A 109,946-nucleotide genomic window follows, 5' to 3' on the forward strand; every position below is an offset into this window, starting at 1 on the left:
TCAGCACCGCGCCGCGCGCCATGGGCAGGGACCGGAAGCGGTCGATGAGGCCCTTGTGCATGTCGTCGGCGATGCCGGCACCCGCGCCCGCGGTGGCGAAGGTCACCGTCTGCGCGAAGATGCCCGCCATCAGGAACTCTCGGTAGGCCTGGGTGGAGGTGGACGAGCCGACCTGGATCGAGCCGCCGAACACGTAGGTGAACAGCACCACGAACATGATCGGCTGGATGAGCCCGAAGATCAGCATCTCGGGGATCCGGGACATCCTGATCAGGTTGCGTTTCGCGACCACCATCGAGTCGCGGAAGGACTGGCTGACGGCGTTGCCCGGGGCGGCTACCCGCACGGTGTCGCTGGCGGCACTCACTTCACGGTCTCCTTGCGGCTGTCCTTGCGGGTGTTCTTCTGGCCCTGTTCACCGGTGTCCTCGGTCTTCTCCTCGGCCGTGTGCCCGGTCAGGGACAGGAAGACGTCGTCGAGGGTCGGGCGGCGCAGCGCGATGTCGTCGATCTCGATGCCCCGGGAGTCCAGCTCGCGGATGACCTCGGCGAGCAGCTTGGCGCCGCCGGTGACGGGGACCGTCAGCTTGCGGGTGTGCTCCTCGACGGTGGTCTCGCCCTTGCCGAAGCCGCGCAGCACCTCGCCCGCGGTGGGGATGTGGTCGCGTTCGTGCACCACGACCTCGACGCGCTCGCCGCCGGTGCGGGCCTTGAGCTGGTCGGAGGTGCCCTGGGCGATGACACGGCCGTGGTCGACGACCGCGATGTCGTGGGCGAGGTGGTCGGCCTCCTCCAGGTACTGGGTGGTGAGCAGCAGCGTCGTACCGCCGGAGACGAGCTGCTTGATGACCTCCCACAGCTGCTGGCGGTTGCGCGGGTCGAGGCCGGTCGTCGGCTCGTCCATGAACATCACGGGCGGCGAGACGACCAGGGCGGCCGCGAGGTCGAGGCGGCGGCGCATGCCTCCGGAGTAGGTCTTGGTGGGGCGGTCGGCGGCGTCGGTGAGGTGGAACTGCTCGAGCAGCTCGACCGCGCGGGCCTTGGCCTGCTTCGCGCCCATCTGGTAGAGACGGCCGACCATCTGGAGGTTCTCCCGGCCGGTCAGGTATTCGTCGACCGCCGCGAACTGTCCGGACAGGCCGATGGAGCGGCGGACGGCGTCCGGCTGCCCGAGCACGTCCAGCCCGGCGACGACCGCCCTGCCGCTGTCGGGGCGGAGCAGGGTCGTCAGACAGCGGACGGTCGTCGTCTTGCCGGCGCCGTTGGGGCCGAGCAGTCCGAGGACGGTGCCTTCGGGGACATCGAGGTCGACGCCGTCCAAAGCCCTTACGTCACCGAAGGTCTTCACCAGGCCTTCGGCGTAGATGGCGCCTGGCATATGTGTCTCCACGTCGTCGAGGATTCTTCGAGAAAGGCTAGGTATGCGCGCTTCGGGCCGCCTATGGTTTTCGCCGGTACGAACGGCAGGCGGGCGGGCACGACCGTGGCCACGGGACACACCATAACGCGATGTATCGCGTCCGTCGACAGATTTTCTCGAACGAGTGAATGAACGGGACCTGGCCCGGCCGTCTCCCGCCGGGCCCGGGCCCTCGTCAGTCGATGACCGTGTATCCGGCCTCGCGCAGCGCCCGCCCGACCTCCGCGCAGTGCTCCGGGCCCTTGGTCTCCAGCTGCAGTTCGACCTCCGCCTCCGAGAGCCCGAGACGGGGGTCGGTCCGGACGTGGCTGATGTCCAGGACGTTGGCGTCGGCTCCCGACAGCACCCCGAGGAGCGTGGCCAGAGCGCCCGGCCGGTCGGTCAGCCGCAGCCGTACGGCCAGGTAACGGCCCTGCGCGGACATGCCGTGCCGCAGCACGCGCTGCATCAGCACCGGGTCGACGTTGCCGCCGGAGAGCACCGCGACGACCGGTCCGGCGAAGGCGCCGGGCTCGGCGAGCAGGGCCGCCACCGGGGCGGCTCCGGCCGGTTCCACGACCAGCTTGGCCCGCTCCAGGCAGAGCAGCAGGGCGGCGGAGAGCCGGTCCTCGCCGACCGTGCGGACCTCGTCGACCAGCTCCTCGACCAGTGCGAACGGCACCTCGCCCGGCCGTCCCACCTTGATGCCGTCGGCCATCGTGACCGGGTTGCGCACCGAGACCGGGCGACCGGCCGCCAGCGAGGGCGGATAGGCGGCCGCGCCCTCCGCCTGGACGCCGACGATCCGGACGTCCGGCCTGACCGCCTTCACCGCGACCGCGATCCCGGCGGCCAGCCCGCCGCCGCCGACGCCCACGACGATCGTGCCGACCTCCGGGCACTGGTCCAGGATCTCCAGGCCGACCGTGCCCTGGCCGGCGATGACGTCGGGGTGGTCGAAGGGGTGGATGAACACCGCGCCGGTCTCGGCCGCGTACTCCTGGGCGGCGGCCAGCGTCTCGTCGACCACCTGCCCGTGCAGCCGTACCTCCGCGCCGTACTCGCGGGTCGCGCTGATCTTGGGCAGCGGGGCGCCCTCGGGCATGAACACCGTGGCGTGCACGCCGAGCAGCGCGGAGGCCAGGGCCACGCCCTGGGCGTGGTTGCCGGCGCTGGCCGCCACCACCCCGGCGGCACGCTGCTCGGGCAGCAGGCCGGAGATGCGCACATAGGCGCCGCGCAGCTTGAACGAACCGGTCCGCTGGAGGTTCTCGCACTTGAGGTGGACCGGCGAGCCGACCAGCTCGGACAGGTGCCTGCTGGTCTCCATCGCGGTCACCCGCGCCACGCCCCTGAGCATCTTCTGAGCACCTCGCACGTCGTCGAGGGTGACCGGGCGCAAGGAGTCGGCCGTGCTGTAGCTCATGGTTCAAGTCTCGCAGTTCACAGAGCGGAACCTCGGGTGTGACCAACCTCCGAGACCGGTTTGCGCAGCGCCGGTACGACTCGACCCCTGTCCGCGTACTCTGTCCCCCACACCAGCACTCTTCCTGAAGTGAGCCCCCGGCCATGCCCACAACACCTGAAATGTCGATGGACATGACGACCGTCGGTGACACCGGCCTCCTCGACACGCTGCAGCACGAGGTGGCGGTGTTCGCCCGCCGTGCCGAACAGACCCGGCTCGGCGGCGTCGGTCAGGTGCGCAACTCCATGGACCGCGCCGCGTATCTGCTGCTCAACCGCCTCGACAAGGAAGGCCCCATGGGGGTCAAGGCGCTGGCGGCGAGCATGGGCATCGACTCCTCCACGGTCACCCGGCAGGTGGCCCCGCTGGTCGACACCGGGCTCGTCAAGCGCACCTCGCACCCCGAGGACGGGCGGGCCGTGGTGCTCCAGCTGTCCCCGCGCGGGCTGGCGCGGCTGGACGAAGTACGTTCGTCGCGGCGGCAGTTGATGGCCGAGCTGACCCAGGACTGGGAGCCGGAGGAGCGCGAGGCCTTCTGCGCGCTGCTCACGCGCTTCAACACCGCCCTGTCGGCACGGATGTCCGTGCAGCCGGGCCCGGACGCACCGCCTGCGTCCTGAAAACCCGGCACGCGTGCGTGCCGCCCGGCTCTTGACCGTGGGGGCACCCCTGGCCTCATATGAGACCGGGGCTCCGTCGAACCCGTATCGACACCGCATCCGCACCCGTGTCCGGTTCCCGGACGCGGTGGGGCCCACGGACGGGGAGGCACGGTGCGTGATCGGCAGGCGTTCCAGGACGCCCGCCGGGCCCGGGAGTTCGAGGCATTCGTCGCGGGCGCGGCAGGTCGGCTCCTCCATGCCGCCACCCTGCTCACCGCGGAGGCCCCCGACGCCAACCCGCGGGCGCGACGCCTGCTGACCCTGGCGCTCGCGCACACGTACGCGTGCTGGGACCGGCTGCGGGGCGAGGACCCGTACGACCGGGCCCGCCAGCATCTGGCCCTGCGCTTCGCGAACTCGGTCTGGCACCAGTACGGCGGTCCGCTGAGCCGTACCCGCGCGCACCCGCACAGCGCCCTCGCCGTCCTGACCCCCCAGGAACGCCTGATCCTGGTGCTGCGGCTGTACGAGGGGGTCGCCGAGGAGCAGACGGCGGCGCTGCTCGGCCTGCCCACGGACCGCGTGCACGACATCTGCGACCGGGCCACCGCCACCCTGCTGCATCCGCCCAGGAAGGGGGCACCCACGGTGATGGGAGCGAAGGTGGCGCCCTCGTGAACCGCGCCCAGCGCGAGGCCGCGGCCCGGCGGATCATGGAGCAGGGGGCGCCGCGGGTGCCGCCGGACCTCTACGGCGAGGTGCTGCGCCGGGGCGGCCGGCTGCTGCGCCGCCGGCGCGCCGCCCGCCGCCTGCTGTGGCTGCTGCTGTGCGCGGCGGCGGTGGCGTTCACCGTCTGGGCGTCCCTGGCCCGGCCGTGGGCGCAGCCGCCGTCCACGACGACTCCGCCCGTCGTCGGCTGGTGAGCCGACCCGGACCGGCCGTGAGCCGGGCCCGGACAAGCCGTGAGCCGGGCCCGGCCGGCCGGTGAGCCGGACCTAGCCGAGTGCCTGCTGGATGTCCTCCAGCAGGTCGTCGACGTTCTCGATGCCCACGGACAGGCGGACCAGGTCGGCGGGCACCTCCAGCGCGGAACCGGCCGCCGAGGCGTGGGTCATCCGGCCCGGGTGCTCGATCAGCGACTCGACACCGCCGAGGGACTCGCCGAGGGTGAAGACCCTGGCGCGGTTGCAGACCTCGACCGCCGCCTCCTCGCCGCCCGTGACCTGGAAGGAGACCATGCCGCCGAAGGCCTTCATCTGCTTGGCCGCGGTCTCGTGGCCGGGGTGCTCGGGCAGTCCCGGGTAGAGGACCCGCATCACGCGCGCGTGCCGGGTGAGCATGTCGGCGATCCTGGTGGCGTTCTCGCTGTGCCGGTCCATGCGCACCGCGAGCGTCTTGGTGCCGCGCAGCACCAGCCACGAGTCGAACGGCCCGGCGACCGCGCCCATCGCGTTCTGGTGGTACGCCAGCTCCTCGCCCAGCGTCTGGTCCGACACGATCAGCGCGCCGCCGACCACGTCCGAGTGACCGCCCATGTACTTCGTCAGCGAGTGCACGACGACGTCCGCGCCCAGCGCGAGCGGCTGCTGGAGGTAGGGCGTGGCGAAGGTGTTGTCGACGACGAGCCGGGCGCCCGCGTCGTGCGCGACCTGGGCGACGGCGGCGATGTCGGTGATGCCGAGCAGCGGGTTGGACGGGGTCTCCACCCAGACCGCCTTGGTCTTCGGGGTCATCGCGGCGCGCACGGCGGCCGGGTCGCTGGTGTCGGCGACGGACCACTCCACTCCCCAGCGGGAGACGACCTTCGCGAACAGCCGGAACGTGCCGCCGTAGGCGTCGTTCGGGATGACCACGTGGTCGCCCGGGCTGAGCAGCGTGCGCAGCAGGGCGTCCTCGGCGGCCAGCCCGGAGGCGAACGCGAGCCCGCGGCGGCCACCCTCCAGCGCGGCGAGGTTCTCTTCGAGGGCGGTCCTGGTGGGGTTGGCGCTGCGGCTGTACTCGTAGCCGCCGCGCAGACCGCCGACGCCGTCCTGCTTGTAGGTCGAGACCTGGTAGATCGGCGGTACGACCGCACCGGTGAGGGGGTCCGCCGTGTTGCCCGCGTGGATGGCGAGTGTCTCGAAATGCTGACTGATGTGCCTGTCGCTCATGGGTCATGAGCCTAGTGCTCATGACCGCGCCGAGACCCCCGCACCGGTCCGCGGCCGGTGCCCGCCGCCGCGTTGTCCACAGGCACGGAGACCGGTTGGCCAATTGTCGGCGCCGTCTGGTTCGCTTGACGCATGGCGATTCTCTGGGCCCTGATGGCGCTGCTCCTGCTGAGCTTCGTGCTGCTCCCCGTCCTGCGGCGGCGGCGCGGCATGATCGAGCGGGTCCACCCGAGCCACCCGGACGCCGCCGACCCGGCGGACTACGGTTTCGTGCGCGAGGAGGACCTGGACGTCCGGATGCCCGGACCCGATCACGACCTGCTCGACGTCCTGGACCTGGTGCAGCGCACCCACGACTACCACGCGGCGGCGCAGCTGCTCGCGGGCACGGAGATCGGCGGCGAGCTGCGCTGGCAGCGGGTGCAGGCCTTCGCCGGCGCCGCGGCGCTGGAGCTCGAGGAGCGGCCCGGCGGGGTCAGCGAGACGCCGGGCGGGCAGTGGCTGCGGGTGTGGCGTGCCGAGCGGCCCAAGGACGCGGGCGGCGCGGCCGTCCACGCGGAGTTCCTGGTCCAGCAGGCGTGGCGGACGTCGACGCCGGGCACGGACGACTTCCGGATCATCATGGAGGAGGCCAGGGACGCCTGCGGTCAGGCGGCTCTGCTCTCCCCCGGTGATCCGGTGCCCTGCATCGTCGAGATGTCGGTGGCCCGTGGGCTGAACTACTCGCAGCCGGAGTTCGAGAAGCTCTGGCTGAAGATCCTGGACCGGGCGCCCACGCACATGGGGGCGCATCTCGCGGCCCTGCACTACTGGTGCGAGAAGTGGCACGGTTCGCGCGAGCTGGCGTACTCCTTCGCCGAGGCCGCCGCCGCACGTGCTCCGCGGGGTTCGCTGCTGGCCGCGATGCCGCTGTTCGCGGTCTTCGAGCACCTCCCCGAGGTCAACCTGGTGGCGAGCTTCTACCAGAGCGAGGTCGTCACCAAGGCGGTCCACGGCGCCCTGCACGCGGTGCACTCGGCCCGCCAGGACGACCCGATGCTCGCCCACGTGCGGCATCTGCTGGTCTTCTTCCTGGTCCGCTCCGAGCGCTGGGCGGAGGCCATGGGCGAGCTGATACACGTCGACGGGCACGTGGGAGCCCTGCCGTGGACCCTGTCCGCGAACCCGGCCGCCGAGTTCGCCCTGTACCGCGCGCTGGCGGTCGCGGGCTACGAGGCGAACGGCGGCACCCCCGCGACGCTGCCCGGCTGAGGGGCGTACCGGGGCTCTCGGAGTCCGACGGGCCGCCCGGCGGCCGCCTCGGGTCGTCGTGCGGCGCCGTGGAGGGAACAATGGAAGGCCCACGCCGCGTGAGGTGGTGGCCATGCCCGCTTGGCACCTGCGTGAGTACCACGAAGACGATCTCGACCAGGCGATCGACATCTGGGACCAGAGCCGCCGGGCCGACGAGGACCAGGTGTTCGCGGTCTCCGAGGTCATGACGGCGGCCAAGGCCGGACAGCCGGCGGTCGTCGCGGTCGTCGGCGACGAACTGGTCGGCATGGCGGTGGCCCAGGCGCACGGAAAGCGGGGGTGGATCCTCCTGGTGGCGCTCGCCTCCCGCTGGCGTGAGCGCGGGATCGGCAGCGCCCTCCTCGCCGATCTCGAACGGCGTCTGCGCGCACTGGGTGTGCGCCACATCAGCGCGCTGCTGCCCGCCGAAGCGGCGGGGACCAAGGCGCTGGAGAACTCCGGCTACCGGTTCCGCGACGGGCTCACCTACTACGAGAAACTCGAACCCGTCGTCACCGCCAACGCGGAGGTCCTCGCCTCGCTGGGCGGGCGCATGCTGCCCGAGGGCCTGTGGAACGCCATGGCCGGCATGGAGGAGGAGAAGGACGTCGTCGATCGCCGTGTCGTACTCCCGCTGACCGAACCGGCGCTGGCGGACCGGTACGGTGTCGCCCCGCCCAAGGCGATCATCCTGTTCGGGCCGCCGGGCACCGGGAAGACCAGCTTCGCCAAGGCGGTGGCCTCCCGGCTCGGCTGGCCGTTCGTGGAGCTCTTCCCCTCCCGGCTCGCGGCCGACACGAGCGAGGGTCTGGCCGTGGCGTTGCGGGAGGTCTTCGCGGATCTGGCGGAACTGGACTCGGTCCTGCTCTTCATCGACGAGGTCGAGGAGATCGCCGGCGCGCGCTCCGGCAAGGCGGTCGATCCCGGGCACGGCGTGACCAACGAGCTGCTGAAGCTCATCCCCCTCTTCCGCGAGCACGACGCGCGGCTGCTGGCCTGCGCCACCAACTCGGTCCGCTCCCTGGACGCGGCGTTCCTGCGTCCGGGCCGGTTCGACTACGTGATCCCCATCGGCCCGCCGGACGCGACCGCCCGCGCGGCGATCTGGAGCCGCTACCTCAGAGTCGCCGAAGGGTCGGTGGATGTCGCCCAACTCGTCCGGGCGAGCGAACTGTTCACCCCGGCGGACATCGAATTCGCCGCCCGCAAAGGTGCCCAGGCGGCGTTCGAGCGTGAAGTCACCCATCGTCAGGGACGGCCGGCGACGACGGAGGACTACATGACCGCCATCGCCGACACACGGCCGACGCTCACCGCACAGGCTGTCCAGGAGTTCGCGGAGGACATCGAGAAGTACCGTCGGCTCTGAGCCGGAACCCCCGCCCGGCCCCCGTTTCCGGTGTGGCGGTACGGCTTCCGCCCGGCCCGTGGCTCTCCACGCCTCGGGGGCGGGATCCCGACGAGTGGAGGGCCTCCGGTCCCGCGGATCGAAGCGGTCGCGACGGTAGGACGCACCGTCGTTCACCCGAAGGAAGGCGGTGCCTTCGCCGCACGCCCTAGCCCGGATGCCGTGTCCGGGATGCGTGCCGGTGGGGTCCGCCGCAGGATCCTGATCATGCGGACATCTACTCTCATACGCCCCTGTCCTCCGTCGGCGCGACGCGGTCGACGTCATGTCATATCCGCGGCGCTGGCCTGCGGTGTCCTTCTCGCCGGCAGCACCGCGTGCGCCGGGTCCGACGAGCACAGGAGTCACGTCGGCGCCCCGGGCGTCAACAACCCGTCCGCGTCGGGCTCCACCGGCCCGAAAGCGGTACCGCGCCTCCCCGGCGTCGGCACTCGCATGTCGAAGCGCGTACCGGAAAAGGCCCAGCAGGCCGTGGTCGTCTACGGCGACGGCCGGAACTCCGACGAGAGCACCGTCGTGCTCTACCAGAAACAGGGCAACGCCTGGAAGACCAAGGGCAGTTGGCGGGCGCACAACGGCAGGTCGGGCTGGACGACCGATCATCGCCTGGACGACGACCGCAGTCCGGTCGGCGTCTTCTCCCTGACGGATGCGGGAGGCGCCCAGGACGATCCCGGCAGCCACCTGCGCTACTGGTACGACGACAACGCCTTCACGTCCATGATCGACGAAGACGTGGACGACGACACCGCCCACCAGTTCGACTACGTCATCGCCATCGACTACAACCGGCTCAAGGGCGTGCCGCCGTTCGACTGGACTCGTCCCCAGGGAGTGGAGAAGGGCGGCGGCATATGGCTGCACCTGGACCACGGTGACGGCACGTCCGCCTGTGTCACCGTTCCCGAGGCCGGCATGAAGACCCTGCTGCGCACCCTCGATCCGCACCTCCACCCCGTCGTCGTGATGGGGGACCGGGACCGGCTGAAGGCCTGAGGGCTGTCCCGTGGCCGCGTCGTCGGCGGGAGGGGCCCTCAGATACCGGGGATGAGCGACACCAGGATCACCAGAACCAGCAGGACCAGCCGCAGTACGGAGACCGCTCTGCCGCCCCTCACCGTCTCCGGCTGGTTCGCGCGCCGCAGCACCGCGAAGGCCGTGGCGACGGCCGAGAGCACGAGCAGGACGGCCATGCCGACGAAGAAGGTGTCGGAGGGATCGGCCATGACCGGACCGGGATCCGTCGGATCGGTGTGGTCCTGCACCGACCACGTGACGAGCACACCCGCGACCCAGCAGGTCACGGCGAGGTCGAGCACCAGTACCCCGAGCCAGAGCCCGGCCACCGGATCGAGTCGCCGCCCCTGCTCCCCCTTGGCTTCCACGGGGTGGATCGTAGCGCCTGCGCCGCAGGGCGGGCACGTCCCGTCCGAGGCTCCGGCGACGGGCCGGGCACCGCGGCGGACCGGTCGCACGGCCGGGCCCGGCGAACCGGATGTCCGGTCCGCCGGGCCCGGCCCCCGGTCAGCCCTGCTCGGATCTCACCGCCCGCCCGGCCGGGGCTCGTCAGCCCTCCGTGCGGGCCGGCAGTCGCCAGCCCGGGCGCGGGAAGTGGCAGGTGTAGCCGTCGGGGTAACGCTCCAGGTAGTCCTGGTGCTCCGGCTCCGCCTCCCAGAAGGGCCCGACCGGCTCGACCTCGGTGACGACCTTGCCCGGCCAGAGGCCGGAGGCGTCCACGTCCGCGATCGTGTCCACGGCGATCCGCTTCTGCTCGTCGTCCACGTAGTAGATCGCGGAACGGTAGCTGAGGCCGATGTCGTTGCCCTGGCGGTTCTTGGTGCTCGGGTCGTGGATCTGGAAGAAGAACTCCAGGATCGCCCGGTAGTCGGTCTTCTCGGGGTCGAAGAGGATCTCGATGGCCTCCGCGTGCGTGCCGTGGTTACGGTACGTCGCGTTCGGCACGTCTCCCCCGGTGTACCCGACCCGGGTCCCGGTCACGCCCGGGAGCCGGCGGATCAGGTCCTGCATCCCCCAGAAGCATCCGCCCGCCAGCACGGCCCTCTGCGTCTGCCCAGCCATTACGGACCCTCCACATTCTGTCAGCTCGGTCATTCGGGCCGGCCGGCTCGCACATCCCGGTCTTCCGCGCCCACTCCCCACAACACGCGAGGCCCCCGGGCGATTCCGTGTCCGTCCGGTCACCGTCCGGAGGCCGTGCCGGCAATTGGGTTGCGGCGGCCGGGTGCGGGCGGGCTGAATGGCTCGTATGGCCGACATTCATGGCTCCTACGACGAGTTGTTCGCCGCCGTGCCCACCATGCTCTCCGGACTGCTGGACGAGGGGGACGTGGGGGGTGCCGTCGCCGTCTTCGTGGACGGGGAGGCCGTGGTCGACGTGTGGGGCGGGTTCGCCGACGCGGGGCGGACGCTGCCCTGGGAGCGGGACACCATCGTCAACGTGTTCTCCGTGACCAAGACGATGACCGCCCTGTGCGCGCTCGTCCTGATCGACCGGGGTGAGCTGGATCCCGACGCGCCGGTGGCCCGGTACTGGCCCGAGTTCGCCGCGGCGGGCAAGCAGGGCGTCCTGGTGCGGCATCTGCTCTCGCACACGGCGGGGCTGCCCGACTGGGAGGGACCGGTCGAGGAACTGTACGACTGGGCCACGGCCACCGCCCGGCTCGCCGGGCAGGCTCCGCAGTGGGAACCGGGGACGGCGGCCGGGTACCACTCGCTCACCCAGGGTTTCCTCGTCGGTGAGGTGGTGCGCCGGATCACCGGGCGGAGCGTGGGCGAGTTCTTCGCCGCCGAGGTGGCCGGGCCGCTGGGCGCGGACTTCCACATCGGCCTGGGTGCCGAGCACGACCGGCGGGTGGCGCCCACCGTGCCGCCGCCGGGCCGGGACGAGGACTACGCGGCCGGCGCCCGGGACGGCGACGCGACCGCGACCCGCGCCGGTGTCGCCGTCCTCCGGGTCCGGGACGGCAACGGCGTCGCCTGGCGCCGCGCCCAGATCCCCGCCGCGAGCGGCTTCGGCAACGCCCGGTCCGTCGCCCTCGTGCAGTCCCTGCTCGCCTGCGGCGGAACCGTCGGCGGGGTTCGGGTGCTGTCGCCGGCCGGCTGCGCGCGGGCCGCGGAGGTGCAGTTCGACGGATTCGACCGGACCCTCGGCATGCCTTCCCGCTACGGCCTGGGCTACGGCCTCTTCGGCAGCGCCCTCGGCTGGGGCGGCTGGGGCGGCGCACTGGTCTGGGTCGATCCGGACGAGCGGCTGGCGATCGCCTACGTGACGAACCAGATGCGCGAACCGGCGGCCGACAACCGCGCCGTCGAACTGGTCATGGCCGCGCAGGACGGGCTCAAGGGCCTGCGGGGGTGACCGTCAGCCGCCGCTGCCGTAGGGGCGGGTGAGGATCTCCAGACGGTGGCCGTCGGGGTCGTCGAAGTAGGCGCCGCGGCCGCCGTCGTTGGTGTTGATCTCACCGGGGTGGCTGTGGTGCGGGTCGGCCCAGTAGGTGAGGCCCGCGCCGCGGACGCGGGTGAAGATCTCGTCGAAGTCGTCCTCGGAAACCAGGAAGGCGTAGTGCTGCGGGGGGATGTCCCCGGGGCTGTCCATGTAGTCGAGGGTGACGCCGTTGGGCAGCGCGACCGGCACGAACGGGCCGTATTCCGGGCTGACTTCGAGTCCGAGGATGTCGGCGAGGAACCGTGCCGACTCGTGCTTGTCGTGTGCGGCGACGATGGTGTGGTTCAGGTTCACGGTCATCGTGGGACCTCCTCCTGCCCAACGTACTCCCGGCGCCGGCCGCACAAGGTCGCTGAGGCCCGCTGAGGCCTGCCAAGGCCTGCTCAGTGCGGTACCGGTGGCCGCCGGCCCGGTGGCGCGCGCCCCGGTGCCCCCGCCGGAGATCCCGGTGGGTGCGCGCGTCCCCGGTCGGCGGCCCCTGCCTGCTCCGGCTCGTCGGCCGGAGACAGGGACGGTGACTCAGATGGTCGCCGCGTCGATCACGAAGCGGTAGCGGACGTCGCTGTTGACGACCCGCTCGTAGGCCTCGTTGACCTGGTCGGCGTCGATCAGTTCGATCTCGGCGCCCAGCTGGTGCTCGGCGCAGAAGTCCAGCATCTCCTGGGTCTCCTGGATGCCGCCGATGCCGGAGCTGGTCAGGACGCGGCGGTGGCCGAAGACGGAGGAGAGCAGGATCTGCACCGGCTCCTCCGGGATTCCGACGTTCACCATCGCGCCGTCGGTGCGCAGCAGCGAGAGGTAGGCGTCGAAGTCGAGCGGCGCCGACACCGTGTTGAGGATGATGTCGAACGTGCCCTTGAGGTCCTCGAAGGTCTTCGGGTCACTGGTCGCGCGGTAGTCGGTGGCGCCCAGCTTGAGGCCGTCGTCCTTCTTGCGGAGCGACTGGGACAGGACGGTGACCTCCGCGCCGAGGGCGGCGGCGATCTTGACGCCCATGTGGCCCAGGCCGCCGAGTCCGACCACGGCGACCTTCTTGCCGGGACCGGCGTTCCAGTGCTTCAGCGGGGAGTACGTGGTGATGCCGGCGCACAGCAGGGGCGCGGCGACGTCGAGGGAGAGGCCGTCCGGGATGCGGACGACGTAGTTCTCGTCGACGACGACCTTCTGCGAGTAGCCACCGTAGGTCGGCTGTCCGTCCTTGCCGACGGCGTTGTAGGTCCAGGTCGGGCCGCCGCCGGTGCAGTACTGCTGGAGGCCGGCCTTGCAGTTGTCGCACTCGCGGCAGGAGTCGACCATGCAGCCGACGCCCACGCGGTCCCCCACCGCGTACCTGGTGACACCCGTGCCGACCTCGGAGACGACGCCCGCGATCTCGTGACCGGGCACCATCGGGAAGATCGCCGTACCCCAGCCCTCGCGGGCCTGGTGGATGTCGGAGTGGCAGATTCCGGCGAACTGGATGTCGATGAGGACGTCGAATTCGCCGACCGCGCGCCGCTCGATCGTGGTCCGCTCCAGCGGGGCCTTCGCGGCGGGCGCGGCGTAAGCAGCAACAGTGGTCATGAGGGGGGTTCTCCTAGGGGTGTGGTCGTGCCCGGTCGTCTTTCTTCCCGGACACGTATCCAGACTCCTCCACGCTACGTCCGCCACCCAGCCCCCGCCTCTGCGTACGTCCGGCGTGCCTACCACTGGCGGGGTCAGGTTCCCGTGCGTACGACCGTGAATACTGGACTCATGGAAGAGCAGCCCCCGACCTCCCCCGCCCCGCCCCTGGACCGGCGTGCCGAGCTCAGCGAGTTCCTGCGGACCCGGCGGGCCCGGCTGCTCCCCGGTGACGTGGGGCTGCCGGACTTCGGGCGGCACCGCAGGGTGCCGGGGCTGCGGCGCGAGGAGCTGGCCCAGCTGGCCGGAGTGTCGGTGGCGTACTACACGCGCCTGGAGCAGGGCAACGGGCGGAACGTGTCGGCGGAGGTGCTGGACGCGATCGCCCGGGCGCTGCGACTCACCGACGCCGAGCACGCGCACCTGATGCACCTGGCCAAGGGCAAGCAGCACAAGAAGAAGGGGGCCGCGCGCCCGCAGCAGGTGCGCCCGGCGCTGGGGCAGCTGCTGGAGGCGATGGACGGCGTACCGGCGTACATCGGTGGGCGCCGCTCGGACATCCTGGCCTGGAACGGGATGGCGGCCGCGGTCTTCGGTGACTGGGCGGAGCTGCCGGTCGCGGAGCGCAACTGGGCGCGGCTGGTGTTCCTGCGGCCCGAGTACCGCGATCTCTTCGTCGAGTGGGAGCAGAAGGCGATCGACATCGTGTGCCTGCTGCGCATGGACGCGGGCTGCTTCCCCGACGACACCCGGCTGTCCGCGCTGGTCGGCGAGCTGTCGGTGAAGAGCGAGGAGTTCCGCCGGCTGTGGGCGACGCATGACGTCAAGGAGAAGAGCCACGGGCTGAAGCGGCTGCACCACCCCCTGGTGGGCGAGCTGTCCCTCAGCTTCGAGTCGTTCCGGATGCCGGACGATCCGGACCAGGTCCTGGTCACGTACCACGCGGAGCCGGGCTCGGCGTCGGCGCAGGCGCTGCGGCTGCTGGCCAGCTGGGGCACGGACGCGACCCGGGTGGCCTCCGCCCCCGACCTGGCCTGACCAGGCCCTCGCCGCGGACAAGGGGAACGGCCCGCCGGAAGCCGCGCTTCCGGCGGGCCGCTCGCTCTCAGCGGCTACGGCTCACCTGGCGTAGTACGCGTTGTAGATCGAGATCGTCGACTTGTTGCCCTTCTTGTCGGCGATCTTGGCGTGGAACGAGACGGCCTTGCCCTTGGCCGGGTTCTTGACGGTGATCTTTCCGTGGCTGACCGTGAGCTTCTTCCAGGTCTTGCCGTAGTCGTACGACACGTAGACCGAGAGGGACTTCAGGTTGCGGCCGGCGGCCGCACCCTCGACGGTGACCGGGAAGGTGACCTTGCTGCCCGCCTCGACGCGGCTGTCCGATCCGGTGTTGGCGCCGAAGTGGACGGTGGAGGCCGGCAGTTTGGCCAGGGAACCGGCGGCCGGCCTCTTCGAGCGGAAGGTCCAGCTCGCGTCGATCCGCGTGGAGGCGGCGGCGACCTTGACCGAGCGGATGACCGAGGTGGTCAGCTTGTACTCGGCGTCGGCGGACGGCACGGCGAAGACGCCGTCGCCGAACAGCGGGTCCTTGTTCGAGCCCACCTTGGTGCCGTTGCGGTACAGGGTGGTGTTCACCGACAGGAAGTCGGAGGACCCGGCGTGCTTGGCGCTGTCGGAGAACAGCGGGACGACGCCGAGGATCTGGTTTCCGTCGCGGTACAGACCGTACTCGCTGCTCAGATGCGGGCCGAAGATCGCCCTGTTGAAGGTGTTCCGGTAGCTCCTGCCCGCCTGGTACTTCTGCGGGTCGACCGAGTAGAAGGCGTCGGCGATCGGCAGGCCCTGGGTGTCGTGGCCGCTGACCTGGGCGAAGTCGAAGCCCCACAGGGCGCCGTCCACGGTGGAGACATGGACGGTCCGGGTGCTCGGCAGCTTCTGCTCCGTGTAGACGGTCATCGCCGACGCGTCGTCGCCGACGATGCCCCACGCGCCGAGCGAGCCGGTCTTGCCGGAGGCGGCGGCGCCGAGGCTGTTCTCGACCGTGGCGAACTCGCCGGCCTTGAAGTGCCGGACCTTGTCGCCCTGGACCTTCTTGACCTGGGCGCTGGTGGCGACGTCGTACTCCTCGTCGTCGCCCTTGGTCAACTGGCCGCTCCAGGTCTGGGTCAGGCCGCTCGCGACCTCGCCGCCCAGCGGCGCGATCCGGATGTCGCCGAAGCTTTCGGCACCGACCCCGAACCCGGCGCCCGCCGGGTCGTACATGTAGTCGACCGCCGCGAAGCCCGGCTTCGCCTGGGCGTCCGGCACCGTGATGTCGGCCGCCTTGGTGGTGCGGGCGTCGACGGTGAGCGTGAGGTCCTTGGTGACACTGACCTTCGGCTGGACCAGCCAGTCGACACCGCCTTCCAGGGTGTTGAAGTCCTTCGCGATCAGGGCGTCGAGCAGATACGTGCCCTTCGGTACCCGGATCGTGGCGGTGCCGGAGTTGTCGGCCGGCACGACGAGGTCACTGTCCTGGCCGAGGCCCGTGTAGCCCACCAGGTCGGTGCTGTAGACGCCGGTCGGGTTGCCGTCGCGCCCGATGTGCTTCACGGTGACGCTGTACGACTGCACCTCGCGCCGGACCGCGGCCGCCGTACGAACGCTCTGGCCGTCGCCGGTCGCCGTGACGTAGGCGGAGTAGGCACCGTCGAGGGTGCCGCCGAGCTTGGTGTCGGCGGTGACGTCGACGGCGGCCGTGCCGCCCGCGGGGACGGTCACCTCGGTCGCGCCCAGCTTGAAGAAGCCGGCCGGAGCAGCCGCGCCGCCGGGGCCGGTGCCGCTCACCGAGAGGCCGAGGGTGACGTCCTTGGTGCCGAGGTTGCGGTAGGTGAGCTGCTTGGTGACCGGGGTGTCGTCGGTGTGCGGCCACTGCTGCACACCGAGGTTCACCGACACCGGGTCGGCCACCACGGTCTGCTTGATGGCCTTGTCGACCTGGATCCGGCCCGAACCCTGCTCGAACGGCGTGTACTTGCCGCCCTTGGCGGAGCCGGTCAGCGCGGCCTTCAGCTGCTGGTAGCCCCAGTCGGGGTGCTCCTGCTTCAGGATCGCGGCGGCCCCCGCGACGTGCGGGGTCGCCATCGACGTGCCCGAGATGGTCAGGTAGCCCGGCGGGTTCTCGCCGACCTCCTGGTCGATGACACTGCCCTTGGCCGCGGCAGCGGTGATGTCGACGCCGGGCGCGGTCACGTCCGGCTTGATGGTGCCCTCGGCGCTGGGGCCGGTGGAGGAGAAGTCGGCGAGCTCGTCGTTGCCGTCGACGGCGCCGACGGTGAGCGCGGCGTCCGCGCTGCCCGGTGAACCGATCGTCTCGGGGCCCTCGTTGCCCGCGGCGATCGCGAACAGGATGCCCTTCTCGTTGGAGAGCTTGTTGACCTCGGCTTCGAGCGGGTCGATCTCCGGGGTGTCGTAGCCGCCGAGGCTGAGGTTGACGACGTCGGCGCCCTGGGCCGCCGCCCACTCCATGCCGGCCAGGATGCCGGAGTCGTCACCGGAGCCGGTGTCGTCCAGGACCTTGCCGTTGAGGATCTTCGCGCCGGGCGCGACACCGGTGTACTTGCCGTGCGACTTGGCGCCGGTGCCCGCCGCGATGGACGCGACGTGCGTGCCGTGGCCGAAGTGGTCCGAGGCGTCGGCGGCCGTGGTGAAGTTCTTGGACTCGATCACCTGGTCCTTGAGGTCCGGGTGGGTCGTGTCCACACCGGTGTCCAGGACGGCGATCTTGACGCCCTTGCCGTTGTAGCCGGCCGCCCACGCCTTGGGGGCGCCGATCTGCGGCACGGACTTGTCGAGGCTGGCCCTGCGGACGCCGTCGAGCCAGACGTGCGCGATGCCGGAGGCGGCCCTGTCCCCGTCGGTGACCGCGTCCCACAGCTCCGGCGTGTCCTTGACCGGGGTCTGCACGGCGTCGGCGTTGAGCGTCCTGAGGGTGTGCCGCAGGGTGCCGGCGTCGCGGACGTCGGCCTTGGCGGCACCGGCGGCGCCCTGGTATCCGACGATGACCTTCAGGCCGTTCTTCTGCGCCTTGCGGGTGGCGGCCTTGTCCAACTCGGTGACGTCGAACAGCCGCTGGTCCAGCTTGCCGGTGGCGACCAGTCGGATGGCGTCACCGGGGACGACGAGGGTGTGCCCGCCGGCCTTGCGGATCTGGAAAGGTATGTGCTCGCGCCCCTCGGCCCGCTCCATGCCGATGACCCGGCCCTTGGCGTCGAGGGCGACCCGGTCACCGGTGATCAGCGTGACGTGGTGCCTGCCGGCCACCGCCGAGGCGGCCGCGGCGGTCGCGGCGGCGCGCTGTTCCGGCTTCGCCGACGCCGGGCTGGTCATGCCTGCGGCGAGGGCGACGGCCGCTGCCGTGGCCACGGTGGCCGCGGCAGCCCTTTTCACTTGTCTGCGCAAGACTCCCCCTGGGAGACGGTGTGCCGGGCGAATTCCCCGTTCACCCGGCCGGGGGCAGCTTCGTACGCATGTGCGTCAACCCCCCGGAACACGGAGTATGCCGGGGGGTGATCAGTGGGCTCAAGACATGAGAGACCGGTAAGAGACGGACCCGGGAACTGTTACCCGCAGGGGCGGACACTGTTACCCAACTGCGCGGTCGCGCAGAGGGGTTCAGTGCTAGGCAATGCCACCCCGTGACGCATCTCACGCGCCCGCGTTCTCCTTGACGGTGATCTTGCCCTTGCGGATGGTCGCCAGACGCGGGGCCTTCTTCGCGATCGCGGAGTCGTGGGTGACCATGATGAAGGTCAGCCCGTGCTCCTTCCACATGCGCTCCAGCACGTCCATGATCTCGTCACGCATGCCCTCGTCGAGGTTGCCGGTGGGTTCGTCGGCGAGCAGCACCTTGGGCTGCTTGACGAGGGCGCGGGCGATGGCGACGCGCTGCTGCTGGCCGCCGGACATCTCGCCGGGCAGGTGCCCGAGGCGTTCGCCGAGGCCGACGGAGGTCAACGCCTCGGCGGCCCGCTCACGGCGGTCCCTGGCCTTGACGCCGAGCGGGACGAGGGCGGTCTCGACGTTCTCCTGGGCGGTGAGCGTCGGGATCAGGTTGAACGACTGGAACACGAAACCGATGTTCTCGCTGCGGACCCGGGTCAGCTTGGTCTCGGAGAGCTTGGCCAGGTCGGTCCCGTCGAGGACGACCTCGCCGGAGGTCGGCCGGTCCAGGCCGCCGAGCATCTGCAGGAGGGTGGACTTGCCGCCGCCGGTCGGGCCCTGGATGACCAGGCGGTCGCCGTCCGCGATGGTGAGGTCGACGCCGTCGAGGGCGTGGACGGTGTCCTTGCCGCGGGAGTAGAGCTTGGTGACGTTTCTGAGTTCGTACATGGGGACTCCTGGGAGGGTTCGGGGTGGGGCGGTGCGTTGTCGGCCGCGGGCGGGTGGGGGCTGGTCGCGCGGTTCCCCGCGCCTCTGCGGGGCGCCTCCACCCCGGCCACGGCCGACGTCGGCTACTCCACGCGCCGCAGCGCGTCCGCGGGCCGCAGCCTCGACGCCCGCCAGCCGCCGAACGCGCCCGCGATCAGGCCGCCGGCCACCGCCAGCCCCACCGCCACCGCGATCGTCGTCACGCTGACCGGTGCCGTCAGGGCGACCTCCAGCGTCTTCGCGGTCTGCCGGCCGGGGCCGCCGCCGAAGCCACCGCCACCGCCACCGCCGAAGCCGCCGCCACCGCCGCCGAAGCCGCCACCGCCGCCGCCGCCGCGGCCGAGGGAGGCGTCCAGGGTCGGGCTTACCTCGGTGACGACGTACGCGCCCGCGAGGCCGAGCGCGATGCCGAGCGCGCCGCCGACCAGGCCGTTGACCATGGCCTCACCGACGACCTGCCCGGTGACCCGGCGGGACTTCCAGCCCAGCGCCTTGAGCGTGCCGAACTCGCGGACCCGGCGGGAGACCGCCGAGGAGGTCAGCAGTCCGGCGACCAGGAACGCGGCCACGAGCACCGCGATGGACAGCCACTTGCCGACGTTGGTGGCGAGGGAGGACGCCGTGGACAGGGAGCCGGAGACGGTGTCCGCGAGGTCGGCGGAGGTGGTGACCGTCGTACCCGAGACGTTCTTCTGGATGGTCGACTTGACGGCCGAGATCTGCTGGGAGTCGGTCGCCTTGACGTAGATCGTGGTGACCTTGTTCTTCTCGCCGGCCAGTGTCTGCGCCTGCTTCAGCGGCATGTACAGGTTGGCCGCCGCGTCACCGCTGTCGGCCGTCGCGATGCCGATGACCGTGTACTTGACCTTGTTGACGGTGACCGTCGAACCGACCTTGTACTTCTTCTCCTTGGCGAACGCCGAGTCCGCGACCAGCACCTTGGCGTCGGTCTCGGTCGTCTTGAAGGTACGGCCGCTGGTGATCTTCGATGAGGTCAGCGGGCCGATGTCCGTCTGGCTGACGTCGGTGCCGTAGACCGTGTACGAGTTGACGTCGAAGTCGGCGCCACCGCCGCGGACCTCGCCCTGCGGCTGGCCGCTGCCGCCGCCGTTGCGGCCGAATCCGCCGCCGTTGCCGCCGGAACCCGGGTTCTGCTGGAACTGGCCCCGGGTGAACTGGCCGCTGATCTTGACCACGTTGAGGTTCAGCCCGCCGACCGCGGCCGCCACGCCCTTCTGGTCGCCGACCTTGGTGACGGTGGTCGAGGCGAGGGTGGTGAAGCCCTGCACCATGACGCGGTCGCTGCTCTGCGTGTCCGACGAGCCGTTCTCCCGCGCGTCGAAGTTGAACCGGGGGCGCTGGGACGCGCCCGTGGAGGCCGACGCGGCCTTGGTGACGGTCATGTCCGTACCCAGGCCGTACAGCGACTGGAGGACCTTGTCCTGTGCCTTCCCCATGCCGTTGGACACGGAGTTGACCACGATGACCAGCGCGATGCCCAGCGCGAGGCCGGAGGCGACGACGAGAGCCGCCTTTCTGCGGCGGCGCAGTTCGCGCCTCAGGTAGGTGAAGAACATGACCGCAAGGTAGGGAGGCACCGTGATGGCTCGATAAGGCCGAAATAAGAGAAGCATGAGAAGGCTGTGCCGGGCCCCGGAAACACCGATGCCGCCCCTGGGGGCGGCATCGGCCGACTGTGCGTGGGCTGTGATCCGGACGGTCAGACGGCCGAACCGGCCTTCCAGGCGGCCCAGTCCATGTTCCAGCCGTTGAGGCCGTTGTCGGGGGCCACCGTCTTGTCGCCGGTGTTGGTGATGACCACGACGTCGCCGACGATCGAGTGGCTGAACATCCAGTACGCGGGGGTGCTGGTGTCGTTGGCGCCCTTGGTGTCGGAGAGGCCGACACAGCCGTGGCTGGTGTTCACGGCACCGAAGACGGACTTGGGGCCCCAGTAGTTGCCGTGCAGGAAGGTGCCGGAGCTGGTGAGGCGGATGGCGTGCGGCACGTCCTTGATGTCGTACTCGCCCTTGCCGTCGCTGTCGGTGAAGCCCACGGTCGCGCCGTTCATGCGCGTCTCCTTGAACTTCTCGGACATCACCATGACGCCGTTGTACGTCTTGTTCTCCGGCGAACCCGCGGAGATCGGGATGGTCTTGACGGTCTTGCCGTCCTCGGTGACCCGCATCTCCTTGGTCTTGGCGTCGACGTAGGAGACCTGGTTGCGGCCGATGTGGAAGGTGACCGTCTTCTGCTGGACGCCGTAGACACCGGAGGCGCCCTGCACACCGTCGAGCGCCAGCTTCAGCGTGACGGTGGAGTTCTCCTTCCAGTAGTCCTGGGGACGGCAGTCCATGCGCTGGGTGGAGAACCAGTGGCAGGCGACCTCCTGGCCGCTGCTGGAGGTGACCGTGATGCCCTTCTGGACGGCGGCCTTGTCGGTTATCTGCTTGTCGAAGTTGATCGACACCGGCATGCCCACGCCGACGGTCGAGCCGTCCTCCGGCGTGAAGCTGCCTATGAAGCTGTTGGCCGGCGAGACCGTGGTGAAGGAGGCGTTCTCGTGGGCGACCAGCCCGGCGGAGTCCTTGGCCTCGGCGGCGACCTTGTAGGTGGTGGACCGGTCGAGCTGGGCGGAGGGCTTCCAGGTCGTCTTGTCGGCGGACAGCGCGCCGGTGACCGCGGTGCCGTCGGCCGTGGTCATGGTCACGCTGGTGAGCGTGCCCTTGCTGACGGTGACGGCGGCGGAGTTGTTGATCGACGCGTTGTCCGAGCCGTCCTTGGGCGTGATCGTGATGTCGGCCTGGGACGACTTCTTCGCCGCGGCCTGGTCCGACCGGGCCTGCGAGCTCTCACCGCTGCCGGACGCCTTGTCGTCGCTTCCGGAACACGCCGTGAGCACCAGCACACCGCCGAGCAGTGCGGACGCGGCCACCAGACCCTTGCGCCGCTTACTGTCCGTCATCACACGCTTCTCCATCGTTGCCGAGTCCGCGAAAAACCGGGAGCCCCCGTCAAGAACCTTCAACGCTACGACCGGCCGGTCCCGTTCCACATCTCGCAGAGGTGTGGGGCACACCACGTCCGCCGGTGCGGCCGGTGCGGAGGGGCCGGTCCGTGCGCCGTCCCGGACGACGAGACCCCGGACGGCGGCTGCCGTCCGGGGTCACTGCTTCCCTGGAAAGCTCAGCCGATGCGGTCCTCTTCCTCGTCGTCGTCGCCATCATCCCCGTCGAGGTCCCACTCCGGCGAATCCGGGTCGTAGGCGACGTACTCGGTGGACCAGGAGGCCTGCTGGAGTTCGATGCCGGGCACCTCGCCGACCAGGTCGAACGGGTCGACGAGATAGGCGAGGGCCTCGGCGGTGTCCTCGGTCACAGCCGCCTCGGCGTGCGTACGTTCCTCGCCGGGCAGCTCGGGGTCCTCGGCGATCCGCTGCAGCGCGACCTTGGTGACCTCGTCGGCGTCCTCGACCTCGAGGACCAGCTCCACTCGAAGCCGCACAAAACGTGATGTCTCTGGAGTGCTCATGCCGGGAGCGTACGGCCGAAACCTCCCGTGACTTTCCCGTGACCCGCGATTTTCACTAACATCGCCTCACACGGCCAATTCGCCAGCGCCACAAGGGGATCGATATTCCGTGTCATCCGCTCGCCGCCCGTTGCTGACCGCCACCGCCGCAGGCACCCTGCTGTGTGCGCTGTGGTTCGTCCCGTCCGCCCACGCGTCACAGGACACCCCGGCGAGAACCGGCACGTCGGAGGGTACGGCGGCGCAGGTCACCCAGCAGGCCAGGGCACTGTCCGAGGCCACGTCAGAGGCGGCCGGGGACGCGGGTCAACTCGCCGACACCGGCAGCCCGGACACCACGCCGTACGTCATCGGCGGCACCCTCTTCCTCGCCGTCGGCGCCGGGTTCGTGGTGTATTCGGTCCGCCGGGAGCGGCTGGAATTTTAAACAACTTGACCGATCCTTGACCGGGGGCTCACAGTCCTGGCATGAAGAGATCATCGGGCGCGCGGATGTGTACGTTCGCCATCGGCGGCGCACTGTCCCTCACCCTCATCACGGCCTGCTCCGACGGGAGTTCCGGGGACGCGTCCGCGGCCAAGGACTCCGCGTCCACCGTGAAGGCGCTGAGCACCGCGGAGTTGAAGCAGCAGATCCTCGCGCAGGGCGAGCTGGACGGCTACAAGATCAACGCGGTCGGCTCGGCCGCTCCGGTCCGGAGCAAGATCAGGTCGAGCGACGAGAAGTGCCGTCCGCTGGCCTACGTCCTCACCGGTCTCGCCCCGGCCGACGCGGCCGCGGAGATCGGCCGCACGGTCCGGGAGGACAAGAAGGACCCGACCGACGACGCGACCTCCCTCGACGACATGGCCGACGGCAAGTTCGAGAGTGCGATCAAGGACTCGCTGAACATGGACATCACGTCCCTCGACCTGTCGTCGTACGACGGGAACGGCGCGCAGCAGGCCCTGAAGGCGCTGTCGACGGCGGTCGAGGAGTGCGGCGCCGGTTTCACGGGCGGCTCCGCCGGCGACGAGCAGAAGGTCACGAAGGTCACCGCGACGAAGCCCTCGGGCACCGGTGACGAGTCGGTGGCGTTCACCGCGGTCACGGACATGGACGGCGACAAGGGCCCGCTGCACGCGGAGGTGGTGCGCCACGGCAACACGCTCGCGACGTACTCCACGATGAACATCGGCGCGATGATGAGCGGAAAGACCTACTCGGTACCGGCCCCGGTCATCAAGGCCCAGTCGGCAAAGCTGAAGTGACACCCGTCTCCCCGCCCCTCTTCGGGCGCGGGGAGACTCCTCACCTCGGGGGCACGGCAAACCGCACGACCCGAGGGCACGGAGGGCAGGCCTGCTCGGGGGCGCGGGGAACTGCGCGGCCCGAGGGCACGGAGGGCACAGCTTCTTGGGGGCGCGGGGAACTGCGCACCTCACGAACGCGGAGAACCGCACCGCCCGAGGGCACGGAAGACAGGCCTGCTCGGGGGCGCGGGGAACTGCGCACCTCACGAACGCGGGGAACCGCACCGCCCGAGGGCACGGAAGACAGGCCTGCTCGGGGGCGCGGGGAACTGCGCGGCCGGCTCTCACGCGCCGGCACCCGCAGCCCCACCTCGGCTCAGCCCACCTCACGGCAGCCCACGTCACCGCACCGCAGCCCGCGTCACCGCAGCGGCCCGGTCACCTTCTCGGCCGCCTCCACGACCGCCCCGCCCCGCACGAACTCCTCGGCGGCGGCCAGGTCGGGCGCGAGGAACCGGTCGGGCCCCGGCCCCTGAACCCCGGCGGCGCGAGCCGCCTCGATCACGGCGGCCGAGGCCGGCGCCGGCGTCAGCCCCTCCCGCAGTTCGATCGCCCGGGTCGCCGCGTACAGCTCGACTGCGATGATCCGCGCCAGATTGCCCACGGCCGTCCGCAGCTTGCGCGCCGCCGACCATCCCATGGAGACGTGGTCCTCCTGCATCGCGGAGGACGGGATCGAGTCGGCCGACGCCGGAACGGCGAGCCGCTTCAGCTCGCTCACCAGAGCCGCCTGCGTGTACTGGGCGATCATCAGGCCGGAGTCGACACCCGCGTCGTCCGCCAGGAACGGCGGCAGCCCGTGGCTGCGGTTCTTGTCCAGCAGCCGGTCGGTGCGCCGCTCGGCGATGGACCCGAGGTCGGCGACCGCGATGGCGAGGAAGTCGAGGACGTAGGCGACCGGCGCGCCGTGGAAGTTGCCGTTGGACTCGACCCGGCCGTCGGGCAGCACGACGGGGTTGTCGACGGCGGCGGCCAGCTCCCGCTCGGCGACCAGACGGGCGTGCGCGAGGGTGTCCCGGCCGGCTCCGGCGACCTGCGGCGCGCACCGCACCGAGTACGCGTCCTGGACGCGCGGCGCGTCGTCCTGGTGGTGCCCGGTGAGCTGGGAGCCCTTGAGCACGGCGAGCATGTTGGCGGCGCTGTCGCCCTGCCCGGGGTGCGGGCGGATCGCGTGCAGCTCGGGCGCCAGCACCTTGTCGGTGCCGAGCAGCGCCTCCAGGCTCAACGCTGCGGTGACGTCGGCGGACTTGTAGAGCGTGTCCAGGTCGGCGAGGGCCATGACCAGCATGCCGAGCATGCCGTCGGTGCCGTTGAGGAGCGCGAGCCCCTCCTTCTCGCGCAGTTCGACCGGTGCGATGCCGTGCTCGGCGAGCAGTTCCCCGGCGGGACGCACGACGCCGTCCGGGCCCTCCGCGTCCCCCTCGCCCATCAGAGTGAGCGCGCAGTGGGACAGCGGGGCCAGGTCGCCGGAGCAGCCCAGGGAGCCGTACTCGTGCACGACCGGGGTGATACCGGCGTTCAGCACGTCGGCCATGGTCCGGGCGACCTCGGGCCGCACACCGGTGTGACCGGAGCAGACGGTCTTCAGACGCAGGAACATCAGAGCCCGTACGACCTCGCGCTCCACCCGCGGTCCCATGCCCGCCGCGTGCGAGCGCACGATGTTGCGCTGCAGCTGGGCGCGGAGTTCGGGGCTGATGTGCCGGGAGGCGAGGGCGCCGAATCCGGTGCTGACGCCGTAGACCGGCTCCGGCTTGGCCGCCAGCGCGTCCACGATCTCCCGGGCCGCGGCGAGCGCGTCGAGGGCCTCCGCCGAGAGTTCGACGCGGGCGCCGCCGCGCGCCACGGCGAGAACGTCGGACGCGGTGACTCCGGACGTCCCCACCACCACAGTGTGCATATCCATATTCAGGAGCGTACGCATTGAATGTCGCTGCTGTCACTAGCGGGGTACAGGGTTGCCCCTTACTGCCACGTCACAGCCCCGCGGTCAGGGCCGCCGGCCCCGGAAGCTGCGCCGCTCGGACCGGTCCGGCGAGGGGGCGTCGGCCAGGCGCAGGACGGGGTCGTCCGGCCCCTCCCGGCCGGCCACCACCGGCCGGTCCGCGCGGAGCGCCTTGGCACGGTACTGCGCGGCGTCGGCGAGCCGGAACAGGCGGCGGGCCGAGCGCACCGGCCCGATCGGGTCGGCGGTCGAGGCCACCCCGCACGCGACCCCCTCCCCGAACTCCAGCTCCCCGGCCCGGCGACAGAGCTCCCCGGCCACCTTGACCACGTCGTCGGCCGGCGGCCCCACCGCCAGCAGACAGAACTCGTCGCCGCCGAGCCGCGCCGCCAGCGCGCCGGGGAGCATCGCCCCGCACAGCGACAGCACCGAGCCGAACCGCTCCAGGAGCCGGTCGCCGACAGCGTGCCCGCGGCTGTCGTTCACCTTCTTCAGCCCGTTGAGGTCGCAGACGACCAGGCTGACCACGGCGTCGTCCGCGCGGTGCAGGTCGATCGCCTCGTCGAGGTGCGCGTCGACGGCCCGGCGGTTGGCGAGCCCGGTGAGCGCGTCGGTGTACGCCAGCCGCCGGGCCTCCTCGAGCCGCTCGGTCTGGGCGATCCCGGCGGCGGCGACGGAGGCCAGCACGGTGGCGAAGTCGGCGTCGCCGCGCCCGAAGACGGGCTCGCGGACCGCGCGGGCCACGTACAGCTCGCCCCAGGCCCTGCCGTGCAGCAGGATCGGCGCCACCAGACAGCAGCCGCGGCCCCTGCGGCGCAGGGCGTCGACCCGCCGGTGCGAGTAACCGGGGCGGCCCGCGGCGGGGCCCTCGGCGGTCTCCACCCAGGCGTTGGGGCCGCCACCGCCCGCCCAGCGCTCGTGGAGGAACTCGGTGATCTCCGGGAACTGGTGCACCGGGTAGGCCTCCGCGTCCGGGAACTCCTCCTCGTCCGGGGCGCGCTCCCCCACGTTCACGAGGACGCGCAGCCGGCCGAGGTCGCGCTCCCAGACCGAGAGCGCCGCGAAGCTCCCGTCCAGCGCACGGCAGGCGCCGGTGGCGGCGGCGTGCCAGCACTCACGCGGGGTGTGAGCGGCTGCCATGCCCTGCGCCAGCGTCACTATGGCGGCGAGGCGGTTGTCGTCACCCATTACTCCAGGTTAGGGAGTAATCGCCGCATTCGGGACATCGGTGCGGCGAACAGGTGCCGCCCGGGACACTCCCGGCGCCGGCCACGGTCGGGCCGCAGGCCGTCCCGTCCCGCGGCCGAGGACCCCCACCTCACTCACCGGGCCACTCGGGCTTCCGCTTCTCGTTGAAAGCCGCGACGCCCTCCGCGCGGTCGCCCGAGAAGGCCACCGACCGCCAGGCCGCGTCCTCCACCTCCAGCCCCGCCCGCAGGTCCAGCCCGTGCCCCAGCCGCAGCGCCCGCTTCGCCGCCCGCAGGCCGACCGGCGAGTTCGCCGCCATCCGGGCCGCCAGCTCCAGCGCCGCCTCCCGGTCCCGGCCCGGCTCCACCAGCTCGTCCACCAGGCCCAGCGCACGCGCCTCGGGCGCCTCCACCCGGCGCGCCGAGAAGATCAGCTCGGCCGCGCGGGCGGCGCCGACCCGGCGGGGCAGCAGCTGCGTGCCGCCGCCACCCGGGATCACGCCCACCGACACCTCCGGCAGCCCCACCACGGCCGTGCCGTCGGCCACGATCACGTCGCAGGACAGCGCCAGCTCGAAACCCCCGCCGAGCGCGTAACCGTGCACGGCGGCGATCGTCGGCATCGGCAGTTCCAGTACGCCGGTGTACGCGCCGCGCGACAGCGGCCGCGCCCGGACCAGCTCCGCGTCGGTCATGGAGTTGCGCTCCTTGAGGTCGGCGCCGACGCAGAACGCCCGCTCGTGCGACGAGGTCAGCACGACCACGCGCGCGTCCCGGTCGGCGCCCAGCGCGGCGCACGCCGCCACGACGGAGCGGGCCATGTCCGCCGACACCGCGTTCATGGCCTTGGGCCGGTCCAGCACCAGCTCCGCGACCCGGCCGTGCCGTCGTACCAGCACGAACTCCCCGTACCGCTCCTCGCTCACGACACACCCTCCGGTTAACGCGGGTTAACAGCCTTGATCCGATCATCGCAGTCGAGCCGTGAACGGGGAAGGGCGACCGTCCGGTTCCCGGGCCGGCTCCGGCAACCCGTTCGAGTGACATCCCGCCCAACTCCCACCGCACCGCCCAGGCGAGCGCATAACGTGCGCTCGCCTGGGCGCATCGGGGAGGGATCGTGATGACCGAGACGTCGACGCGGCCGACGCGTGACACCGACCTCACGGCCGAGGACCCGACACCGGCGGAACCGGCGTCGGCCCCGCGCACCGCGCGGCCGACCGGACGAACCGGGCCGGCGCCGGCGGCCCGCCCCGTCGCGGGGGCCGGTCCGGCCGGGCCTCGCCGCTTCGCCCCGCGTCCCCGCGGACGGCATCGCCGCCCCCGTCCCCGCGGGGTCCTGCTCGCCGCGGGGAGTATCGCGCTGGCGGCCGGGGCCCTCGGTCTCGTCCGGGTGGGCGTCGAGTCGGGCGGTGGCGGCCCCGGCACCACCGAGGCCGGCCCCCGGCCGGATCAGGGCACCGGCACGGGCGGGTCGGCACCCGCCGCCACGGTGGCCACCGCCACCAGCATCCCCCGGGCGTTTCCCTCGTCGGCCTCGCTGATGGGCGGGGTGAGCACGACGCCGACGACGGACACCACGGCCGAGCCGTCACCGACGGCGACCCCGACCGCCGGTGCGGCCGGACCCGACGGGCCCGACGGACCGGCCGCACCGGCCGTACCGGCAGGACCGGGCGCGACCACCATCCCCGAGTCGCCCAACACGCCCGTGCCCCCGGCCGGCCACGGGCCGAGCCCGGCACCGCCGCACACCACGTCCCCCGCGACCCACGCCCCGACCCCCGGCCCGCAGCCCTCGTCCCCCGCCCAGCCGGGCCTCTGCGTCCCGGTCATCGGCGTGTGCGTGACCCTCTAGGGCGGTCTGGGCGGCTGTCTGCGGGGGCACTCTCCGGGGCGGTCTCCGGGGCGCTCACCCGAGCACTCTCCGGGGTGGTTCCGAGGCCCGCACCGGCCGACGACCGGCACGCGCGTCATGACGCCGGTTGCCGGCGCGCACCGTCCGGACCGCCCGCACCGCTCTCCCGGTACCGGCCGGGCCGGCGACCACGCGGAGGTCACAGGGCGGCGGGGGCCACAGGGCGGCGGGAGGTCACATGGTGGCGGGGGGAGTCTCCCGGCGCGTGAGCAGCCACGGCTCCACGACGCCCAGGCCGCGGACCGGGCGCTGCCACATCGGCTGGAGCGCGAAGCGGTACGTGGGCGGTTCCTCGCCCTCCTTCTCGGCGGCGGCCGCGGCCTCGGCGGCCTCCGCCTCCGACGCGGGCGCCTCGCCGGAGCGGATCAGTTCCTCCGCGAAGGCGGAGTCCACGAGCACGGCGTCGCGGGGGGCTATGGAGGTGAGGCGGGAGGCGAGGTTCACGGTCGTACCGAAGACATCGCCCATTCGGGTGGTGACGGTGCCGAAGGCCATGCCGACACGCAGCTCCGGCATCGTCTCGTCGTGCGCCATCGTCTCCACCAGGCGCAGGGCGATGTCGGCGGCCGTTCCGGCGTCGTCGGCGGCGTACAGGACCTCGTCGCCGAGGGTCTTGATCAGCCGGCCGCCGCGGGCCGCGACCAGGTCGGCGGAGGTCGTCTCGAAGGCCTCGACCAGCTCGCCGAGTTCCTCCTCCTCCATGCGCCGGGTCAGCCTGGTGAACCCGACCAGGTCGGCGAAGCCGACGGCCAGGCGCCGGTCGACCATCTCCTCGTCGTCGGCGGACTGCACGACCCGGCCGGCCGAGGCGGCGAGCTGGCGGCGCCAGACGTAGACCAGGAACTCCTCCAGCTCGGGCAGGAGCAGTTCGACGATCGGGTACGTGACCTCGGTACGGGTCATGCCCGGCTCGGGGGGCTCGGTCAGACCCTCCAGGAAGGAATCCATCTGCCACTCCGCCAGACGGGCGGTGGTCTGCCCGGTGGACCGGGCCACCTGCACGGCCATGGCCTCGCTGAGCAGGCCCGCCTCGACGAGACCGGCGAGGCGGCGCAGGGCCAGTACGTCGGCCTCGGTGAGCGCCTTGGCCTGCCCGATGTCGGCGAAGCCCATGGCCCGCCAGAACCTCGACGCGAGTTCCATGGAGACGCCGGCGCTGCGGGCCGCCTGGAAGGGGGTGTAGCGGCGCTCGGCACCGAGGATCAGGCCTTCGAGGCGCAGCGCGAGCGGGTCATCGCCGGAGTCGGCGGCGTCCGCGTCCGCGGCCTCGCCGGAACCCGTGTCGTCGACGGTCACGCCTGCTGCCCTTCCGATCTGCCGCGGTCGCATACCGACCGGCCTCAACTCTACGGCAGCTGTGCGGTAGCTCACTTCGTGAGGTGGGCGGATGTCCGGGGGTGAGGTGAGTGCGGGGGTGGGCGGTCGGGTGTCGGCTGCGGGGCGGTGGGGGCCCGTCGTGCGGCTGCTCGTGGTTCTGGCGGGGTCAGGCTGGGCGTAGGTGGACGATGTCGCCTGCTCCTACCGGCTCCTGGACCCCCTCCTTCGTGGCGATCACCAGCCTTCCGTCGCCGTCGATCGCCACCGCCTCACCCACCAGCGAACGGTCACCCGGCAGCTCGGCCCGGACCGTGCGGCCCAGGGTCGCGCAGCCCGCCGCGTAGGTCTCCTGGAGTCCGCAGACCGCCGGGTCACCGGCCGCCTCGCGCCAGCGCCCGTACCACTCCTCCAGCGACCGCAGCACCGCCCGCAGCAGGGGGTCCCGGTCCGTGGTCACCGCCCCGGCCAGCGCCAGCGACCCCGCCTGCGGCACCGGCAGCTCCTCCGCGCGGAGCGTGACGTTGATGCCGACACCGACCACCACCGCGTCCTCGCCGGCCCGCTCCGCCAGGATGCCCCCGGCCTTGCGCTCCTCGCCGCCGACGGTGACCAGCAGGTCGTTCGGCCATTTCAGGGCCGTGTCGACACCGGCCACCCGGGACAGCCCGGTCGCCACGGCCACTCCGGTCAGCAGCGGCAGCCAGCCCCAGCGGGCCACCGGTACCCCGGCCGGCCTGAGCAGCACCGAGAAGAAGAGGCCCGAGCGGGCCGGTGCCGTCCACCGGCGGTCCAGCCGTCCCCGTCCGGACGTCTGTTCCTCGGCGACCAGGACGTCGCCCTCGTCGGCGTCTCCCGCCAGCGCCCGCGCCACGAGGTCGGAATTGGTGGAACCGGTGCGCTGCACGACCTCGACGCCGCGGTAGAGGCCGCCCTGACCGTCGTTCCGCACCAGGGCCCTGCGCAGCGCCGCCGCGCCGAGCGGTGGACGGTCCAGGTCGGACCAGCGATTGTTGTTCTCGTCTGCTGCATCTCGCGGCGTCATGCAAGCCACCCTAGGTGTGTTGTACGCCGCACTGCCGTTTGGTAGGCGCCCCACTACGCTACGGATGAGTAACCGTCCCCCCTTTTGAGCAGGCAGGGAGCCGCATCCCGATGTCCGAGCCGGAAGAGATCGACATCCACACGACCGCGGGGAAGCTCGCGGATCTCCAGCGCCGTGTCCATGAGGCGACACACGCCGGTTCGGAGCGTGCCGTCGAAAAGCAGCACGCCAAGGGCAAGCTGACGGCGCGTGAGCGGATCGAGCTGCTCCTCGACGAGGGCTCCTTCGTCGAGCTGGACGAGTTCACCCGCCACCACTCCACCAACTTCGGCCTGGAGAGGAACCGGCCCTACGGCGACGGTGTCGTCACCGGTTACGGCACCGTGGACGGCCGTCCGATCGCGGTCTTCTCACAGGACTTCACCGTCTTCGGCGGCGCCCTCGGCGAGGTCTACGGCCAGAAGATCGTCAAGGTGATGGACTTCGCCCTGAAGACCGGCTGCCCGGTCATCGGCATCAACGACTCCGGCGGCGCCCGGATCCAGGAGGGGGTCGCCTCCCTCGGCGCGTACGGCGAGATCTTCCGCCGCAACACGCACGCCAGCGGTGTGATCCCGCAGATCAGCCTGGTGGTGGGCCCCTGCGCCGGTGGCGCCGTGTACTCGCCGGCCATCACCGACTTCACGGTCATGGTCGACCAGACGTCGCACATGTTCATCACCGGCCCGGACGTCATCAAGACGGTCACCGGCGAGGACGTCGGCTTCGAGGAGCTGGGCGGCGCACGCACCCACAACTCGGTCTCCGGCGTCGCCCACCACATGGCGGGCGACGAGAAGGACGCCGTCGAGTACATCAAGCAGCTGCTGTCGTACCTGCCGTCCAACAACCTCTCCGAGGCCCCGGTCTTCCCCGAGGAGGCCGACCTGTCGGTCACCGACGAGGACCGCGAGCTGGACACCCTGGTCCCGGACAGCGCGAACCAGCCGTACGACATCCACACGGTGATCGAACACATCCTCGACGACGGCGAGTTCTTCGAGACGCAGGCCCTGTTCGCGCCGAACATCGTCACCGGCTTCGGCCGGGTCGAGGGGCACCCGGTCGGCATCGTCGCCAACCAGCCGATGCAGTTCGCGGGCTGCCTCGACATCAAGGCCAGCGAGAAGGCGGCCCGCTTCGTCCGCACCTGCGACGCCTTCAACGTCCCGGTCATCACCTTCGTCGACGTGCCGGGCTTCCTCCCCGGCGTCGGCCAGGAGCACGACGGCATCATCCGCCGCGGCGCCAAACTGATCTACGCCTACGCCGAGGCGACCGTCCCGCTGATCACCGTCATCACCCGCAAGGCCTTCGGCGGCGCCTACGACGTCATGGGCTCCAAGCACCTGGGTGCCGACCTCAACCTCGCCTGGCCGACCGCCCAGATCGCCGTCATGGGCGCCCAGGGCGCGGTCAACATCCTGCACCGCCGCACCATCGCCGAGGCGGAGGCCGCGGGGGACGGCGAGGCCACCCGGGCGCGCCTGATCCAGGAGTACGAGGACCACCTCCTCAACCCCTACATCGCCGCCGAACGCGGCTACGTCGACGCGGTGATCATGCCCTCGGACACCCGCCGTCACGTCGTCAAGGGCCTGCGCCAGCTCCGCACCAAGCGCGAGTCCCTGCCCCCGAAGAAGCACGGCAACATCCCCCTGTAAGGAGAGCCGCTGTGACGATCAAGGTCATACGGGGCAACCCGACCCCGGAGGAACTGGCCGCCGCGCTGGCGGTGGTCAGGGCGCGGGCGGCCGCCGTGCCGGACGCCCCGTCCGGTACCGCGACGGCACGGACCGCCTGGTCCGACCCGTCCCGCATCGCCCGGCAGCGGCTCCCGCACCCGGGCCCGAACGCCTGGACCCGCACCTTCTGGCCGGGCTGAGGCCGCCTCGGGCGCGCGAGGCCCGGCGCCCGAACGAGGCCCGGCGCCCGGAAGTACGAGTCCGGGCTCCGATTTGAGTACCCCTACTCAGGCGCCGGCCCCGGTGGGGCGGCAGGCTGGAGAGATGCTCTGGTCGGACCCCGAAGACGAGCCGCCGAAGGACCTGCAGGACATGCAGAACGCCCTCCGGCGGCTCGGCGTCTTCCTGGCGCTGGTCATGATCCTGCTGATGATCGTGCTGGGCGTCAGATGACACTCCGGGGCCGCCCCGCGGCGCCCCCGCCCGGCACCGCCGGAACCGCGCCCCTCCGCCCCGGCCGCAGCCACTACGCTGCCCCCATGCGCAGACTCGTCCTCGCCTCCCAGTCCCCCGCCCGGCTGAACCTGCTGCGTCAGGCGGGTCTGGCCCCCGAGGTGATCGTCAGCGGCGTCGACGAGGACGCCGTCACCGCCCCCACCCCGGCCGAACTGGCCCTCGCCCTGGCCGAGGCCAAGGCGTCGGTGGTGGCCGCCCGCCCCGACGTGCGGGGCGCGATCGTGATCGGCTGCGACTCGGTGCTGGACCTCGACGGCCGGGCGCTCGGCAAGCCGGCGGACGCCGAGGAGGCGACCGCCCGCTGGAAGTCGATGCGCGGCCGGGCGGGCACCCTGCAGACCGGGCACTGCGTGTGGGACACGGCGAGCAACCGGCACGTGTCGGCGACCGCCTCCACCGTCGTCCGGTTCGGCGAGCCCACCGACGCGGAGGTCGCCGCGTACGTCGCCTCCGGCGAACCCCTCTACGTGGCGGGCGCGTTCACCCTGGACGGCCGCAGCGCCCCGTTCATCGAGGGCATCGAGGGCGACCACGGCAACGTGATCGGCATCAGCCTGCCGCTGGTCCGCCGCCTGCTCGGGGAGCTGGGCACCGGCATCACGGAGTTGTGGGCGCCGGCGGAATGACCGGCCCGGCGGCCGGCACGTCCTTCCTCGGCTCCGGTTCCCTGCCCGGCTCCGGTCCGGCGTCCCCGGGACCGCCGGTGCCGCCGTCCGTGTCCCCGCCCGTCCCCGCGGCCGCGCCGGCGCCCTCCGCGCGGTCGTACGTCATCAGCAGCAGCACCACGAGGGCGAGGACCACCACCATGAACAGGAAGGCGCTCCAGCCGATCAGGCCCCACGCCACGGCGCCCAGCAGGCCGTGCACGACCGCGACGCTGATCAGCAGGATGCGGCCGAGGCCCGCGGGCGCCCGGTTGCGTATCGCCACCAGCAGGGCCACCAGGGCGCACAGGGCGAAGTAGAGGCCGAAGACGACCGCGCCGATCTTCGCGGTCATCGACATGTTGTGGGGGTCGAGACCGGCCAGGGACATCTCCTGACGGTCGACCACCACTCCCATGAACCAGTTGAGCGCGGCGACGCCGAGTGCCTCCGCGAGGAGTACGACCGCCACGACCCACGCCACCGGTCTGCGCACCACCGGCCCCCACCCACTTTCGGTCACGGCCCGGCGAGAGCCGCTGTTACTTGAAGTACGTTCAAGACATCGCGAACGCTACTAACGGGTAAACCCGGGGACAAGGGGCCGGGCGCCCGCAAAGATTCATTGGGCCATTCGTAGGGACTCGACAAAGAAACACTGTGGGGCGCGGCACGCTCTCACAGAGACCTTGAGCACATCGCGGGGCTAGGGTTTTCCGGAAGAGTCCTGCGTACCTCGGTGCGACAAGGGCTTTCGCGGGTAGGGCGAGCCTGGCATCACGCTCCGTGTGGGCAAGCTCACCATTGGGGACGGGTCGAAGTGCCGTGTCGGCCTTCCCTAAACTCGGCTTGTTTCAAGGAGGGAGCCTCAATCGTGCGCAAGGTGCTCATCGCCAACCGTGGCGAAATCGCTGTCCGCGTGGCCCGGGCCTGCCGGGACGCAGGGATCGCGAGCGTGGCCGTCTACGCGGATCCGGACCGGGACGCTCTGCATGTCCGCGCCGCGGATGAGGCGTTCGCCCTGGGCGGTGACACCCCGGCCACCAGCTACCTGGACATCGACAAGGTCCTGAACGCGGCACGCGAGGCGGGGGCCGACGCCGTCCATCCGGGCTACGGCTTTCTCTCCGAGAACGCCGAGTTCGCCCAGGCGGTCCTGGACGCGGGCCTGACCTGGATCGGTCCGCCGCCGCAGGCCATCCGCGACCTCGGTGACAAGGTCGCCGCCCGGCACATCGCCCAGCGGGCCGGCGCGCCGCTGGTCGCCGGCACCCCGGACCCGGTCTCCGGAGCCGACGAGGTCGTGGCGTTCGCCGAGGAACACGGCCTGCCGATCGCCATCAAGGCCGCCTTCGGCGGCGGCGGGCGCGGGCTGAAGGTCGCCCGCACCCTCGAAGAGGTGCCGGAGCTGTACGACTCCGCCGTCCGTGAGGCGGTGGCCGCCTTCGGGCGCGGGGAGTGCTTCGTGGAGCGCTACCTGGACCGGCCGCGGCACGTGGAGACGCAGTGCCTCGCCGACAAGCACGGCAACGTGGTCGTCGTGTCCACGCGTGACTGCTCGCTGCAGCGCCGCCACCAGAAGCTCGTGGAGGAGGCCCCGGCCCCCTTCCTGTCCGACGAGCAGGTCGCCGAGCTGTACCGCGCCTCCAAGGCCATCCTCAAGGAGGCCTCCTACGAGGGCGCCGGCACCTGCGAGTTCCTGGTCGGCCAGGACGGCACCATCTCCTTCCTGGAGGTCAACACCCGCCTCCAGGTCGAGCACCCGGTGACCGAGGAGGTCGCCGGCATCGACCTGGTCCGCGAGATGTTCCGGATCGCCGACGGCGAGGAACTCGGCTACGGCGACCCCGAGCTGCGGGGCCACTCGTTCGAGTTCCGGATCAACGGCGAGGACCCGGGCCGGGGCTTCCTGCCCGCCCCCGGCTCGGTCACCGTCTTCGACGCGCCGTCCGGCCCCGGTGTCCGCCTGGACGCGGGCGTGGAGGCCGGCTCGGTCATCGGCCCGGCCTGGGACTCGCTCCTGGCCAAGCTGGTCGTCACCGGCCGCACCCGCGCCGAGGCCCTGCAGCGGGCCGCCCGCGCCCTGGACGAGTTCCAGGTCGAGGGCATGGCCACGGCGATCCCCTTCCACCGCGTGGTGGTCAGGGACCCGGCGTTCGCCCCGGAGCTGACCGGCTCCACGGACCCCTTCACGGTCCACACCCGCTGGATCGAGACCGAGTTCGTCAACGAGATCAAGCCCTTCGCCGCCCCGGCCGACGCCGAGGCGGAGGAGGAGGCGGGCCGCGAGACGGTCGTCGTCGAGGTCGGCGGCAAGCGTCTGGAGGTCTCCCTGCCGGTCTCGCTGGGCATGAGCCTGGCCCGTACCGGCCTCGCCGCCGGAGCCAAGCCGAAGCGCCGGGCCGCCAAGAAGTCCGGCCCGGTCGCCTCCGGTGACAGCCTCGCCTCGCCGATGCAGGGCACGATCGTCAAGATCGCGGTCGAGGAGGGCCAGGAGGTCAAGGAGGGCGACCTGGTCGTCGTCCTGGAGGCCATGAAGATGGAGCAGCCGCTGAACGCGCACAAGGCCGGCACCATCAAGGGCCTCGCCGCCGAGGTCGGCGCGTCCCTCACCTCCGGTGCCGTGATCTGCGAGATCAAGGACTGACGAGACCCCGGACCGCATCGCCCGGCGAACGGCAGCCGCCCGTTCGCCGGGCACCCGACTTTCTGGAGCGGCTCATGCGCGCCGACGCCCGCCGCAACTACGACCGGCTTCTCGCCGAGGCCCGTACCGCCTTCGCCGTGCACGGCACCGACGCCTCGCTGGAGGACGTGGCCCGACGGGCGGGCGTGGGCATCGGCACCCTGTACCGCCACTTCCCGAACCGGCACGCCCTGATGAGCGCGGTCTTCGAGGACGCGGTGAACGAACTGCTGGCCAGGGCCGAGGCGTTGCGGTCCGCACCGGACCCGTGCCGGGCCCTGCTGACCTGGCTGCACGAGGTGGTCGGCCAGTCGGCCGCCTACCGGGGCCTGTCGAAGGCCCTGATGTCGGCCTCACCGGCCTCGGCCCTGTCCCGCTGCGACACTCCGATGCGGGAGGCGGGCGCGGCCCTGCTGACCAGGGCTCAGGAAGCCGGCACGGTACGGGCCGACGTACGGATCGCCGACCTCCTGCGACTCACCCACGCCATCGCCCTGGCAGTGGAGGAGTCACCGGAAGACCCTGACCTGGTGAACCGCTTGCTGACCCTGACTCTGAAGGGTCTCAAGCCGGAGGATTCCAGGGGCGCGGAGAACTGCGCGACCGGCCACGGGGGCCCCGCACCCGCGCGGGAACCGGACCGGCTGGGCGGCTAGGCGCCCTGGCGCCCGACGCTCACCGTCGCCGCATGTCGGCGACCCGCCCCCGCTCGCCCCCGTTCGGCTGCTCTCCGTTCAGCATCGAAGCCGACCGCAGCCCCGACCCGGGCACCTGGCCCCGCCGCGGTCCGGGAAGGGATACGTCCCGACGCTGTTGATGCTGTTGCTGCCGCGTCGGGACCTGCTCACCCCCCGGGCTTCCCGCTGCTCCGGCCACAGCGATCTGCACCCCCTGATCGGCGAGGGCCTGGAGTTCCGTGGCGGCGCGGTCGTCGTGAGCCGGCGGCTCGTCGGTGACCAGGCGGGTGATGACGTCCGTCGGCACGGTCATGAACATGGTGTCCGTGCCGAGCTTGGTGTGGTCGGCGAGGACGACGACCTCCGCGGCGGCCTGCACCAGCGCCCGGTCGACGGACGCCGACAGCATGTTGGACGTGGACAGTCCCCGCTCGGCCGTCAGGCCGCTGCCGGACAGGAAGGCCTTGGACACCCGCAGCCCCTGGAGGGACTGCTCGGCGCCGGAACCGACCAGGGCGTAGTTGGAGCCGCGCAGGGTGCCGCCGGTCATCACGACCTCGACACGGTTGGCATGGGCCAACGCCTGCGCCACCAGCAGCGAGTTGGTGACGACGGTGAGTCCGGGCACCCGCGCCAGCCGGCGCGCGAGTTCCTGGGTGGTGGTACCCGCCCCGACCACGATGGCCTCGCCCTCTTCGACGAGACCCGCGGCGAGATCGGCGATGGCCGTCTTCTCGGCGGTCGCGAGATGTGACTTCTGCGGAAAGCCGGACTCCCGCGTGAACCCGCCCGGCAATACCGCACCGCCATGCCGGCGGTCGAGGAGTCCTTCTGCCTCCAGTGCGCGCACGTCCCGCCGTACGGTCACTTCTGAGGTCTGGACGACGCGGGCGAGCTCACGGAGCGATACGGCCCCGTTAGCGCGCACCATTTCGAGGATCAATTGGCGACGTTCTGCAGCGAACACGAAACTGACAGTAACCCCAACGACCGTCTGCTTTCAGCAGTTTGCGCCGAATAGCAGAAGTTGTTCGTACCGCAGGGTCGGAAGTGGTATAGGACCTACCCCGCCCGACTATGCCGTACGCATGCTCGACAACTCCCCGTGACCAGCGGGGAGTCGGTTCCGGCCGTCAGAGGTCGCCGCCGGCCTTCCGGGTGTGCAGCTGCCGCGCGACCTCCGCGATCGACCCCGAAAGAGAGGGGTAGACGGTGAACGCGTTCGCGATCTGTTCGACCGTCAGATTGTTGTCGACGGCGATCGAGATCGGATGGATCAGCTCCGAGGCCCGCGGCGAGACCACCACACCGCCGACCACGATCTCGGTGCCCGGCCGGCAGAACAGCTTCACGAAGCCGTCCCGGATTCCCTGCATCTTCGCGCGCGGGTTGCGCAGCAGCGGCAGCTTCACGACCCGGGCGTCGATCTTGCCCGCGTCCACGTCCGCCTGGGTGTACCCGACGGTCGCGATCTCCGGGTCGGTGAAGACGTTGGACGAGACCGTCTTCAGGTTCAGCGGGGCCACCGCGTCACCGAGGAAGTGGTACATCGCGATGCGTCCCTGCATGGCGGCCACCGACGCCAGGGCGAACACGCCCGTCACGTCGCCGGCGGCGTACACGCCGGGAGCCGTGGTCCGCGAGACCTTGTCGGTCCAGATGTGCCCGGAGTCGCGCAGCTTCACGCCCGCGCCCTCCAGCCCCAGGCCGGCGCTGTTCGGAATGGCGCCCACGGCCATCAGGCAGTGCGAGCCGCTGATGACCCGGCCGTCGGCGAGCGTCACCTCGACCCGGTCCCCGACCCGCTTGGCGGCGGCGGCGCGCGAGCGGGCCATGACGTTCATGCCACGGCGGCGGAAGACGTCCTCCAGGACGGCGGCCGCGTCCGGGTCCTCACCCGGCAGCACCCGGTCCCGGGACGACACCAGCGTCACCTTGGAGCCGAGCGCCTGGTAGGCGCCGGCGAACTCGGCACCGGTCACACCCGACCCGACCACGATGAGCTCCTCGGGCAGCTCGGTGAGGTCGTAGACCTGGGTCCAGTTCAGGATGCGCTCGCCGTCCGGCTGCGCGTCCGGCAGCTCACGGGGATGACCGCCGGTCGCGATCAGCACGGCGTCCGCGGTCAGGGTCTCCTCGCTGCCGTCCGCGGCCGTGACCACGACCTTCCGCGACCCGTCCAGCGCCTGCATGCCCTCCAGCCGGCCGCGCCCGCGCACCACCCGGGCGCCGGCCCGCGTCACCGACGCCGTGATGTCGTGCGACTGCGCCAGCGCGAGGCGCTTCACCCGGCGGTTGACCTTGCCCAGGTCGACGCCGACCACACGGGCCGCCTGCTCCAGCGGCGGGGTGTCGTCGGCGACGATGATCCCCAGCTCCTCGTACGAGGAGTCGAAGTTGGTCATCACCTCGGCCGTGGCGATGAGGGTCTTCGACGGCACGCAGTCGGTCAGCACCGACGCCCCGCCCAGACCGTCGCAGTCGACGACGGTCACCTCCGCGCCGAGCTGCGCGGCCGCCAGCGCCGCTTCATATCCGCCGGGTCCGCCACCGATGATCACGATCCGAGTCACGTACTCCATTGTCCCGCACCGCTCAAGGTGCTATTGCCCGGGGGCCGCCCCCGTCGCCCCAGGGACTGGAGAGGCGCCCGGGACCACTGCCGTACCCTCTCTGCATGTCGTCGCTCTACGCCGCGTACGCCGGCAATCTCGACGCACGGCTGATGTCCCGCCGCGCCCCCCACTCCCCCCTCCGCGCCACCGGCTGGCTGAACGGATGGCGGCTGACCTTCGGCGGCGAGCAGATGGGCTGGGAGGGCTCCCTGGCGACGATCGTCGAGGACCCGCTCGCCCAGGTCTTCGTCGGCCTCTACGACCTCGCGGCCATGGACGAGGAGTCCATGGACCGCTGGGAGGGCGTGGGCATGGGCATCTACCGCCGGGCCCGCGTGCGCGTGCACACGCTGGAGGGCGAGGAGACCGCCTGGCTCTACGTCCTCAACGGCTACGAGGGCGGCCTCCCCTCGGCCCGCTACCTCGGCGAGATCGCCGACGCCGCGGAGTCGGCGGGCGCCCCGCACGACTACGTCATGGAACTGCGCAAGCGCCCCTGCTGAGGAGCGCCCAACCCGCACAGACCGCCCACAGGCGCCACAAAAGTTACCTGCGTCACACCGCTCGTTGGAAACGACAAGACAACGATCGCCATCCGGTGAGGACGCTCATCTACGCGCGTAGGCCCAGACCGGCTACTCTCGTCCGCGTGAACGCATCTCTCCTTCCGGACGACATCCAGGGCGACCCCCACGCCGCAGCCGGGGCGGCCGCCGCGCGCCTGCGCGAACTCACGGGCGCCGAGACCCACGACGTCGCCCTCGTGATGGGCTCCGGCTGGGCTCCGGCCGTCGACGCCCTCGGGGCGCCCGACGCCGAGTTCCAGGTCACCGAGCTGCCCGGCTTCCCGCCGCCGGCCGTCGAGGGGCACGGCGGCAAGATCCGCTCGTACTCCTTCGGTGACAAGCGCGCGCTGGTCTTCCTGGGCCGCACGCACTACTACGAGGGCCGCGGCGTCGCCGCCGTCGCCCACGGCGTCCGCACCGCCGTCGCCGCCGGCTGCAAGACGATCGTCCTCACCAACGGCTGCGGCGGCCTGCGCGAGGGCATGCGGCCCGGCCAGCCGGTCCTGATCAGCGACCACATCAACCTGACGGCCACCTCCCCGATCGTCGGCGCGAACTTCGTCGACCTGACGGACCTCTACTCGCCCCGCCTGCGCACCCTGTGCAAGGAGATCGATCCCAGCCTCGAAGAGGGCGTCTACGCGCAGTTCCCCGGCCCGCACTACGAGACCCCTGCCGAGATCCGCATGGCCCGCGTCATCGGCGCGGACCTGGTGGGCATGTCGACGGTCCTCGAGGCGATCGCGGCGCGCGAGGCGGGCGCCGAGGTCCTGGGCATCTCCCTGGTGACGAACCTCGCGGCCGGCATGACCGGCGAGCCCCTCAACCACGAGGAGGTCCTCCAGGCCGGCCGCGACTCGGCGGCCCGGATGGGCGAGCTGCTGACGCAGGTGCTGGGCAGGATCTGAGGACGCCACCGGGTCGCCGACGGCGTCCGCGATCCCGTCGCGGCCGTTCGCGCGGTTCCTCCCCCAGCGCCCTGAAGGGGCGCTGGAGCGGCCGCCCTCCGCCGGACGGGGACTCCCCGCCCCGGCACCGACCCACCACCACCCGTAGGCGCTGCGCGCACCCCCACCGAAGCAGCACCGGCGCCGCAGGCACACCACGAGAGGTTGGACGACGACCGTGCAAGACGATCTCATCGCCCGGGCCAGGACCTGGCTCGCCGAGGACCCCGACCCGGAGACCCGCGACGAGCTCGCGAAGCTCATCGACGCCGGCGACCTCACCGAACTGTCGGCCCGCTTCGCCGGCACCCTCCAGTTCGGCACCGCCGGCCTGCGCGGTGAACTCGGCGCCGGCCCGATGCGGATGAACCGCGCCGTCGTCATCCGCGCCGCCGCCGGACTCGCCGCGTACCTGAAGGCCCACGGCCAGGGCACCGGCACCGTCGTCGTCGGCTACGACGCCCGCCACAAGTCCGCCGACTTCGCCCGCGACACCGCGGCCGTCATGACGGGCGCGGGCCTGCGCGCCGTCGTACTCCCCCGCCCCCTGCCCACCCCGGTCCTGGCGTTCGCCATCCGGCATCTGGGCGCGGTCGCCGGCGTGGAGGTCACCGCCAGCCACAACCCGCCCCGCGACAACGGCTACAAGGTCTACCTCGGCGACGGCTCCCAGATCGTGCCGCCCGCCGACGCGGAGATCGCCGCCGAGATCGACGCGATCACGACCCTGCACGCCGTCCCCCGCCCCGAGGCCGGCTGGGAAACCCTCGACGACACCGTCCTGGAGGCCTACCTGGCCCGTACGGACGCCGTCCTGGCCCCCGGCTCCCCCCGCACCGCGCGGACCGTCTACACGGCCATGCACGGCGTCGGCAAGGACACCCTCCTCGCCGCCTTCGCCCGGGCCGGCTTCCCGGCGCCGGTCCTGGTCGCCGAACAGGCCGAACCGGACCCGGACTTCCCGACCGTCGCGTTCCCCAACCCGGAGGAGCCGGGCGCGATGGACCTGTCCTTCGCGCAGGCCCGCGCCACCGACCCGGACCTGGTCATCGCCAACGACCCGGACGCCGACCGGTGCGCGGCGGCGGTCAAGGACGGCGGCGAGTGGCGCATGCTGCGCGGCGACGAGGTCGGCGCGCTGCTCGCCGCGCACCTGGTCCGGCGCGGCGTCACCGGTGTGTTCGCCGAGTCGATCGTCTCCTCCTCCCTCCTCGGCCGGATCGCCCAGAAGGCGGGACTCCCGTACGAGGAGACCCTCACCGGCTTCAAGTGGATCGCCCGCGTCGACGGCCTGCGCTACGGCTACGAGGAGGCCCTCGGCTACTGCGTCGACCCCGACGGCGTCCGCGACAAGGACGGCATCACCGCCGCGCTGCTCCTCACCGAGCTGGCCTCGGTCCTCAAGGAGGAGGGCCGCACCCTCCTCGACCTCCTGGACGACCTCGCCGTCGAGCACGGCCTGCACGCCACCGACCAGCTGTCGGTCCGGGTCGAGGACCTCTCCGTCATCGCCGACGCCATGCGCAGGCTCCGCGAGCAGCCCCCGGCCGAGCTCGCGGGCCTGCCGGTCACCGAGGCGGAGGACCTGACCCGGGGCACGGACCTGCTCCCGCCCACCGACGGCCTGCGCTACACGCTGACCGGCGCCCGGGTCGTGGTCCGCCCCAGCGGCACCGAGCCCAAGCTGAAGTGCTACCTGGAGGTCGTCGTCCCGGTGGCGGCGCACGCCGGCCTCGCGGCGGCCCGCGCCGAGGCGGCCGGGATCCTGGCCGCGATCAAGCGGGACCTGTCGGCGGCGGCCGGCATCTGACCCGAGGCGCCCCGCCCCGGACCGCCCCGCGGCCCGGGGCCAGGCACCCGCCGGGCGGCACTCGGCCCACGACGCGGTCCGGGCACCCGGCACTCGGCCCACGACACGCTTCCGGCACCCGGCACCAGCGGAGCGCCCCGCGGCCCCGGCCTCCCCGTTGGCCCAAGTACGAAATCCAGAGCACCCCATCGGGTGATTTCCCGGAGTCGGTTGACCCGGGCTCCACGCGCTGCCCCGGCGGCCGGGAAACGGTGGTCGGGTAACGCCCGCCCTCACCGTCGTACCGGAGTCTGGAGCCGCCGCCGTGTCCTCGACCGCCCCCGACACCGCACCCAGCGGACACATCCCGGGCTCCCGACGACCCCTCCTCCCCACCGCGGCCGCCCCGCGCCACGCGCTGCGCCGGGCGGCGCCGGCCCTCGCCGGGTATCTCGGCGTACGGCTCACCGGGCTGCTGTTTCTCGCCGTGTGGGCGCACCGGCGCCACCACGGGGTGTGGCCGATGCTGGCCACGCAGTGGGACTCCCGCTGGTATCTGGGGATCGCCGACCACGGGTACACGCACACCCTCGGCACCGCCTTCGACCACAACAACCTGGCGTTCTTCCCGCTGTACCCGCTGCTGGTCAAGGCCGTGGCCGTACTGACCCCGGGCACCCGGGCCAGTACCGGCCTCGGCCTCGCCTGGCTGGCGTCGCTGGTCGCCGCCTGGGGCGTGTTCGCGGTGGGCGACCGGCTGGCCGGCCGGCGGGTCGGGGTGCTGCTCACCGTGTTGTGGGCGGCCTACCCGGTGGGACTGGTGCAGTGGATGGGCTACACCGAGTCGCTGTTCACGGCGTTCGCCGCGTGGACGCTGTACGCGGTGCTCGCCGAGCGCTGGCTGTGGGCGGCGGCGGGCTCGGTACTGGCCGGGCTCACCCGGCCGACCGGCGTCGCGGTGGCCGCCGCCGTCACGGTCACCGCCCTGCTCGCCCTGCGCACCCGCTTCTCGGCCCGCGCCCTGACGGCCGCCCTGGTGGCCCCGCTCGGCTGGTGCGCGTACGTCGGCTGGGTGGGCGTCCGGCTCGGCCGCTGGGACGGCTACTTCGCCGTGCAGCGGCTGTGGCACAACGAGCTGGACGGCGGCGCGGAGACCGTGCACTGGCTGCGGCACCTGTTCGGGCAGGTCCCGCGGCCGGAGCTGTTCCTGGTCGTGGTGAGCCTGACGATGCTCGCCTCGGTCGTGCTGTTCGGGCTCGCGGTGGCCGACCGGCAGCCGGTGCCGCTGCTGGTGTTCGGCGCGGTCCTCCTGGTGATCGTGGTGGCCAGCGGGGGCGTCTACTTCCCGCGGGCCCGTTTCCTCCTGCCCGGCTTCCCGCTGCTCCTGCCGGTCGCCGGGTATCTCGCCCGCGCGTCACGGCGGCTGCGGGTGCTCGCGCTGACGGCGGCGGTGGCGGGGTCGGCGTACTGCGGTGCGTACATGCTGCTGGTGTGGCCGAGCGCGCCGTGACTCACGAGGCGCCGGGCCGGCCGGCGCGGCCCCGAGGCAGGGGGCCGCGGCGGCGGTGCCGGTCTCGACGCGGGACGTGGAGGTCACCGCCGGACTCCCCGTGCGGGACTGCCGCGGGCCTATCCGAAGCGGCCGTTCACGTAGTCCGTGGTGCGCTGGTCCTGCGGGTTGTTGAACATGTCGTCGGTGGGGCCGTGTTCGACGATCAGGCCGGGGGTGCCCTGCTCGGCGAGGAAGAAGGCGCACTGCTGGGAGACGCGGGCCGCCTGCTGCATGTTGTGGGTGACGATCACGATGGTGACCTCCTCGGTCAGCTCGTGGATGGTCTCCTCGATGCGGCGGGTGGAGGTCGGGTCGAGGGCGGAGCACGGCTCGTCCATCAGCAGCACCCGGGGGCGGACCGCCAGCGAGCGCGCGATGCACAGGCGCTGTTGCTGGCCGCCGGAGAGCGCGCCGCCGGGCTGGCGGAGGCGGTCGCGGACCTCCTTCCAGAGGCCGGCCTTGGTGAGGCACTCCTCGACCAGGCCGTCCTTGTCGTCGCGGCCCGCCTTGACGCCGGCCAGCTTCAGGCCGGCGGTCACGTTCTCGTAGATCGACATCGCGGGGAAGGGGTTGGGCTTCTGGAAGACCATGCCGATCTGGCGGCGGGCCTGGGTGATGCGGCGGCCGCGGTCGTAGATGTCCTCGCCGTCCAGGAGGACACGGCCGGCGAGGGACGCGGAGCCGACCAGTTCGTGCATGCGGTTGAGGATCCGCAGGAACGTGGACTTGCCGCATCCGGAAGGGCCGATGAGCGCGGTGACCTTGCGGGCCGGCATGACGAGCGAGACCTGTTCGAGGACCTTGTGGTCGCCGAACCAGGCCGAGATGGAGTCGGCCTCCAGGGTTGCCGGGTCGCCCTGCGGGGTGGCCGCGCCGGCCTCCGGTGCCTTGAGCGCCGCGATCCTCTTCGTCGGGTCGAGGATGTCGTCGACGAGGGTGCCGGCCGTCTCGGTGGTGTCGGACATGGTGGTGAACTCCTCGTCGGTCACAGCAGGTTGGGCAGCAGGCGGGTGGCGGCGCCGGAGACGGCGAGGCCGAAGGCGGCCAGTACGGGTACGGCGACGATCCACGTCTGCCAGCGGCCCCACACCCGGTACGCGGCCACGGTGAGCAGGGCGGCCAGGAGCAGTCCCTGCGACCAGAGGAAGACCGGGAGCCAGGCGGCGCCCTCGGTGCCGAGTGCCTGCTCGGAGTCGTCGATCCAGCCGAGGGAGAGGGGGCGCGGCGGCGCGGGCTGGACGTCGCTGGTGAGGGTCGCGTCCACGCGGATCGTGCCCGAGGGGGTAAACGGCCGGCCCTCGGCGGTGATGAGCGTGAGCCGGCCCTCGTTCTCCTTGAGGACGGGCGGCAGCGGGTCGCCCTCGCGGCGGACGGCCGTGACCTCGTAGGTGGCCGTGCCCTGACCGGTCGTCACCCGGATCGGGGTGCCTACGGGCAGTTCGTGCAGCTTGTTGAACGGGCTGCCGTATCCCCACTGGCGGCCCATGATCACGCTGGTGCCGGCCTGTCCCGGCAGCGGGGTGTCACGGCGGTGGCCGGGGCCGGACATCAGCACACCGGAGGCGGTGCCCTCCGCGACGACCTCCTTCAGGCCGAGGGCCGGGATGCGCAGCAGCGCCACGGGGGCGCCCGGCTCCAGCATCTTGCCGTCGAAGGTCTGCTGGCCCACCGGGGCGATGCCGACGGCGAGTTGACGGCGGAACTCGTCGTACGCCGTCTGCTGGTCGCGGGCGTGCTGGAGATGGCCCACGATCGTGAGGTTGGCGGCGAAGCCGAGCAGCAGGGCGGCGAGGACGCACAGCGCGGCCCCGGCGAACGCGAAGCCGACGCGTTCCGCCCGCGGCGGCCCGGAGCCGGTCGCGGGCTCGGGTGAAGGCGCCGGCGCCGGCGGCGCCTGGGCCGGCGGGGGCGGAGACAGCACGGTCACGGGAAGCGCTCCTGTGGAGAGGTGTGAGGTGGGGAAACGGAGGCGCGGGCGGCGGGGTGGGGCCCGCCGCCCGTGCTCCGCCTGCCGTTACGAGCGGGGTTCGCCGAAGGTCAGCAGCCCGTTGCGACGGCCGTACCGTACGAAGGCGATACCCGCCGCCGTGAGGACGACGGCGCCCACGCCGGAGAACAGGGCGATCTGGCTACCGGTGGAGGCGAGGCCGCCGCCGCCCGAGGATCCGCCGGAGCCCGAACCGCCGCCGGAGGTCGTCGAGTCGCCGCCGGTGGTGCCTCCGCCGTCGGTGGTACCGCCCGTGTCGTCCGTGGAGGTGGCGGTCGGCTCGTCGGTGGGGTCGTCCGTCGGGTCGTCGGTGGGCTCGTCGGTCGGGGTGGCGCTCGGGGACCCGGAGGGCGGGGCGGGCACCTTGAAGGCGACCGTGGTCACCGTTCCTTCGGAACCGCCCGCGTCGCACCCGGGGCTCAGAGTCCACCCGGAGGTGCCTTCGACGGCGTCGTCCGGAACGGTGAGTCCCGTCCAGGTCACGGTTCCGTTCGCGTCCGACGTGGCGCTCGGGAACCCGGCGTCGTTGCGGTCCATGGAAAGGGCGAACGACGTGCTCGGCTGGCACCGCCGGACGATGAGCTTCACCGCCTGACCGCGCTCCAACTCGGGGTTGTCGGCCAGCCGCGTGCCCGACGCGTCCTGTATCTCGTACCTCGCCGGCTGCACCGTCACCCGGAAGGAAGCGGATTCGGAGGACACGAACTTGGTGGCATCCGTCGGGGTGAACCGGGCGACGATGTTGTGGTCCCCCACGGCCAGCGCCGTCGTCTTGAACTCGGCCTTCCCGTCCGCGACGGAGGCCTCGCCCAGCGTCGTGTCGCCCTCCACGAACTTCACGTCGCCGACCGCGTCCGCCGGTGAGGTCGTCGCGGTGAGCGTGACCTCCTTGCCGGGCTCGACGACGGGAGGAGCGGCGACCAGTTCGGTGCTGGTGGCCTTGGCGCCTTCCCCGACCACCCAGTCGCCACCGGTGACGGTGATCTTCTGGGACCAGTAGGGGTCACCCGGCACGATGTCCTCGGGGGCGGGATCCCAGCTGAAGTTGTCCACGCACCGTACGCGCAGCTCGTAGGTTCCGTCGGCCGTGATGACGCTCGACAGGCTGTCGAACCCCATTCCCGGGTTGTCCGCCGCGGCGAGCGAGACGGTCGAGGACGCCGCGGTGTAGGGCGCCTGGTTGGTGATGCCCCTCTGCACCCTCGCCTCGGTGCCGTCGGCCTTGACCACGAACACGGTGAGGACGCTGTTCCAGTTCACGTCCTCGATGGTGGCGTCCGGACAGGCGCCCGGGATCCGCAGGGAGCCGGAGAAGGGCTGCGGGTCACTGAGGCTGCCGCTGCCGGGTGTCAGCGTGAACTCGCCGACCGAGGCCGCCCGGGCGGGCTGGGACTGGGACGCCACCAGGGCCACCACGCCCAGGGCGAGCACTGCGCAGGCGGCCAGGACGGCAGCCGCTCTTCGGAATGGGTGTAGCACTGTCATGGCGAATTGCCCCCCGGGAACGGGTGTTGATCGAGTAGGGAAACAGCACGTGGGGCCGGGCACCCTTGGGGTGCCCGGCCGTCACGCGAGGGTCAGACGGTGATCACGAGTTCAGGCCGCCCGTGAGCGTGCGCGCGTTGCAGTTGGAGATGGTGCCGAAGCCGTACTTGGTGATGGTGGTGGGCGCCGCGCAGATGTCCGAGAGCGCCTCGGAGATCAGGCTCTCGCTCAGGCGGCTCGTCTGGACGACGTTGTAGACGTCGCGGGAGAAGATGAAGCTCGGGTTGAGCGCGAGCGCGTCGCCGGAGCCGGTGGTCGGGGACTGGCCCTCGATGCTGCGCAGACGCGAGGTACCGCGACGGTTCGGGACGTCCGCGATGCCCTTGCCCTGCGCGATCCACTGCGCGACCGAGTACGGCATGAGCTGGTTGGCGGCGGTCATCGCCGTGCCGTCGTGCTCCTGGATGGTCTGGTTGACGCAGGAACCCGGCGTGGTGACACCGATGGAGTCCAGCCAGTACTGCCGGGTGCCGGAGCCGGCCTGCGGCAGCAGCGGGGCCACGGTGACCGTGGCGCCCGAGGCGTTGACGTAGGTGCAGTTCGTGTAGATGCTCGCCAGCTGCGCCTTCGTCAGGTTCGTCGGCACGGTGCTGCCGAGGTTCGTGGCGTAGGTGACCGCGTCACGGGCGAACGGGACGTAGGTGAGGTCGGTGCCGGGCACGGTGGCCTTCGGGCCACGCGAGGAGCGGGCCAGGTCGATGCAGACGGTGCCACCGTTGCTGATGTCCTCGGACAGCCGGGCGATGCCGTTGCTGGAGCCGTTGGTCTGGGCGCGGGTGTACGAGCAGCCCGTGGACGCCTTGGTCTGGTACGGGTCGCCCAGCCCACCGACGGCGTTCCACGACGCGAGGTAGTTGGCGCCGCCGGTCTGCACGGCACCGTCGTTGGCGAGGCCGTTCATGACGTACTGGGTGGTGTCCGAGCCGACCGCGGCCAGGCTGCGGTAGTCGGTCAGCGAGGACGGGTCCGCAGAGGCCGGAGAGGCCAGGATGCCGAGACCGAGAGCCGCGGCGCCGAAAGCAGCACCGACCTTGGCGTAAGACTTGACGTTCACTTCTGAACCCCTTGGTTTCTGGATTTTCGAAGACTGGACGTTCAAGCGAATCCGGATTTTCGTACTGCCGACCCGTCGGCCGGCCGCCGCATACATTTCCAGAATTTGGCACGGCGGCCAACAAATTCCCCACGAGGGAAAGGTTACGAGCAGGCTTCCTAGGTGTCTCCTAGGGAATTCTCCGTTGCGCGTAGCGCAGCATTACGGGTCCTGCCAGACCTGATATCCCGCCCAAGAAGAGGACGGCGAGAAGGACCCACCGGATAACGCCCAGGATATCGCCTGGAGTGATTCCCTGCCGAGTTGCGGCAGCATTCTGCTGCGGTCCTGACGAAGGTGACGCGGAGCCGTTCGGAGCGGCTGCCGCCGATGGCGACGAACTGCTGCCGCCACTCGTTCCGCCCGCGGACGATCCGCCGCCGCCCGCGCCGGAAGAATTTCCACCGGTATCGCCGCCCGCCGCGCCTCCCCCTGAGCCGTTCGCGTTCGGATCGCCGGTCGACGAGTCGCTTCCGGGGTCACCGCGTTCCAGGTCGGCGGCGGCGGCCTCGGCCTGCCGGCGCAGCTTCGCCGGCAACGGCGCGTAGCCGGGTGGCAGTTGGCCTGCCGCCAGGCCCTGCGTCTGGCCCGGTCCCGCCGCATACCTGATGAGGTCCGCGTACGCCTTGCGATCCTTCGCGGCCTGGTTCACCGAGGCCGCGGCGTAGGTCACGGCGGTCAACGGATACGCCTGCCCCTTCGCCCGCGACGGATCGGGCTTGAGCACGGCGGAGTTGTCCGGATACGCCTTCATGTCACCGACGCCGGCCTGCAGCGATTCGACGGAGGGCTTCACGAAGTTTCCGTCGGCGTTGCGCAGGGCCGCGGTCTGGAGTCCGTATCGCGCGGCCGACGCGGCATCGACGATCGCCATCACGCAACGCAAACCCGGCGCGGGGGCCACATTGACGACCTTGGGCGGAGCCTGATCCTGCGGCTGCGCATACACGGTGGTGCGGCCGTTGTTGCCGCGGCGGGTTTTCACGGCCCCGTCGTGCAGGTCGGACGTATACGGGTCGAGGTCCAATACCGTATAGGTCGCCAAAGCATAAGAGGGATCGTAATTGATGCCGGGCTTCACCGTCGGGTCCGACTTGGGGAAGTTGGTCAGATCCGATTCATCCGCCAGGTTCAACTCCTTGAAATAGGGGTTGACCCGCATCCCGTTCTCATCCGGCTTCCCGGAGAGGAAGTCCCTGGCATCCTTGTCCGACTGAAGCCAGTTCCAGACGATCCGGGTGGTGTCCGAATCCCCCTGCGGAACCATCAGGCTCATAGGGTCGACTTGGGCCGCCAGGTCAGCATATCCCGGATTGAGATCCAAAAATTCCTTGTCCTGAGTGAAATACAGTGGATTTCCCTTGAGATGTGCCGCGTCGAGCGAATCACAATAGGAGGGATCGCAGACATTCGCCCACGGGACATCGTGCACATACGAATGAGTGAGCATCTTGGCCACGAGCCGCGGCGTCAGCTTCATTTCCTGCATCACACCGGACGGGCCTTCGATGAAGAACGCGATCACGAGCCCGGACACCGCCAGCGGCGCGTGGACGACACGGGGTCCGTCTCCCGCCTGAACCACCGGATCGACCGTGACGCCCATCGCCGGCGTGTCCTCGGTCGCGCCCAGCACCTCTCCTCGGGCCAGTTCCTCCGCCTCACGGTTGAAGGTGAATGTGTTCCCCTGGGACGTGCACAGCTTCGGCCCCCACGACGAGACGGCGTCGTCCGCGAGCTCGGACCCGGGTACGGCCCGCTCGGGCTGACCCTCCGGACAGAAGTTGTCGACCGGCTGGAAATCAAGACGGAAGACGATTCGCTGGGCCCAGTTCGTCGCGGACAGCGGTGAGGAAACGAGCCTGTCACTATCGGGGTTGGCGATCTCGTTTCCGTTGGCTTCGTGGACGCCTCGGGGCACGACAACCAGCCAGCAGGGGCGCGGAGCGGGGGTGCTGCCGGCGGCCGCCGTGTTCACACCACAGCCGAGGTAGTCCGCCTGGATTCCGTCCTGCACCTCGAACTGCGTTTCACCGGAGCCGTTCGAGAAGGTCCGGGAAGCCTTCTGTTCGTTGGAATCCAGCGGACCGAAGTAGGTGTAGTCGTGAGAGGACGTGGTCGCCGGCTCGCCGTTGGCCGGGCGGAAGGGGACGAACGGAAACGAACCCGTGTACTTCGTGTCCTCCTGGGGGTCTTCTTCGCTACCGGCCGTTGTCCCGGTTCCGTACCGCACGACCCGGCCGTTCCCAGCCCCTGTCGTCGTCCCCGCGCCGAAGACACACTGCTCCCGATCGGGACCAGAAGGATCATCACCCCAACACTGCATGATCTGCAGGTAGTCGACGTTGAACGAGGCACTCGGCCGTGTAGGCGCCCCACCGTCCCAGCTCACCCGCACACTCTGCGAGTGCAGCCCCTCCGTCTGATGCACCGTCACCTTCAGACCGGAGAAGTCGTCGTACTTCCCCTTCACCCCCGACTTCGTCACCGCGGAGTCCTCGGTGGTGGCCGCCGCCGCCGGCGTGGCTCCCGGCGGTACCGGCAGCAACGCCACGATCAGCGCGGCCACCAGGCAGCTCACCGCGACGAGAATCCGCGGCCCGGGGCGGACCGTCAGCAGCTTCCTCATGCCGCACCCCCCTTGCGACGCGACCGCCCGGCCATCACCCGCGCGACGACCGGTGGCCCGACGACGACGCCGAGCAGCAGCACCGCCGACAGGGCCATCAGCGCCGTACGCAGACCGAGTGAGTCGTCCGTGCCCAGGGAGACCGGGCTGGCGGCCACGTTGGTGTCCCCCGTGCCCCCGCTGCCGCCGAGGGCCTCACCCGTGTCGGGGTCGACGGCCCCGCCACCGGTCGCGCCGCCGGTGCCGCCCGTCGTCGTCCCTCCGGAGCCGCCCGTCGTGCCCCCCGAACCCGTGGAGCCGGACCCGCCCGTCGAACCCGTGCCGCCGGTCGAACCCGTCCCGCCGGTCGAGCCGGTGCCACCCGACGTGGAGCCGCCCGAGCCCGAACCGCCCGAGCTGCCGCTGACCTGCGTGGGGGTCTTGTTACCGCCCGTGCCGGTCGCGCACTGGTCGGAGCCCCTCTTGTCGCAGGCCTGCGGGTAGGGGGCGTTCTCGATCAGGAGGTTGTGCCCGCCGGAGAACGTCGGGTTGTTGCACTTGTTGATGTCGATGTCGGCCGACACCGCGCCGGGGATCTTCCGGGTCTGGGCCATGGCGGCTTCCACCAGGTTCTTCGGCAGCGGCGAGTAACCGAGCCGGTCGGCCTGTTGCTGGCCCTCGCAGAGGAAGTAGTTGTTGAACGAACTGAGCGTCTTCCCCTTGGCCGTGGTGAAGCCGCTCTCCACCTTGGTCGGGATGATCATGTAGCTGTAGCTGGAGAGCGGGTAGGTGCGCCGGTCCGAGAAGGTGTAGACGTCGTCGAGCTTCTGGGTCAGGTAGTTCGCGGACCGCGGGTCGTTGTTGATCTCCGCCTTGGTCAGGGCGACGGCCACGCTGGAGGCGGTCGGCTCGACGTAGTAGCCGGCCTGGTTGAGGATCTTGGCCACCGGGAAGCCCGCGTTCCTGGCGTACGAGTACTCGACGTAGGTGATGGCGCCCTCGGCCTGCGACTGCCTCGTGTAGCCCGCGACGCCGAGCGAGCCGGACTGGGCGACGAAGCCGGAGCCGGGGATCACCGGGAAGTACGACGTCAGACCGCACGGGGTCTGCTTGCCCGCCCGGCGGCAGTAGTCGTTCCACAGGCTGCCCTGCTGCTTGGACATCCACAGCGTGAACTGCGCGGTCGTACCGGAGCCGTCGGAGCGGACCACCGGGACGATACGGCGGGCCGGCAGGTTCAGCTTGGGGTTGTCCGTCTTGATCTCCGGCGCGTTCCACATGGTCAGCCTGCCGGTGAAGATCTTGGCGAGGACGCTCCCGGACAGCCGCAGGTTGGTGACCTGCCTGCCGCCGATCTTCAGGTTGTACATGAACGACGTACCGCCGGCCACGATCGGCATGTACGCGTACTTACGGGTGGGCGGCGGGTCCTCCTGGCCGAGGTCGTTGAGGCCGTAGGGAATCTCGGACACACCGAAGTCGGAGGTGCCGTTCTTGAACTGCTGGCGGCCGACCGTCGAACCGACCGCCGAGTAGTTCACCGTCATGCCCTGCTGGCGGACGTTGCGGCGCCACTGCTCGATCGCGTTGGAACTCCACGTCGAGCCGGAGCCGCTGATCTTCGTGTAGGTGTCCGCGAAGGCGTTGGGCGGATGGACGGCCAGCAGCGCGCAGACCATGGCGACGAGCAGCGCCAGCGCCTGGTACACGCGCGTAGCGTGTGGACGACGACGGACAGGGGCGGGTATCACGGAGTGCTCCTCGTCGGTGCGGGACTGTCTGACGGCTGGTCGTGGGGGGCTTGTGCGGCGAAGCGCCTCGCGTCCCGGCGGGAGGCCTTGACCCGGCGGTGTTCCTGACGGCGGGTCAGCCGGCCCGGCCCGCGGCCGCCGAGCAGACGGGCGAAGACGAACAGGACGAGCACCAGCACCAGCAGCACCGCCGCGGTGCCGAAACCGCGAGCGATGTAGGTGGGCTCGGGGGACTTGACGAGTTCGAAGGTCGCCAGCGGCAGCGACACCATCGGGCCGTGCAGCGGGTCGGTGTTGATCTCCGCCGTGTAGCCGGCGGTCAGCAGCACCGGCGAGGTCTCGCCGACGCCGCGGGCCGTGCCCAGGATGATCGCCGTCGTCAGGCCGGACCGGGAGGTGGGCAGCACCACGTGCCACACCGTGCGCCACCGCGAGGTGCCGAGCGCGTACGACGCCTCCCGCAGCGTGCCCGGTACCAGCCGGATCACCACGTCCGCGGCGCGGATGATGATCGGCAGCATCATCACGGAGATCGCCAGCGCGGCGGCGAGGCCGGAGCGGTCGAAGCCCAGCGCCAGGATGAAGGTCGCGTAGATGAACAGGCCGGCGACGATGGACGGCAGCGCCGTCATCGCCTCGACGATGGTGCGGACGAACCGGCTGAAGGCACCCGGGACCTCGTTGAGGAAGACCGCGCACACCAGTCCGGACGGGATGCAGATCAGCAGGGCGATGGAGATCTGCCACAGGGTGCCGATGATCGCGTGCAGGATGCCGCCGACGCTGAGCGGCTCGATCGGGCCCGCGTCGGCCATCGACTGGGTGTAGAAGTTCAGGTACGGCAGCGCGTCGCGGCCCTCGTAGAGGGTGTAGACGACCACGAACACGAGCACGGCCAGCATGACCACGCCGAGGCTCTGGACGACGGCCGCGGCCACCCGGTCGCGCACCGCGGGACCGTCCTCGTCGAAGGAGACCAGCAGCGCGTACAGGCCGACGAAGAGCGCGTAGGCGATGACGACGAAGCCCAGCACGCCGTTGAAGGGCAGCAGCCGGTCGAACATCACCCAGGTGACGCAGAGGGACGCGGCGGCCGCGCCCAGCATGGCGTACACGTCGGTGGCGCGCAGCGTGGACAGGTTGCGGCGTGACTCGCCGAGCGTCCTGCGGCGTTCGGGCAGGCGCGTGCCCGGCCGCGCCGGCGGCTTCGGCGGAGCCGTCGGGCTCGGCTGCGGTCCCTGGTCGCCGGGCGGGCTCTGGGCGGTGGTGACGGTCATCGGGCTCGGTCTCCTCAGGAGTCGCTCGTCGCGCCGGAACGGCTGCGGGCGACGATCGACGACGCGACGAAGTTGACGACGAGGGTCATCAGGAACAGCGCGAGGCCCGCGGCCATCAGCGCGGACATGCCGAGTTCGCTCGCCTCGCCGTACCGCAGGGCGATCAGCGAGGAGACGGAGCTGGTGCCGTTCTGCAGGATGTGCGGCTGGATCGCGAACACCGGCGAGATGATCAGGTACACGGCGATGGTCTCGCCGAGGGCCCGGCCCAGGCCCAGCATGGTGCCGCCGATCATGCCGCCCTTGCCGAAGGGCAGGACGACGCTGCGGATCATGCCCCAGCGGTTGGCGCCGAGCGCGTACGCACCCTCCCGCTCGCCGACCGGGGCCTGCGAGAACACCTCGCGCATCACCGAGCAGATGATCGGCGCGACCATCAGGGACACGACCATGCCGGCGATGAAGGTGGAGGAGGTGTAGACGGTGGCGGTGGCGAGCGGGTCGCGCGGGTCCGCGCCGTCGACCTCGAAAAGCGGTATCCAGCCGAAGTACGTGGAGATCCAGCGGGACACCGTGACCACTTGTCCCTGGAAGAAGAAGAGCCCCCACAGGCCGTAGACCACCGACGGCACGGCTGCCATCAGGTCCACGACACTGATGAGGGTCCGACGGATCCTCGGCGGGGCGTACTCGGAGATGTAGAGCGCGGTGCCGAGTGCCAACGGGACCGCGAAGACGATGGCGACGAGCGCGATGAGGATCGTGCCGACGAGTACGGCCGCGATACCGAAGTGGCCGCCGTCGGGCTCCCAGGTCTCGGTGGTGATGAAGTCCCACTTCGCGATCGACAGCGCCTGCCAGGCCCGGTACGTCAGAAACCCGCCGACGAGCAGCATGATCGCGAGCACCAGGGCGCCGCCGCCGCGCAGGACGCCCCTGAACAGGCGGTCGGACACGCCCGGGTCGGCGTACAGGCGTCTCGGAGGGTCGTCCGCCGGAGACATGCGTCTGTCATGAGTTCGCGTCGTCACATGGGTCGACGCTCCTGAGGCCTGATGGACTCCCGTGCACGCGGAAATGAACGAGACGCCCCCGAGAGGCAACTTCCGGGATTGACGTGAACGCGGCGAAATGAGGTACGTAAAAGGGCCCGAACCCGCCGGCGGCGGGATCAGACCCTGTTGTGGACTGCCGGACCGACGACCGGCCGGTTCAGTCCATGTCCGCCCACGCGATCACGCCGCCGGACCCGGTGTCGGCCAGCAGGTTCCGGAATCGCTCATAAGCGGCCTGGCACGTCGAATGCCGCTCATAGGCGCGCGAGGACACGGCCAGCGCCCCGCCGGAATGATCACGTAACCGCCAGACCCAGCCATTGCCTTCGGAGGTGTGGTGCACCCCTCCGGGTAATCCGAGGACTTCGGCGCACATTCGCTCGAACGCCGTTCGGCACTCCTCGTGGCTGCGGTACGTCAGGGCCGCCACTGCGATCACCCGTCCGTTCGTGGCCGTGAGGCGCCACAGGTAACTCCCGTCTGCGGATATGTCTATCTGGCAGCGCGTGCCGGATGCGGCCGCGCCCCCCTGTCTTGCCGCCATCCATCCCCACCCCTGCGATTCCCGTTGTCAGGAACGCCGCATGTGCGGACGCCGGTTCCTCGTCCATGCGGCACCCGCAGGGTAGTGAGACACAAGTGACAACGATTGCCCTCTCTTTAATGTAGTGAGCATGCTTCACGTGATGGTTGCCCCTCGTTCACATGGCTCTCCCGCAGCCGGCGCGAGAGGCGGGCGGGCGGTCCGGTCACGACCGCGGGGACACCGCCCGCCGGGCGCGGTACGCGTAGGTGGCCGCCAGGTCCGCTGAAATTAGTATCGAGTTTTCCCTTCGGTTTTCCATGGAATCGACGCAGCCGATATTCGCCCGCACTTCCCTATACCGGAAAATCACCGAGCCCCTTCGGCGACTAACGAAAGCATTCCAAAATCTCCACTTGATGAGTACGCTGCACACGTCAATTCGGGCTCGCTGACGGGGAATTGGCGAGCCGCCGCATTCAACTTGGGGAACTTGCATGCGCTTTTACTCTGCTGCCGCCGCCGCGTGTGGCGTCATGGCCCTGTCCGCCCTCGCCGTTCCGGCCGCGCACGCGGACGAGACGTACGGCGACACCGTCATCAACAGCGTGGTCGTCAACAACGGCGGCCCCGTCGTCGTCGGCACCGGCGCGAGAACCGTCACCGTCAAGGTCACGGCGACCGACCCGCGCGGCTTCGACTCGATCAACGCGACGCTGTACCACGGCTCCTACGACGCCCAGGACAGCACGGTGGCCTCGACCGCGGCCTGCGGCCCGACCACCGACTCCACCAGCACCTGCGCCCTCACCTTCGACCTCGCCCCCGGCACCGCTCCGGCCGACGACTCGCTGGCCGGTGCCTGGAGCGTCAGCGCCTACGCGGTCGCCGCCGACAGCGACGCCCAGTTCCTGGACAGCGCCGCCACGTTCAGCCTGCTGCGCGACACCAAGCTCACCGTCGACGCCACCCCCGAGCCGGTCAGGTGGGGCAAGCTCCTCACGGTCAGGGGCGCCGTTCAGAACGCGGACTGGGCGACCGGCGCGTTCGCCGCGGCCGGCGCCGGCCAGTCCGCCGAACTCCAGTTCCGTCCGGCGGGCTGCAGCACCTGGAGCAAGGTGAAGTCCGCCACCACCGCCGCCGGCGGCACGCTCTCCACCACGGTCCGCGCGTACGCCGACGGCGAATACCGCTGGTCCTACGCCGGCACGGCCACGACCGCCGCGGCGGTCTCCCCCGCCGACTACGTGAACGTCCGCTGACCCGACGTCCAGCACCCCGCTGAACCAACGGTGCCGGGCCCTCCACCACGGAGGACCCGGCACCACGCACACGGGGACCGGCCCGACGCCGGCCGCGCGAGGATCATCCGGACGACCGGCCCGACACCGGGCACGTCACGACAGCCGGGCCGCCGCGCACATCACGACAGGCAGCCCGGCCGGCGCGTCACGACAGGCAGGCCTCCGGCCGTCGGGTGCTCGGCGGCCGGCGGCCGGTCCGACACCGAGCGCGTCACGGCCGGCCCGGCACCGCGCCTGACCGCAAGCCCGGCACCACGCGCGCGGGGACCGGTCCCGCACCGCGTCCGACGGTCACCCCGCACGGACCGCCCCACCCCTCACCGGCGGGCGCCGAAACGCCTCGTCGGCCGGGCGGGTGGCCGCCGGGGAGCGGCGGCGCGGTCAGCCCACCGCCAGCAGGACCGCCAGCAGGACCGCTCCCGCGACGGCCGGGGCGATCACCTCGTACGCCCAGCGGACCGTGATCTCGCCCTGCGCGGACCCTTCCGGCCCCCGGCGCTCCAGCATCTCCCGCAGGTCGTCCATGACCTTGTCGGTGTCCGCGCGCACGGGGCCGTCCGATCCCGCCTCCGGGGGCCGCAGGCCGCCGAAGCCGGTGCCGGTGGCGAAGCCGCCGAGGCCGCCGAAGCCGGTGCCCGAGGCGAAGCCGCCGCGGGCACCTGACCCGCCGCGGCCGCGCTGCGCGTCCGCCGCCGCCTTGGCCTGCCGGCGCGCCGCCTTCTTGCGGCCGCGCAGGGACACCGGCACGGCCCACAGCTGGTACTTCGCGCCGCCCTCGGTGACGACCTCGTTGGAGAAGCCGGAGCGCAGGCCGGCGACCTGCCCCCACGGGATCGTGATCAGCCGGAACGGGTTGCGCACCCGCAGCCGGTCAGGTCCCGCGAACACGGCCGGGCGCAGGGTGAAGGCGATCACCAGCGGCACGGCCAGGATCATCGTGGCGAGCGCGAGCCACGGGACGTGGCCGTGACCGCGGAACAGCGCGTCGAAACCGAGCCAGCCGATGATGACGAGCAGGAGCACTCCGCCGATCAGCGCCTGCGGCGATCGGTAGGCGTGGTCCTTGACGAGGGGCGAGGTCATGCCGCCGATTGTGCCTCAGGCGTACGCCCTGCCCCCGCGGGGTGTGCGGCGTCACTCCGTGGGAGGCGTCACCCGGCAAGAACCGCTTCCTCGGGGTGTACAGCCGCTACGCGCGTAGATATGCTCGGGTGGTGACCATGCCCACCACCGCACCCCACGCACTTGCTGACGTCACCGCGTCCGACAGCACGCTGCGCCGCTTCCTCCACGGGCTGCCCGGCGTCGACGCGGTCGGCCTGGAGGCGCGCGCCGCCTCGCTCGGCACCCGTTCCATCAAGACCACCGCGAAGGCGTACGCCATCGACCTCGCCATCTCGATGGTCGACCTGACGACCCTGGAAGGCGCGGACACCCCGGGCAAGGTCCGGGCGCTCGGCGCCAAGGCGGTCCACCCGGACCCGACGGACCGTACGACCCCGGCCACGGCCGCCGTCTGCGTCTACCCCGACATGGTGGCCGCCGCCAAGGAGGCCGTCGCCGGCTCGTCCGTCAAGGTCGCCTCGGTCGCCACCGCCTTCCCGGCGGGCCGTGCCGCGCTGCCGGTCAAGCTCGCCGACGTGCGGGACGCGGTGGCCGCGGGTGCCGACGAGATCGACATGGTCATCGACCGCGGGGCGTTCCTCGCGGGGAACTACGCCAAGGTGCACGAGGAGATCGTCGCCGTGAAGGAGGCCTCGGGCGCCGCCCGGCTCAAGGTCATCTTCGAGACCGGCGAGCTGTCCACGTACGACAACATCCGCCGCGCCTCCTGGCTCGGCATGCTCGCCGGCGCCGACTTCATCAAGACCTCCACCGGCAAGGTCGCGGTGAACGCGACCCCGGCGAACACCCTGCTCATGCTGGAGGCCGTGCGCGACTTCCGGGCGCAGACCGGGGTCCAGGTCGGCGTGAAGCCCGCGGGAGGCATCCGGACCAGCAAGGACGCGATCAAGTTCCTCGTCCTGGTGAACGAGACGGCGGGCGCCGACTGGCTGGACAACCACTGGTTCCGGTTCGGCGCCTCCTCGCTCCTGAACGACCTGCTGATGCAGCGTCAGAAGCTGGCCACCGGCCGCTACTCCGGCCCCGACTACGTGACGGTGGACTGATCGACCATGGCCAAGGAAAAGATGACCACCGCATTCGAGTACGCACCGGCGCCCGAGTCCCGCTCCGTCGTCGACATCGCGCCCTCCTACGGCCTCTTCATCGACGGCGAGTTCACCGACGCCGCCGACGGGAAGGTCTTCAAGACGGTCAGCCCGTCCACCGAGGAGGTCCTCTCCGAGGTCGCCCGGGCCGGTGCCGAGGACGTCGACCGCGCCGTCAAGGCCGCCCGCAAGGCGTTCGAGAAGTGGTCCGCGCTGCCGGGCTCGGAGCGCGCCAAGTACCTCTTCCGCATCGCCCGCATCATCCAGGAGCGCAGCCGTGAGCTGGCCGTCCTGGAGACGCTGGACAACGGCAAGCCCATCAAGGAGACCCGCGACGCGGACCTCCCGCTGGTCGCCGCGCACTTCTTCTACTACGCGGGCTGGGCCGACAAGCTGGACCACGCCGGTTACGGCGCGAACCCGCGGCCGCTGGGCGTCGCCGGCCAGGTCATCCCCTGGAACTTCCCGCTCCTGATGCTGGCCTGGAAGATCGCCCCGGCGCTCGCCACCGGCAACACGGTGGTCCTGAAGCCCGCCGAGACGACCCCCCTCTCCGCGCTGTTCTTCGCGGACATCTGCCGCCAGGCCGGCCTGCCCAGGGGTGTCGTCAACATCCTCCCCGGCTACGGCGACGCGGGCGCCGCGCTCGTCGCCCACCCGGACGTGAACAAGGTCGCCTTCACCGGCTCCACCGCCGTGGGCAAGGAGATCGCGCGCACGGTCGCGGGCAGCCGCAAGAAGCTCACCCTGGAGCTGGGCGGCAAGGGCGCCAACATCGTCTTCGACGACGCCCCGATCGACCAGGCCGTCGAGGGGATCGTCACCGGGATCTTCTTCAACCAGGGCCAGGTCTGCTGCGCGGGCTCCCGGCTCCTGGTCCAGGAGTCGATCCACGACGAGCTGCTCGACTCCCTCAAGCGCCGCCTGTCCACGCTCCGCCTCGGCGACCCGCTGGACAAGAACACCGACATCGGCGCGATCAACTCCGCCGAGCAGCTCGCGCGGATCACCTCCCTCGTCGAACAGGGCGAGACGGAGGGCGCCGAGCGCTGGTCCCCGGCCTGTGAACTCCCCTCGTCCGGCTACTGGTTCGCCCCGACGCTGTTCACGAACGTCACCCAGGCGCACACCATCGCCCGCGACGAGATCTTCGGGCCGGTCCTGTCGGTCCTGACCTTCCGCACCCCGGACGAGGCCGTCGCCAAGGCCAACAACACGCAGTACGGCCTGTCCGCCGGCATCTGGACCGAGAAGGGCTCGCGGATCCTCGCCGTCGCGAACAAGCTGCGTGCGGGCGTGATCTGGTCCAACACGTTCAACAAGTTCGACCCGACCTCGCCGTTCGGCGGATACAAGGAGTCGGGCTTCGGCCGCGAGGGCGGCCGCCACGGTCTGGAGGCATACCTCGATGTCTGATCGCACCAGCGAGCGTCTGTCCGTCTTCAAGACCTACAAGCTCTACGTCGGGGGCAGGTTCCCCCGCTCCGAAAGCGGCCGGGTGTACGAAGTGACCGACTCCAAGGGCAACTGGCTGGCCAACGCGCCTCAGTCGAGCCGCAAGGACGCCCGGGACGCGGTGGTGGCCGCGCGCAAGGCGTTCGGCGGCTGGTCCGGGGCCACCGCCTACAACCGCGGGCAGGTGCTCTACCGCGTCGCGGAGATGCTGGAGGGCCGCCGGGACCAGTTCGTGCGCGAGGTGGCCGACGCGGAGGGCCTCGGCAAGTCCAAGGCGGCCGCCGTCGTGGACGCGGCCGTCGACCGCTGGGTCTGGTACGCGGGCTGGACGGACAAGATCGCCCAGGTGGCCGGCGGCGGCAACCCGGTCGCGGGCCCGTTCTTCAACCTCTCCTCCCCCGAACCGACCGGCGTGGTGGCCGTCCTGGCCCCGCAGGAGTCGTCGTTCCTGGGCCTGGTGTCCGTGGTCGCGCCGGTGATCGCCACCGGCAACACGGCGGTGGTCGTCGCGAGCGAGAGGTCCCCGCTCCCGGCCCTCTCGCTGGCCGAGGTGCTCGCCACCTCCGACGTCCCCGGCGGAGTGGTCAACGTCCTGTCCGGCCGTACGGCGGAGATCGCGGCGCCGCTGGCCGCGCACCAGGACGTCAACGCGATCGACCTCGCGGGCGCCGACGAGGCGCTGGCGAAGGAACTGGAGATCGCGGCGGCCGACAACCTCAAGCGCGTCCTGCGTCCACAGCCTGTGGACTACACCGCGACGCCGGGGACCGAGCGCCTGACGGCGTTCCTGGAGACGAAGACGGTCTGGCACCCCACGGGGGCGCTGGGGGCGTCGGGTTCCTCGTACTGACCCGCCTCCGGGCATGGGGAACTGCGGGCAGCCCGGGGCTGCCCGCAGTTCCTCCCCCGGCCTTCCGCCAGGGGCACTCCCGGCACCCGTGCCGGGGGGCCTCAGCCGCCCGCGTTGCCGAGCGCCTGCCCCACCGCGGGCAGCGCCCCGACCGACGACGCCTGCGCCACCGGCCCCGTCAGCATCTTCGACGACACCGGCTGGAAGTCGGCCAGCTGGGTTCCCACCCCGTTGTCCAGCGGGTCGACGCCCGTACCCGCCAACGGGTTGGGTTTCAGCCCCGCCACCGGCCCCGTGACGTACGGCAGTACGGCTCCCAGCGCCCGCACGCCCGCGCTCGGGTCGGCCTGGCCGAGCGCGGCGGGCGCGGTCCGCACCAGGGGATCCACCACGTGCTGGGTGTCCGCCGCGGCCGTCGCGGCGCCCGCGCCGAGCGCCACCCCCGCCGTGGCGAGCGCGACCAGGGCGCGTTGAGCGGTCGGGGTCGGGGAGGACGCGGTTCGGGCCATCGCTGGTGCCACCTTCGGATGCGGAATGTGATCAAGTAGGAACACAGGGTAGTTGAGGTGTGAGTCACGCTCCAAAGCCGACCCGCGGGGTCGGCAGGCGGCTCCCCATGCGTCAAACTGGTGTTTCGTGAGCATTCATCCGCCGTCCCCCGCCCGTGTCGTGCTGCTGTGCGGCCCCTCCGGCTCGGGCAAGTCCCTCGTCGCCGCCCGCTCCGGGCTGCCCGTGCTGCGTCTCGACGACTTCTACAAGGAGGGCGACGACCCGACTCTGCCGCTGGTGGCGGGGAGTTCGGACATCGACTGGGACCACCCGGAGTCCTGGGACGCGGAGATCGCCGTCGAGGCCATCGCCCGGCTCTGCGCCACGGGAACGACGCCGGTACCGGTGTACGACATCGCGCTGAGCGCCCGTACCGGCGCGGAGGCGCTGCACATCGGGCACACCCCGCTGTTCATCGCGGAGGGCATCTTCGCCGCCGAGATAGTGGAGCGCTGCCGGGAACTGGGGCTGCTGGCCGACGCGCTCTGCCTGAGCCGGGGCCCGATGCGGACCTTCCGGCGGCGCTTCCTGCGCGATCTCAGGGAGGGCCGCAAGTCGGTGCCGTTCCTGCTGCGCCGCGGCTGGCGGCTGATGCGCGCGGAGCGGGCGATCGTGGCCCGCCAGGTGACGCTGGGCGCGCACCCCTGCGACCGGGACGAGGCGCTGGGCCGGCTGGCGGCGGCCGCGGTGGGCCGGGACGCCCCGGACCGGACCCCGGCGTCACAGCCGTAGCCGTACCGGGGGCCTGGGAGCGGGAAACAGGCGAGGCGGGACTGGATGGACCCCCCGGCCCTCCAGTCCCGCCTCGCCCTTTCGCTCCGCCGAACACCCCCGTGTCCCCCGTGGCGGAGTTCCCCCGTGCTTTCCCCCGCGAGTCCCCCCGGACTCGCTTTCCCCTCATGGGCCCTGACTCGCGTCCCCCGTGAGTCCCCCCAGGCCCTCCCCGTCGGGATCCCCCCGGATCCCCTTACCTTCAGGCGACGAGCTCCCCGAAGGCGTTCTCCTCGTCACGGCCGAAGCTGAGGACCTCGTCCTCGCGCAGCCGGCGGAGCGACCGCCAGATGCTGGACTTCACCGTGCCGACACTGATGTCGAGGATCTCCGCGATCTCCGGGTCCGTGCGGCCCTCGTAGTAGCGCAGGACCAGCATGGTGCGCTGGAGTTCGGGCAGCCGGGCCAGCGCCTGCCACAGGACCGCGCGCAGCTCGGTGCCGCTCATCGCGTCCGTGTCGCCGGGCGTCTCCGGCAGTTCCTCGGTCGGGTACTCGTTGAGCTTGCGGCGCCGCCAGGCGCTGATGTGCAGGTTCGTCATGGTCCGGCGCAGGTAACCGCCCACCGCGGCCTTGTCGCTGATCCGGTCCCACGCCCGGTACGTCGAGAACAGCGCGCTCTGCAGCAGGTCCTCGGCCTCGTAACGGTCGCCGGTCAGGTGGTAGGCGGTCGCGTACAGGGAGGCGCGGCGCTCCTGGACGTAGGCGGTGAACTCCGCCTCGGTCAGCGAACGCTGCTCCCCCGTGTCCTCCCCGTAGGCGGATCCCCCGTGCTGTTCCCCCGTGAAACCGTCAACCACCGTCATGTAGCCGGTGTGCTGACGCCCGGTGCCGCGAGCGCACCCCCGCCCGCTCACGGCACCGGACTTCTCGGAACCCCGGTGCACGTCGTGCAGGCGCGTGACTACCGCGCTGGTGCTGTGACCGATCAGCGTGTTCATCTCGCGCCCCCCGTCGTGGACTTCCGGTTGTTCGGCTTGCCCAGGCTCTGCGCCGCCCGCTCGCCCTGCCTGTGCCGAGAACTCTGCCGGGCCACCTTCACGGCCGTATCCGCCGACTGTCACAGACCTGTCACAGGGATTCGGCACAGAGCGTCCACACGGGATGCACAGGTGGTGGCGCCGGCGAGGTTTGCGGACGGCTACGAGCCGCACAGGTCGTACGACCGGCCTCTCATGGGCCAGAATGAGCCCGTGCCTTCCCTGTTGCTGATCGAGGACGACGACGCCATCCGTACGGCCCTGGAGCTCTCACTGACGCGCCAGGGACACCGGGTGGCCACCGCTGCGACCGGTGAGGACGGTCTGAAGCTGTTGCGCGAGCAGCGGCCCGATCTGATCGTCCTCGACGTCATGCTGCCCGGCATCGACGGGTTCGAGGTGTGCCGGCGGATCCGGCGCACGGACCAGTTGCCGATCATTCTGCTGACCGCGCGCAGCGACGACATCGACGTGGTGGTCGGGCTGGAGTCCGGGGCCGACGACTACGTCGTCAAACCCGTCCAGGGCCGGGTGCTCGACGCCCGGATCCGGGCCGTGCTGCGCCGCGGGGAGCGGGAGTCCACCGACTCGGCGACCTTCGGCAACGTCGTCATCGACCGGTCCGCGATGACCGTGACGAAGAACGGCGAGGATCTCCAGCTGACGCCGACCGAACTGCGGCTGCTGCTCGAACTGAGCCGGCGGCCCGGACAGGCGCTGTCCCGGCAGCAGTTGCTGCGGCTGGTCTGGGAGCACGACTACCTCGGTGACTCGCGGCTCGTGGACGCCTGCGTGCAGCGGCTGCGTGCCAAGGTGGAGGACGTGCCCTCCTCGCCGACCCTGATCCGTACCGTCCGTGGTGTCGGCTACCGCCTGGACGCCCCTCAGTGACCGACCGGCAAGGGGGTTTCCGCGGCTGGGCCGCGGATCGCAGGGGCGCCATGTCCAGGCTGCGGTTCACCAGTCTGCGGCTGCGGCTGGTCGTGGTCTTCGGGCTCGTCGCGCTGACCGCGGCCGTGTCCGCGTCCGGCATCGCGTACTGGCTGAACCGCGAGGCCGTGCTCACCCGCACGCAGGACGCGGTGCTGCGCGACTTCCAGCAGGAGATGCAGAACCGGGCCGGTGCGCTGCCCGTCCATCCCACCCAGGACGAACTCCAGCGCACGGCCGGGCAGATGGCCAACAGCAGCCAGCGGTTCAGCGTGTTACTGGTCGGCCAGGACCCGGACGGCAAGACGGTGTACGGCAGTTCGGACGGGCTGAGCGCGTTCGCGCTCGACGACGTGCCCCGCTCGCTGCGCACGGCCGTCGACAAGCAGCAGAAGCTGACCGACTCCAACAAGTCCGCGTACCACCTCTACTGGCAGCGGGTCGTGGAACACGGCACGCCCTACCTGGTGGCCGGGACCCGGCTGATCGGCGGCGGTCCGACCGGCTACATGATGAAGTCCCTGGAGCCGGAGGCGAAGGACCTCAACTCGCTGGCGTGGTCGCTGGGCATCGCCACCGGTCTCGCCCTCATCGGCTCCGCGCTGCTCGCGCAGGCCGCCGCGACGACCGTGCTGAAGCCGGTGCACCGCCTGGGAGTGGCCGCGCGACGGCTCGGCGAGGGCAAGCTGGACACCCGGCTACGGGTCTCCGGTACCGACGAACTCGCCGATCTGTCAAGGACGTTCAACGACGCGGCCGAGGCGCTGGAGAAACGGGTCGACGACATGGCCGCCCGCGACGACGCCTCGCGCCGGTTCGTCGCCGACATGAGCCATGAACTGCGCACCCCGCTCACCGCGATCACCGCCGTGACCGAGATCCTGGAGGAGGAGCTGGAGGCGGAGTCCGGCTCGATGGACCCGATGATCGAACCCGCCGTCCGGCTGGTCGTCAGCGAGACGCGCCGCCTCAACGACCTCGTCGAGAACCTGATGGAGGTCACCCGCTTCGACGCCGGTACGGCCCGGCTGGTCCTGGACGACGTCGACATCGCCGACCAGATCACCGCCTGCATCGACGCCCGGGCCTGGCTGGACGCCGTCGAACTGGACGCCGAGCGCGGCATCCACGCCAGCCTCGACCCGCGCCGCCTCGACGTGATCCTCGCCAACCTGATCGGCAACGCGCTCAAGCACGGCGGTTCGCCGGTGCGGGTGTCGGTGCGCATGGACGAGGAGGGCGGGGAGCTGGTGGTCGCCGTACGCGACCACGGGCCCGGCATCCCCGAGGACGTCCTGCCGCACGTCTTCGACCGGTTCTACAAGGCGAGCGCCTCCCGGCCGCGCTCCGAGGGCAGCGGCCTCGGCCTGTCCATCGCGACGGAGAACGCCCGGATCCACGGCGGTTCGATCACCGCCGCCAACTCACCGGAGGGCGGCGCGGTGTTCACCCTGCGGCTGCCCAGGGACGCCTCGACCCTGACCGAGCCGGGCAAGGACGCCGCGGACGGCGGGGTCGCGGACGCCGCCGAAGCCGGGGAGAAGGACGCCTGATGCACGCACGAAGACTCCTGGCCGTCGCCGCACTGGCGCTCGCGCTCTCCGGGTGCGGGATCCGGGCCACCGAGGTGCCGACCGACTTCGGCGGGGCTCCCTCACGGGTGCCCTGCTCGATGACCCAGCCCGACGAGTCGGCGCAGTCCGCACGCGGGGTGCCGGTGCAGGTGTTCCTGCTGTGCGGCTCCTCGCTGGTGACCGTGGACCGGGAGGTGCGGGTCCCGGAGGGCACGGCGGACGCGCAGCGGCGGGTGATCGTCGCCCAGGGGCTCCTGGACCAGCTCGCCGAGACGCCCACGGAGCCCGAGAAGGCGGCGGGTTACTCCACGTACGTGCGCGGCGGGATGTCCGTCGTCGGGCCCCGGCGCGGGGATCCCGAGGACACGCTGCGGCTGAGCACCTCGCCGGCCCAGCTGACGTCGTACGCGCTGGGGCAGATCGTGTGCACGCTCTCCGACTCGGCCGCGGCCGAGGGCGACGGTTCGGTGATCCTGGGCGGGCCCGGGCGGGAGCCGCTGCTGCGGTACGAGTGCACGGACGCGGTGCGGAACTCGCCGAGCGGGAACCGGCCGCCGTCCGGTGAGGTCTCCTCCGGGTGAGAGCGGTCCGGCGTTCCTGACGGGTGCCGGACCGGCCGTGTGTCGAAGGCCTCATCCCGCGTATCCGGAACCGTTCGTGTGCGGGTGGGCGTCTTGGGGGGCGTGCAGCGTCCAGGCTCCATCGGCGGCAGCGCCGCGATCCGCATCCGTGTGACGGGGGGTGTCCTCCTTGTCGCACACCTCGCGGTCGTCGCCTGGCTGATGCTGCGGCCCCTGGACGTGCCGTGGGTGATGCCCGCCAACCTGCACCCGTTCGCCGGGATCCGCGCGGACCTGGCGCTGGGCCCGCGGGTGGCGGCCCACCGCATCGGTGAGGGCCTCGCGCTGCTCGCCCCGCTGGGGGTGCTGCTCCCGATGGCCCACGGCAGGCTCGACGTCTCGCCGCTCGCCTCGCTGGTCCGTACGGCCACCGCGGGGGCCCTGCTCTCGCTCGGCATCGCCCTGCTCCAGACCGGGGTGCCGGGGCGCGTGGTGGACGTCGACTCGGTCCTGCTGAACACGGCCGGCGTGCTCGTCGCGCATCTGGCGGTGGTTCCCGCGGCCCGCGCCCGGCTGCGCGGGCGCGGTGCGCCGCGGTGGCACTCAGCCCTCCCGCAGGAGGACGCGGCTCAGGGTCGTACCCCGACGATTCCCAGGGTGGGGATCGCCCCGTAGAGCGACGCTTCGACCGGGTTCGTCTCCGTAGTGTCGTAGGTGGACGAGGGGCCGCACGGGCCGCCTCGCACCGGTCGCCCACGGCACCGGACCCTCACGAAGGAGACGCGGATGTCCAGCCTCGCCCGCCCCACCCATGGCCGCATGATCGGCGGAGTGTGCGCCGCGCTGGCCCGCCGCTTCGGCACCTCCGCCACCACGATGCGGGTGATCTTCCTGCTGTCCTGCCTGCTCCCGGGCCCGCAGTTCCTGCTCTACATCGCGCTGTGGATACTCCTCCCCGCGGAGGACAGGGCCACCGCCTGGTGACACCCGGGTACGCCGACGCCGTCGGGGCGCACCGGATGATTCCGGGGCGCCCCGACGGCGTTGCCGGCCGGCCGGGGAGGGGTCAGCCGATCGGAATCCCGTTCACCGGCAGGCCGTGGGTGGGCATGCCCTGGATCGGCAGTCCGCCGAGGAGGCCGGCGACGGGCTTGGTCGGACCGGCCGCGAGAGCCTGCTCGGCGGCGGGCTGGGCGGCGGCGAGACCGGTGGCGAGGGCGCTGCGGCCCTGCGTCAGGGCCTCACCGGCGCCCGGGAGGGCCTTGGCGACGTTCTCGGCGGGCAGGGTCTTGGTGACGGTGTCCAGGGCCTGCGAGTCCGGGACGGCCGGGGCCGCGGAGGCCGCGCCCGCGCCGACGGCGGCGAAGGCGGCACCGAGAGCGGCGACACCGAGGGTCTTGGCGGCAGACTGCTTCATCGTTGATGATTCCTTGGAATACGGTGACGGGTGTCAGGGATCTTTGACGGGGTCTTCGTGAACGCGCTGAGCGGTCCACGACCGTAAACATGCCGGACCACCGGCCGCAAACACAGAAATGCGGACGGATACCGAATACCCGTCCGCATTCCAAGTCCCGCCGGAGTCCGCGTTCAGCTCTCCGGATCGACAGAACCGCTGGTGGAGGCGGTCTGCCGGAACAGCCATTCGGATTTCAGCTCCGCATATCCGGGCTTGACGACGTCATTGATCATGGCGAGTCGTTCATCGAAAGGAATGAACGCTGATTTCATCGCATTGACGGAGAACCATTGCAGGTCGTCGAGCGTGTAACCGAATGCCTCGACAAGGTGCTCGAATTCCCGGCTCATGCTGGTCCCGGACATCAGGCGGTTGTCCGTGCTCACGGTGGCCCGGAAGTGCAGCCGTCGCAGCAACCCGATCGGGTGCTCGGCGTAGGAGGCGGCGGCCCCGGTCTGGAGGTTGGAGCTCGGGCACAGCTCCAGCGGGATCCGCTTGTCGCGGACGTACGACGCGAGCCGGCCGAGCTTGACCGTGCCGTCGTCGTGGACCTGGATGTCGTCGATGATCCGCACGCCGTGACCGAGCCGGTCGGCGCCGCACCACTGCAGGGCCTGCCAGATGGACGGCAGCCCGAAGGCCTCGCCGGCGTGGATGGTGAAGTGGTTGTTCTCGCGCTTGAGGTACTCGAAGGCGTCGAGGTGCCGGGTGGGCGGGAAGCCGGCCTCGGCACCGGCGATGTCGAAGCCGACGACGCCCAGGTCCCGGTAGCGGTTGGTGAGTTCGGCGATCTCCAGGGAGCGGGCCGCGTGCCGCATGGCGGTGAGCAGGGCGCCGACCCGGATCCGCCGGCCGTTCTCCCGGGCGAGCGCCTCGCCTTGCCGGAAGCCCTCGTTGACGGCCTCCACGACGTCCTCGAGGGACAGGCCCTTCTCGAGGTGCTGTTCGGGCGCGTACCGCACCTCGGCGTAGACGACGCCGTCCTCGGCGAGGTCCTCCGCGCACTCCCGCGCCACCCGTACCAGGGCGTCCCGGGTCTGCATGACCCCGACGGTGTGCGAGAAGGTCTCCAGGTAGCGCTCCAGCGAGCCGGAGTCGGCGGCCTCCCGGAACCAGCGGCCGAGCTTGTCCGGATCGGACTCGGGAAGCCCGGTGTACCCGGTCTCGTCGGCGAGTTCGGCGACCGTACCGGGTCGCAGACCGCCGTCGAGATGGTCGTGCAGCAGAACCTTCGGTGCCCGGCGGATCTGCTCCGGCGTCGGGGTGTTCGCGATGCTCTGGCTCGTCATCTCCGCACTGTAACTCCTACGCGCGTAGATCGCTCGGTACTCTGCGTATTCCGTTTTCCGTCGATACGCAACGGTGACCGCACCGACGGGTCGCGTACACCGCTTCTTCTGACACTGTTCTGTCATGGCACAGCAAGCGACGCCGGTCCGAACGGCCAGACTGGGCAGAGCAGTCGGCCAGGAGCCGACGACCGTGACCGGAGCGGTCCTGCTGCTCCCGGGCGGCGAGGAGAACTCGGCCCGCAGACCGTCCCCCGTATGGGCGACGCCCTTCGTCCGCGCACTCGGACGCCGGCTCGCCCGGGACGGCCGCGACGACGGGCTGGCCGCACACCTGGTCCACTACCGCTACCGCGGCTGGAACGGCGACGAGGCGCATCTCGCGGGCGACGCGAGCTGGGCGGCCGACGAGGTGGTACGGCGGTACGGCGACGTCCCGGTGTGCCTGCTGGGCCTGGGCATGGGCGGCCGGGCCGCGCTGCGCGCGGGCGGCCACGAGGCGGTCAACTCCGTGGTCTCCATCGCCCCTTGGCTGCCGGAGACGGACGTGGCTGCGCCCGAGGAACCGGTACGGCAGCTGGTGGGGAACCGGGTGCTGATCGTGCACGGCACGAACGACGAACGCACCGACCCCGAGCTGTCGTTCCGGCTGGCGGCCCGGGCCAAGAAGGCCAACCGCGAGGTGTGCCGGTTCGAAGTGCACTCCGACGGCCACGGGTTGCATCAGCACCGGGACGAGGTTCTCTCGCTCGCCTCGGACTTCGTCCTGGGAGCGCTGTACGGGCACCGGGTCTCGCGGCCGGTCGAGGACGCGCTGGCGGCGCCGCCGCCGATCGGGTTGCGGATGCCGTTGGCGGCGGGCTTCGGGCGGTCCCTGAGACGGTAGGGGTCGGGGGCGTCGCGTCCGGGGTGCGGGTGGTTCGCGGTCGATCACGCGGTTCCCCGCGCCCCCGAGGAGCGCTTTCCCCTATGCGGGGAGCAAGTTGCCCCTTCTCGACAGCAGGAACCGCTTGAAGGCCGCCACCGGCGGGGTGTCCGGGTGGCCGTCCAGCCACGCCACACCGATCTCCCGGGCCGCCCTCGGGGCCGTGACGGTGAGTTCGGCGACGCCCGGGCGGGGAAAGGCCGGCGGGGGCAGCAGCGCCACTCCGAGCCCCGCCGCCACCAGACCCCGCAGCGTCTCCGCCTCCTCCCCCTCGAACGCGACCCGCGGCCGGAAGCCGGCCTCCTCGCACAGGTCGTCGGTGATGCGGCGCAGGCCGTAGCCCGGCTCCAGGGTCACGAACGTCTCGTCGGCCGCCTCGGCGAGACGCACCCGCTTGCGGGCGGCCAGGGGGTGGTCCGCGGGCACCACAAGGCGGAGCTTCTGTTCGTCCAGGCGCCTGGCCACCAGGTCGGGGGCGTCCGGCACCGGCGAGGTCAGGCACAGGTCCAGTTCGCCCGCCCGGAGCTTCTCGATCATCGCCTCGCCGTAGTTCTGGACGAGGCTGAAGCGGACCCGCGGGTGGTCGACGCGGAAGGCCTGGAGCAGCCCGGGGACGGTCTCCGCGCCCATCGTGTGCAGGAATCCGAAGGCGACCTTGCCGGTGGTCGGGTCGGCGTCGGCGCGTACCTCGTCGGCGGCTCGCCGGACCTCGGCGAGGGCCCGTTCGACCGAGGTGAGGAAGGTGCGGCCGGCCGGGGTGAGGGAGACCGTACGGCCGTGGCGGGTGAAGAGGCCGACGCCCAGGTCCTGTTCCAGGCGGGCCATCGCACGGGAGAGCGTGGACTGGGGGACGTCGAGTTCCTGCGCGGCCCTGGTGACATGCTCCGTGCGGGCCACGCCCGCGAAGTACGCGAGACGTGGAGCCAGCAACATCGTCATGTCTTCCGTGTCACTGTCCGGTGACAGGCGCCCCGCTGACCTCCGCTGATGCTCCATGGGAACGATTATGACGATTCCGTGCATTGGACGGATCAAAAGGGGGTCCGTACGTTCGAGGTATGTCTCCCGCCAGTACCGGGGCGTCCACCACCGTGGGCGCCGCGAAGACCGTCCCCTCCTCCGACACCCGCATGGCCCCCGGCCGCCCCGGCTACCGCCGGATGAGCTTCGCCCTCTTCCTCTCCGGTGTCGCGACCTTCGCCCTCCTCTACTCCACCCAGGCCCTGCTGCCGCTGATCTCGGACGGCTTCGGGGTCAGCGCGAGCGACGCGAGCTGGACGGTGGCGGCGGCCACCGGTGGCCTGGCCCTGTTCGTCATCCCGATGAGCGCCCTGTCCGAGCGCTTCGGGCGCCGTACGGTCATGACCGCGTCGCTGGCGGTGGCGGTGACCGTGGGCCTCCTGGTCCCCTTCGCCCCGTCGCTCGGCGTGCTGGTGGTGCTGCGTGGCGTCCAGGGCGCCGCGCTGGCCGGCCTGCCGGCCTCGGCGCAGGCCTACCTCGCCGAGGAGGTCCGCCCCAGGGCGCTGGTGACGGCGATCGGCCTGTTCGTCGCGGGCAACAGTGTCGGCGGGATGAGTGGCCGGGTCATCACCGGCTGGGTCGCACAGGAGTGGGGCTGGCGGGTCGCGGTGGGCGTCATCGGGGTGCTCGCGGTCGGCTGCGCGGTGGCCTTCCGGCTGCTCCTGCCCGCCCCGCGGCACTTCACCGCGGGCTCGCCGCACCCGCGCCGACTGCTCTCCACGGTCCGCGACCACCTGGCCAATCCGCTGCTGCGCCGCCTGTACGCGATCGGCGCGCTGTTCATGACCGTTTTCGGCGGCGTCTACACGGTGATCGGCTACCGCCTGACCGAGGAGCCGTTCTCGCTGCCCCAGGGCATCGTCGGCTCGATCTTCCTCGTCTACCTGGTGGGTACGGTGTCGGCGTCCACGGCGGGCCGTCTGGTCGGCCGGCTCGGCCGCCGGGGCGCTCTCTACCTGGGCGGCGGTACGACGGCCGCGGGTCTGCTGCTCTCCCTCGCCGACTGGCTCCCCCTGGTCCTGCTGGGCCTGGTCCTGATCACCGCGGGCTTCTTCGCGGGTCACGCGGTGGCGTCCTCGGCGGTCAGCGGGACGGCGGCCCACGGCCGGGCCCAGGCGTCCGCCATCTACCAGTCCGCCTACTACATCGGCTCGAGCGCGGGCAGCACGGTGGGCGCGCTGGCGTTCCACGCGAGCGGCTGGTCGGGGACGGTGGGCGTGGGTCTGCTGGCGGTCGCGGGCGTGGTGGCGATCACGGTGCTGGGCTCGGTGGCGGCCCGGCGCCAGGTCCTGGCGGGCGCCCACTGAGGCGCGTCCGCCCGCCCCGTGGACCGCATCACCGGGTTTCCCGCACCCACCCCATCTCATCTGCGCCTTTCCCCACTCCGGGGGCCATTGTCAGTCCCCTGCGGTAGCTTCCAGGTGCTGGAGCGCGACGGCGCGCGAACGGGAACGGCCACAGGGGTGGGTGGACGGCAATGGGCAACAGCACGGCGACGACGGAGCTCGACGTCGCACTGGAGAAGTACCGGACCGAGCTGACCGGGTACTGCTACCGGATGCTCGGTTCGTCGTTCGAGGCCGAGGACGCCGTGCAGGACACCCTGGTGCGGGCCTGGCGGAGCCACGAGAAGTTCGAGGGCCGTTCCAGTCTGCGGTCGTGGCTCTACCGGATCGCGACGAACGTGTGCCTGGACATGCTCAGCGCGAGCGGCAGGCGGGCGCGCCCGATGGACCTCAGCGAGTCGACGCCGCTCGCCCGGGCCGCGCTCTCCCCTCGGCCCGACAACACCTGGCTGGAGCCGGTGCCGGACGCGCGGGTGCTGCCGACGGTGGACGACCCGGCCGAGGCGGCCGTGGCCAAGGAGTCCGTCCGCCTCGCCTTCATGGCCGCGCTGCAGCAGCTGCCGCCCAAGCAGCGGGCGGTGCTGATCCTGCGCGAGGTGCTGGCCTGGAACGCCGCCGAGGTGGCCGAGCTGCTCGACACGACCGTCGCCTCGGTCAACAGCGCCCTGCAGCGGGCCCGCGCCACCCTGGCCGAGCAGCAGCAGTCCGGGGCCGGGGCGGAGGTCTCGAACCCGCTCGACGAGGAGCAGCGCAAGCTCCTGGAGCGCTATGTCGCGGCCTTCGAGGGCTACGACATGACGGCCCTGACGGCGCTCCTGCACGAGGACGCCATCATGACGATGCCGCCGTTCGACCTGTGGCTCGTCGGCCACGCGGACATCGCCGGTTTCATGACCACGATCGGCTCCGCCTGCGAGGGCTCCCGGCTGTTCCCGGTCCAGGTCAACGGCCTGCCCGGGTTCGCCCAGTACAAGCCCGATCCGGACACCGGCGGCTTCAGCCCCTGGTCGATCCAGGTCCTGGAGATCTCAGACGGCCGGCTGACCGGGTTCCACTTCTTCCTCGACACCGGGCGCTGGTTCCCGCTCTTCGGCCTCCCCCTCCACCTGGACGCGAAGGCCGAGGAAGCGGAGCAGGGAGCGTAGGGCGGGGTCGGGGTCCCGCAGCCGGATCCGCCCGCCGGCCCGGCGGGCGGTCAGCTCCAGCCGGGCCAGCAGGTCGACGGCGGCGAGGCCCGGCGGCCCCAGCCCGCCGACGTCGCAGACGACGGTACGGTCCCCGCGGCCCGGCAGCATCGCGCGCACGGCGTCGCAGAGTCCTGGCACCTCGTCCCTGGCGACGGGGCCGGACAGCACGAGCACGGCGGGGGTCACGGCATCCACGAGCGGTAGACCGGCGACGGCCTGACAACTCATCGGTAGGTCCGGCGCCGTCCCGTGACGGTCGCACAGATCACAAGGATCACAACGTTGACCTGCGCCTGACCCGCACCGGAGGGTTGGGTGTATGCGCCACAGACCACCACCCACGCGGACCCCCGACGGCCTCGTGCCCGCCAAGGGGGTTCAGTGCAAGGGGTCCTGAGCGGCTTCGCCGTCATCGCGATCGTCATCGCCGTCGGCTACGCCCTCGGCCGCGGCGGCCACCTGGGCGGCAACGGCCGCGAGGTGCTCACCAAGCTCGCCTTCCACGTCGCCTCCCCCGCCCTGCTCTTCACCACCCTCGCCAGGGCCGACCTCGCGGTGGTCTTCTCCAGCCGCCTCCTGGTGACGGCCCTGTCCACGGCGGCGGCGGCCGGAGTGTTCGTGGCGGTGGGTGTCGTACGGGGCTGGGGGGTGGGCCGTACGACGATCGGCGCGCTCTGCTCCAGCTACGTGAACTCCGGAAACCTGGGCATCCCGATCGCCGTGTACGTGCTCGGGGACGCCTCCCTGGTGGCTCCGGTGCTGCTGTTCCAGGTGGTGATCCTGACCCCGGTCGCGCTGACGGTCCTGGACCTGTCGGGCATGGGCGAGAAGGGCCCCTGGTGGCGCCGCCTGCTCACCCCGCTGCGCAACCCGATAGCCGTCGGCTCGCTCACCGGGGTCCTGGTAGCGGCACTCGGCATCGCTCTTCCCGGCCCCGTGATGGACCCCCTGACCCTGATCGGGAACATGTCGGTCCCGGCGGTGCTGCTCGCCTTCGGCATCTCCCTGCACGGCAGCACCCCGCCCGGCCGGGGCCGCGACCGCCACCCGGTGTTCCTGGCCGTCGCCCTGAAGTCGGCGGTCCAGCCACTGGTCGCCTGGGCCCTGGCCACCGGCGTCTTCGGCCTGCACGGGGCGCCGCTGCTCGACGTGACGGTGACGTCGGCGCTGCCGACCGCGCAGAACCTGTACACCTACGCCGTCACCTACCGGGTCGGCGAGGAACTGGCCCGCGACTCGATCCTGCTGTCGACGGTGCTGGCGGTGCCGGTCCTGGTGGTGGTGGCGACACTGCTGGGGTGACGGGCCGTCAGTCGACGGGGAACTCGCAGACCCAGACCAGTTCGTCCCACTCGTCGTCACCCGCGATGTAGTCGGCGTCGATGGCGCTCATGACCGCATCCAACACGCCGAACGGGACCGGCGGAGGTCCACCGGTCCCGTTCACCCGATCGAGCAATCCCCAGGTCAGGCGATGCGTTCCAGCACGACCGGGGACGCCGTGGACTCCGTGCCCGCCGCCGCGATGTCGTAGGAGCCCTCGACCGACTGGAGCGCGTACTCGAAGCGGTCCGGGGTGTCGGTGTGGAGGGTCAGGAGCGGCTGGCCCGCCGTCACCGTGTCGCCGGGCTTGGCGTGCAGCTCGACGCCCGCGCCCGCCTGCACCGGGTCCTCCTTGCGCGCGCGGCCCGCGCCCAGGCGCCAGGCGGCGACGCCGATGTCGTAGGCGTCGAGGCGGGTGAGGACACCGGACGACGGCGCCTTGATCACGTGCTGCTCCCTCGCCACCGGCAGGACCGCGTCCGGGTCGCCGCCCTGCGCCGCGATCATCCGGCGCCAGACGTCCATGGCCGAGCCGTCGGCCAGCGCCTTCGCCGGGTCGGCGTCCTTGAGGCCGGCCGCGTCGAGCATCTCGCGGGCCAGCGCGAGGGTCAGCTCCACGACGTCGGCGGGACCGCCGCCGGCCAGCACCTCGACGGACTCGCGGACCTCCAGGGCGTTGCCCGCGGTGAGGCCCAGCGGGGTGGACATGTCGGTGAGGAGCGCGACCGTCCGCACCCCGTGGTCGGTGCCGAGGCCGACCATCGTCGAGGCCAGCTCACGAGCGTCCTCGATGGTCTTCATGAAGGCGCCGGTGCCGACCTTCACGTCCAGGACCAGGGAACCGGTGCCCTCGGCGATCTTCTTGGACATGATCGAGGAGGCGATCAGCGGGATCGCCTCGACGGTGCCGGTGACGTCGCGGAGCGCGTAGAGCTTCTTGTCGGCGGGGGCCAGGCCGTCGCCGGCCGCGCAGATCACCGCGCCGGTGGTGTCGAGGACGTTCAGCATCTCCTCGTTGGAGAGCAGGGCGCGCCAGCCGGGGATCGACTCCAGCTTGTCCAGGGTGCCGCCGGTGTGGCCGAGTCCCCGGCCGGAGAGCTGCGGGACGGCCGCGCCGCAGGCCGCGACGAGGGGGGCCAGGGGAAGGGTGATCTTGTCGCCGACGCCGCCCGTGGAGTGCTTGTCGGCGGTCGGACGGGACAGGGCGGAGAACTCCATGCGCTCGCCGGAGGCGATCATCGCCGCCGTCCAGCGGGCGATCTCGCGGCGGTTCATGCCGTTGAGGAGGATGGCCATCGCGAGCGAGGACATCTGCTCGTCGGCCACCTCGCCGCGTGTGTACGCGTCGATGACCCAGTCGATCTGCTCGTCGCCGAGCTCACCGCGGTCGCGCTTGGTGCGGATGACGGAGATGGCGTCCATGGCCATGACGTTCCCTTCGGAGCATTGCGAAACGTACGGCCCCTCCGCGCGGACGGGCGGGAGGGGCCGTACGGGATTACTTGGCGAGATGGTCCGGGCCGAAGGCCTGGGGCAGCATCTCGGAGAGGGGCAGGACGCCTTCCGGGGTGTCCAGGAAGAGGTCCGGGCCGCCGAACTCGTAGAGCAGCTGACGGCAGCGGCCGCACGGGACGAGCAGCGCGCCCGTGCCGTCCACGCAGGTGAAGTGCGTGAGGCGCCCACCGCCGGTGCGCTGGAGCTCGGAGACCAGTCCGCACTCGGCGCACAGGCCGATGCCGTAGGACGCGTTCTCCACGTTGCAGCCGGAGACCGTGCGCCCGTCGTCGACCAGCGCGGCGGCCCCGACCGGGTAGCCGGAGTACGGCGCGTAGGCGTGGGACATGGCGGTCCGTGCCTCGGCCCGCAGCGTCTCCCAGTCGAAGCAGTCGTCCTCGGCCGTCACTTGCCCTGTCCCTTCCGGTACGGGAGGCCGTCCGCCTTCGGCATCCGCAGGGACTGCGCGGACAGCGAGAGCACCAGCAGGGTGACCAGGTACGGGGTCGCGGTGACGAGCTGGCGCGGGACCTCGTTGGTGGCGGAGTACCAGATGAACATCAGGACCGCGATGACGATCGTGATGACGGCCGGGACGTACTTCTTGCGCCAGGCCAGGTAGACCGCGCCGAAGACCAGCAGGATCGCGAGCAGCAGGATCAGCGCGTGCACGTTGACCGTGCCGCCGCGCAGGTTGAGGCTGTCGGTGTAGCCGAACAGGCCCGCGCCGAGCGCCAGTCCGCCCGGCATCCAGTTGCCGAAGATCATCGCGGCGAGACCGATGTAACCGCGGCCGGCCGTCTGGCCGTCGAGGTAGACGTTCGAGGCGACGATGGACAGGAAGGCGCCGCCGAGACCGGCGAAGCCACCGCTGATGAGCACCGCGATGTACTTGTACTTGTAGACGTTGACGCCCAGGGACTCGGCCGCGACCGGGTTCTCGCCGCAGGAGCGCAGGCGCAGACCGAAGGCGGTGCGCCACAGCACCCACCAGGTGGCGGGGACGAGGGCGACGGCGACGACCGTCAGCGGGGAGAGGTCGGTCAGCAGGCCGCCCAGCAGACCGCCGAGGTCCGAGATCAGGAACCAGTGCTTCTCGTTGAGCGTGTTCAGCCAGTCGGACAGGCCCGGGACGCTGAAGGTGCCCAGGGAGTCGATCGGCGGCGACTGCTTGGAGGAGCCGCCCTCCGCGTTCTCGAAGGTGAACTTGGAGAGGTAGCGGGTGGCGCCGAGGGCGAGGATGTTCAGGGCCACACCGGAGACGATGTGGTTGACGTTGAAGGTGACGGTCGCGACGGCGTGCAGCAGGGCGCCGAGCGCGCCGCCGAGGATGCCGAAGGCGACCCCGACCCACGGGCCCCACTGGTAGCCCGCCCAGGCACCGAACCAGGTGCCGAGGATCATCATGCCTTCGAGGCCGATGTTGACGACGCCCGCGCGCTCGGCCCACAGGCCGCCCAGACCGGCGAGGCCGATCGGCACGGCGAGGCGCAGCGCGGTGGACATCTGGCCGGTCGAGGTGATGCCCTCGGCGCCGGTGATCAGGCGCACGGCCGAGGTGAGTACCAGTACGCCGGCGACGACCAGCAGGAGTACCGGGAGCGACATTCGGCGGCCGCCCTTGCCGGGCTGCTTCGCCTGCGGCTTGGCGATGGTCGCGGTGGACATCAGGCCGCCACCTCCTTCTTGGTGTTCTGGGCGGCGGCCGCGGCGAGCTCCGCGCCGACCTGGCGCTGCTGGCGGCGCAGGCCCCACTGGCGTACGGCTTCGTAGGAGATGACGACGGAGAAGACGATCAGGCCCTGCATGATCGTGGCGATCTCCTTCTCGTACGCCACCGGGGTGGCGTAGTCGAGGGCGGGCGAGGCCTTGTCGAGGAAGGCCCACAGCAGGGCGGCGAAGGCGATGCCGCCGGGGTTGTTCCGGCCGAGCAGGGCGATGCCGATGGCGGTGAAGCCGAGGCCGGCCGGGAAGTCGAGGCTGTAGGTGTGCGAGTCGCCGAGCAGCAGCGGCAGGCCCGCGAGGCCGGAGACCGCGCCGGAGATCAGCATGGAGATCAGGACCATGCGCTTGGCGTCGACGCCGGAGGCCGCGGCGGCGGACTCGGAGGCGCCGGTGGCACGCAGGTCGAAACCGAAGCGGGTGCGGTTGAGGACGACCCAGTAGGCGATGCCGAGGGCGATGGCGACGAAGACCATGCCGTAGATCTCGCCGACGTCGGAGCCCAGGTTGATACCGGGGAACCAGCCGGACTTCTTCATCACGCCGGTCGTCATGTTGTTGCCGACCTGCACGCCCCACACGTTCGAGAGGGTGACGTAGCCGATGACGCTGGTGGCGATGGCGTTCAGCATGATCGTGGCGACGACCTCGCTGACCCCTCGGGTGACCTTCAGGACGCCCGCGATGCCGGCCCAGAAGGCGCCGGTGAACATGGCGACCAGGAGCAGCATCGGGATCTGGAGGGCGGCGGGCAGACCGACGTTGGCGCCGACCACGGCCGTCATCACGGCGGCGAGCCGGTACTGGCCGTCGACGCCGATGTTGAACAGGTTCATGCGGAAGCCGAGGGCGACCGCGATGGCCGCGATGTAGTACATCGCCGCCTGGTTGACGATCAGCACCTGGATGTCCGAGTACGGCAGCTGCTGGAGCATCAGGGAGTAGGGCTCGAACGGGTTGCGGTTCGAGGCGAGCAGCACGATCGACGTCAGCGCGATCGCGAGGACGAGTGCGATGGCCGGGCCGGCCAGCGCGAGGAGCACCCGCTCCTTGTCGAACTTCTTCATCGGGCCTCGTCCTCCGGACCAGCGGCGCCATCGTGTGCTTCTGGGGCGGTGTCTACGTGTTCCAGGTGGCCGGACGCGGCACCGGTCATGGCCGAGCCGAGCTCCTCCGGGGTGACGGTGGCCGGGTCGGCGTCAGCGACCAGCTTTCCGTCGAAGATCACCCGCAGGGTGTCCGACAGGCCGATCAGCTCGTCGAGGTCGGCGGAGATCAGCAGCACGGCCAGGCCCTCGCGGCGGGCCTCCCGGATGCGGTCCCAGATCTGCGCCTGGGCGCCGACGTCCACACCCCGGGTGGGGTGGGCGGCGATCAGGAACTTCGGGTTGTGGCTCATCTCACGGCCGACGATCAGCTTCTGCTGGTTGCCGCCGGAGAGGGAGGCGGCGGTGACGTCGATGCCGGGGGTGCGGACGTCGTACTCCTCGACGATCCGGCGGGTGTCGGCCTGGGCGCCCTTGATGTCCAGCCAGAAGCCCTTGGCGTTGGGCTTCTCGGTGACGTGGCCGAGGATGCGGTTCTCCCAGAGCGGCGACTCCAGGAGCAGGCCCTGGCGGTGCCGGTCCTCGGGGATGTAGCCGACGCCGGACTGCCGGCGCTTGCGGGTGGCCCAGCCGGTGATGTCCTCGCCGAGGAACTCGATCGTGCCCGAGTCGGCGTTGCGGGTGCCGATCAGCGCGTCGATCAGTTCGGTCTGGCCGTTGCCCTCGACACCGGCGATGCCCATGACCTCGCCGGCGTGGATGGTGAAGGTCACGTCGTCGAGGACGCGCTTGGCCGCGCCGGGGGCCGTGGCCTCGGTGAGCACGTCGGCGCCGGCCGTGGCACCGGCCGAGCCGGGGGTCGCGGTCTCGGGCTGCGCGCCGGCCTCGCCGAGGGAGGCGCCGGACGCGTACACGGTGAGGTTCCGGACGGTGACGACCGGCTTGTCGGTGACCGTGGAGCCGGCGGTCTCCGGGGTGGGCAGCTCGCTGCCGACCATCAGTTCGGCGAGCTGGCGCGGGGTGGTCTCCGAGGGGATCGCGGTCCCGACGGTCGTACCGCGGCGGATGACGGTGATGTCGTCGGCCACCGACAGCACCTCGCCGAGCTTGTGCGAGATGAAGATGACCGACAGACCCTCGGACTTCAGTTCCCGCAGGTTGTCGAAGAGGGCGTCGACCTCCTGGGGGACCAGGACGGCGGTGGGCTCGTCGAGGATCAGGGTCCTGGCACCGCGGTAGAGGACCTTGAGGATCTCCACGCGCTGCCGGTCGGCGACGCCGAGGTCCTCGACCAGGACGTCGGCGCGGATGCCCAGGCCGTACCGGTCGGAGATCTCGCGGATCTTCTTTCGGGCGTTGCCGCCGATGCCGTACAGCTTCTCGCTGCCGAGCACCACGTTCTCGAGCACCGTCAGGTTGTCCGCCAGCATGAAGTGCTGGTGGACCATGCCGATGCCGCGGGCGATGGCGTCGGCCGGGGACGAGAAGGCGACCTGTTCGCCGTCGATCGCGATGGTGCCCTCGTCCGGCTTCTGCATGCCATAGAGGATCTTCATCAGGGTCGACTTGCCGGCGCCGTTCTCGCCGACCAGGGCGTGGACGGTGCCCTTGCGGACCGACAGGTGGATGTCGTGGTTGGCTACGACTCCGGGGAATCGTTTGGTGATCCCCGCCAGCTCGACCGCGGCTGTCGTCTCTGCGGTGAGCGGAGGGCTGCTGGACGCGTCGATGGCGCACTCTCCTCGGAAACGGGGCCATCTACGCGCGTAGCGCCCCTGCTTTAAATAGTGCCCGGATCTGACCGAGTTTTTTTGAGCCTCGATCCGTTCCGAGCATTCTGCCGCGCGAACGGGGGTTGCCCGTGCCGCTGATCCGCGGGATCCCCCTCGGTCCCCGGGCACCCGCCCGGGTCCGCCGACCGGTCCCCGGATCCATGGCACGGGTGCGGGAAGGACATCCTTCCCGCACCCCGTTCCGTGGCCGTAACGCTGCCATTACAGCGCCCTTTTGACCATGCCTACGACAGGTCCGGCGGCCGTCGCTCCTGGGGTCAGGAGGTCTTGACCGTGATGGAGCCGTCCTTGATGCCGGCCTCGGCCTTCTTCAGCGCGGCCTGCAGGGCGGCGTTGCTCTTGAAGGCCGGGTTGGAGTCGGCCAGGCCCACCGCACCGTTGCTCAGGGAGCCGCGGATCTCACCGGTCAGCGGCTTCTTGTCCTTGATGACGGACTTGGCCAGGTCGTACACCGCGCCCTCGACGTTCTTGAGCGCCGAGGTGAGGATGTAGTTCTTGTACTTCGACAGCGCGGCCTGGTTGTACTGGTCGGAGTCGACACCGATCGCCCAGACCTTGTGCGCGGCGGCGGCCTTGATGACGCCCTGGCCGGAGAGGCCGGCGGCGGCGTAGACCACGTCGGCACCGGCGCCGATCTGGCCCTCGGCGGCGGCCTCGCCCTTGTCGGGGCTGGAGAAGCCACCCTCCTGGGCGGTCTGGGTCAGGTACTGGGCCTTGACCTTGACGTTCTTCTTGGTGTCCGTGACGCCCTGCTCGAAGCCCGCCTCGAACTTGTGGATCAGCGGGACGTCCACGCCGCCGATGAAGCCGACGGTGTTCGACTTGGTGGTCAGCGCGGCGGTGACGCCGGCCAGGTACGAGGACTGCTCCTCGTGGAAGACCATGTCCGCGACGTTGCTCGCCTGGTCCTGGTTGTCGTCGATGATGCCGAAGGTGATCTTCGGGAACTTCGCGGCGGCCTCCTTGACGGCGGGCGCGTAGGCGAAGCCGACACCGATCACCGGGTTGTAGCCGGACTTGGCGAGGGTCTCGAGGCGCTGCACCTTGTCCGCGTCCGACTCGCCGTCCTGCGGCTCGACGTCCCGGCCGGTGACGCCGAACGCCTGGTCGGCCTTCTGGAAGCCGGCGTACGCGGCGTCGTTGAAGGACTGGTCGCCCTTGCCGCCGACGTCGTACGCGAGGCCGACACCCTTGGACGCGCCCGCCTTGCCGGTGGACGAACTGGACGAGCTGCCGCACGCTGAAACGGTGACGGCGAGGGCTGCGGTTGCAACGCCTGCAACGGCGATACGGGACACCCGGCGCATGGAACGTGACTCCTTCGTGCAAGCGCCCAAACCAGGCGCTGGTTCCGCGGCAGCGTAACGCGCGTAGACCAGACGGAAAACCCCCAATGTCCGGTCCGTTATCTAGCTGTGGCCACAGTCACCGCGAAGGTGACGGACAGCAGCGCGCCCCTTGCGGGAGGCAAGGGGCGCGCTGACCTCGACGGCCCGGTGAGCGGCCCTACCCGTCGGTAGGACCGCTCACCCGGCGACTCATGTACGTCGCATTACTTCGTGTTGACGGTGACCTTGCCGTCGATGATGTCCTGCTTGGCCTTCTCCACGGCGGCGACGACCTTGGTCAGGGCCTTGTACTTCGGGTTCGTGTCGGCGAAGCCGACGCCACCGGTCTTGAGGGTGCCGTTGACGACACCGCTCTCCGGCTTGCCGTCGTGGACGGACTTCACGAGGTCGTACACCGCGCCGCCGACGTTCTTGAGGGCGGAGCCGAGGATGTAGTCCTTGTACTTGGCGAGCGCGCTCTGGCTGTACTGGTCGGAGTCGACGCCGACCGCCCAGATCTTGGCGCCGGCCGCGGCCTCGATCACGCCCTGCCCGGAGAGTCCGGCCGCGTGGTAGATGACGTCCGCACCGGCGTCGATCTGGCCCTGCGCGGCGGCCTTGCCCTTGTCGGGGCTGGAGAAGCCGCCCTCCTGCGCCGTCTGCGTCAGGTACTGCGACTCGATCTTGATCTTCGGGTTGACGGACTTGGCACCCTGGTCGAAACCGGCCTCGAAGGTGTGGATGAGCGGTACGTCCACGCCGCCGATGAAGCCGATGTGGTCCTTCTTGGTGGCCGAGGCCGCGGCGACACCCGCCAGGTAGGACGACTGCTCCGCCGCGAAGACCATGTCGACGACGTTCTTCGCCGTCACCTCGTTGTCGTCGATGATGCCGAAGGTGATCTTCGGGTACTTGGCGGCGACCTCCTTGACCGCGGGCGCGTAGGAGTAGCCGACCCCGATGATCGGGTTGTAGCCGGCCTTGGCCAGGGTGTCGAGGCGCTGCACCTTGTCGGCGTCGGACTCGCCGTCCTGCGGCTCGATGTCCCGGCCGCCGATGCCGAACTCCTTCTCGGCCTTCTGGAAGCCGGCGTACGCGGCGTCGTTGAAGGACTGGTCGCCCTTGCCGCCGATGTCGTAGGCGAGGCCGATGCCCTTGCCGTTGTACTTGCCGGACGCGCCGGAGCCGGAGCCGGCGCCGTCGGAACCGGTGTCCTGGCTGGACTTGCCGCATCCGACAGCCGCGAGGGCGATGACGGTGACAGTCACCGCGGCTTGGGAGAACCTCGTCCTCCGAGAGACAGAACGCACAGCACGTACCCCTTCGTCCCCACGGCACCGTCACCGGCCCGCTTCCCCAACCGGCCACCTGCGGTGGCGATTTCGGCGCACAGTAACGCGCGTAGAAGCGGAGGGGAACGGGGTTTCTCCGTGCCGTTATCGAACCGTGCCGCCCTCGGGTCACAGGAGGAGATCATTGGTTACACCCGGGTGACACAGGGGGACGAATCACCCCTGATCGGGCACCCTCGGCCGCCGTGACCGCCACCCGTCCGCCGGCGGGCGCCCGGGGGCCGCGGCCGACTCCCCCGGCCTCGGTGTCGGCCGGGGTCTCCAGGCGTCCGTGCGACTGCTCGTGGCGTCGCCGGAGGGTCGTGCCGCCGCCGGGTCGCGAGGCGCGGGGCGGGTCGCCGGTGGGGCGTCGCGCCGGTACGGCGGGGGCCGGTGGGGCGTGGCGTCGGGTGGGGCGGGGCGTGGCGGGGCGCTAGCGGGTCGCGTCGATGAGGGCGGCCGCCGTGAACAGCTCCACCCCGACGGTGATGGCCCGCTCGTCGGCGTCGAAGTCGCCCTGGTGCAGGTCGCGCACGGCCCGCTCACCCGGCGTCCGCACCCCGAGCCGCGCCAGCGCGCCCGGCACGTGCTCCAGGTACCAGGAGAAGTCCTCGCCACCGAGGCTCTGCTCGGTGGTCTCGATGGAGTCCGTGCCGCGGCGGGCGGTCATCGCGTCCCGGAGCAGTTCGGTGATCACCGGGTCGTTGACGACCGGCGGCACCCCGCGCACGTAGTTGATCTCGGACTTGGCCCGGTGCAGGGTCGCGACCTCGTCGATCGCCGCGTGCACCACGTCCGGCGCCTGGCGCCACCCCTCCAGGTCCAGGCATCGCACGGTGCCGGAGAGCTCGGCGTGCTGGGGGATGACGTTGGGCGCGTGCCCGGACTCGATCCGTCCCCAGGTCACGGCGAGCCCGCTGCGGCTGTCCACGCGCCGCGCGATGAGCGCAGGCACGTCGACGGCGACCCGGGCGGCGGCGGTGACCATGTCGGTGGTCAGGTGCGGCCGGGCGGTGTGGCCGCCGGGCCCGTCCAGCGCGACCTCGATGCGGTCGCAGGCGCTGGTGATGGCACCGGTCCTGAGGCCGATCCGCCCCGCGTCCACCCGCGGGTCGCAGTGCACGGCGAGGATCCGTCCCACGCCCTCCAGCACCCCGGACTCGATGGCGTCGGCGGCGCCGCCGGGCAGCACCTCCTCGGCGGGCTGGAAGAGCAGCCGCACGGGCCGCGGCAGCAGCCCCCGCTCGTGCAGCTCGGCGAGGACGAGCCCGGCGCCGAGCACCACGGCGGTGTGCACGTCGTGCCCGCACGCGTGCGCCCGGTCCGGGACGGTGGACCGGTACGCGCACTCGGTCTTCATGTCCGGGATGGGCAGGGCGTCGATGTCGGCGCGCAGGGCGAGCACCGGCAGCCCGTCGGCCTCGGGCCCGATGTCACAGATGATCCCGGTTCCCATGGCGAGCACCCGCGGCCGGAGACCGGCCTTTTCCAGCCGTTCCTTGATGGCGGCGGTGGTGCGGAACTCCTGGTTGCCCAGTTCGGGGTGCATGTGCAGGTCGCGCCGGAACGCTACGAGTTCGGCGTGCAGCTCCGCGCTGAGCACACCGGGGAGCACATCCCCTGGGAGGTCGGCCTCGGTCTCTAGGGACATCAATTGGTTCACCCTCTGAAGGGTAGGACGCCCGAGGGGTCAACTGCCCCGAGATCAACAAAAGTTCAGCCCGTTAGGGGAAGAAAATCTGACCGCGATGGCATGACCTCGGACGTGGCTGGGTAAAACCTATGTTTCCTCTTCCACGGATACCACGCCGGACGGCAGTCACGCCGTTTCTGTCCACCTTCCGAGAACGGACCCGATCCGGAACGGCCACTTCGACACCCCCGCCCGCGCCTGCCCGGTAGCGTGCGCGACCGTGACGGACTCGGAGACCACCGACTTCATAGAAACCACCCGTACGTCCTACGACGCGATCGCCAAGGACTACTCCGCCGCCCACGCGGACCTCCCGACGCAGCCGGTGGACATGTCGCTGATCGGGGCGTTCGCCCAACTGGTGAAGGCCAACGGCACCGCCCCCGTGGCCGACCTGGGCAGCGGCCCCGGCCACATCACCGCCCACCTGCACGGCCTGGGGGTCCCCGCCTTCGGCATCGACCTCTCCCCCGCCATGGTCGCCCTGGCCCGCGAGGCGCACCCCGGGCTCCGCTTCCACCAGGGCTCGATGACGTCCCTGGACCTGCCGGACGAGACCCTCGGGGGCATCCTCGCCCTCTACTCGATCATCCACGTCCCCGACACCCACCTCCCGGCGGCCTTCGCCGGCTTCCACCGCGCCCTTGTCCCCGGCGGCCACGTCCTGCTGGCCTTCCAGAAGAGCGAGCAGCCCGGTCTCCACATCACCGAACGCTTCGGCCACCGGATCGACCTGCACTGCTACTGGCGGCCGGCGTACGTGGTGAGCGACATGCTCGTCAAGGCGGGCCTGGAGGTGGCCGCCACGCTGATCCGCGAGCCGCTCGACCAGGAGAAATGGCCCCGCGCGTTCGTGCTGGCCCGCAAACCGGCCTGACCGGAACGGCACGGACGGCACGGACGGCACGGACGGCACGTAATGCAGAGACGGCACGCACGGCACGCACGGCACGGAATGCAGGAACGGCACGCACGGCACGGACTGCACGGGCCGCACGGACGGGGGGCGTCGGGACCGGCCGGGGCGCGGACTCGGGCCAGGGCCCCCGCACGGGCCGGCCTCGGTCCTGGCGTCAGCTCTGGGTGCGGCGCACGCACTCGGTGACCACGTCCCGCAGGCTGCCGGTGTCCGCCAGCAGCCGGCGCTGCTCGTCCGCGCCGTTGCCGTCCCGCAGCAGCAGCCGGACGCCCTCCTCCACGAGCGCCAGGTCGCCGCTGTCGGCGAGGGCGTCCCCGGTGTGCGCCAGCAGGGCGCCCAGCACCTCCCCGGCCGCCCTGGGCCGCAGGGTGGCCGGGTCGAGGAGTTCCCCGCCCAGCCCCGAGCGGGCCGCCCGCCAGCCGGCCATCCTGGCCGGTCCCACCCCGTGGTCGACGGGCTCCCGCCCGGCCCGCCACTCCCGGGCGGCGGTCTCGACCAGCGCCCGCGCCAGCGCGGCCACGAGGACGGCGGTCCCGGCGCGCAGGCACACGTCGGCGACCCGGATCTCCACGGTCGGGTAGCGCCGGGCGAGCCGGGCGTCGAAGTAGACCATCCCTTCGTCCAGGATCACACCGGTGGCCACCATGTCCGCGACCAGCCGGTGGTACCGCTCCGCGGTCCGGAACAGCTCGGCGGGTCCGGCGGACGGCCAGCGCGCCCACACCCGGCTGCGGTAGCTGGCGTATCCGGAGTCCTGGCCCTGCCAGAAGGGTGAATTGGCGCTGACGGCGATGAGTACCGGCAGCCAGGGCCGCATCCGGTCCAGGACCCCGACCCCCTCCTCGTCCGACTCCACGGAGACATGGACATGACATCCGCACACCAGTTGCTCCCGGGTGGCGATCCCGTACTGCTCGGCCATCCACCGGTAGCGCCGGTTCACGCTGATGGAGGGGCTCACCGGCAGCGGCGAGGCGGCCAGTGCCGCCACCGCGCACCCGAGGTCGCCGGCCAGCCGGGCGGCCTCCTTGCGGCACCGCACGATCTCCTCGCCGAGCTCCGTCATCTCCGACTGCGGCCGCGTGGCGAACTCCAGCATCTGCCCGTAGAGCTCTTTCTCGAAGACCTCCTGCCCCGGGTCGGCCAGTGCGGCCCGGGCCAGGACCGCGGCCGCCGACGCCTTGGGGTCCCCCGTCTCCGGATCGACGAGCAGCAGTTCCTCCTCCACACCGACGGTACGCACGCCAACCCGCCCTCCATCACGCCACCACCGGACGCGGCGGCCTCCGCACCTCTCCGAATTCCCCCGCTGGCCGGGAGGACACCTGAGGGCGGCGGCCGGAAGACCGCGGCCGCCGGACGTGACCGGCGAGGCGCGGGGCGTGACCGACGGGGCGTGACCGACCGGGCGTGACCGGCGGCCGGCGCGGCTACGCCGGGCTGGTCACCGCCGCCAGCCGGTGGACGTCCTTCGCCGTGCCGGTGACCCCGGAGAGGAATCCCTGCGCGCGGGGCGACGCGTTCTCCGTCAGCCAGGCCGGGTCGATGTCGCAGACGGCCACCCGGACGCCCGTGCCGACCAGAGCCAGCGGCAGGGTGTGGACGACCGTCGAGGGGAAGCTGAGGATCGTACGGCCGATCGGGCCGCGGCGGGCGATCAGTTCGAGGGGGAGGTCCGGGCGGACTATCTCCAGCCCCGTCTCGCCGGCGAGACGGTGGAGTTTCTCCGTGCTCTCCCTGCGGTGCGCGAAGTAGCGGGTCGCCCCGTGCGCCTTCGCCAGGGTCTGGACCGCCTCCAGGTAGCGGTCGCCGTCCACCACGCCGGTCTCCACCAGGGAGGTGCCGACCATGTCGGCGCCCTTGGTGATGCGCGGCGGGCCGAAGCGGGCGCGGGTCCAGCCGAAGTCGTTCGCGGTGACCGTCACACCCGCCGGGGTCTCGGTCACCGGCATGGAGGAGAAGACCTCGACGCGGCGGCGGTCGCTCGGCGTGAGGCGGCGGCGCGCGGAGGAGGAGACCGGGGCGAAGAGCAGGTCCCGGGCGCCAGGGCGGCCGCCCTTGCGGTGCCAGCGGACCAGGCGTTCGCCGCGTGCCAGCTGGGCGACGAACTCCATCGTCGCCGTGCCGTCGTCGACGACGACCAGGTCACGGGCGCGGGTGATGGTCAGCAGCAGCTGTACGTAGCGGGAGAAGGGGTCTCCCATGACGATCCGGTCGGCCCGGCGGAGCGAGCCCGCCAGGCCGCCGATCGTCTGGAAGGGGGCGGCGGTCCCACCCCGTGCTTCCTCCCAGCGGACCCGGTAGCCCTCGTCACGGGCCAGGTCCGCCATGCGGCGCAACTGGCCCCGGGTCATCGGGTCCGTCGGGGACAGGACGACGATCGTGAGTTCCGCGCCGGGTGCCGCCGCCGATATGGCGACCGATGCGCGACGGGCCTGCGAGGGCACCGTCGGCACCGGCTCCACCGCCCCGCGCAGGGCGTGGACATGCGCCCACTCCAGCACGTTCAGCAGCTGCACCGGACTCTCGACGAACGCGAGTGTGTGGGGGCCGGGGTTCCCGGCGCGGAGGCTCATCGACGTACGACCGTCCCGTCGTCGTAACACAACAGACGTAACTTCAGGATTTCAGCGGTGTCAGACCTGGACCGGCTCGCCGGCGGCCGCGGCGATCTCCGCCTCGGCGACGACACCGGTGACACGGCGCAGCTTCTTCATCGGGCCGAGCTCGGAGTCGTAGACCTTCTTGACGCCGTCACCGAGGGAGGCCGAGATGGTGCGGATGTCGCGGACCAGGCGGACGAGGCCCTGCGGCTCGACCGAGGCGGCCTGGTCGGAGCCCCACATCGCGCGGTCCAGGGTGATGTGACGCTCGACGAAGGTGGCGCCGAGCGCGACCGCGGCGAGGGTGGTCTGCAGACCCGTCTCGTGGCCGGAGTAGCCGATCGGGACGTTCGGGTACTCCTTCTCCAGCGTGTTGATCACGCGGAGGTTGAGCTCCTCGGCCTTCGCCGGGTACGTCGAGGTGGCGTGGCACATGAGGATGTTGTCCGAACCGAGGACCTCGACCGCGTGGCGGATCTGCTTCGGGGTGGACATGCCGGTGGAGAGGATGATCGAACGGCCGGTGGCGCGCAGCGCCTTCAGCAGCTCGTCGTCGGTCAGCGACGCGGAGGCGACCTTGTGGGCCGGGACGTCGAACTTCTCCAGGAAGGCGACGGCCTCGGTGTCCCACGGGGAGGCGAACCAGTCGATGTTCTTGCTCTTGCAGTACTCGTCGATCTGACGGTACTCGTCCTCACCGAACTCCACGCGGTGGCGGTAGTCGATGTAGGTCATGCGGCCCCAGGGGGTGTCACGCTCGATGTCCCACTGGTCGCGCGGGGTGCAGATCTCTGGGGTGCGCTTCTGGAACTTGACGGCGTCGCAGCCGGCCTCGGCGGCGACGTCGATCAGCTTGAAGGCGTTCTCCAGCTCACCGTTGTGGTTGATGCCGATCTCGCCACAGATGTAGACGGGCTTGCCGGGACCGACCTCACGGGAACCGAACTGGCGCAGACGGGAGTTGCTCATGACTGTGGGGTGTCCTTACTTCGGGAGGGAATCGAGAGAGGGGCCGAGGATCCAGCTGGCGATCTCTCGGATCGCGCCGTCGCCACCCGGGACGGTGGTGACCGCGCGTGCGGCGCCGCGTACGACGTCGTGGGCGCTCGCGACCGCCACGGGCCAGCCCACGAGGGCGAAGCACGGGAGGTCATTGACGTCGTTTCCGACGTAGAGCACGCGCTCGGGAGCGATGCCCTGCTCCTCGCACCACTGCTTGAGTGCGAGGTCCTTGCGGTCGATGCCGTGCAGGACCGGGATCTGTAGCTTCCGGGCCCGGGCGGCGACGACCGGGTTCTTCTCCGAGGAGAGGATCAGCATCTTGAGCCCGCTCTTTCGCAGGGCGGCGATGCCGAGTCCGTCGCCGCGGTGCACGGAGACGAACTCCTTTCCATCGGCGTCGATCAGCACCCGGTCGTCGGTCTGGGTGCCGTCGAAGTCCAGTACGACCGCGTCGATGTCGTCGGCGGTCGGCAGCGAACCGGGGCGGTCCGCGTCGAAGAGGCCGGCCAGCGCGCGGGCGCGGGCCAGGTCGTGCGGGTCGTCGATCTCCAGCACCCGGGCCGGGTCGGTGCGCACCAGCTCGGTGTGGCCGAAGAAGCGGTGGCGGTGCTCGCGGAAGCCGCCGGCGCGCATCGCGTAGGCCGCGCCGGTCTCCAGGAAGTCCTGGGGGCGGTCCTGGCGGCGGGGGCGGAACGACTTGTCGTGGTTGACGCCGAGGCCGCCGCTGACGGAGGCCGCGTCAGCACCGGCGGGCACCGGGGCGTCCACCTCGTCGCGCCAGACGAACCCGTGGAAGGGCGCCACGGTCAGGGCCGTGTCGGCGCCGTTCTCGACGATCGCGCCGGCCACTCCGTCGATGTCCTCGCGGATGATGAACGGGCTGGTGCACTGCACGAGCAGGACCACGTCGACCGGGGCGCCGTGCAGCGCCTCGTGGGCGTCCATGGCGTGCAGGACGGCGGCCTCGGAGGTGGCGGTGTCACCGGCGATGGCGGCGGGGCGCAGCACCACCTCGGCGCCGGCGGACCGGGCGGCGGCGGCGATCGCCTGGTCGTCCGTGGAGACGACGACGTCGGTCACCAGACGGGAGGCGCGGCACTCACGGACGGCGCGGGCGACCAGCGGGACGCCCCCGACCGGGAGGAGGTTCTTCGCGGGCACGCCCTTGGATCCGCCGCGCGCGGGGATCACGGCCAGTACCCGGGGTACGACGGCCGTCTCGGGGTGGGGCATCGGCTCTGTTCCTTCAAGTCCGTCAGGCGCCGACGACGCCTGGTTCGGGATCCGGTCGCTCACAGCTCTCCCATTCGTCGGATCACGGGGGCCACCCGCTGGACGCCGTGGCGGTAGGCGCCGCGTGCCGCCCGGCGCACGATCTGGCGGACGGGGCCCGGCGCCTTGTCGGCGGCGGGCGCGCCGGGCAGCGGCACGCCGTCGGGGCCGAGGTGGTGGCGGGCCAGGATGCCGGGCAGGTAGCCGGGCGCGGTCTCGGGTGTGTAGTACGGGTTCAGGGGCGGCAGGCCGCCGGGCCGGGCGAGCAGCTTGGCGATCCGCTCGCGGCCGGCGTCGAACGCGGTGGCGTAGGAACCGTCGGCGGCGACACCCTGCCGTGAGACCCACTCGGCGTCGGGCACCGGGCGGTGTCCGGCGTCGAGCTGGTCCCAGGAGGCGAGGCAGCCGGAGCCGACGAAGTGGTGGTTGCCGAACGTCTCGCGGACCCCGAGGTCGGTGAGGACCACGGTGGGGATCCGCCGGTGCAGGGCCTCCAGGGCGGCCGTCGAGCTCATGGTGACCAGGAGGTCCGTGCGGTCGAGTACCTCGCCCATGTGCCCGTACACCAGGCGGAAGTTGGCGGGCACGTCCTTGCCCTGGACCAGCTTCTGGTACGGCAGTTCCTCGATGTGCGTGGTGTGCTCGCCGGGCTTGGAGCGCAGCTTGAGCAGCACCTCCCGCTCGGGGTGCCGGCGGGCGTGCTGGATGAGTCGGTCGAGCAGGTACGTACGGTCCTTGCGGCTCTCGGGGACCGAGGGCTGGGCCGCGAACACCACGGTGTACGGCTGGTGTTCGCCCTCGTAGGGCTCCCCGCCGAGGAACGGCAGCGCGACCTCGGTGACCGCGGTGGAGTCGGCGCCGACCCCGTCGTACACGGCCCGGAACCGGTCCGCGTCCTGGCGGGAGTTGGCGAGGACCAGGTCCGCGCCGTGCCGCAGCAGCAGGCCGTCGGCGAGCTTCTCGTAGACGACGCCGACGTAGCCGGTGACGACGACGGGCCGCTTCTCGCGGCCGGCGAAGGCGCTGCGCAGGCCGTGCAGCATGGCCTGCACCCCGCCGCCGACGAGCGAGAGGACGAGGATGTCGTACGACCCGGTGCCCGCGGAGTCCTCGGGGCCTGCTTCCATGGCACGCAGGAACTCGACGGCCGTCACTTCGCGGAGCGAGTCCGCGTGGACGCCGACCTCCTGGAGCTGGCGGGCGGTGGGGGTGGCACGGCCCCGCAGGAGGTAGCCGTCGAGCCGGACGTCCGAACCGTCGGCTTCGGCGGGGATCAGGCGCTTCGCGGTGAGCGCACCCCACTTCCACCGGGTGTCGGAATCCGCCAGGACGGCCACCCGCAGGGTCTTCGTTGCACTTGCTGGCACATCCAAGACGCTAGGAAGCCATTCCGAGGATCTGCCCAACCCGAATCCAACAAAGGGTTAACAACACATCGCCGAATGGCGAATCAGCCCGGGATAAGCGCCGGAAAAGCCCTGATTCATAGCTTCGACACACGTCGTTCACCTGGAGTCAAGACAACGGTCAAGACGGATGACGGGCGCCCCTCTAACGTCCACCACGTGGTCAAGCTCTCCGTCATCGTGCCGTTCTACAACGTGCAGCAATACGCGCCCGACACCCTGAGGAGCCTGCGCGCGAACGCGCGTGAGGACTTCGAATTCATTCTCGTCGACGACTGCTCGACCGACGGGACGCCAGAGATTCTCGCGCGAGCAGAGCGCGAGCTGCCAGGCGCGGTCCATGTCAGACACGAGCTGAACGGAGGGCTGGCCACCGCGCGCAACACCGGCATCGACAAAGCACGCGGCGAGTACGTCACCTTCCTGGACGGCGACGACTGGCTCGCGCCCGGCTACTACCCCGACCTGGTGGCCGCCATCGAGTCGCTGGGCTGCGACTTCGTCCGCACCGACCATGTGCAGTGCACCGCGCGCGCCCGTGTCGTGCACCGGGTGCCGGTCGGCCGCCGCAACACCGTCATGAACCCGCGGGACGCGATCCTGCCGACCGACAAGACGACCTCCGTCGACTACGCGTACGCGTGGGCCGGGATCTATCACCGTCGTCTGGTGGACAAGGGCCTCGTCCATTTCACGGACGGGCTGCGGACGGCCGAGGACCGGCCATGGATCTGGAAGCTGCACCGTGAAGCGGATTCCTTCGCGGCGGTGAACCTGCTCGGCGTCTTCTACCGGCGTGGCGTAGCCTCGTCACTCACGCAGATCGGAGACGTTCGTCAGCTCGATTTCATTCGCGCGTTCGACCAGGTGATCGAGGAAACCGCACAGGACGCGGACGCGAAGGAACTCCTGCCGAAGGCCGTCCGGACCTACTGCGCCATCATTTCCCATCACCTGGGATCCATCGAAAGGTTCGAGCCCGCGGTGGCGAAGAAGCTGAAATCCATGAGTGCCGCCGCGCTGCGGCGCATGCCGCAGGACGTGCTGGACGAGGCCCTGGACTCCATGGACCTCGAGCGCGCCACCAAGCTGCGCCGGCTGCGCCGCCGTCCCGCTCCCGCGGGGGCCGCCGCGTGACCACCCAGATCTTCCAGGCGTCCACCCTCTACGGCACGGCCACCCTCGCCGCCGCCCTGGACTCCGGCGCCTTCCGCCCGGCCGACCGGCGCATCCTGCTGGTCTGCAACAACGCGGCCACCCCGGAGACGACCCCGGGCCTGGACGAGGCACCGGGCTTCGAGAAGCTGCGCGACCGCTTCGACGACGTGATCTCGTACAACGAGACGATCTTCCCGTTCCACCCGGGCGGCTGGGCCCCGCGCCTGGAGGACCTCCCGCTGTGGGAACGCTTCCTGCGCCACGAATGGCGGCTCGGTGACGACGACGTGGAGTTCGCCGTCGAGTCCATCCAGGTCAACCCCGCGCTGAGCCTCACCCAGATGTTCACCGGCGCCCCGGTCACGGTCTACGCCGACGGCCTGATGAGCTACGGCCCGACCCGCAACAAGATCGACCCGCTGGTCGGCACCCGCGTGGACCGGGTCCTCCACCTCGACCTGGTGCCGGGCCTGAAGCCGATGCTGCTCACCGAGTTCGGGGTCCCCGGCGAGGTCGTGCCGACCCCCGCCTTCACCAAGGTGCTGGCCGAACTGGCGCCCAGCGGCGACGAGCTGCCGCAGATCGAGGAACCGGCCCTGCTGCTCGGCCAGTACCTCTCCGCGCTCGGCATCCTCTCCCCCGAACAGGAGGAGAACCTGCACGTCCGGATGCTCAAGGGCGCCGTCGAACTCGGCCACACCAAGGTCGTCTTCAAGCCGCACCCCTCCGCCCCGGCCCGCTTCGTGCGGACCCTGGAGCAGGAGGCCGAGAAGCTCGGGGTCGACCTGACCGTCCTGGACACCACGGTCCTCGCCGAGGTGCTCTACCAGAAGATGCGCCCCGCGCTGGTCGTCGGCTGCTTCTCCACCGCGCTGCTCACCGCGTCCGCGCTGTACGGCCTGCCGACCGCCCGGATCGGCACCGACACGCTCCTGGACAAGCTCGTCCCGTACGAGAACAGCAACCGCGTCCCGGTCACCGTCGTCGACGCGCTGCTGCCCTCGCTCACCGACCGCAAGGCCGTCGAGGAGCAGCGCGCGCTGCTGACCGTCGAGGAGCTCACCGAGCTGCTGCGCGCGGTGGGCTTCGCGATGCAGCCGAAGATCCATCCGCAGCTGCGCGGCGAGACCGAGCGCTACCTCACCAAGCACCTCAGCGACACGACCATCCGCTATTTCAAGCGCAAGCGCCTGACCTCGCTCGCGCTGCCCGGCGGGGTCCCGGCCCAGCTGGGCTTCCTGCCGCGCAACGCGACGGTGCGGAGGATGGCCCGCAAGGCGCGGAATCTGCGGCGGGTCGTGCGGCGGTAGCTCCGCCGGCAGCGCCGAATCACTTCGTCTGCGGCGCCGTTGTGGCTGGTCGCGCCCGCGCGGCGGTAGCCGCATATTCAATACAGCCCCGCGCCCCCAGGCGGCGGCTGCGCCGCCGGTCAGGGGCGGGTCCCGGTCAACGGGACCCGCCCCTTCGGGTTTACCGGCCCAGGATCTTCTTGATCGTGGCCGCGTTGTCCTCGGTGACCTTCCACAGCTGCTGCTGCCGGTCGTGCACGTCGGCGACCGTGCGGCTGTGGTTGTCGAGGATGCCGATCGCGCGCTCGGTGAGGATGTCACCGAGGTCCCGCTCGTGCACCGAGACGCCCCACTCGGGCCGCTGGATGTCGTTCAGGAAGTACGCCATTTTCGGGTGCGAGATCAGCGAGATGATGGGCGTGCCGACCCCGAACGGGATCATGCCGGCGTGCCCGCGCATGCCGATGACCAGGCGGGTCTTGGCGTACGTCTCACGGATCTCGTCGTTGGAGAAGTCGTACATCGGGATGACCGGGAGCGAGATGCCGTGCTCGCGGCGCAGGTCGAAGGCGATCTTCTCGTCGTCGAGGGAGTGCGCCACGCACTTGACCTCGGTGTGCGCGCCGATCTTGCGCACGGCCTTCGCCATCTCGGCGAGGAAGTGCGCGTAGTCGTGGCCGAAGCGCAGCCCCGCGCGGTCGTAGGCCGCGTTGAGCATCACCGTGTCCTCGCGGTACGACGGGTCGGTCCAGCCGGGCACCAGCTGGCGCATGACCGTGGTGGGGCAGGGCTGGAAGACGACCTTGTCCTGCAGCTCCGGCGGGAGCATGCCGCGGACCTTGGCGATGGAGCCGTGGTTGCGCAGGCCGAAGAAGGAGGACTTCTCGACCAGCAGCCGCAGGCTCTCGTTGAAGCGGGTCGCCCGGTAGGACTGGCCGTCGAAGGCGTTGAAGCCGACCGCGTAGATCATGATCGGGACGTCGATGGCACGCAGGTGCTCGTCCGGGACGTTCCACTGCCAGGCGCTGTTGCCGTTGGGCATGGTGTCCGGGATGAACAGACCGCCGCCGCCGATGACCAGGCCCCGGCGGGCGTTGACCCGCTCCAGGGCGGCCTGGTCGAAGTAGCGGTGGGCGTGCACCGAGTGCCAGCGCCGGGAGCTGGTGTCCGGGCCGAAGCCGAGCCGGACGGTCTCCGGGAGCAGCTTGTCGCCCGCGTTGCCCTGCCGGTCCATGTAGAACGCGACGTGCGCCAGCTGGTCCTCGGCGCTGCCCAGCTCCTGGGAGGGGACGGCGGCCGCGCGCTGCGCCCACAGGCGGCTGGAGCGGTGCGTGGGGTCGACGGTGAGGCCGGCGGTGGCGTACCGCAGGGCCTCGGTGTTGTCGCCGTGCACCCAGGCCATCTGGGCGAGCCGGGAGAACGCGGTCGCGGCCCGGTTGGGGGCGGCGCTGGCCAGCAGCAGCTGGGTCTTGGCCTCGTCGTAGCGGGAGACGCTCATCAGGGCGTGCCCGAGCACCTCGTGCGGCCAGGCCTCGTCCAGCGGGATGCGGACGCTGCTGAGGGTGTCCACGGCGTCCTGGTAGTCGCCGGAGGCGATGTGCGCGGCGGCGACCTTGCGGGCGATCTCCACGTCACCGGTGCGCTTGACGTGCGGAGTGCCGAAGTGGACGACCAGGTCGTGGTGGAGGCCGCCGGAGGAGGCGAAGTAGGCCGCGTGGAACTCGGCGTCGGTCATCTCGAACTCGCGCCAGCGGTCCTCCGCCTGCGCGTAGCCGCTCTCGCCGCCCTGCCACGGCTTGTGGCGGCCGGTGAAGTGCAGGATCTTCGTGTCCTCGGGGACCGGGAGGTCGCCGGAGAGCCGCCGCTTGACGAAGTTGTACTTGGCGTCGAGGCGGACGAAGTCGCCGTCCAGGACGGCGTTCAGGATGCCCTGGTCGTGCTTGTCCAGCTCGTACTCGCCGCTGCGGCCGGTCTTGTCGATCTTCTCGCAGAACTCGTCGGACAGGTACTCCTTCTGGATCACCAGAAGACCGGAGTTCAGCTTGTGCTGCCCGTAGAAGAACTGGGGCACGGCCGCGAGGCCCTCGCGCAGCTCCAGCAGCTCGCCGAGACCACCGAGGACCACCATGTCGGTGTCCAGGGTGATGACCGTGTCGTAGTCGCGCAGCCGGAAGATGTCGAGGATGAAGTACGCCTTGCGGACCAGGTAGTTGTCCTGGTCGCCCTTGACGTACGAGTCGTAGTGCGTGTCGTTGACCCGCTGCAGCACGATGCGCGGGTGCAGGGCGCGGATCTTCGCGATGGAGGCCGGGCGCAGGTCGTCGTAGAGCACGACGAAGTCCTCGCAGACGCCCGGGTTGGACAGGGCGAGGCTGCGCAGCAGGACCAGGAAGCCGGGCAGGTAGTTCTCGTCCACGTAGGACGCGAACGCGATCCGGCGCTTCTTGGTGAGGGCGCTCGCGTCGGTGTTGGGTATCGCGGGGGTGAAGGTCGTCGTCATCGCAGGGAGATCCTCATGTCGCTCACGCTCTGGGCCCGCTGCATGACCCAATCCTTCTCGCTGGTGTATTCGTGCACGGAGGTGATGGCCAGCTTCATGGCCTCCTGCACGCGGTAGGCGCCGCTCTCGTAGAAGTCGAACCCGATCAGGTCCAGGGTCGGGCTGACGTCGAGGAAGTCCAGCAGCCAGAGCATGTTGAAGCCCGTGGTCGGGATGCCCGACCAGGCGTCGGCGCTGATCTGCCCGATGTTCCGCATCGGCCAGCGCAGCGACTCGTCACCGAGGTACGTCTGGGCGCCGGGCACCAGCTTGTTGCGCAGCGAGTGCTTCCAGTCACCGGAGACGCCGCCGAAGATCAGCCGGGTGGTCACCGGCTTCTCCCAGTTGAAGGCGTGCTTGTGGATGCTGACGTGGATGTCGGTGCGCTCGCCGGTGTGCTTCGGGTCGATCTTGTACGAGTTGAAGCGCACGACCAGGTCGTAGCCGTCGATCTCCTTGCCCATGCCGCTCGCGCCCACCCGGCCCGAGTTGGCGATCAGGCAGACCGACTTGCCGGCGATCTGGTTGCGGAACTCCCCGAGGGTGATCCACTGCACGCCGTCGACGGTCGGGTTGCCGACCGGGCCGCGCATCCGGATCCGGCGCTGCTCGGAGTAGAGCGCGACGGCCTCGGTGAGACCGGCGTCACCGCCCTCGGCGAGGCGCAGGTCGAGGTACTGGCTGAGCAGCTCCTGCCGGTCGTTCACCGGCGCCTCGTCGGCGGCCAGGGCGAGCAGGGCGCCCACCAGGCGGGGCTCGGCGGCCTTCCAGTCGCCGACGGCGTGCAGGGCGAGGCCCTCGGCCCAGGTGGCGGTGGCGGCCTCGCGGACGTGGTCCGCGGCGGCGGGGACCTGGCGGCCCAGGAGGTCCAGGAGTTCGCGTTCGCGTTCGGCGGCACGGCGCATTCCGGAGATCCGGTTGGCGACGCCGAAGCCGTCCTCCTTGGTGAGCTCGAGGTAGCGCTCGTAGGCCTCGACGGCCTCGCTCTCCTCGCCGAGGCCCTCCAGGATGCGGGCCCGCAGGCGCCAGCCGGCGCGGGAGTTCTTGCGCTGCGCGAGCACGGTGTCGCTGATCACCAGGGCGAGGTTCAACTCGTCGTTGTAACCGCACTCCAGGGCCTTGTTGGCGACCGCGAGCAGGGCGTCCAGCAGGTCGTTGTTGATACCGCCCGCCGGGCTCGCCGCGCCCTTGACGGCGCGCTTGAGCAGCGCCGTCGCGCCTCCGGCCGGGGCGGGCGCGGGCGTGGTGGTGCCTTCCGTGGCGACGACCACCAGCAGCTTGCGCAGCTGCTCCGCCAGCTCCGCGCGACGGCGGTCGAGGCTGCCGACGACCTTGCCGCTGTGCACAGCGCAGGCGTGCAGGCAGTCTTCGAGCTCCCCTCCGCGCGCAGGTGCCCGCCTGTTCTGGACCCTCGTCATAGCTCTCCTGATTTTGCCAAGCAAAGCTTGTGCAACTGCTGTGTGTGGTGGGGTGCCCCGCACGGGGGGGATGGATGGAGAAACTAGAAAGCCAAAACGACCATATGGTTAACGAACACCGACCTGTAAGAGAATGGTTAGCAGGTTCACCGCGCACTCCCCATGGTTCCCCCAGGTGACGGTATCCGCGTTCCCACCTCCCGGGGACCTGTGAACAGATCGGATGATTAACCTCCCGCGTCCGGGTAGGCGTCTCGGACCATGGCTCTCGCAACCCCCACACAACCGCTCCCGCCTGCGAATATCGCGGTCGCACCGGCCCCACCCGGACGACCCCGCCCCCGACTCCTGGCCCTCGACGGACTGCGGCTCGTGGCCGCGCTGATGGTCTGCCTCTACCACTACGCGGGGCGCGGCGGAGTGGTTTCCGCGTCCTGGCACCAGAACCCCACCCAGGTCTTTCCGACCCTGTCCCGGGCCGCCGTCTACGGCTGTCTCGGTGTCGAGTTCTTCTTCGTCATCAGCGGCTTCGTGATCTGCATGAGCAGCTGGGGCCGCCCCCTCGGCGACTTCTTCCGCTCCCGGGTCGCCCGCCTGTATCCCGCCTACTGGGTCGCGCTGGCGCTGGTCACCGGCGCCAGTCTGGTCCTGCCCGCCGTGGTCCACGCGGTCCGGCTCGACGAGTTCCTGGTGAACCTGACCATGCTGCAACAGCCGATGGGCGCGCCCCGGGTCCTCGGCGTCTGCTGGACCCTCTGGGTCGAGGTGCGCTTCTACGCCCTCTTCGCGCTCCTCGTCGTGCTGCCCGGTGTGACCTACCGCCGGGTGGTGCTGTTCTGCTCGGTGTGGATCCTCGCCGCGGTGCTCGGCACCTCGGCCGGCGGCCCCTGGACCGACCTGGTCGTCATGCCGCAGTACGCCCCGTACTTCGTCGGCGGCCTGGCCCTCTATCTCGTGCACCGTTTCGGCGGCGGGCTGCTGCCCTGGGGCATCGTGGCGCTCTCCTGGATCCTGGGACTGCGCGCGGCCACGGCGGGGCTGTGGCACACCGGGTCGCCGCGGGACCCGTACGTGGTGATGCTGGTCGTCACGCTCGCCTACGCCGCGGTGGCCGCGGTGGCGGCCGGCTGGACTCGGTGGGCGGCCTGGCCGTGGCTGACCACGGCCGGGGCGCTGACCTATCCGTTCTATCTGGTGCACGAGCACCTGGGCTGGTTCGTGATCCGGGTGCTGCACCGGGGCTGGGGGCTGCCGCCGTGGCCCACGCTGGCGGTGACGGTGGCGGTCATGCTGGGCCTGGCCTGGCTGATCCACCGTTTCGTGGAGCGGCCGTTCGGGCCGCGGCTCAGAACGGCGCTGAAGGACCGCGCCCACGCCCCGCGGCCGGTTTAGCCGACCGGGTCCGCGCGGACCCGGTCCGCGTTACCGGGGACACCCGATCCGGCACCTTGCCGACAGGCCACAGCTCGTCGGTAAGGTGCCCTCACGGAAAATGATTTGACTCGGCCGCGCTTTTGCCCCCGCACACCTTATCGGCCACGCCGGATGCCTCCTTTGCCCGGCATTTCTGGACTCAACGGCCGAGGAGACCGGGTGTGGCGACGGACGGCCCGCGGCACCCGTTCACCCTCCTTTTCCCGCATTGGCCCGCATTGCGTTCCGCGCGCCGGACACGCCGGGCGAATTCGAGCTGAATTCCACGTCCCCGTGCCGTACCCGGAAGCTCTCCCTCCCATTGTCGCGAGCGGCCGACAACCGTGCTTGTGAGATCGACTTCGCCAGATCTAGCGTGAGCCCGGAACAAGCCCGGCAAGATCGAACCGAACAGAGGAGAGCTCGTGAAGTCTCGTTTCCGCCTGTCGGCCGCTGCCGCTGTGGTGTCACTGGCCGCGTTCGGCGCCGTGGGGATCTCCACCACACCCGCGTCCGCCGCGTCCGCCACCTGTTTCGGGTACTCGGGAAACTTCAACGACTACGGCGCCGACTTCGTGGACTGGCAGTACGGGCCCGACGAATGCTTCGGAGTCGCCCCCTCGGGGACCATCTGGCACACCTGGTCCGGTGCCGGCGGCTGGAAGGAAATGCCGGGCAACGGAAAGGCCCTGGCCACGGTCGGCTACTTCGAGACCTCCGCCGGCAAGGCCGTGAAGGTCGTGACGGCGGCCGGAAACTACTACTGCAACTATGACGACTACGCGACCAACACCTGGGGCGGCTGGTACGGGACGAACACCGACCACTGCTGATTCCCACGAAACCCAGAACCCGTTCCCGGGCGGTTCCACGACCGCCCGGGAACGGGTTTTTCCACCCCGCCCCATTCACCGCGGCGGCCGATTTTCCGCCACTTTCCCCTCACCGTTCCACGGAATTCCCCGTCACCGGCCGTACCGCGCCCCGACACCCGCGACGACGATCTCCAGGCCCGCCTCGAACTGCCCGTCGTAGTCGGTGAAGATCTCCCGGCCCGCCGCCGCCGACAGGGGGAAGTCGGCCAGCAGGCGGGCCCGCTCCTCCACGTCGTAGCCCTCCCGGCGTTCACCGGGGAGGGGCTGGACGCCCTGCTCCTCCGTGACGAAGCCGATGGTGTACGAGTTCACGGTCGCGCCGATCACGGCCGCCTGGGCGAGGGTGAAGCCGGCCTCCGTCATGACGCGCAGGTACGCCTCCTGTTCGGGCGCGTGGTCGACACCCGTGAAGCGTGAGCCGCTGTAGACCTTGGCGCCGTCGCGGTAGCCGAGCAGGGCCGCGCGCAGCCCGCCGCTCATGGTGCGCAGCACGTCCTGCCAGGTGCCGGAGGGGTCGACCCGCGCGTCCGCGACCATCCGCCGGTACATCTCGGTCGCCATCTCGTCGAGCAGCGCCTGCTTGTCCTTGAAGTGCCAGTACAGGGCGGGCGCCTTGACGTCCAGCTCCCTGGCGATGGCCCGCAGGGTCAGCCCGTCCAGGCCGACCTCGTTCAGCAGGCGCAGGGCGGTGTCCGCGACCCGGCGGCGGTCGAGGGGCGCACGTCGTTCGGTACTCACACTTGACAGCTTAACAGCGTTAAGTGCAGCCTTGCCGTCAACGGAACTTAACAACGTTAAGGAGACAGGCGATGGACGTCCTGATCGTGGGCGCGGGCCCCACCGGACTCACCCTCGGCATCGACCTCGCCCGGCGCGGAGTGGACGCGCTGGTCGTGGAGGCGGGCGAGAGGCTGTTCCCCGGATCCCGGGGCAAGGGGATCCAGCCCCGCACCCAGGAGGTCTTCGACGACCTCGGGGTGCGCGAGGCGCTGCGCGCGGCCGGCGGCACCTACCCGCCCCAGCTGTTCTGGAAGGACGGCGAACGGCTGAAGACACAGCCGATGTTCGACGCGGTGGCGGCGGACGAGGGCGCGCCGTACACCGAGCCGCTGATGGTCGCGCAGTGGCGGACGCAGGAGGTGCTGTACGCCCGGCTGCTGGAGCTGGGCGGCCGGGTCGGGTTCGGGCGGACGCTGACGGGGCTGGAGCAGGACACGGACGGGGTGAGCGCGCGCTTCGCCGACGGCCGGACCCTACGGGCGCGCTACGTGGTGGCGGCGGACGGGGGCCGGTCGGCCGTACGGCGCGCCGTGGGTGTCGGGATGACCGGCGAGTCGGTCGACCCGAACCCCTTCCTCGTGGCCGACCTGCGCGTGCGGGGCCTCGACCGCGACCACTGGCACGTCTTCGCCGGCGACGACGGGGGCGGCGTCGCCCTGTGCCCGCTGGCCGGCACGGACGACTTCCAGCTGGGCGCCAAGCTGCCCGAGGGCACCGAGCCCGACCTGTCCCTCGCGGGCCTGCGCGAGCTGGTGTCGGCCTACAGCCACCTCTCCCCGTCGGACGTCACCGAACTGCGCTGGGCTTCCGACTTCCGCCCGCGCGCCGCCCTGGCCGACCGCTTCCGGGCGGGCCGGGTCTTCCTGGCCGGAGACGCCGCCCACGTGCACTCCCCGGCCGGCGGCCAGGGACTGAACACCAGCGTCCAGGACGCCTACAACCTGGGCTGGAAGCTGTCAGCCGTACTCGCCGGCGACGCCCCGGACGCGCTTCTGGACACCTACGAGGAGGAGCGCCGCGCGAACGCCGCCGCCATGCTGGACCTGTCGACGGGCGTCCACCGCGGCGAGGTACGGCGCGGCGAGGCGACGGTCCAGCTGGGGATCGGCTACCGGGAGTCCTCGCTGACGGCGGAGACCCGGACGCGGCCGGGGCCGGTGCGGGCGGGCGACCGGGCGCCGGACGGACACAACGCGGACGGGGTGCGGATGTTCGACGCCTTCCGGGGACCGCACTGGACCCTGCTGGCCCCGGAGCCGGTGGACGGCTTCCGCGGCCTGCCGGCGCCCGGCTCCTACGGCCCCGGCCTGTTCCTCGTCAGGCCCGACGGCTACGTGGGCTGGGCCGGGGAGACGGCGTCCGACGGGCTGCGCGAGTACGCGGCGCGCACCGGGGCGTCCGGTACCGCGCAGGACGCCTGAGGGCCGGCTCGGGCGGCTCAGGCGCTCGCCAGGGTCAGCTTCACCGCGAAGCCCAGGAACAGCGCCCCCGCCGCCGAGGTCGCCGTCGCCGCCAGCCGCTTGCGGCGGCGGAAGGCGGCGGCCAGCCTGGTGCCGCTGAATATCAGGGCGGTCAGGTAGAGGAAGCTGGCCAGCTGGGCGAAGGCCCCGAGGACGACGAAGGACAGCGCCGGATAGGCGTACCCCGGGTCCACGAACTGCACGAAGAAGGCGACGAAGAACAGGATCGCCTTCGGGTTGAAGAGGCTGATCACCAGGGCACGGCGGTACGGCCGCTCCTGCGTGACGGCGTCCGCCACCGGGCCGGTCGCCTCGGCCGCGCGCTCCCGGCGGGTCCGCCACATCGAGCGGGCGGCCCGCAGCATTCCGACCGCCAGCCAGGTCAGATAGCCGGCGCCGGCGTACTTCACGATCCCGAACAGCACGGCGTTGGCCTGGAGCAGCGAGGCCACCCCGGCGGCGGACAGCGTCATCAGCACGGTGTCGCCGCACCACACGCCCGCGGCGGCGGTGTAACCGGCCCGCACGCCCTGGCGGGCGGCGACCGAGAGCACGTACAGCGAGTTGGGGCCGGGCAGCAGGACGATCAGGACGAGGCCCGCCAGGTAGGTGGGGAGATCGATGACACCGAACATACGAAGAAGTCTCGCACGGGGGTACGACAACGACGGCGCCTCTCCTCCCGGGCACCGGCGCCTCTCCCCCTTCCGGCCCGGTTCCGTTGTTCGACGGCGGTCACGCGGGGAAGCATCCTCGGCATGAAGGTCTCGGGGTACTCAGGGGTCGTGGGGCGGCCCGCCGGCGCGCTCGCCTCGGCCGCCGCGCTCGCGGCACTCGCCGCGCTCTGCGCCTGCACCGTGCAGCCGCCCGACGGCTCGGGCGGCGGGGACGGCAAGGGGAACTCGCCCGTCCATTTCGAACTCCCGCACAGCCCGGCGCCCGGCACGACGAGCGGCCAGGCACCCGGTGGCCCGTCGGGCCGGCCGTCCGGTGCGGCCGCCGCCCCGACGCCGTCCGTCGTCGAGACCACCCCGCCGCACATCGTCTTCACCCGCGGGGACACCGGCACCGGCGTGCGTGAACTGCAGGCCCGGCTGCGCCAGGCCGCCTGGCTGTTCGACGGCCCGACGGGGACGTACGACGACCTCACCGCCGAGGCCGTCAAGGGCTTCCAGGGCAAGCGCGGACTGCCTCGGACGGGCGAGACCGACGCGGTGACCTGGCAGCGGCTGCGGCGGATGACGCACACGCCGGGGAAGTGGGAGTTGTACCTGATGGGCGGTCAGCCGGCCGCCGCGCCCGATCCGCGGTGCCTGACCGGGCGGGTGCTGTGCATCAGCAAGACCAGCCGGACGCTGCGCTGGATGGTCGACGGGCAGACGGTGTCGACGATGTCGGTGCGCTTCGGGGCCCAGTACACCCCGACCCGTGAAGGTGTGTTCCACATCTACTGGAAGTCACGCCACCATGTGTCGACGCTCTATCACTCACCGATGCCGTACGCGATGTTCTTCAGCGGCGGCCAAGCGGTGCACTACTCCTACGACTTCGCGGCCCGGGGGTACGCGGGCGGCTCGCACGGCTGCGTCAACGTCCGGGACGAGGCTGCCGTCTCGGCGCTCTTCGCTCAGGTGCGCGACGGCGACAAGGTCGTCGTCTACTGGTGAGTGCCGGAGGACGTGCGGGGCGCGGGCGGGACCGGGGGAACGTGTCCCGCCCGCGCCGATTGCACGAGCCACGGGTACGGGGGGAACCCCGGCTCTGTGCGACGGCCGATGACCAGTCGGCTCACTCTCTTCAGCGCCGTCGCCGCTGAAAACGTCACACCCTGCCGGAAAAAAGTTCAGCGGGTTTCGAAATCGCAGGTCACAGCGGTATCTAAAGGTCAAAGCGCACTGTAAGTGGGGTCCGGCGAGGCCATGTGAGACCCCGGCGGCGCGGGGGCGAGGGCACCCGGCGCGGGCAGGGCCGCACCGGACTGCCGGTGGTGACGGCCGTCGCCGTGCCGGCCGGGCCGGCCGGGCCGGCCCTCGTCGTCCCCGCCCCGGCCGTTGCCGCCGCCGTTTCCGCCGGAGCCCTCGTTGCGGCCGTCCCGGCCGTTGCCGTCACCCTTGTCCACGTCGGAGACGCCGCCCCGGCCGGCCGCGCCGACACCGAGCAGCGCCTTGCAGAACCCGTCGACCCGTGCGGAGCCGCCCGCCATCCCCTCCAGGGCACGCCTGCGGTCGTTGCCCAGGGACCTGCCGTCCCGGATGTCACGGCAGAACGTCAGCGCGCGCTTCCACCTCTTCCCCGGGGTGCCGGCCGACCCGGTCTTCGGGCCCTTCGGCCCGCCGGACGGATCGGGCGAGGGCCGCACCGGGCCGCGGGGGGTGACCTCCGTGGAGGGCGCACCGCTCTCGCCGCCGAGCAGGGACTCGGTGGAGGGCGAGTCCTGCGGGCGCACCGGGGTGCCGGCGGCCGAGACCGAGGCGCCCGGCGCGGGATGCCGGCCGCCGAACGGCGACGGCAGCGCGCCGGTGCCGGCCGCCACCGCGACCCCGCCGAGCATGCCGGCGGCCAGGGCGGCGGCCAGGACGAACCGGGCGGGACGGGCCCAGCCCGGCACACGGGGCGACCGGGGGCCCGCGCCGATGCGGATGAGGCCCGCGTCGGAACCCCGCGCCGGTCCGCCCGGCTGCCGTGCCACGGAGGTCCACTCGTCCCCGGCGGATTCGCGCGCTTTGCGGAAGGCAGCCAGCGCGCCTTCCTCACCTGGGAGTTCGACGGTGTCCGGCACGGCCGGCACGGAGAGCCCCGCCAGCACCCTGGACAGACGTTCTGCCTGGTCACGGGCGGAGTCGTCGACGGCTTCCAGCGACTCACCGCGCAGCAGACGTTCCGCCGTCACCCGGTCCAGCCACTTGTCCTGCTCGTCGGCCATCACATGTCCTTCTGCGTCCGCGAACGCGTATGCGTCACAGTGGCGGACGTCACCGCACGATCCTTCGGTTCTCGCTGGGGCGGGAGCGCGTCCAGGACGACGGCCGCCTGCTCCGGGTCGGCGCCGAGCAGCTCCGCGAGTTTCTTCAGGCCCCGGTGGGCGGCGGTGCGGACGGCACCGGCGCGTTTGCCGAGGGTGTCGGCGGCGGTCTTGGCGTCGAGACCCATGACGACCCTGAGGACGACCGCCTCGGCCTGGTCCTGGGGCAGCCGGGCGATGAGGGAGAGGGCGGAGCCGGTGGCCAGCGCCTCGATGGCCTCGCCGGCCGTGTCCGACTCGGCTGCCCGGCCGGTCAGTTCGCTCTCGTCGCCGCCTATCGCGGGGCGGCGGCCGCGCATCCGTATGTGGTCGAGGGCGCGGTTGCGGGCGATCCGGGCGGCCCAGCCGCGGAACCGGTCCGCGTCGCCCTCGAACCGGTCGAGGTCGCGGGCTATCTGCAGCCAGGCCTCGGAGGCCACGTCCTCGGCGTCCGGATCACCGACCAGGGTGCGGACGTACCCGAGCAGGCGCGGCTGCACCGCGCGATAGACGATGCGGAAGGCGGTTTCGTCCCCGTCCTGTGCCGCACGCACCGCGGCGGTCAACTCCGCGTCGTCCCCCAGCACCCGTCGTTCCCCAGAAAGTGGTCGGTCGCGGCTACGACGCAGCCGCCGATCATTGCAGTGATCATGTACTCGCGCTCGACGCGAAAGGCACGTTACGGCCTGAAACCGCTCGCCGTCCACGCCAGTACAAAGTGCAACTAACTCGTGACGCCACGGGGTGTGACAGAAAACGCACTCATGGCGCTGAACAGAGTACGGGCCGCCGCGCGGTCCGTGCCGCGCGACGGCCGGGGCCTCTCCTGTGGGGGGTGGCGGCCCCGGCCGTTGCCCCGGTCAGGGCCGCCGTCGGGCCGCGGCACTCTCAGAGCCAGCCGCGGCGCGCCGCCTGCCAGGCGAGCTGCATGCGGGTGGTGGCGCCCGCCAGGGACATCATCCGCTGGATGTGGCGTTGTATCGTCCGGCGGCTCAGACCCATCTGACTGGCGATCGTCTTGTCGGCGACGCCCGTCACGAGGAGGGACAGGAGCCGGCGGTCGGTCTCGGAGAGCGGGTCGCCCGACTGCGCGGCCCTGGCGTCCGGAATGGTGCCCGACGCGCTGAGGTTCAGGGGGACAGCGGTTTCCCAGTAGCGCTCGAAGAGCGAGGTGAGCGCCTCCAGGAGACTGCTGCCGCGGACCAGGGCGGCCGTCGGCTCGCCGGGGGAACCCTGCGGACCGCCGGGCACCAGGGGGCAGATGGCCATCTCCCGGTCGGCGACCGCCAGACGCAGCGGCAGGTGCGGGACGCTGCGGGCGAGTTCACCGGCCCGCACGCCCTCGATCACGTTGTCGATGGCGTTGTCGTCGTCGAAGAAGGCCTGCTCGTACAGGACGCGGTAACGCACCCCGCGGGCCAGCGCGTCGTACTCGGCCCGGTTGCTTCCCGACGGCATGGCGACGTACTGGGCCTTGCAGAACCACAGCATCTCGTGCCGGGCGTTGTCCTGCATCTGCCTCAGGTGCTGCCGCAACGACTCGGCGCCGGTGATCACCTCGATCAGCTGGCCGGCGTCCTGACGGCGCCGGGTGGTGCGGTAGAGGTCCAGGAGATCGCCGACGGTGCTGCGGGCCTTGTCCAGTTCGTCGGTACGCCGCTGGAGCCGGGGCAGCAGCGCCACGTCCGGGGGAACGGCGGAGTACTGGGACGGGTCGTTGTCGGTGGGGCTGGCGAGCCCCTTGCCGGTGAGTGCCGCCAGCACCGCCTCCATCCCGTGCTGCTGGAGTTCGCTCTGCTCCGCCAGCTCGCGGGCCGAGGCCGTCCTGGTCGCGACCAGGAGGCGGTACACCGTCTCCTCGACGGCCGTCAGGCCCGCCGCCTCAAGCATCGGCAATCTCCCTCGGTCCCTGCCGGATCCGTCGCCTCCGGCTGCCCCTGCGGTCGGTGCTCCTGGTCCGGACGAGGTGGCGGGCGCCCGGGCCGGGGGGCCCCCCGCCCCCCCCCCCCCCCGCCCGGGGCCGCAACCCCGGCAGCCGGGTGGCGAGCCCCCCCGGGGGCGGCAGGCGCCGGCGACCCGCGGCCGGCCCCGGGGCCCCGCGGCG

99 protein-coding genes (1 of these 99 cut by a window edge) are annotated in these 109,946 nt (G+C 71.3%); 41 read left to right on the forward strand and 58 right to left on the reverse strand.

From position 1 onward, the window contains the following. From ACFY3I_RS11835 to ilvA, 3 genes are all read right to left on the reverse strand, one after another. Positions 1-295: the 5' end (the start) of an ABC transporter permease gene (locus tag ACFY3I_RS11835; RefSeq protein ID WP_390860514.1), read on the reverse strand. 485 nt of this gene lie to the left of the window's left edge; 295 of the gene's 780 nt are visible here — the first part of the coding sequence; it begins with the start codon at positions 293-295; the stop codon falls past the left edge of the window. Between the two features lie 68 nt (positions 296-363). Next, positions 364-1,377: an ATP-binding cassette domain-containing protein gene (locus ACFY3I_RS11840; RefSeq protein WP_365284222.1), complete on the reverse strand. Its 1,014-nt coding sequence runs from the start codon at positions 1,375-1,377 to the stop codon at positions 364-366. A gap of 217 nt (positions 1,378-1,594) precedes the next feature. Next, positions 1,595-2,824, reverse strand: a complete 1,230-nt coding sequence (gene ilvA, locus ACFY3I_RS11845) for a threonine ammonia-lyase (RefSeq protein ID WP_390860440.1) — start codon at positions 2,822-2,824, stop codon at positions 1,595-1,597. Between the two features lie 167 nt (positions 2,825-2,991). On the opposite strand from ilvA, the gene ACFY3I_RS11850 reads away from it, so the two are divergent. The 3 genes from ACFY3I_RS11850 to ACFY3I_RS11860 all read left to right on the forward strand — a co-directional run bounded on the left by ACFY3I_RS11850 (position 2,992) and on the right by ACFY3I_RS11860 (position 4,391). Then, positions 2,992-3,486, forward strand: a complete 495-nt coding sequence (locus ACFY3I_RS11850) for a MarR family transcriptional regulator (RefSeq protein ID WP_365284322.1) — start codon at positions 2,992-2,994, stop codon at positions 3,484-3,486. A 153-nt stretch (positions 3,487-3,639) separates the two neighbouring features. Then, entirely contained in the window at positions 3,640-4,146 is a 507-nt protein-coding gene (locus ACFY3I_RS11855) for a sigma factor-like helix-turn-helix DNA-binding protein (RefSeq protein ID WP_365284218.1), read from the forward strand. After that, positions 4,143-4,391: a hypothetical protein gene (locus ACFY3I_RS11860; protein ID WP_365284216.1), complete on the forward strand. Its 249-nt coding sequence runs from the start codon at positions 4,143-4,145 to the stop codon at positions 4,389-4,391. Before ACFY3I_RS11855 ends, ACFY3I_RS11860 begins: the two co-directional genes overlap by 4 nt. 72 nt (positions 4,392-4,463) lie before the next feature. Here ACFY3I_RS11860 and ACFY3I_RS11865 read toward each other — a convergent pair whose 3' ends face one another. Continuing rightward, positions 4,464-5,618, reverse strand: coding sequence for a cystathionine gamma-synthase (locus ACFY3I_RS11865; RefSeq protein WP_390860441.1), 1,155 nt, complete (start codon positions 5,616-5,618; stop codon positions 4,464-4,466). 132 nt (positions 5,619-5,750) lie between these two features. Here ACFY3I_RS11865 and ACFY3I_RS11870 point away from each other — a divergent pair, with 132 nt between their 5' ends. The 3 genes from ACFY3I_RS11870 to ACFY3I_RS11880 all read left to right on the forward strand — a co-directional run bounded on the left by ACFY3I_RS11870 (position 5,751) and on the right by ACFY3I_RS11880 (position 9,294). Continuing rightward, entirely contained in the window at positions 5,751-6,869 is a 1,119-nt protein-coding gene (locus ACFY3I_RS11870; protein ID WP_365284212.1) for a hypothetical protein, read from the forward strand. A gap of 103 nt (positions 6,870-6,972) precedes the next feature. Then, positions 6,973-8,259, forward strand: a complete 1,287-nt coding sequence (locus ACFY3I_RS11875) for an ATP-binding protein (RefSeq protein WP_390860442.1) — start codon at positions 6,973-6,975, stop codon at positions 8,257-8,259. A 474-nt stretch (positions 8,260-8,733) separates the two neighbouring features. After that, positions 8,734-9,294 (forward strand): L,D-transpeptidase family protein, encoded by a 561-nt coding sequence (locus ACFY3I_RS11880; protein ID WP_365284207.1) that lies wholly within the window; start codon positions 8,734-8,736, stop codon positions 9,292-9,294. Between the two features lie 38 nt (positions 9,295-9,332). Here ACFY3I_RS11880 and ACFY3I_RS11885 read toward each other — a convergent pair whose 3' ends face one another. Both ACFY3I_RS11885 and msrA read right to left on the reverse strand, forming a co-directional pair. Beyond that, positions 9,333-9,683: a hypothetical protein gene (locus ACFY3I_RS11885; protein WP_390860443.1), complete on the reverse strand. Its 351-nt coding sequence runs from the start codon at positions 9,681-9,683 to the stop codon at positions 9,333-9,335. A 181-nt stretch (positions 9,684-9,864) separates the two neighbouring features. After that, a complete protein-coding gene (gene msrA / locus ACFY3I_RS11890; protein ID WP_390860444.1) occupies positions 9,865-10,377 on the reverse strand; it encodes a peptide-methionine (S)-S-oxide reductase MsrA in 513 nt (170 codons plus the stop codon). Positions 10,378-10,564: 187 nt separating this feature from the next. Here msrA and ACFY3I_RS11895 point away from each other — a divergent pair, with 187 nt between their 5' ends. Further along, the gene (locus tag ACFY3I_RS11895) at positions 10,565-11,677 is read left to right on the forward strand and encodes a serine hydrolase domain-containing protein (protein WP_390860445.1); all 1,113 of its coding nucleotides are present in this window, start codon (positions 10,565-10,567) and stop codon (positions 11,675-11,677) included. 3 nt (positions 11,678-11,680) lie between these two features. On the opposite strand, the gene ACFY3I_RS11900 is transcribed toward ACFY3I_RS11895, so the two are convergent. Then, on the reverse strand, positions 11,681-12,064 hold the full coding sequence (locus tag ACFY3I_RS11900) for a VOC family protein (protein ID WP_365284199.1): 384 nt from the start codon (positions 12,062-12,064) through the stop codon (positions 11,681-11,683). 219 nt (positions 12,065-12,283) lie between these two features. Then, positions 12,284-13,327: an NAD(P)-dependent alcohol dehydrogenase gene (locus tag ACFY3I_RS11905; RefSeq protein ID WP_365284197.1), complete on the reverse strand. Its 1,044-nt coding sequence runs from the start codon at positions 13,325-13,327 to the stop codon at positions 12,284-12,286. A gap of 171 nt (positions 13,328-13,498) precedes the next feature. Between ACFY3I_RS11905 and ACFY3I_RS11910 the strand changes: the two genes are divergently transcribed. Beyond that, a complete protein-coding gene (locus ACFY3I_RS11910; RefSeq protein ID WP_365284195.1) occupies positions 13,499-14,404 on the forward strand; it encodes a helix-turn-helix transcriptional regulator in 906 nt (301 codons plus the stop codon). Between the two features lie 81 nt (positions 14,405-14,485). Here ACFY3I_RS11910 and ACFY3I_RS11915 read toward each other — a convergent pair whose 3' ends face one another. From ACFY3I_RS11915 to ACFY3I_RS11935, 5 genes are all read right to left on the reverse strand, one after another. Next, positions 14,486-17,734 carry a S8 family serine peptidase gene (locus ACFY3I_RS11915; protein WP_390860515.1) on the reverse strand — a complete coding sequence of 1,083 codons (3,249 nt, stop codon included), beginning with the start codon at positions 17,732-17,734 and terminating at the stop codon, positions 14,486-14,488. A 318-nt stretch (positions 17,735-18,052) separates the two neighbouring features. Continuing rightward, positions 18,053-18,736, reverse strand: coding sequence for an ABC transporter ATP-binding protein (locus tag ACFY3I_RS11920; RefSeq protein ID WP_390860446.1), 684 nt, complete (start codon positions 18,734-18,736; stop codon positions 18,053-18,055). Positions 18,737-18,858: 122 nt separating this feature from the next. Continuing rightward, positions 18,859-20,352, reverse strand: coding sequence for an ABC transporter permease (locus ACFY3I_RS11925; RefSeq protein WP_390860447.1), 1,494 nt, complete (start codon positions 20,350-20,352; stop codon positions 18,859-18,861). A gap of 143 nt (positions 20,353-20,495) precedes the next feature. Beyond that, on the reverse strand, positions 20,496-21,740 hold the full coding sequence (locus ACFY3I_RS11930; protein WP_390860448.1) for an Ig-like domain-containing protein: 1,245 nt from the start codon (positions 21,738-21,740) through the stop codon (positions 20,496-20,498). Between the two features lie 221 nt (positions 21,741-21,961). Next, complete coding sequence (locus ACFY3I_RS11935; protein ID WP_365284185.1) at positions 21,962-22,306, reverse strand: hypothetical protein; 345 nt, start codon at positions 22,304-22,306, stop codon at positions 21,962-21,964. A gap of 109 nt (positions 22,307-22,415) precedes the next feature. Between ACFY3I_RS11935 and ACFY3I_RS11940 the strand changes: the two genes are divergently transcribed. Both ACFY3I_RS11940 and ACFY3I_RS11945 read left to right on the forward strand, forming a co-directional pair. After that, the gene (locus ACFY3I_RS11940; protein ID WP_365284183.1) at positions 22,416-22,733 is read left to right on the forward strand and encodes a hypothetical protein; all 318 of its coding nucleotides are present in this window, start codon (positions 22,416-22,418) and stop codon (positions 22,731-22,733) included. Between the two features lie 41 nt (positions 22,734-22,774). Beyond that, positions 22,775-23,557, forward strand: coding sequence for a hypothetical protein (locus ACFY3I_RS11945; RefSeq protein WP_390860449.1), 783 nt, complete (start codon positions 22,775-22,777; stop codon positions 23,555-23,557). 403 nt (positions 23,558-23,960) lie between these two features. Here the strand turns inward: ACFY3I_RS11945 and hutH are convergent, their stop codons facing one another. The 6 genes from hutH to ACFY3I_RS11975 all read right to left on the reverse strand — a co-directional run bounded on the left by hutH (position 23,961) and on the right by ACFY3I_RS11975 (position 31,011). Beyond that, a complete protein-coding gene (gene hutH / locus ACFY3I_RS11950; RefSeq protein ID WP_390860516.1) occupies positions 23,961-25,499 on the reverse strand; it encodes a histidine ammonia-lyase in 1,539 nt (512 codons plus the stop codon). 90 nt (positions 25,500-25,589) lie between these two features. Continuing rightward, a complete protein-coding gene (locus ACFY3I_RS11955) occupies positions 25,590-26,732 on the reverse strand; it encodes a diguanylate cyclase domain-containing protein (RefSeq protein WP_390860450.1) in 1,143 nt (380 codons plus the stop codon). Positions 26,733-26,862: 130 nt separating this feature from the next. Continuing rightward, a complete protein-coding gene (locus ACFY3I_RS11960) occupies positions 26,863-27,657 on the reverse strand; it encodes an enoyl-CoA hydratase/isomerase family protein (RefSeq protein ID WP_390860451.1) in 795 nt (264 codons plus the stop codon). Between the two features lie 529 nt (positions 27,658-28,186). Continuing rightward, complete coding sequence (locus ACFY3I_RS11965; RefSeq protein ID WP_390860452.1) at positions 28,187-28,570, reverse strand: hypothetical protein; 384 nt, start codon at positions 28,568-28,570, stop codon at positions 28,187-28,189. 256 nt (positions 28,571-28,826) lie between these two features. After that, the gene (locus ACFY3I_RS11970) at positions 28,827-29,948 is read right to left on the reverse strand and encodes an adenylate/guanylate cyclase domain-containing protein (protein WP_365284173.1); all 1,122 of its coding nucleotides are present in this window, start codon (positions 29,946-29,948) and stop codon (positions 28,827-28,829) included. A gap of 187 nt (positions 29,949-30,135) precedes the next feature. Beyond that, positions 30,136-31,011, reverse strand: a complete 876-nt coding sequence (locus tag ACFY3I_RS11975; protein ID WP_365284171.1) for a biotin--[acetyl-CoA-carboxylase] ligase — start codon at positions 31,009-31,011, stop codon at positions 30,136-30,138. A 110-nt stretch (positions 31,012-31,121) separates the two neighbouring features. Here ACFY3I_RS11975 and ACFY3I_RS11980 point away from each other — a divergent pair, with 110 nt between their 5' ends. From ACFY3I_RS11980 to ACFY3I_RS11995, 4 genes are all read left to right on the forward strand, one after another. Further along, the gene (locus ACFY3I_RS11980; protein ID WP_390860453.1) at positions 31,122-32,714 is read left to right on the forward strand and encodes an acyl-CoA carboxylase subunit beta; all 1,593 of its coding nucleotides are present in this window, start codon (positions 31,122-31,124) and stop codon (positions 32,712-32,714) included. A gap of 11 nt (positions 32,715-32,725) precedes the next feature. After that, positions 32,726-32,935 carry an acyl-CoA carboxylase epsilon subunit gene (locus ACFY3I_RS11985; protein WP_365284167.1) on the forward strand — a complete coding sequence of 70 codons (210 nt, stop codon included), beginning with the start codon at positions 32,726-32,728 and terminating at the stop codon, positions 32,933-32,935. 124 nt (positions 32,936-33,059) lie between these two features. Continuing rightward, positions 33,060-33,188 (forward strand): morphogenic membrane protein MmpB, encoded by a 129-nt coding sequence (mmpB, locus tag ACFY3I_RS11990; protein ID WP_365284165.1) that lies wholly within the window; start codon positions 33,060-33,062, stop codon positions 33,186-33,188. A gap of 86 nt (positions 33,189-33,274) precedes the next feature. Continuing rightward, the gene (locus ACFY3I_RS11995; protein WP_365284163.1) at positions 33,275-33,877 is read left to right on the forward strand and encodes a nucleoside triphosphate pyrophosphatase; all 603 of its coding nucleotides are present in this window, start codon (positions 33,275-33,277) and stop codon (positions 33,875-33,877) included. Here ACFY3I_RS11995 and ACFY3I_RS12000 read toward each other — a convergent pair. Continuing rightward, a complete protein-coding gene (locus tag ACFY3I_RS12000; RefSeq protein ID WP_390860454.1) occupies positions 33,849-34,394 on the reverse strand; it encodes a hypothetical protein in 546 nt (181 codons plus the stop codon). The two genes, ACFY3I_RS11995 and ACFY3I_RS12000, sit on opposite strands and share 29 nt — an antisense overlap. 375 nt (positions 34,395-34,769) lie before the next feature. Here ACFY3I_RS12000 and ACFY3I_RS12005 point away from each other — a divergent pair, with 375 nt between their 5' ends. Both ACFY3I_RS12005 and ACFY3I_RS12010 read left to right on the forward strand, forming a co-directional pair. Next, the gene (locus ACFY3I_RS12005; RefSeq protein ID WP_365284158.1) at positions 34,770-36,542 is read left to right on the forward strand and encodes a biotin carboxylase N-terminal domain-containing protein; all 1,773 of its coding nucleotides are present in this window, start codon (positions 34,770-34,772) and stop codon (positions 36,540-36,542) included. Continuing rightward, the gene (locus tag ACFY3I_RS12010; protein ID WP_390860517.1) at positions 36,539-37,237 is read left to right on the forward strand and encodes a TetR/AcrR family transcriptional regulator; all 699 of its coding nucleotides are present in this window, start codon (positions 36,539-36,541) and stop codon (positions 37,235-37,237) included. Before ACFY3I_RS12005 ends, ACFY3I_RS12010 begins: the two co-directional genes overlap by 4 nt. Positions 37,238-37,256: 19 nt before the next feature. Here ACFY3I_RS12010 and ACFY3I_RS12015 read toward each other — a convergent pair whose 3' ends face one another. Together ACFY3I_RS12015 and ACFY3I_RS12020 are read right to left on the reverse strand one after the other, a co-directional pair. Next, the gene (locus ACFY3I_RS12015; protein WP_365284154.1) at positions 37,257-38,225 is read right to left on the reverse strand and encodes a DeoR/GlpR family DNA-binding transcription regulator; all 969 of its coding nucleotides are present in this window, start codon (positions 38,223-38,225) and stop codon (positions 37,257-37,259) included. Positions 38,226-38,391: 166 nt separating this feature from the next. Beyond that, positions 38,392-39,840, reverse strand: a complete 1,449-nt coding sequence (locus ACFY3I_RS12020; protein ID WP_365284152.1) for an NAD(P)H-quinone dehydrogenase — start codon at positions 39,838-39,840, stop codon at positions 38,392-38,394. Between the two features lie 95 nt (positions 39,841-39,935). On the opposite strand from ACFY3I_RS12020, the gene ACFY3I_RS12025 reads away from it, so the two are divergent. The 4 genes from ACFY3I_RS12025 (at position 39,936) to ACFY3I_RS12040 (ending at position 44,685) form a co-directional block, all read left to right on the forward strand. Beyond that, complete coding sequence (locus ACFY3I_RS12025; RefSeq protein WP_365284150.1) at positions 39,936-40,376, forward strand: gamma-glutamylcyclotransferase; 441 nt, start codon at positions 39,936-39,938, stop codon at positions 40,374-40,376. Positions 40,377-40,522: 146 nt separating this feature from the next. Continuing rightward, complete coding sequence (locus ACFY3I_RS12030) at positions 40,523-41,347, forward strand: purine-nucleoside phosphorylase (protein WP_365284148.1); 825 nt, start codon at positions 40,523-40,525, stop codon at positions 41,345-41,347. A 217-nt stretch (positions 41,348-41,564) separates the two neighbouring features. Next, positions 41,565-43,196 carry a phospho-sugar mutase gene (locus ACFY3I_RS12035; RefSeq protein ID WP_390860455.1) on the forward strand — a complete coding sequence of 544 codons (1,632 nt, stop codon included), beginning with the start codon at positions 41,565-41,567 and terminating at the stop codon, positions 43,194-43,196. Between the two features lie 304 nt (positions 43,197-43,500). Then, positions 43,501-44,685, forward strand: coding sequence for a hypothetical protein (locus ACFY3I_RS12040; protein ID WP_365284144.1), 1,185 nt, complete (start codon positions 43,501-43,503; stop codon positions 44,683-44,685). A 119-nt stretch (positions 44,686-44,804) separates the two neighbouring features. Here ACFY3I_RS12040 and pstB read toward each other — a convergent pair whose 3' ends face one another. The 9 genes from pstB to ACFY3I_RS12085 form a co-directional block, all read right to left on the reverse strand. Next, on the reverse strand, positions 44,805-45,692 hold the full coding sequence (pstB, locus tag ACFY3I_RS12045) for a phosphate ABC transporter ATP-binding protein PstB (protein WP_390860456.1): 888 nt from the start codon (positions 45,690-45,692) through the stop codon (positions 44,805-44,807). Between the two features lie 20 nt (positions 45,693-45,712). Then, positions 45,713-46,654, reverse strand: a complete 942-nt coding sequence (locus ACFY3I_RS12050; RefSeq protein WP_390860457.1) for a sortase — start codon at positions 46,652-46,654, stop codon at positions 45,713-45,715. An 87-nt stretch (positions 46,655-46,741) separates the two neighbouring features. Beyond that, the gene (locus ACFY3I_RS12055; RefSeq protein WP_390860458.1) at positions 46,742-48,199 is read right to left on the reverse strand and encodes an Ig-like domain-containing protein; all 1,458 of its coding nucleotides are present in this window, start codon (positions 48,197-48,199) and stop codon (positions 46,742-46,744) included. Between the two features lie 103 nt (positions 48,200-48,302). Next, entirely contained in the window at positions 48,303-49,313 is a 1,011-nt protein-coding gene (locus ACFY3I_RS12060; protein WP_365284135.1) for a substrate-binding domain-containing protein, read from the reverse strand. Positions 49,314-49,482: 169 nt separating this feature from the next. Beyond that, positions 49,483-51,981, reverse strand: coding sequence for a hypothetical protein (locus ACFY3I_RS12065; RefSeq protein ID WP_390860459.1), 2,499 nt, complete (start codon positions 51,979-51,981; stop codon positions 49,483-49,485). After that, positions 51,978-53,669, reverse strand: a complete 1,692-nt coding sequence (gene pstS, locus ACFY3I_RS12070) for a phosphate ABC transporter substrate-binding protein PstS (protein WP_390860460.1) — start codon at positions 53,667-53,669, stop codon at positions 51,978-51,980. The genes ACFY3I_RS12065 and pstS overlap by 4 nt, the downstream gene beginning before the upstream one ends. A 38-nt stretch (positions 53,670-53,707) precedes the next feature. Further along, entirely contained in the window at positions 53,708-54,988 is a 1,281-nt protein-coding gene (gene pstA, locus ACFY3I_RS12075) for a phosphate ABC transporter permease PstA (RefSeq protein ID WP_390860461.1), read from the reverse strand. Positions 54,989-55,002: 14 nt separating this feature from the next. Continuing rightward, positions 55,003-55,992, reverse strand: a complete 990-nt coding sequence (gene pstC / locus ACFY3I_RS12080) for a phosphate ABC transporter permease subunit PstC (RefSeq protein ID WP_365284129.1) — start codon at positions 55,990-55,992, stop codon at positions 55,003-55,005. A 208-nt stretch (positions 55,993-56,200) separates the two neighbouring features. Continuing rightward, on the reverse strand, positions 56,201-56,587 hold the full coding sequence (locus ACFY3I_RS12085; protein ID WP_390860462.1) for a DUF1508 domain-containing protein: 387 nt from the start codon (positions 56,585-56,587) through the stop codon (positions 56,201-56,203). A 476-nt stretch (positions 56,588-57,063) separates the two neighbouring features. Between ACFY3I_RS12085 and ACFY3I_RS12090 the strand changes: the two genes are divergently transcribed. Further along, positions 57,064-57,828 carry a calcium-binding protein gene (locus ACFY3I_RS12090; RefSeq protein ID WP_390860463.1) on the forward strand — a complete coding sequence of 255 codons (765 nt, stop codon included), beginning with the start codon at positions 57,064-57,066 and terminating at the stop codon, positions 57,826-57,828. A gap of 423 nt (positions 57,829-58,251) precedes the next feature. On the opposite strand, the gene ACFY3I_RS12095 is transcribed toward ACFY3I_RS12090, so the two are convergent. After that, positions 58,252-58,953 carry a PH domain-containing protein gene (locus ACFY3I_RS12095; protein WP_390860464.1) on the reverse strand — a complete coding sequence of 234 codons (702 nt, stop codon included), beginning with the start codon at positions 58,951-58,953 and terminating at the stop codon, positions 58,252-58,254. Between the two features lie 137 nt (positions 58,954-59,090). Between ACFY3I_RS12095 and deoC the strand changes: the two genes are divergently transcribed. From deoC to ACFY3I_RS12110, 3 genes are read left to right on the forward strand one after another with little or no spacing between them, the layout of a single operon-like run. Next, on the forward strand, positions 59,091-60,041 hold the full coding sequence (deoC, locus tag ACFY3I_RS12100; protein ID WP_365284318.1) for a deoxyribose-phosphate aldolase: 951 nt from the start codon (positions 59,091-59,093) through the stop codon (positions 60,039-60,041). Positions 60,042-60,062: 21 nt separating this feature from the next. Continuing rightward, a complete protein-coding gene (locus tag ACFY3I_RS12105) occupies positions 60,063-61,499 on the forward strand; it encodes an aldehyde dehydrogenase family protein (protein ID WP_390860465.1) in 1,437 nt (478 codons plus the stop codon). Then, positions 61,492-62,388: an aldehyde dehydrogenase family protein gene (locus tag ACFY3I_RS12110; RefSeq protein ID WP_390860466.1), complete on the forward strand. Its 897-nt coding sequence runs from the start codon at positions 61,492-61,494 to the stop codon at positions 62,386-62,388. The genes ACFY3I_RS12105 and ACFY3I_RS12110 overlap by 8 nt, the downstream gene beginning before the upstream one ends. Positions 62,389-62,489: 101 nt before the next feature. Here ACFY3I_RS12110 and ACFY3I_RS12115 read toward each other — a convergent pair whose 3' ends face one another. After that, positions 62,490-62,897 carry a hypothetical protein gene (locus tag ACFY3I_RS12115; protein ID WP_365284117.1) on the reverse strand — a complete coding sequence of 136 codons (408 nt, stop codon included), beginning with the start codon at positions 62,895-62,897 and terminating at the stop codon, positions 62,490-62,492. Positions 62,898-63,024: 127 nt separating this feature from the next. Here ACFY3I_RS12115 and ACFY3I_RS12120 point away from each other — a divergent pair, with 127 nt between their 5' ends. Continuing rightward, positions 63,025-63,669, forward strand: coding sequence for a uridine kinase (locus ACFY3I_RS12120; protein WP_390860467.1), 645 nt, complete (start codon positions 63,025-63,027; stop codon positions 63,667-63,669). A 241-nt stretch (positions 63,670-63,910) separates the two neighbouring features. On the opposite strand, the gene ACFY3I_RS12125 is transcribed toward ACFY3I_RS12120, so the two are convergent. Further along, a complete protein-coding gene (locus ACFY3I_RS12125) occupies positions 63,911-64,648 on the reverse strand; it encodes a SigE family RNA polymerase sigma factor (RefSeq protein ID WP_365284113.1) in 738 nt (245 codons plus the stop codon). Between the two features lie 252 nt (positions 64,649-64,900). Here ACFY3I_RS12125 and afsQ1 point away from each other — a divergent pair, with 252 nt between their 5' ends. The 5 genes from afsQ1 (at position 64,901) to ACFY3I_RS12150 (ending at position 68,735) form a co-directional block, all read left to right on the forward strand. Further along, on the forward strand, positions 64,901-65,578 hold the full coding sequence (gene afsQ1 / locus ACFY3I_RS12130) for a two-component system response regulator AfsQ1 (RefSeq protein ID WP_177232965.1): 678 nt from the start codon (positions 64,901-64,903) through the stop codon (positions 65,576-65,578). Then, positions 65,575-67,170, forward strand: coding sequence for an ATP-binding protein (locus tag ACFY3I_RS12135; protein WP_390860468.1), 1,596 nt, complete (start codon positions 65,575-65,577; stop codon positions 67,168-67,170). The genes afsQ1 and ACFY3I_RS12135 overlap by 4 nt, the downstream gene beginning before the upstream one ends. Next, positions 67,170-67,772, forward strand: a complete 603-nt coding sequence (locus ACFY3I_RS12140; RefSeq protein WP_390860469.1) for a hypothetical protein — start codon at positions 67,170-67,172, stop codon at positions 67,770-67,772. The genes ACFY3I_RS12135 and ACFY3I_RS12140 overlap by 1 nt, the downstream gene beginning before the upstream one ends. A gap of 102 nt (positions 67,773-67,874) precedes the next feature. After that, on the forward strand, positions 67,875-68,426 hold the full coding sequence (locus ACFY3I_RS12145; RefSeq protein ID WP_390860470.1) for a VanZ family protein: 552 nt from the start codon (positions 67,875-67,877) through the stop codon (positions 68,424-68,426). Between the two features lie 111 nt (positions 68,427-68,537). Then, the gene (locus ACFY3I_RS12150) at positions 68,538-68,735 is read left to right on the forward strand and encodes a PspC domain-containing protein (RefSeq protein WP_365284105.1); all 198 of its coding nucleotides are present in this window, start codon (positions 68,538-68,540) and stop codon (positions 68,733-68,735) included. 82 nt (positions 68,736-68,817) lie between these two features. Here the strand turns inward: ACFY3I_RS12150 and ACFY3I_RS12155 are convergent, their stop codons facing one another. Next, entirely contained in the window at positions 68,818-69,168 is a 351-nt protein-coding gene (locus tag ACFY3I_RS12155; RefSeq protein ID WP_390860471.1) for an ATP-binding protein, read from the reverse strand. Between the two features lie 173 nt (positions 69,169-69,341). Continuing rightward, complete coding sequence (locus ACFY3I_RS12160) at positions 69,342-70,499, reverse strand: adenosine deaminase (protein ID WP_390860472.1); 1,158 nt, start codon at positions 70,497-70,499, stop codon at positions 69,342-69,344. Positions 70,500-70,623: 124 nt separating this feature from the next. Here ACFY3I_RS12160 and ACFY3I_RS12165 point away from each other — a divergent pair, with 124 nt between their 5' ends. Then, positions 70,624-71,385, forward strand: a complete 762-nt coding sequence (locus ACFY3I_RS12165; protein ID WP_390860473.1) for a prolyl oligopeptidase family serine peptidase — start codon at positions 70,624-70,626, stop codon at positions 71,383-71,385. 81 nt (positions 71,386-71,466) lie between these two features. On the opposite strand, the gene ACFY3I_RS12170 is transcribed toward ACFY3I_RS12165, so the two are convergent. Beyond that, complete coding sequence (locus ACFY3I_RS12170) at positions 71,467-72,420, reverse strand: LysR family transcriptional regulator (RefSeq protein WP_390860474.1); 954 nt, start codon at positions 72,418-72,420, stop codon at positions 71,467-71,469. Between the two features lie 62 nt (positions 72,421-72,482). Here ACFY3I_RS12170 and ACFY3I_RS12175 point away from each other — a divergent pair, with 62 nt between their 5' ends. Together ACFY3I_RS12175 and ACFY3I_RS12180 are read left to right on the forward strand one after the other, a co-directional pair. Next, complete coding sequence (locus ACFY3I_RS12175; protein ID WP_390860475.1) at positions 72,483-73,751, forward strand: MFS transporter; 1,269 nt, start codon at positions 72,483-72,485, stop codon at positions 73,749-73,751. 170 nt (positions 73,752-73,921) lie between these two features. Next, positions 73,922-74,935 carry a sigma-70 family RNA polymerase sigma factor gene (locus ACFY3I_RS12180; protein ID WP_390860476.1) on the forward strand — a complete coding sequence of 338 codons (1,014 nt, stop codon included), beginning with the start codon at positions 73,922-73,924 and terminating at the stop codon, positions 74,933-74,935. Here ACFY3I_RS12180 and ACFY3I_RS12185 read toward each other — a convergent pair. Further along, positions 74,819-75,205, reverse strand: coding sequence for an STAS domain-containing protein (locus ACFY3I_RS12185; RefSeq protein WP_365284090.1), 387 nt, complete (start codon positions 75,203-75,205; stop codon positions 74,819-74,821). The genes ACFY3I_RS12180 and ACFY3I_RS12185 overlap by 117 nt on opposite strands. Positions 75,206-75,358: 153 nt before the next feature. Here ACFY3I_RS12185 and ACFY3I_RS12190 point away from each other — a divergent pair, with 153 nt between their 5' ends. Next, positions 75,359-76,279 (forward strand): AEC family transporter, encoded by a 921-nt coding sequence (locus ACFY3I_RS12190; RefSeq protein ID WP_365284088.1) that lies wholly within the window; start codon positions 75,359-75,361, stop codon positions 76,277-76,279. Positions 76,280-76,444: 165 nt separating this feature from the next. Here ACFY3I_RS12190 and ACFY3I_RS12195 read toward each other — a convergent pair whose 3' ends face one another. The 8 genes from ACFY3I_RS12195 to ACFY3I_RS12230 form a co-directional block, all read right to left on the reverse strand. After that, positions 76,445-77,722, reverse strand: coding sequence for a thymidine phosphorylase (locus tag ACFY3I_RS12195; protein WP_390860518.1), 1,278 nt, complete (start codon positions 77,720-77,722; stop codon positions 76,445-76,447). Positions 77,723-77,798: 76 nt separating this feature from the next. Further along, positions 77,799-78,203 carry a cytidine deaminase gene (locus ACFY3I_RS12200; RefSeq protein ID WP_365284081.1) on the reverse strand — a complete coding sequence of 135 codons (405 nt, stop codon included), beginning with the start codon at positions 78,201-78,203 and terminating at the stop codon, positions 77,799-77,801. After that, on the reverse strand, positions 78,200-79,462 hold the full coding sequence (locus ACFY3I_RS12205; RefSeq protein WP_365284078.1) for an ABC transporter permease: 1,263 nt from the start codon (positions 79,460-79,462) through the stop codon (positions 78,200-78,202). Before ACFY3I_RS12205 ends, ACFY3I_RS12200 begins: the two co-directional genes overlap by 4 nt. After that, positions 79,462-80,583 (reverse strand): ABC transporter permease, encoded by a 1,122-nt coding sequence (locus ACFY3I_RS12210; RefSeq protein WP_365284076.1) that lies wholly within the window; start codon positions 80,581-80,583, stop codon positions 79,462-79,464. The genes ACFY3I_RS12205 and ACFY3I_RS12210 overlap by 1 nt, the downstream gene beginning before the upstream one ends. Continuing rightward, positions 80,580-82,292, reverse strand: coding sequence for an ABC transporter ATP-binding protein (locus ACFY3I_RS12215; RefSeq protein WP_390860519.1), 1,713 nt, complete (start codon positions 82,290-82,292; stop codon positions 80,580-80,582). Before ACFY3I_RS12215 ends, ACFY3I_RS12210 begins: the two co-directional genes overlap by 4 nt. Before the next feature lie 320 nt (positions 82,293-82,612). Beyond that, on the reverse strand, positions 82,613-83,662 hold the full coding sequence (locus tag ACFY3I_RS12220; RefSeq protein WP_390860477.1) for a BMP family protein: 1,050 nt from the start codon (positions 83,660-83,662) through the stop codon (positions 82,613-82,615). A 245-nt stretch (positions 83,663-83,907) separates the two neighbouring features. After that, positions 83,908-84,951, reverse strand: a complete 1,044-nt coding sequence (locus tag ACFY3I_RS12225; RefSeq protein WP_365284072.1) for a BMP family ABC transporter substrate-binding protein — start codon at positions 84,949-84,951, stop codon at positions 83,908-83,910. Between the two features lie 496 nt (positions 84,952-85,447). After that, positions 85,448-86,665: a M20 family metallopeptidase gene (locus tag ACFY3I_RS12230; RefSeq protein WP_390860478.1), complete on the reverse strand. Its 1,218-nt coding sequence runs from the start codon at positions 86,663-86,665 to the stop codon at positions 85,448-85,450. 262 nt (positions 86,666-86,927) lie between these two features. Here ACFY3I_RS12230 and ACFY3I_RS12235 point away from each other — a divergent pair, with 262 nt between their 5' ends. Then, entirely contained in the window at positions 86,928-87,584 is a 657-nt protein-coding gene (locus tag ACFY3I_RS12235) for a class I SAM-dependent DNA methyltransferase (RefSeq protein WP_390860479.1), read from the forward strand. A 196-nt stretch (positions 87,585-87,780) separates the two neighbouring features. On the opposite strand, the gene ACFY3I_RS12240 is transcribed toward ACFY3I_RS12235, so the two are convergent. The 5 genes from ACFY3I_RS12240 to ACFY3I_RS12260 form a co-directional block, all read right to left on the reverse strand. Then, positions 87,781-88,869 carry a glutamate--cysteine ligase gene (locus ACFY3I_RS12240; RefSeq protein WP_390860480.1) on the reverse strand — a complete coding sequence of 363 codons (1,089 nt, stop codon included), beginning with the start codon at positions 88,867-88,869 and terminating at the stop codon, positions 87,781-87,783. Positions 88,870-89,056: 187 nt separating this feature from the next. Then, positions 89,057-90,202, reverse strand: a complete 1,146-nt coding sequence (locus tag ACFY3I_RS12245) for a hypothetical protein (protein ID WP_365284064.1) — start codon at positions 90,200-90,202, stop codon at positions 89,057-89,059. Between the two features lie 60 nt (positions 90,203-90,262). Continuing rightward, positions 90,263-91,198, reverse strand: a complete 936-nt coding sequence (locus tag ACFY3I_RS12250) for an N-acetylneuraminate synthase family protein (RefSeq protein WP_365284062.1) — start codon at positions 91,196-91,198, stop codon at positions 90,263-90,265. A gap of 15 nt (positions 91,199-91,213) precedes the next feature. Beyond that, positions 91,214-92,464, reverse strand: coding sequence for a cytidylyltransferase domain-containing protein (locus ACFY3I_RS12255; RefSeq protein ID WP_390860481.1), 1,251 nt, complete (start codon positions 92,462-92,464; stop codon positions 91,214-91,216). Between the two features lie 59 nt (positions 92,465-92,523). Continuing rightward, positions 92,524-93,870 (reverse strand): DUF6716 putative glycosyltransferase, encoded by a 1,347-nt coding sequence (locus ACFY3I_RS12260; protein WP_390860482.1) that lies wholly within the window; start codon positions 93,868-93,870, stop codon positions 92,524-92,526. Positions 93,871-94,068: 198 nt separating this feature from the next. Between ACFY3I_RS12260 and ACFY3I_RS12265 the strand changes: the two genes are divergently transcribed. Together ACFY3I_RS12265 and ACFY3I_RS12270 are read left to right on the forward strand one after the other, a co-directional pair. Further along, positions 94,069-95,046: a glycosyltransferase family 2 protein gene (locus ACFY3I_RS12265; protein WP_365284057.1), complete on the forward strand. Its 978-nt coding sequence runs from the start codon at positions 94,069-94,071 to the stop codon at positions 95,044-95,046. Then, a complete protein-coding gene (locus ACFY3I_RS12270; RefSeq protein ID WP_390860483.1) occupies positions 95,043-96,377 on the forward strand; it encodes a polysialyltransferase family glycosyltransferase in 1,335 nt (444 codons plus the stop codon). The genes ACFY3I_RS12265 and ACFY3I_RS12270 overlap by 4 nt, the downstream gene beginning before the upstream one ends. 160 nt (positions 96,378-96,537) lie before the next feature. Here the strand turns inward: ACFY3I_RS12270 and ACFY3I_RS12275 are convergent, their stop codons facing one another. Both ACFY3I_RS12275 and ACFY3I_RS12280 read right to left on the reverse strand, forming a co-directional pair. Next, the gene (locus tag ACFY3I_RS12275; protein WP_390860484.1) at positions 96,538-98,856 is read right to left on the reverse strand and encodes a glycosyltransferase; all 2,319 of its coding nucleotides are present in this window, start codon (positions 98,854-98,856) and stop codon (positions 96,538-96,540) included. Continuing rightward, entirely contained in the window at positions 98,853-100,313 is a 1,461-nt protein-coding gene (locus ACFY3I_RS12280; protein ID WP_390860485.1) for a glycosyltransferase family 29 protein, read from the reverse strand. Before ACFY3I_RS12280 ends, ACFY3I_RS12275 begins: the two co-directional genes overlap by 4 nt. Positions 100,314-100,574: 261 nt before the next feature. On the opposite strand from ACFY3I_RS12280, the gene ACFY3I_RS12285 reads away from it, so the two are divergent. Both ACFY3I_RS12285 and ACFY3I_RS12290 read left to right on the forward strand, forming a co-directional pair. Further along, complete coding sequence (locus ACFY3I_RS12285; protein ID WP_390860486.1) at positions 100,575-101,705, forward strand: acyltransferase family protein; 1,131 nt, start codon at positions 100,575-100,577, stop codon at positions 101,703-101,705. 446 nt (positions 101,706-102,151) lie between these two features. Then, positions 102,152-102,559: a hypothetical protein gene (locus tag ACFY3I_RS12290; RefSeq protein ID WP_390860487.1), complete on the forward strand. Its 408-nt coding sequence runs from the start codon at positions 102,152-102,154 to the stop codon at positions 102,557-102,559. A 132-nt stretch (positions 102,560-102,691) separates the two neighbouring features. Here the strand turns inward: ACFY3I_RS12290 and ACFY3I_RS12295 are convergent, their stop codons facing one another. Beyond that, complete coding sequence (locus ACFY3I_RS12295) at positions 102,692-103,339, reverse strand: TetR/AcrR family transcriptional regulator C-terminal domain-containing protein (RefSeq protein WP_390860488.1); 648 nt, start codon at positions 103,337-103,339, stop codon at positions 102,692-102,694. Between the two features lie 71 nt (positions 103,340-103,410). Here ACFY3I_RS12295 and ACFY3I_RS12300 point away from each other — a divergent pair, with 71 nt between their 5' ends. Next, a complete protein-coding gene (locus tag ACFY3I_RS12300) occupies positions 103,411-104,802 on the forward strand; it encodes an FAD-dependent monooxygenase (protein ID WP_390860489.1) in 1,392 nt (463 codons plus the stop codon). A gap of 17 nt (positions 104,803-104,819) precedes the next feature. On the opposite strand, the gene leuE is transcribed toward ACFY3I_RS12300, so the two are convergent. Then, positions 104,820-105,476, reverse strand: coding sequence for a leucine efflux protein LeuE (leuE, locus tag ACFY3I_RS12305; protein ID WP_390860490.1), 657 nt, complete (start codon positions 105,474-105,476; stop codon positions 104,820-104,822). A gap of 123 nt (positions 105,477-105,599) precedes the next feature. Between leuE and ACFY3I_RS12310 the strand changes: the two genes are divergently transcribed. Next, complete coding sequence (locus ACFY3I_RS12310; protein ID WP_390860491.1) at positions 105,600-106,508, forward strand: L,D-transpeptidase family protein; 909 nt, start codon at positions 105,600-105,602, stop codon at positions 106,506-106,508. Between the two features lie 218 nt (positions 106,509-106,726). Here the strand turns inward: ACFY3I_RS12310 and ACFY3I_RS12315 are convergent, their stop codons facing one another. From ACFY3I_RS12315 to ACFY3I_RS12325, 3 genes are all read right to left on the reverse strand, one after another. Further along, complete coding sequence (locus ACFY3I_RS12315; protein ID WP_390860492.1) at positions 106,727-107,764, reverse strand: hypothetical protein; 1,038 nt, start codon at positions 107,762-107,764, stop codon at positions 106,727-106,729. Beyond that, complete coding sequence (locus ACFY3I_RS12320; RefSeq protein ID WP_365284037.1) at positions 107,764-108,429, reverse strand: RNA polymerase sigma factor; 666 nt, start codon at positions 108,427-108,429, stop codon at positions 107,764-107,766. The genes ACFY3I_RS12315 and ACFY3I_RS12320 overlap by 1 nt, the downstream gene beginning before the upstream one ends. Positions 108,430-108,730: 301 nt before the next feature. Continuing rightward, positions 108,731-109,732 carry a helix-turn-helix domain-containing protein gene (locus ACFY3I_RS12325; protein WP_390860493.1) on the reverse strand — a complete coding sequence of 334 codons (1,002 nt, stop codon included), beginning with the start codon at positions 109,730-109,732 and terminating at the stop codon, positions 108,731-108,733. Positions 109,733-109,946: the final 214 nt, after the last annotated feature.

Source organism: Streptomyces sp. NPDC001068 (assembly GCF_042897315.1).
In the GTDB taxonomy this organism is placed as follows: domain Bacteria; phylum Actinomycetota; class Actinomycetes; order Streptomycetales; family Streptomycetaceae; genus Streptomyces.

Bases quoted from the DNA above. Each gene is read 5' to 3' on its own strand.
- ACFY3I_RS11840 (WP_365284222.1), bottom strand. From the start codon at position 1,377: ATGCCAGGCGCCATCTACGCCGAAGGCCTGGTGAAGACCTTCGGTGAC.
- ilvA (WP_390860440.1), bottom strand. From the start codon at position 2,824: ATGAGCTACAGCACGGCCGACTCCTTGCGCCCGGTCACCCTCGACGAC.
- ACFY3I_RS11850 (WP_365284322.1), top strand. From the start codon at position 2,992: ATGGACATGACGACCGTCGGTGACACCGGCCTCCTCGACACGCTGCAG.
- ACFY3I_RS11865 (WP_390860441.1), bottom strand. From the start codon at position 5,618: ATGAGCGACAGGCACATCAGTCAGCATTTCGAGACACTCGCCATCCAC.
- ACFY3I_RS11870 (WP_365284212.1), top strand. From the start codon at position 5,751: ATGGCGATTCTCTGGGCCCTGATGGCGCTGCTCCTGCTGAGCTTCGTG.
- ACFY3I_RS11880 (WP_365284207.1), top strand. From the start codon at position 8,734: ATGTCGAAGCGCGTACCGGAAAAGGCCCAGCAGGCCGTGGTCGTCTAC.
- msrA (WP_390860444.1), bottom strand. From the start codon at position 10,377: ATGGCTGGGCAGACGCAGAGGGCCGTGCTGGCGGGCGGATGCTTCTGG.
- ACFY3I_RS11895 (WP_390860445.1), top strand. From the start codon at position 10,565: ATGGCCGACATTCATGGCTCCTACGACGAGTTGTTCGCCGCCGTGCCC.
- ACFY3I_RS11900 (WP_365284199.1), bottom strand. From the start codon at position 12,064: ATGACCGTGAACCTGAACCACACCATCGTCGCCGCACACGACAAGCAC.
- ACFY3I_RS11905 (WP_365284197.1), bottom strand. From the start codon at position 13,327: ATGACCACTGTTGCTGCTTACGCCGCGCCCGCCGCGAAGGCCCCGCTG.
- ACFY3I_RS11910 (WP_365284195.1), top strand. From the start codon at position 13,499: ATGGAAGAGCAGCCCCCGACCTCCCCCGCCCCGCCCCTGGACCGGCGT.
- ACFY3I_RS11915 (WP_390860515.1), bottom strand. From the start codon at position 17,734: ATGACCAGCCCGGCGTCGGCGAAGCCGGAACAGCGCGCCGCCGCGACC.
- ACFY3I_RS11920 (WP_390860446.1), bottom strand. From the start codon at position 18,736: ATGTACGAACTCAGAAACGTCACCAAGCTCTACTCCCGCGGCAAGGAC.
- ACFY3I_RS11925 (WP_390860447.1), bottom strand. From the start codon at position 20,352: ATGTTCTTCACCTACCTGAGGCGCGAACTGCGCCGCCGCAGAAAGGCG.
- ACFY3I_RS11930 (WP_390860448.1), bottom strand. From the start codon at position 21,740: ATGACGGACAGTAAGCGGCGCAAGGGTCTGGTGGCCGCGTCCGCACTG.
- ACFY3I_RS11935 (WP_365284185.1), bottom strand. From the start codon at position 22,306: ATGAGCACTCCAGAGACATCACGTTTTGTGCGGCTTCGAGTGGAGCTG.
- ACFY3I_RS11945 (WP_390860449.1), top strand. From the start codon at position 22,775: ATGAAGAGATCATCGGGCGCGCGGATGTGTACGTTCGCCATCGGCGGC.
- hutH (WP_390860516.1), bottom strand. From the start codon at position 25,499: ATGCACACTGTGGTGGTGGGGACGTCCGGAGTCACCGCGTCCGACGTT.
- ACFY3I_RS11955 (WP_390860450.1), bottom strand. From the start codon at position 26,732: ATGGGTGACGACAACCGCCTCGCCGCCATAGTGACGCTGGCGCAGGGC.
- ACFY3I_RS11965 (WP_390860452.1), bottom strand. From the start codon at position 28,570: ATGACCGGGACGCAGAGGCCCGGCTGGGCGGGGGACGAGGGCTGCGGG.
- ACFY3I_RS11975 (WP_365284171.1), bottom strand. From the start codon at position 31,011: ATGACGCCGCGAGATGCAGCAGACGAGAACAACAATCGCTGGTCCGAC.
- ACFY3I_RS11980 (WP_390860453.1), top strand. From the start codon at position 31,122: ATGTCCGAGCCGGAAGAGATCGACATCCACACGACCGCGGGGAAGCTC.
- mmpB (WP_365284165.1), top strand. From the start codon at position 33,060: ATGCTCTGGTCGGACCCCGAAGACGAGCCGCCGAAGGACCTGCAGGAC.
- ACFY3I_RS11995 (WP_365284163.1), top strand. From the start codon at position 33,275: ATGCGCAGACTCGTCCTCGCCTCCCAGTCCCCCGCCCGGCTGAACCTG.
- ACFY3I_RS12020 (WP_365284152.1), bottom strand. From the start codon at position 39,840: ATGGAGTACGTGACTCGGATCGTGATCATCGGTGGCGGACCCGGCGGA.
- ACFY3I_RS12025 (WP_365284150.1), top strand. From the start codon at position 39,936: ATGTCGTCGCTCTACGCCGCGTACGCCGGCAATCTCGACGCACGGCTG.
- pstB (WP_390860456.1), bottom strand. From the start codon at position 45,692: ATGTCCGACACCACCGAGACGGCCGGCACCCTCGTCGACGACATCCTC.
- ACFY3I_RS12055 (WP_390860458.1), bottom strand. From the start codon at position 48,199: ATGACAGTGCTACACCCATTCCGAAGAGCGGCTGCCGTCCTGGCCGCC.
- ACFY3I_RS12065 (WP_390860459.1), bottom strand. From the start codon at position 51,981: ATGAGGAAGCTGCTGACGGTCCGCCCCGGGCCGCGGATTCTCGTCGCG.
- pstA (WP_390860461.1), bottom strand. From the start codon at position 54,988: ATGACCGTCACCACCGCCCAGAGCCCGCCCGGCGACCAGGGACCGCAG.
- pstC (WP_365284129.1), bottom strand. From the start codon at position 55,992: ATGTCTCCGGCGGACGACCCTCCGAGACGCCTGTACGCCGACCCGGGC.
- ACFY3I_RS12085 (WP_390860462.1), bottom strand. From the start codon at position 56,587: ATGGCGGCAAGACAGGGGGGCGCGGCCGCATCCGGCACGCGCTGCCAG.
- ACFY3I_RS12090 (WP_390860463.1), top strand. From the start codon at position 57,064: ATGCGCTTTTACTCTGCTGCCGCCGCCGCGTGTGGCGTCATGGCCCTG.
- ACFY3I_RS12095 (WP_390860464.1), bottom strand. From the start codon at position 58,953: ATGACCTCGCCCCTCGTCAAGGACCACGCCTACCGATCGCCGCAGGCG.
- deoC (WP_365284318.1), top strand. From the start codon at position 59,091: ATGCCCACCACCGCACCCCACGCACTTGCTGACGTCACCGCGTCCGAC.
- ACFY3I_RS12105 (WP_390860465.1), top strand. From the start codon at position 60,063: ATGACCACCGCATTCGAGTACGCACCGGCGCCCGAGTCCCGCTCCGTC.
- ACFY3I_RS12110 (WP_390860466.1), top strand. From the start codon at position 61,492: ATGTCTGATCGCACCAGCGAGCGTCTGTCCGTCTTCAAGACCTACAAG.
- ACFY3I_RS12115 (WP_365284117.1), bottom strand. From the start codon at position 62,897: ATGGCCCGAACCGCGTCCTCCCCGACCCCGACCGCTCAACGCGCCCTG.
- ACFY3I_RS12125 (WP_365284113.1), bottom strand. From the start codon at position 64,648: ATGAACACGCTGATCGGTCACAGCACCAGCGCGGTAGTCACGCGCCTG.
- ACFY3I_RS12140 (WP_390860469.1), top strand. From the start codon at position 67,170: ATGCACGCACGAAGACTCCTGGCCGTCGCCGCACTGGCGCTCGCGCTC.
- ACFY3I_RS12150 (WP_365284105.1), top strand. From the start codon at position 68,538: ATGTCCAGCCTCGCCCGCCCCACCCATGGCCGCATGATCGGCGGAGTG.
- ACFY3I_RS12155 (WP_390860471.1), bottom strand. From the start codon at position 69,168: ATGAAGCAGTCTGCCGCCAAGACCCTCGGTGTCGCCGCTCTCGGTGCC.
- ACFY3I_RS12160 (WP_390860472.1), bottom strand. From the start codon at position 70,499: ATGACGAGCCAGAGCATCGCGAACACCCCGACGCCGGAGCAGATCCGC.
- ACFY3I_RS12165 (WP_390860473.1), top strand. From the start codon at position 70,624: ATGGCACAGCAAGCGACGCCGGTCCGAACGGCCAGACTGGGCAGAGCA.
- ACFY3I_RS12170 (WP_390860474.1), bottom strand. From the start codon at position 72,420: ATGGAGCATCAGCGGAGGTCAGCGGGGCGCCTGTCACCGGACAGTGAC.
- ACFY3I_RS12175 (WP_390860475.1), top strand. From the start codon at position 72,483: ATGTCTCCCGCCAGTACCGGGGCGTCCACCACCGTGGGCGCCGCGAAG.
- ACFY3I_RS12180 (WP_390860476.1), top strand. From the start codon at position 73,922: ATGGGCAACAGCACGGCGACGACGGAGCTCGACGTCGCACTGGAGAAG.
- ACFY3I_RS12185 (WP_365284090.1), bottom strand. From the start codon at position 75,205: ATGAGTTGTCAGGCCGTCGCCGGTCTACCGCTCGTGGATGCCGTGACC.
- ACFY3I_RS12195 (WP_390860518.1), bottom strand. From the start codon at position 77,722: ATGGACGCCATCTCCGTCATCCGCACCAAGCGCGACCGCGGTGAGCTC.
- ACFY3I_RS12205 (WP_365284078.1), bottom strand. From the start codon at position 79,462: ATGTCCACCGCGACCATCGCCAAGCCGCAGGCGAAGCAGCCCGGCAAG.
- ACFY3I_RS12210 (WP_365284076.1), bottom strand. From the start codon at position 80,583: ATGAAGAAGTTCGACAAGGAGCGGGTGCTCCTCGCGCTGGCCGGCCCG.
- ACFY3I_RS12220 (WP_390860477.1), bottom strand. From the start codon at position 83,662: ATGCGCCGGGTGTCCCGTATCGCCGTTGCAGGCGTTGCAACCGCAGCC.
- ACFY3I_RS12230 (WP_390860478.1), bottom strand. From the start codon at position 86,665: ATGTCCCTAGAGACCGAGGCCGACCTCCCAGGGGATGTGCTCCCCGGT.
- ACFY3I_RS12245 (WP_365284064.1), bottom strand. From the start codon at position 90,202: ATGAGCCTCCGCGCCGGGAACCCCGGCCCCCACACACTCGCGTTCGTC.
- ACFY3I_RS12250 (WP_365284062.1), bottom strand. From the start codon at position 91,198: ATGAGCAACTCCCGTCTGCGCCAGTTCGGTTCCCGTGAGGTCGGTCCC.
- ACFY3I_RS12255 (WP_390860481.1), bottom strand. From the start codon at position 92,464: ATGCCCCACCCCGAGACGGCCGTCGTACCCCGGGTACTGGCCGTGATC.
- ACFY3I_RS12275 (WP_390860484.1), bottom strand. From the start codon at position 98,856: ATGACGACGACCTTCACCCCCGCGATACCCAACACCGACGCGAGCGCC.
- ACFY3I_RS12280 (WP_390860485.1), bottom strand. From the start codon at position 100,313: ATGACGAGGGTCCAGAACAGGCGGGCACCTGCGCGCGGAGGGGAGCTC.
- ACFY3I_RS12285 (WP_390860486.1), top strand. From the start codon at position 100,575: ATGGCTCTCGCAACCCCCACACAACCGCTCCCGCCTGCGAATATCGCG.
- ACFY3I_RS12300 (WP_390860489.1), top strand. From the start codon at position 103,411: ATGGACGTCCTGATCGTGGGCGCGGGCCCCACCGGACTCACCCTCGGC.
- leuE (WP_390860490.1), bottom strand. From the start codon at position 105,476: ATGTTCGGTGTCATCGATCTCCCCACCTACCTGGCGGGCCTCGTCCTG.
- ACFY3I_RS12310 (WP_390860491.1), top strand. From the start codon at position 105,600: ATGAAGGTCTCGGGGTACTCAGGGGTCGTGGGGCGGCCCGCCGGCGCG.
- ACFY3I_RS12315 (WP_390860492.1), bottom strand. From the start codon at position 107,764: ATGGCCGACGAGCAGGACAAGTGGCTGGACCGGGTGACGGCGGAACGT.
- ACFY3I_RS12325 (WP_390860493.1), bottom strand. From the start codon at position 109,732: ATGCTTGAGGCGGCGGGCCTGACGGCCGTCGAGGAGACGGTGTACCGC.